Genomic DNA, 115,343 nt, shown 5'->3' with positions numbered 1-115,343 from the left:
ATAATATAATCCCTGTTCCACAAGAAATAATTAATTAAGCATTGCTACAATATGAAAACAATTAGAAAATATTTGTAAAAGTGTCAGGAAACGAATGTGCCCATTCGTATATATAATGAATAAAGAATGGGATAAAGAGTGGTGATAAGGGTGAAGGATATCGAAATAGTAGAAGGTCTTCGAAAACAAGATATGTTAGCATTACATACAGCAATTGATCGATATGGAGATTTAATTTATAAGGTAGTTCATAGTATTTTAGATACGGCACAGAGTAAGGTGTTAGTGGATGAATGTGTTGACGATATTTTATTAATCGTTTGGTACAACATTAGTAGTTATGATGAAAATCGTGGGAAGTTTAGAAACTGGCTTATATCTGTCGCTAAGTTTAAAGCCATTGATTATAAACGAAAAAGTAATAAGGCTTATCAATTACAAGAGTTTCAGCAAGAAAGATATGAAGATAGAAAAAATGTCAATTTAACAAAAGAAGAGAGAGATTATAATTTTTACGTTTTAATTAAAGAATTGAATGAAGAAGATAAGAAAATTTTTATAAAAAGGTATTTAGATGAATATAGCGTACAAGAAATAGCGCTTGAATTCGGTATGACACGAGATACGGTATATAGCAGGCTGTCAAGAGGGAGAAAGAAATTGAAGAAGCTGTTGGGGGGGAAAAGGAATGAATAAAGAAAAGTTACTTCAGGAATTAAATAACTTACAGTATAGCGATAATTTTGTAGATGATTATAGAAATGATGAGAAAATAGATAAAACGAAAATAGATCGTACAAAAGAAGCTGTAACCAAAACAATTTTAATGAAACGTTGTTATGAGGTTGTACAAGAAGAGTTACAGGGAAGCGAAGAGATTTTATATAGTATGCTTGCCGAAAATCATCATGTGAAAAATTGGCAGACAGGCACAGCCATGACATTAGGGGTAGGCGTTCTTGCAATGAACTTCGGTATTAATAATGTGTTAATCGTTACAAATAAACGGTTGTATGTGTTTTTTATGGATCGTTATTATAATGAAGTTGATTTAAAGGTATGTGTATTGAATGAAGTAGCTTATATGAAAACAATATTAGACCGTAAAGGTGGAAGCGAGTTTCTGCATATAAAGTATAAAAATGATAAGGAATACGTATTATTGGGAAATGCTGATGATTACAGAGAGTTATTTCAAATAGTAGGTAGGTTGAAAATAGCAAATGGAATAGAATTGAGATTACAAGATAAGAAATTAAAGAGAAAGTTAACTTTAAAACGAAGTGTATTTAATATAATCATGTATTCACTTGTTATATATATTATGTACAAAGCCTATATTAATTTTCTGCCATAATAGGAAAAGACGGCTTCACATATATGAAGCCGTCTTTTAATTAACTTTCTTCCTACTCTTCCTCATCAACCATAAGAAATAAGGCGCTCCAAGTACAGCAACTTTTTTTGCTGGTTTATCTAATTTTATTTCCCATTCAGCATGTTTAATTGTTATAGCTTGCTTTTTATCGTCTGTCGTAGTTACCATTTTCTCCTCTTTTTGCTGTCTACATTCAACAGGGAATCGAAGAACAACCATGAAAATACTAAGAATTTTCTTCATCTTCTGTCCCAAAATAAGTTTTTTATTCGTAATTATATTTTTAAAATTTTGATGAAAAATAACGAATTATACGGATATTTTTATGTAAGATTAAAATCCATATGTGTATGAAGAATTTAGAAAAGGAATTTCATTTAACCAGAGAGGCGAAAGTACAAGCAAAAGGAGATAGTATCGCATGTAATAATTATTAGAATGTACGGGATAAATCTATATTTATCGCCACTGAATAAAGCTTTCGGTCTAATTTGATAAATGTTTTTTAATTTCTTACTTGTACTTATAAGATTGAATTTGAAGGAAGGGATCAACATGTCTTCATGGCTCAATAACACAAATGGATATTGTAGTTGTAATAATCGAAATGGTGTACATGTTGATTCGTGTTGTTTTAGTTGTGATGGGACAGTCCCTAAGCTTGGTCCAACAGGAGCAACAGGTTCAACAGGTCCAACGGGAGCGACAGGTTCAACAGGTCCGACGGGAGCAACAGGAGCGACAGGCTCAACAGGTCCAACGGGAGCGACAGGTTCAACAGGTTCAACAGGTTCAACAGGTTCAACAGGTTCAACGGGAGCGACAGGTTCAACAGGTTCAACAGGTCCAACGGGAGCGACAGGTTCAACAGGCCCAACAGGCCCAACAGGAGCGACAGGTTCAACAGGCCCAACGGGAGCGACAGGCTCAACAGGTCCAACAGGAGCGACAGGAATAACAGGAGCAACGGGTTCAACAGGTCCAACGGGAGCGACGGGAATAACAGGAGCAACGGGTTCAACAGGCCCAACAGGCTCAACAGGTCCAACGGGAGCAACGGGTCCAACAGGAGCGACAGGAATAACAGGAGCAACGGGTTCAACAGGTCCAACGGGAGCAACGGGTCCAACAGGAGCGACAGGAATAACAGGAGCAACGGGTTCAACAGGTCCAACGGGAGCGACGGGAATAACAGGAGCGACGGGAATAACAGGAGCAACGGGTTCAACAGGCCCAACAGGAGCGACAGGTTCAACAGGCCCAACGGGAGCGACAGGCTCAACAGGTCCAACAGGAGCGACAGGAATAACAGGAGCAACAGGCTCAACAGGTCCAACGGGAGCGACAGGAATAACAGGAGCAACAGGTCCAACGGGAGCGGCAGGAATAACAGGAGCAACGGGTCCAACGGGTCCAACAGGAGCGACAGGAATAACAGGAGCGACAGGAATAACAGGAGCAACAGGCTCAACCGGGGCTACAGGTACAAGTATCACGGCGACATATGCATTTGCAAATAATACGTCGGGAACAGCGATATCGGTAGTTCTTGGTGGAACGAATGTCCCGCTTCCAAATAATCAAAACATCGGTCCAGGAATTACTGTTTCTGGTGGAAACACAGTATTTACGGTTGCAAATGCTGGTAATTATTATATTTCATATACAATTAATATAACGGCTTCATTATTAGTCAGTTCACGGATTACAATTAATGGAGGGGCACTTGCTGGGACGATCAATGCTCCTGCGGTAGCAACCACATCATTTAGTGCAACAATTATTACAACTCTTGCAGCAGGAGATGCTATTAGCTTACAATTATTTGGTTTGTTAGCTGTCGCAACATTATCAACAACTACTCCAGGAGCAGTGTTAACGATAATAAGATTGAGCTAAGCCATAACTCTCTTAAGATTAGGAGAGTTTCTACATATAATAAGAAGTTAATGAAGTAAAGCATAGTTATATAAAAGTCAGAATATTATGATTGTAACGTTATGGTGACTATAATATAATGAAAATAACCATCATGAATGAACATTCATTTATTTTTTATGTATTTGAAGGGGGAATGAAGGTGGAAAAACCATGGTTGAAAAATTATCCAGAGGAAATTCCTAGTACGATTTCTTATGATATTCAGCCGCTTCATAGATATGTAGAACAGATGGCTTCTCGCTACCCAGAAAAGAAAGCGCTTCACTTTTTAGGGAAGGATATTACGTTTTCGGACTTCCATGATAAGGTGAAGCGGTTTGCAAATTATCTTCAAAAGCTCGGTGTGGAAAAGGGTGATCGAGTTGCTATTATGTTGCCGAATTGTCCGCAAGCTGTAATTGGTTATTACGGTACATTACTTGCGGGAGGTATCGTAGTACAAACCAATCCACTGTATACAGAAAGGGAATTAGAATATCAGCTTCATGACTCGGGAGCAAAAGTAATTCTTTGTCTCGATTTAGTGTTTCCAAGAGTAACGAATGTTCAATCTGCTACAAAAATTGAGCATATTATCGTAACTCGTATTGCAGACTTTTTACCATTCCCTAAAAATCTATTGTATCCATTTGTGCAGAAAAAACAGTCGAATTTAGTTGTGAAAGTATCAGAGAGTGAAACGATTCATCTTTGGAATTCAGTAGAAAAAGAAGTGAATACGAATGTTGAGGTGCCTTGTGATCCTGAAAATGATCTAGCTCTTTTACAGTACACAGGAGGAACAACCGGTTTTCCGAAAGGAGTTATGTTAACGCATAAAAACCTCGTCTCTAACACGTTAATGGGAGTTCAATGGTTATATAATTGCAAAGAAGGAGAAGAAGTCGTTCTTGGGGTTCTTCCATTTTTCCACGTGTACGGCATGACGGCTGTTATGAATTTGAGTGTTATGCAAGGATATAAAATGGTCCTTATTCCAAAGTTTGATATGAAAATGGTTTTTGAAGCGATTAAGAAGCATAAAGTGACATTGTTTCCAGGGGCACCAACTATTTATATCGCTCTTTTAAATAGTCCGCTTTTAAAAGAATACGATATTTCTTCTATTCGTGCTTGTATTAGTGGATCAGCACCACTGCCAGTAGAAGTACAGGAAAAGTTCGAAACAGTTACAGGTGGTAAACTAGTAGAGGGATATGGTTTAACAGAATCCTCTCCGGTTACACATAGTAATTTTTTATGGGAAAAGCGAGTGCCAGGTAGCATCGGAGTTCCGTGGCCAGATACAGAAGCAATCATTATGTCGCTTGAAACTGGTGAGGCATTACCGCCAGGAGAAATAGGTGAAATTGTAGTGAAAGGCCCTCAAATTATGAAAGGATATTGGAATAAGCCAGAGGAAACAGCGGCTGTATTGCAAGATGGCTGGCTCCATACAGGTGATGTTGGCTACATGGATGAAGATGGATTTTTCTATGTAAAAGATCGCAAGAAAGATATGATTGTCGCGAGTGGATTTAATGTGTATCCTCGTGAAGTTGAAGAAGTATTATATGAGCATGAAAAAGTGCAAGAAGTAGTGACAATTGGAGTTCCAGATCCGTACCGAGGAGAGACAGTTAAAGCATTTGTTGTGTTAAAAGAAGGTACGGAATGCTCTGAGGAAGAATTAAATCAGTTTGCACGTAAATATTTAGCGGCTTATAAAGTGCCGAAAGTATATGAGTTTAGAGATGAATTGCCGAAAACGACAGTAGGGAAAATTTTGCGCCGTGTTCTAATAGATGAAGAGAAGAGAAAGAATGAGGATGAGCAAACGGGCTAAGGCCCTTTCTTTTTGAAAAAATAGGATTGACACTTTTCTAAATAGTCAGTATTATAAGAATATGAATGACTATTCATTCAGTCATCTTCTTGAAGGGGACAGTAAAGTGAAGAAAAATAGACCGAAATACAATCAAATTATTGATGCGGCAGTCATTGTGATTGCGGAGAATGGGTACCACCAAGCGCAAGTTTCTAAAATCGCAAAGCAAGCTGGGGTAGCTGATGGCACGATTTATTTATATTTTAAAAATAAAGAAGATATATTAATATCCTTATTCCAAGAGAAGATGGGAGAATTTGTCGAAACAATTCGTCAAAAAACAGCAGGAATTGAAAGCGCTGTATCGAAGTTATTCATGTTGGTAGAAACGCACTTCTTGCTGTTGTCGCAAAATGATCCTCTTGCTATCGTTACGCAATTAGAGCTGAGGCAGTCCAATCAAGACTTGCGCCTTAAAATAAATGAAGTATTAAAAGGCTACTTACAAGTTATGGATGAGATTTTAGAGACGGGTATAAAACAAGGTGAATTTCAAGCAGATTTAAATGTTCGCGTGGCAAGACAAATGATCTTTGGAACAGTAGATGAAGTTGTGACCAATTGGGTAATGAGCGATCATAAGTATGATCTGGTCGCACTTTCAAAAACGGTACATGGGCTACTTATTGCAGCTTGTGGTTATCGTCAATAATGGGAGGGATCATGTTGAAATTCCTATCTGTAAGAGTTGAAGATCATATCGCGGTGGCGACATTAAATCACGCACCAGCGAATGCGATGTCTTCACAAGTTATGCATGACGTTACTGAATTAATTGATCAAGTGGAAAAGGATGATAACATTCGTGTTGTTGTTATTCACGGTGAAGGACGTTTCTTCTCAGCGGGAGCAGATATTAAAGAATTTACATCTGTTACTGAAGCGAAGCAAGCAACAGAATTAGCACAGCTTGGACAAGTTACGTTTGAGCGTGTTGAAAAATGTTCAAAACCAGTTATTGCGGCAATTCATGGAGCGGCACTGGGCGGCGGCCTTGAGTTTGCTATGTCTTGCCACATGCGCTTTGCAACTGAAAGTGCAAAACTTGGTTTACCTGAATTAACACTTGGATTAATTCCTGGCTTTGCAGGTACACAGCGCTTACCACGTTATGTTGGGAAAGCGAAAGCTTGTGAAATGATGTTAACAAGTACACCAATTACTGGTGCAGAAGCATTAAAGTGGGGACTTGTTAACGGATTGTTCTCTGAAGAATCTCTTTTAGATGATACGCTTAAAGTTGCAAAACAAATTGCTGGAAAAAGTCCAGCAACAACTCGTGCTGTACTAGAGTTATTGCAAACGACAAAATCGTCTCATTACTATGAAGGTGTACAACGTGAATCACAGATTTTTGGTGAAGTATTTACGAGTGAAGATGGAAGAGAAGGTGTAGCTGCATTTTTAGAAAAGCGTAAACCTTCATTTAGTGGCAGGTAGTTCAATTATTTTTTTAATATAAATTAACAGAAAATTAAAATTGATAGAATCTTTCTGAAAAACAAGGGGGTAAATGGAATGAACATCTACGTACTCATGAAACGAACATTTGATACAGAAGAAAAAATCGTAATTAAAAACGGTGCAATTTACGATGGCGAAGCGGAATTCATCATCAACCCTTACGATGAATATGCAATTGAAGAAGCAATTCAAGTAAGAGACGCACAAGGTGGAGAAGTTACAGTTGTAACAGTTGGTGGCGAAGATAGTGAGAAAGAACTTCGTACTGCATTAGCAATGGGCTGTGATAAAGCTGTATTAATTAATATTGAAGATGATGTAGAAAATGGTGACCAGTTCACGACAGCAAAAGTGCTTGCTGAATATTTAAAAGATAAAGATGCAGATTTAATTTTAGGCGGAAACGTTGCAATTGATGGTGCATCTGGACAAGTAGGACCACGCGTAGCTGAAGCGTTAAATATTCCGTATGTAACGACAATTACAAAACTTGAAATTGACGGTACAAATGTGAAGATTGAGCGTGATGTTGAAGGTGATACAGAAGTGATTGCAACTTCATTACCAGTTTTAGTAACAGCACAGCAAGGTTTAAATGAACCGCGTTATCCATCGCTTCCAGGTATTATGAAAGCGAAGAAAAAGCCGCTAGAAGAATTAGAATTAGATGATTTAGATTTAGAAGAAGATGATGTGGAAGCAAAGACAAAAACAATTGAAATCTATTTGCCTCCTAAGAAAGATGCAGGAAAAGTGTTACAAGGCGAGCTGCAAGATCAAGTAAAAGAACTTGTATCGTTGCTCCATACAGAAGCGAAAGTAATCTAATAAAATACGAAATTATATATGCAGGAGGGAAAATCTATGGCTCGTAAAGTATTAGTAATGGGTGAAGTTCGTGATGGATCGCTACGTAACGTTTCGTTTGAAGCGGTAGCAGCAGCAAAAACAATTGCAGAAGGCGGTGAAGTAGTAGGTCTTCTAATTGGAGACAGCGTTGCCTCTTTTGCAAATGAATTGATTCATTACGGTGCAGATCGCGTTGTGACAGTTGAAAATGATAAATTAAAATCATATACATCTGATGGTTATGCACAAGCGTTTTTAGCTGTACATGCTGAAGAAAATCCAGAAGGTATTGTCTTTGGACATACGGCACTTGGTAAAGATTTATCACCAAAATTAGCAGCGAAGCTTGAAGCTGGTTTAGTTTCTGACGTAACTGCTTTAGAGGTTGAAGGTGGAAATGTTATCTTCACTCGTCCAATTTACTCTGGTAAAGCATTCGAGAAGAAGATTGTAACAGACGGCATCTTATTTGCGACAGTGCGTCCAAATAACATTGCAACTCTGGAAAAAGATGAGTCTCGCAGCGGTGACGTATCTTCTATTACAGTTGATGTGAAAGATTTACGTACAATTATTCAGGATGTTGTCCGTAAAACAGCAGAAGGTGTGGATCTTTCTGAAGCGAAAGTTATTATCGCTGGCGGACGCGGTGTGAAGAGTGAAGAAGGATTTAAACCATTAAAAGAGTTAGCTGACGTACTAGGCGGCGCTGTTGGGGCATCTCGTGGTGCTTGTGACGCTGAATACTGTGAGTACTCATTACAAATTGGTCAAACTGGTAAAGTTGTTACGCCAGACCTATACATTGCATGTGGTATTTCTGGTGCGATTCAGCATTTAGCAGGTATGTCTAACTCAAAAATAATCGTTGCGATTAATAAAGATCCAGAAGCAAGTATCTTCAAAGTAGCTGACTACGGTATTGTTGGTGACTTGTTCGAAGTTGTACCTCTTTTAACAGAAGAGTTTAAAAAGTTAAAAGTACATTCATGATTTAAGTACCCTTGAGTTCCAAGTGAAGTACCCCTATATATAGAAAAAGGTGAGAGATCCCCTGTCTCTCATCTTTTTAGTATTTAATCCATATTTTTATATAGTATAAAGGAACATTTTTTTGTTACAATACATAACGATACATATTATTCGCCACGTATATAAGTTAATGATATACTCTTGGTAGAATATACTTGAAGGAGGAAATAAAATGGCAATTGTAAACGCAAATGACCAAAGCTTCGCAGCTGAAACTAGCGAAGGTGTTGTATTATTAGATTTCTGGGCACCTTGGTGTGGACCTTGTAAAATGATCGCTCCTGTATTAGAGGAAATCGATGCAGAACTAGGCGAAAAAGTAAAAGTAGTAAAAGTAGATGTTGATGAGAACCAAGAAACTGCTCGTCAATTCGAAGTAATGAGCATTCCAGCTCTTTTCGTATTAAAAGACGGTAAAGTAGTTGATCAAACGTTAGGTTACAAACCGAAAGAAGCGTTAGTAGAATTAGTTTCTAAACATTTCTAAAATAAAAAAGCTACCAGTTGGTAGCTTTTTTTATTTTCTTTTTTACAGTCTTTCCGTTACAATAAAAGAACGTATGTTGGGTGTTTGAGCATAGTATGTTTTCAAGGGAAAATAAAGATGCTAAGTATGTAGAAATGGAGGGAGACGAGTGCACGAACATTTGAAAGAGAAGTTGGCTATTTTACCAGATCAACCTGGTTGTTATTTGATGAAAGATAAGCAAGGAACGGTTATATATGTTGGAAAGGCAAAAGTGCTTAAAAATCGTGTGCGCTCGTACTTTACTGGTTCACATGATGGGAAAACACTGCGGCTTGTAGGAGAAATTGTTGATTTTGAATATATTGTAACCTCTTCGAATTTAGAAGCACTTATTTTAGAGTTAAATCTAATTAAAAAATATGATCCGAAATATAATATTCAATTAAAAGATGATAAAACATATCCTTTTATTAAAATTACGGCGGAGAAGCAACCGCGTTTACTCATTACTCGAAATGTAAAAAAGGATAAAGGAAAGTATTTTGGTCCTTATCCAAATGCACAATCTGCTCATGAAACGAAAAAACTGCTAGATCGTATGTATCCACTTCGGAAATGTACGAATATGCCAGATAAAGTTTGTTTGTATTATCATATGGGTCAATGCTTAGCGCCGTGTGTGAAAGAAGTGACGGAAGAACAAAATAAAGAAATTGTAGATGAAATTATTAAGTTTTTAAATGGTGGACATAAAGAAGTTCGTTCAGAATTAGAAGTAAAAATGTATGAGGCCTCAGAGAAACTAGAGTTTGAACGTGCAAAAGAGTTGCGTGATCAAATTGCTCATATTGATGCGATTATGGAGAAACAAAAGATGATTATGAGTGACTTAGTGGATCGTGATGTGTTTGGATATGCAGTGGATAAAGGATGGATGTGTGTTCAAGTTTTCTTCGTTCGAAAAGGAAAGCTAATTGAACGTGATGTTTCTATGTTTCCAATTTACGATGAACCAGAAGAGGGCTTTTTAACGTTTATCGGCCAATTTTATGAAAACAGTAGTCATTTTAAGCCGAAGGAAATTGTCGTTCCAGGAAGTATAGACTCGGAATTAGTAGAGCGCTTTTTAGAAGTAGAAGCGACACAGCCGAAACGTGGTAAGAAAAAAGACCTTGTAGAATTAGCAAATAAAAACGCAAAAATTGCTCTTGAAGAGAAGTTTTACTTAATTGAACGTGATGAAGAACGAACGATTAAAGCAGTAGATCATTTAGGGAAGCAGCTTGGGATTGAAACGCCGTATCGTATTGAAGCGTTTGATAACTCAAATATTCAAGGAACAAATCCTGTTTCTGCAATGATTGCTTTTATCGATGGGAAACCGGCGAAGAAAGAGTATCGAAAATATAAAATTAAAACGGTTCAAGGACCAGACGATTATGAGTCTATGAGAGAAGTTGTGAGGCGCCGTTATACAAGGGCACTTAAAGAAAATTCACCTTTACCTGATTTGATTATTATTGATGGAGGAAAAGGCCATCTAGCGGCTGCAAGTGATATTCTAGAGAATGAGCTCGGATTATATATTCCGATGGCAGGTCTTGTGAAAGATGATAAACATAAAACCTCCCATTTAATTATTGGGGACCCACCGGAACCTGTGATGCTTGAGAGAAATAGCCAAGAATTTTATTTATTGCAGCGTATTCAAGATGAGGTGCATCGATTTGCGATTACATTCCATCGTCAATTACATGGGAAATCTGTCATTCAATCAGCATTGGATGACATTCCAGGAATAGGTGATAAACGGAAAAAGGTATTGTTAAAACATTTTGGTTCATTAAAGAAGATGAAAGAAGCTTCTATAGAGGATTTTGTCGAAGCGAGTATGCCGAAAAATGTCGCGGAGACGATTTATACGTATTTAACAGATAAGAAGACGTTGTAGTTTACAACGTCTTCTGTTTTTTGGTATAATTTCTGAAGATTTAAAATAAATGCATCTGAATGAAAATACAAAAAAGTCAACTAAACTGATATGTCTAGTTGACTGTAGGTAATGCTTACACTTCAATGAGATCTTTTATATCCCATTTTACAAGAAATGTAATAGAGTCAGAACGTTTTTTCTTTTCTTCGTATGACTCTGCAACGACGTTCCGTTGCTTTTGAATTTGTTCAGCGATGAATCCAGCTTCTAGTTGATAAGAAGAATGTCGTTTTTGTTTTTGACGTTCTGCAATGAGTGTGCCTTTAAGTTGGAACTGCATTTCACGACGCTTATGTTCAATAATGCTTAAAGTGCCCCAGCCAGCTTTTTCAAAGAACTGAATGACTTCTTCAATTGTTTCTAGCGGATATTTTCTTGCAAGGTTTCTACCAGACCAGTATAAAATACCATCTAAATCGTTGCCGATTAAATCAGGTAGTAATTCTTCACGTAGCAATTCATAAGCGAAGGCGTTCAATGAAACATCTTCTAAAGATGTTATATCGATTGTATTTTTACTCACAATATTCCCCTCTTTCTATAGGGATTATTATATAACATTTTTCATTTATAAAAACAGATTTTTCTTTAGGGAAATCTGAATATCTAAGAAGAAAAAAAGAATTGGCAAATTATATGCAAATTATGTATACGTTTTCTTGACGCTTCGACAAAAATAGGGGTAAAATGAACTTGTTATCAAATTATGCTGAAATATTTCGAATAATTTTTTCAGTTTTTCTTATGCCAATAGTGAAAAAACATTATTGTTATAAATTAATCTGAAAACAGCAGTCAAACATTCAAGGGGGTAATGGGGACATGAAAGGCCGCGAGTATACGTTTCGTAAGTGGCACTCATTAATGGGGGTCATCCCGGTTGGTGTCTTTTTGACGCAACATCTAATTGTAAACAACTTTGCAACAAGAGGAGCAGAGGCTTTTAACAAAGCTGCAGGCTTTATGGAGCTCCTTCCATTCCGGTATGCGCTAGAAATTTTCATCATCTTTTTACCGATACTGTACCATGCTATATATGGCTTATATATTGCATTTACAGCTAAGAACAATGCGGTTTCTTACGGTTATTTCCGTAACTGGATGTTCGTTTTCCAAAGAATTTCAGGTATCGTTACGCTGATTTTCATTTCTTGGCACGTCTGGGAAACTCGTATTCAAGCAATGTTAGGTAAAGAGGTAAACTATGATATGATGGCAGATATTTTAAACAATCCAGCTATGTTTGCATTCTACTTAGTTGGTGTTGTTTCAACAATTTTCCACTTTGCAAATGGACTATGGACATTCTGCATCAGCTGGGGAATTACAGTATCTCCACGTTCACAAAGAATCTCTACTTATGTAACATTAGCTATTTTCTTAGGTCTATCTTATGTAGGTGTGAGTGCATTATTAGCGTTCATCGATCCACAGCTAGCAAATCAGTAAGGAGTGGGAGAGCATGAAAGGGAAACTTATAGTAGTCGGCGGTGGCTTGGCTGGCTTAATGGCAACGATTAAAGCGGCAGAAGCAGGAGTAAATGTTGAACTGTTTTCTTTAGTACCAGTAAAACGTTCACATTCTGTATGTGCTCAGGGCGGAATTAACGGTGCCGTAAATACGAAAGGTGAAGGGGATTCTCCATGGATCCACTTTGACGATACAATTTATGGTGGGGACTTCTTAGCGAACCAACCACCAGTTAAAGCAATGTGTGAAGCAGCACCTGGTATCATTCATTTAATGGACCGTATGGGTGTTATGTTCAACCGTACGGAAGAAGGACTTCTTGATTTCCGTCGATTTGGTGGAACGCAACATCACCGTACAGCATTTGCTGGTGCAACAACTGGACAGCAATTACTTTACGCATTAGATGAGCAAGTACGTCGTCACGAAGTAGCAGGACTTGTAACGAAATATGAAGGTTGGGATTTCTTACGAGCTGTTGTTGATGATGAAGGTGTGTGCCGAGGAATCGTTGCACAAGACTTACAAACTATGGAGATTAAAAGTTTCGGAGCAGATGCCGTGATTATGGCAACAGGGGGCCCTGGTATCATTTTCGGAAAATCAACAAACTCCATTATTAATACAGGTACAGCAGCTTCTGCTGTATATCAACAAGGCGCATATTATGCAAATGGTGAGTTCATTCAAATTCACCCAACGGCAATTCCTGGAGACGATAAATTACGTCTTATGAGTGAATCTGCACGTGGTGAAGGTGGACGTGTTTGGACATATAAAGATGGTAAACCATGGTACTTCTTAGAAGAAAAATATCCGGCTTACGGAAACCTTGTACCTCGTGATATCGCAACGCGTGAAATCTTTGATGTTTGCGTAGAGCAAAAACTAGGTATTAACGGTGAAAACATGGTGTACTTAGATCTTTCTCATAAAGATCCGAAAGAACTAGATATTAAACTTGGTGGAATTATTGAAATCTATGAGAAATTTACAGGGGATGATCCTCGTAAACTACCAATGAAAATCTTCCCAGCTGTTCACTATTCAATGGGTGGACTATGGGTTGACTATAAGCAAATGACTAGTATTCCAGGTTTATTTGCAGCAGGTGAGTGTGATTATTCTATGCACGGTGGTAACCGCCTTGGTGCAAACTCACTATTATCAGCAATTTACGGTGGTATGGTAGCAGGACCAAACGCAATTGAATATATGAAAGGTCTTTCTAAATCATCAGATGCTGTTTCATCTACTGTATATGAGCAAAATGAATTAATCGAAACAGAAAAATTTAACAATATTTTAACGATGGATGGTAATGAAAATGCATATGTTCTTCATAAAGAGCTTGGAGAATGGATGACAGATAACGTTACAGTAGTTCGTGAAAATAAAAAGTTATTAGAAACAGATGCGAAAATTGAAGAGTTAATGGATCGTTACAAACGTATTAACATTAACGATACAGCGAGATGGAGTAACCAAGGTGCTTCATTTACACGTCAACTTGCAAATATGTTTGAGTTAGCACGTGTTATTACAATTGGCGCATATAACCGTAATGAGAGCCGCGGGGCGCATTACAAACCTGAATTCCCAAATCGTGATGATGCAAACTTCTTAAAAACTACTATGGCAAAATTTGAAGGAGAAGGAAATGCACCAGCATTCCATTACGAAGACGTTGATGTTTCATTAATTAAACCACGTAAACGTGATTATTCTTCAAAACATGATGTAGCTGCTAAGGGTGAAGAGAAGGGGGATAAACAACATGTCTGAGAAAACAATCCGCCTCATCATTACGAGACAAGATGGACCAGATGCACAAGAGTTTGACCAAGAGTTTGAAATTCCATATCGTCCTAATATGAATATTATTTCGGCGCTTATGGAAATTCGTCGTAATCCTGTTGATTCAAAAGGAAACCAAACAACTCCGATTGCATGGGATATGAACTGTTTAGAGGAAGTATGCGGTGCATGTTCGATGGTTATTAACGGAAAGCCACGTCAATCATGTACGGCTCTTATTGACCAATTAGAACAGCCAATTCGCTTAAAGCCGATGAAGACATTCCCAGTTGTACGTGATTTACAAGTTGACCGCAGTCGCATGTTTAATGCTCTAAAACGCGTTAAAGCTTGGATTCCAATTGATGGTACGTATGACTTAGGTCCAGGACCAAGAATGCCTGAGAAAAAGCGTCAATGGGCTTATGAGCTTTCAAAATGTATGACATGTGGTGTTTGCTTAGAATCATGTCCAAACGTAAACAGTAAGTCTGACTTTATTGGACCAGCGCCGTTATCACAAGCTCGTTTATTCAACTCACATCCAACGGGTGAAATGCATAAAGCAGATCGCTTACGTGCAATTATGGGAGATGGAGGACTAGCAAACTGTGGTAACTCTCAAAACTGTGTGCAATCATGTCCGAAGGGTATTCCTTTAACAACTTCAATTGCGGCATTAAACCGTGATACAACAATTCAATCGTTCAAAGATTTCTTTGGTAGCGATAATAACTATTAATAAATATTGCCTCTTCATTTTGAAGGGGCAATATTTATAACTGTATTTTTCAGTTTATTCTGTTTTTTTTTTGAGTAGGAAGGGGAGATAGCGTTGAAGAGAATTTCTTATATTGAAGACTTCGAGAAATGGGAAAGTGGTTTTTCATTTTACAATCCTGTAAAGGTTCGTTTTGGTGAAGTAGATATGTTTGGACATGTAAATAATGTCGTTGCTTTTACTTATTTTGAAGAAGCTCGTATCGCGTTGTTTAAAGAACTTGGATTTATGCAAGAGTGGACACATGCATCATCAGAAACGATGATTGTTGTTGCGGATTTACAATGTAATTTTATTAAGCAAATATATTTTGATGAACAGTTGAAGGTGTATGTAAAGGCAGGATCGGTTGGGAACTCTTCTTTAGATCTACATTATATGGTGAAGAATGCAGAAGGAGAGGTTTGTTTAGTAGGTCGTGGAATGATGGTTCAAGCGTCGAAAAAAACAGGAAGAGGCGAACCATGGCCTGAAGAATGGAAGAAGAAATTACTACAATGATAGAGTGAAAGAAAAATAAGAGAGCAATTTGCTCTCTTATTTTTTGTCTTCCATCGCTTCTTCTAATGTTAAGTGATGTTTATATAGGTATGTAGCGTATGGATTACCAACGTAGCGTAAGTGCCATGGTTCATATGCATATTCTGTTGTATCTGTTTTATCTTCTAAGTAACGAATGACAAAGCCGAATTCATGAGCGTGTTCCGCGACCCATTTTCCTTCTGCTGTCTCTCCGAAGATAGGCTCTAATTGAAATTTAGCTGTTTTTGAACTAATATCCATTGCTAAACCCGTTTGGTGTTCACTCGTACCAGGAATTGCGCTTACTGAATTAGCCTCAGCTTTTCCTTGACGTCTAACGTATGTATCATGCAACGATTTTTGGCGTTTGTATGAACGATAACCAGATACAGCTGTAAGATCAAGCCCTTCTTTTTTCGCAGCTTTGAACATGTTTTCAAGTGCCTCTGCAGCATCTTTGCGTAGCAATGTTTTTTCTTTATCTTTTGGACTAGCAAATGGTACGTTTGGTCTCGTTAAGTCTTCAGGAATGTATCCATCTGGTAGTTTTCGATGTTTATTAATTAAGACAAGATTAGATTTTGGATTTGTTACAACTGAAAAGTCATTGTCTATTTTCTTTGCATTATGATCAGCTTTTGGAAAAGCAGGAATCTCTTCTTTTGGGTGGTTAGTATGTTTTTGACTTTCGACAGCTTTCGCTTCATTATGTAGTGGTGATTTAGAACCAAAGTAAGTGAAAGATGTGATACCGATTACAATAGTAGTGGCAGAAATAATTATTATCTTTTTCATAATGCCTTGTAATCACAGTCCCTTCTTAATAAAATGTGTATCGTTTTTTTATTATAAGTCTAGTTTGTTGGAAAAGGAATATAAGAGTCATAACGTAATAGAAATGCAAAGAAAATGTCAGAAAATGTGTGAATTTGTAGTATTTTTTTATATAATTCATTTCTTATCTTTCATGAATTGCATTTTTTATGTAATATATATACATAAGAAGATGTAGCGATTATCGAGAATAAAGAACTTCTTGTATAGACTAGGAGTGAATGGGAATGGATTTTGCAACAATTATTGGACTTGTTTTAGGATTTTTAGCAGTGGTAGTAGGGATGGTCGTCAAGGGCGCTGACGTAACATCCTTATTAAATCCTGCCGCAGCATTAATTATTTTTATCGGTACATTTGCTGCAGTATGTATTGCATTTCCGATGAATCAACTAAAAAGGGTTCCAAAACTATTTAAAGTTCTTTTTGGTTCAAATAAAAAGGATTTAAGTTATGAACAGTTGCTAGAATTATTTGTTCATTGGACATCTGAAAGTAGAAAATACGGTATTTTGTCTTTAGAGCAACAATTAGACAAAATTCAAGATGAATTTCTTTTGCGCGGTATGAAATTTGTGATTGATGGCGTATCCGCAGAAGATTTAGAGCAGATTTTGGAATCTGAATTAGAGGCAATTGAAGAAAGACATGCAAAGGGAGCTGCTATTTTTTCACAAGCTGGTACGTATGCACCGACATTAGGAGTTTTAGGTGCTGTTATCGGTCTTGTAGCTGCGCTTGGTAACTTAACTGATATTGAAAAGTTAGGTCATGCTATTTCGGGTGCGTTTATTGCAACGATTTTTGGTATTTTTTCAGGTTATGTATTATGGCATCCATTTGCAAATAAGTTAAAGCAAAAATCTTCAGCTGAAATTGAGAAAAAACGTTTAATCATTGATTGTTTATTAATGTTACAAGAAGGTACATATCCGTTTATTATGAAGAACCGCATTTTAGGTGCACTTTCTGCAACTGAGCGTAAAAAGCTAGAAAAAGGAGCAGAAAAAAATGCGGAGTAAGAAAAATAGAAGAGGCAAAAAGAAAAAACATGATGAGCATATCGATGAAACGTGGTTAATTCCATATTCTGATATGTTAACGTTGTTATTTGCATTGTTTATCGTTTTATTCGCAATGAGTAGTATAGATGCTGCGAAGTTTAAACAGATGGCAGTTGCTTTTCGAAGTGAATTAGCTGGGGGAACAGGTAACAAAGAATTTTTAAGTGATCAAAAGCCAAATGAGGAAAAAGAATTATCAGCAAGTAGCCTTGAGGCAGAACAAGCAAAAAAACAAGAAGAAGCTAGAGCTAAAGAAAAAAAAGAGATGGATGAATTGAAAGCATTACAAAAAAAGATTGATCAATATATTAATGAAAAACAATTATCCTCTTCTTTTCAAACTAAATTAACTGAAAAGGGATTAATGGTGACAATATTAGAAAATATACTGTTTGATTCGGGGAAAGCAGATGTGAAATTAGAATCTTTAGGGATTGCGAAAGAGATGTCTAGCTTACTTGTTTCAGCGTCACCTCGTGAAATTACAGTATCGGGTCATACGGATAATGTCCCTATTGCCAATGCGCAGTTTGCGTCGAATTGGGAATTAAGTACGCAGCGGGCAGTTAATTTTATGCAAGTATTACTGCAAAATAAAGAATTACAACCAGAAAAATTTAGTGCGATTGGATACGGAGAATACCGTTCAATTGCTCCAAACGATACACAAGAAGGAAAGGCAAAGAATAGACGTGTGGAAGTGTTTATCTTGCCTTTAACAGAGAAAGTAAAATAAAGAGGATGGCGAATGCCATCCTCTTTTATTTTACTTCAAATGATTTTAAGTTGTCGCGACGGATTTTATCTTTTTCTGCATCTGATTTTTTGAAATCATAATCATATAAAGCGCCTTCCCAATCGCCATACATTGGATTCGGGAAAATAATGAATTTCTCACCAAATTGTGCTTTTGAATCTTCTACTGTTTGGTTACGATCTTTTACAGATTTTCCATCAAAACCTGTGAAATCAGATAAGTTATCACCGAAGAATAAGACAATATCATGAGTTTGAGAAACGAGTTCACGGCGTTTTTCTTTTCCTTTTTCTTTCGGATCTTGTAGTAATATATGTTCTTTCGTTGCTTGAGGAGCACCTACACGCTCAAGATTTTTAATTGTTGCATCTAGTTGGTTCGTTTTACGATTTGAGATGTAGTAAATATCTACACCTTTAGACTCTGTATATTTTAAGAAATCAATTGCGCCTGGAAGGGCTTCAGCCTCAGCTTTATTAATCCAATCATCCCATTTGTAAGGATAGCCTTTGCCTGTTTTTACGCTCATTGCTTGATGAGGACTGTTATCTAAAACAGTTTCGTCTAAATCAAGTACGATAGCAGGTTTTTTCTCTGTCCCTTTTGCAAGAACTGCATCAAGCTTTAATTGACCGATATTGTACCCTTGGTAGTAAAGTGCTTTCGTTTCGCCAGCTGTTTGATACCATAAATCAGCCATTAATTGCTGTTCTGTTAATTTTACTTTCTCTTCTTTCGCCACTGTTTTCTCTGGTGTTCCTGAACATGCTACAAGTGATGTAGATAGAACCGCTACAGATAATAGAGTGGTAATGCCCCTCTTCATCTTCATATGTACCCTCCTTGATGTTAGAAAATCATTTTATATTATATATTAAAATATAATATTTTTATATGAACATTTGCATATTGTCTTTTGTATATATAGTAGTATGTCCTATATTAGAAAGATGAGTAAAATAATAATAGTTATTTTGACAAGTTTTATTGTCGGAATGACAATTATAATTGACAAAAAGAGTTTTGTTATTTACAATTTTAACTAAATAGAACAAATGATGGATTAATGACGGTGTTTACATATAAGAGGATGAAGTGTAGTGCTATATTTTTTCTTGAATAAACATAGTCTTTGAAAGAGAGTACGAATGATACTAAAGGGGAGGCTTTATACTTTGAGTTTACAAATTCAAAACTTAACGAAACAATTTGGGGAATCAAAAGCAGTTAACGGTTTGCAAATTTCGTTACCAAAAGGTGAAGTACTAGGATTACTTGGACGAAATGGTGCAGGGAAAACAACAACAATCAAAATGCTTCTCGGATTATTAACGCCTAATGAAGGTACGATTACGTGGGATGGAAAAGCATTTGGGGATAGTGGCGTAACAATTGGGTATTTACCAGAAGAAAGAGGTTTATATACAAAAAGTAGAGTAATAGATCAGCTGCGATATTTTGGTAGATTAGAAGGAATGTCGAAGAAAGAAGTAGATCACGCTATTGATCATTGGTTAGAGCGTTTAGCGATACCAGAATATAAATTTAAAACGGCTGGAGAGCTTTCAAAAGGGAATCAGCAAAAAATCCAATTAATTGCTGCTCTTCTTCATAATCCGGAACTTCTCATTTTAGATGAACCATTCAGCGGCCTTGATCCAGTTAATGCCGGGATGTTAGCTAGTATTATTGAAGAACAAGTACAGAGCGGAAAGACGATTATTTTATCAAGTCATCGTATGGAACAAGTAGAGGCTTTTTGCCAACATGTATGTATTTTGAAAAAAGGTGAAGCAGTCGTCAAAGGACAGCTAAGTGATATTAAGAAAGAATACGGTTTCCGTAATTTAACGATTGAAGATACAGTAGAGAATGAAAAGGGATTAGAGGCTATACATGTATCGTATGAAAAACAACAAGGCCTTCTTTATGTGAAAGTACAAGACGATGCGGAAGCTCTCAAGATTTTGCAACAGTTGCAAGAACAAGGTGTTAGCTTACGACAATTCAAAATGTTAGAGCCGACGTTAAATGAAATCTTTGTAGAGAGGGCGAAATAACGATGCGTAAATTTTCTCACGTATTTTCATTTTATTTTAGGGAAGCATTTTTATCTAAAAAATCATTAATTACGAGTGCCATTTTATTTTTAGTTGTGTTTGGGATTTTTGCATTTAATCATTTTACTTCAGGCGATGATAAAAATAAGGATAAAGATAAAATTGCAGTTGTAGTAGAGAGTTCCACATATAAAGTACAAAAAGATGAGCTAAATAAGCTATTGCCATCAGCAAAAATAACACTTGGTTCAAAGGATGATTTTGATAAACTGCATAAGCAAGTAGAAGAAGGCGATTTAGATGGTCTATTCCATGTGACGGAAAAGGGTGGGGCTCCATCGATTACATATATGTATAATGGATTTCCAAGCCAAGCAACTTCTGCAATTATGGCAGGATATTTAAAGCAACAATATACGATGGTGACAATTGCCAAAAATAATGTTTCACCAGAAATTGCACAGCAATTACAAACAGAAATTCAAGTAAAGCAAGAAGCGATAAAAGATCGTACATCTTCTTTCGGAATTGCCTATTTCTTTACATTTGCTTTATATATGTTTATTGTAGCGTTCGGAAATACAATCGCAATGAATATCGCATCTGAGAAGGCGTCACGTGTAATGGAAGTAATGCTTCCGAAAGTGAAACCTCTTACGATGATGTATGCGAAAATTTTAGCGGTTGTTTCAACGGCTTTATTGCAACTTGTCATATTGGCGTGTGGTTATCTTATTCCATATTTGTTAGGTTGGGTCGATTTAGAAAGTGCCTCACTATTTGGTATTCCAATTGACTTTACGAAATTAGATGCAAAGGTTGTAAGCATGTTTCTTGTTTATTTCATTACGGGATATTTACTTTATGCAATGATGTATGCTGCTGCTGGAGCTGTCGTGTCTAAGACGGAGGATTTACAAGCTGTATCTTTCCCGGTAATGATTTTAATTATGGCTGCATTCTTCATTAGTATTAAATCATTAAGTGATCCGAATAGTACTATCGTTGTTGTAAGTTCTTACGTTCCATTTTTTACACCGATGGTTACCTTCTCGCGTATTGTAGCTGGTGAAGCAGGTATGCTAGAAATTACGATAACATTAGCAGTCTTATTGGCGACAATTGCGATATTAAATGCTGTTACAAGCCGCATTTACGTAAATGGCGTAATGAATTACTCAGATAAAGTGAAATTTAAAGATTTAGCGAAATTTATAAAGCGTCAATAATGAGAGAAAAGCATGATTTCCTATTGAAATCATGCTTTTTCTTTATGTATAAATTAAAAATAGTATATAATAATAAGAGTCGTCTTTTAATAGAATGAATAAAAAGGAGGGTGTGCAGATGGGGATTAGTAGTCGTTTTACAGTAGGTGTTCATATGCTGACATTACTTGCGATAGATCGAAACTCTCGCTGTACCTCTGAATGGATTGCCGGTAGTGTGAATACAAATCCAGTTGTGATTCGTCGCATTACAGGAATGTTGAAGAGAGCAGGACTTGTTGATGTACAAGCTGGTAAAGGTGGTACGACACTTGCTCGAGATTTAGAAGAAATTACATTACTTGATGTATATAAAGCAGTGGAAGTTGTAGAAGAAGGACAGCTATTTTCCTTCCATGAAAATCCCAACATTGAATGTCCAGTAGGAGCTAATATTCAATCAGTATTAGAAATTATTTTAATGCAAGCGCAAGAAGCGATGGAAAACGTGCTTGCAAATGTAACGGTAGATCAATTAGTTACAAATTTAAAGTCTAAAATGAAAGAATAAAAAAGCGAGCTTCCTCATAATGAGGGCTCGCTTTTTTTTATTCAGAAATATTGAAAATTTTATTTTTCAGTATTTAAAATGAATTTACCTACGATAGCTGCGAAGATACCACCAAGAATTGGTGCTACGATGAATACCCATAGTTGAGAAAGTGCTTCTCCACCAACAAATAAAGCTGGTGCGATACTACGAGCTGGGTTAACAGATGTTCCAGTTAACGGAATTCCTAATAAGTGGATTAAAACTAATGTGAAACCAATTACTAGTCCAGCTAAAGAAGAACTTCCTTTTTTACCTGTTACAGCGACAATAACTAAAATAAATACGAAAGTTAAAATGAACTCAACTAAAAATGCTCCAGATAAACCAAGAGTTCCGAAACCATTTTGTCCTAAATTATCTAAAGGTGTTTTAGCAGATTTTAAAATTGTTACTAACGTTGCAGTTCCTAATAAACCACCTAAAATTTGAGCTAATACATAATAACAAAGTTCCATAGCGTCCATTCGTTTGTTGATGAACATAGCTACTGATACTGCTGGGTTAATGTGACATCCAGAAATTGTTCCGATGCTATATGCCATAGCTACAATAGATAAGCCGAAAGCCATAGCGATTCCTAATGTTCCAATTCCTTCGATTCCGCCGCCAGTGACAGCTACTCCAGTTCCGAATAATACAAGTACAAAGGTACCAATAAATTCAGCGATTGCTTTTTTTAACATAATTTACCTCCTATTAATGCGCATGAAACGTATTATAACATACGTTTTAGTATAAACAGCCAATGAAATACTATTCTGATAAGGCGAAATAGGGGGACAATAAAAAAGAGTATGGTTCATCTCTATAGAACCATACTCTTTTTTTATGCTGATTTTTTCTGTTTAACGGCTGGAATAGATCGGTTTAAAATACTATTTGCAACCATTCCTAACATAATAATAATCATTCCAAGTAGGGAAAGCCCGCCAGGAAACGAACCATTCAAGAAAACAATTTCTCCAAGTACGGTAAAGACCATCGTTCCAGCTTGTGTTGCTTCAACAGCTCCAAGTAAAGCCAGGTTATCTTTTGCTAAGTCAGTAGCAAAGAAAAATGTCATCGTTGCAATAACGCCGGAACATAATGCTAACAAAAATCCTTGAAGCATTTGGCTAGATGTTGGAATACCCGTAGTAGAAAATCCATATACACCAAGCAAAATTGTTATAGGAAGACTTCCAATTGCCATTCCTAATACACGTTGGAACGTATCAAGGCGTCCGCCAACAAGCTCCATCATTTTTCGGTTACCGAACGGATATAAGAAAGCGGCTAATACGACAGGTAAAAAACCTGAAATGAACTGAGTCATTGTAATATGGCCTGCGGCAGTTGCTTGCATACAAATTACACCAAGTAAAATAAATAAAGCAACATATAAGCTACGAAGTGGAATTTTTCCACGTACAAGTTTCGTACCTGATTTTGTTTCTATTTTCACAAAAAATAGTGGTGATAGTAGTAAACCAGCTAAAATCGTAACTTGCCAAGTTCCAGCAACGAGCCAAGCTGGAGAAAAGACAGCTGCGAAACTTAATAAAGAATAAAAACCAATACCGGCAACAGAACCCCATCCGATCCATGCCAATGGATGTTTTTTTAACTCTTTCCATAATCCCCTAAAGTTTTTGCGAAATAAAACGATAAGGAATAAAATAGGGAGAGCAAATAAAAAACGGAAGGAAGCTGTCCAAGCCCAGCTCGTTCCAGATATATTCATTGCTCTATTAATAATAAAGGTTGCAGAAAAAAAGGCCGATGATAAAAGACCTAATAAAATTGCGCGCATGAAGTATAGCACTCCTTTCGGAAATAAATAATTATGTATAGTATGATATACTTTAATTGAATAAAAGTAAACTATTTTATACTTTAAGGTGGTTTTATATATGAAAGAAAATGAAGATATGCAAACGAAAGAAGTCATTCAACAAGTTGGACAGTTATTGAGACAAATTCGAAATGAACAGAAATTAAGTTTAGAAGAATTAGCTCATAAAACAGGAGTTAGTAAATTAACATTAGGAAAGATCGAAAGAGGGGAAACAAATCCGACGCTAGCTGTCATTTGGAAAATAACGAAAGGGTTATCAATTCCTTTATCTAGATTAATGGTTTTTGGAGAACCAGTAGCCGTTGCGCGCTGTGGAGAAGGATTTGCAGTAGATGTAGGACAAGCATGGCATTTAGAAACGATGTTCCGTTATACGAAAGAAACAGGGATGGAAATGCACCGTGCTTGTTTACGATCAAATAGTATATATGAACCAGAAGCTCATCATGAAGGTGCGATTGAGCTTGTAACGGTAATGAAAGGGAAAGTGTCTATTCAAGTGGAGAATGATGTATATGAATTAAATGAGTTTGATTCCATTCAATTTGAAGCGAATAAGAAGCATATTTATAAAAATGAAGAAAAAGAAGTGGCGGTATTACATTTAACGATGAAATATTCTTCATGAAAAAATCCCCTATAGAAAAATCTATAGGGGATTTTGTATACACTATGCTCAAATATATGAAAGAATGTTATTAGTAAGAGCGTGGCATAAGTAATAAACAAATAAAATAAACTAAAAACCCCGTCCCAAAACATAAAACTGCAATGACCCAAAGTATGCGAATGAGAGTAGAGCTAATATCAAAATATTCTCCTAAACCACCGCATATACCAAATAGCATTTTATCAGTTTCGGATTTACATAATCTTTTTGACATCTTCCAATACACTCCTTTTTATAGCAAACTCTATACTTCTATTCTATATGGAAATCTATGAGGAGACTATGAGGTTGTATGACATTTTTTTAGGGAACAGTCATATTAATTGTCTTAATTTTCAGTTGATATTAAAATTATAGTAAGAGGTAACTTTTAATAAAGGGTGGGGAAATAGAGATGACGGTATATTGGTTGACTAATGTAACGCTTGAATCGGGGTATACATATGAAGAGGGGAGAATTTCAAAAACAGAAACAGAGTTATGTAGTTTACTTATTGAAGAGGGACGAATTAAAAAAATTATAGCAGGGACTGTTCAAGAGGAAGGGGTACTCATTCTTGATGCTAATCGTTTATTAATTTTGCCCGCTTTCGAAGAGATGCATATTCACATTGATAAGACATATTATAGTGGTCCTTGGAAAGCTTGTATGCCAGCAGAAAGTATTTTTACACGTTTTAATGAAGAAGAAAAAATTTTACCAAAGCAATTAGCAACTGCCCAAAATAGAGCGGAAAATATGCTAGAGTTACTACTGCAAAATGGTGCAACGAATATTAGAACGCATTGTAATGTTGATCCAATTATTGGGCTTGGTAATTTGGAGGCGACGTTAGGGGCATTAGAAACATATAAAAATCGAGTGTCTAGTAGAATTGTTGCGTTTCCGCAACATGGATTATTGCGCAGTAATTCTGTGCAACTCGTGAAAGATGCGATGCGTATGGGGGCTCATCTAGTCGGAGGTGTAGATCCAGCTACAGTGGATAATGACATTGAAAAATCATTACATACAATTATGGATATCGCAGTAGAATTTAATGCGAATGTTGATATTCATTTGCACGATGCGAATAATCTTGGAAGCTTTACGATGAAGAGATTGGCAAGTTTAACAGAAGAAGCAGGATGGCAAGGTCGTGTAACAATTAGTCATGCACTTGGACTTGGTGGTGTTACTGATAAAGAGGCTGAAGAAGTGGCAGAGAGACTCGCAAATGTAAATATTGATATTACTTCAACGGTACCAATTGGTAAACAAGTAATCCCAATTCCGTTATTAGATAAAAAAGGTGTTAAGGTTTCATTAGGAAATGATAGTATTACAGATCATTGGTCACCGTTTGGAACAGGTGATATGCTTCAAAAGGCGAATCGATTAGCAGAGCGTTTTGGGTGGAGTGACGAAAGGTCTTTAGGAAAAGCACTTCGCTTTATTACAGGAGGAAAAGAAACGTTAAATAATGAAGGGAAGCGAGTATGGCCGAATGTAGGGGATGAAGCGAGTTTTGTTTTGACAAATGCGACATGCGCTGCTGAAGCAGTAGCGCGTCAAACAGAAAAACGTTTAGTTGTGTATAAAGGAAATATTGTTGTTGGAAGTTTAAATGAGGTGGAATTAAATAATCTTGTGTAGAAGAATCGTTTAAATATTTTGAGGGGGGTTCTAATGGTAAGTCTAGAACTCTTCTTTTTTATTCTTACAATATATTTTTTATAGGAAAGCTAGAAGGGATGAAAATTTTGGACAATCAACATAACCAAAATCATATTATGGGAACTTTGCAATGGTTTATATTTTTATTAGCAAATTCAATCGCACTACCAATTGTCGTTGGCGGATTATTTCATCTTACGACGGAAGAAATATTTTATTTAATGCAGCGTACGTTTTTTGTAGTTGGTATATCTTCTTTTTTACAAGGCTGGCTTGGGCATAGACTGCCAATTGCGGATGGGCCGGCTGGATCTTGGGTTGGTGTATTTACCGTACTTGCTTACGCAACGGCCGGACAGGATCAATTACATAGTACACTGCAAATTTTAGAATTAGGAATGATAATCTCCGGTGTTATTTTAATAGGATTAGGAGTAACTGGTTTTATAGGACGTATTTTATTTTTATTTACGCCGCTTGTGACAGGGACGTTTTTACTTTTATTATGTTTACAATTAAGTGGTGTATTTTTAAAAGGAATGTTAGGAATTACAGCTACTATTTCTCAAATCGACGGATTTACAGCAATGATCGCGTTTAGTATATTTTTGTTCGTTATTATACTATCTAATTTCGGAAAAGGCTTTGTCAAAAGTTATGCAGTTTTAATAGGATTAATTAGTGGGTGGATTATTTTTCTTATTGCAGGAAAAGTGACAATCCCATCTCAAGTAACTCATTTTGTGCAACTTCCACATATATTTGCTTGGGGACTTCCAAAATGGAATACAGGTATGGCTGTATCAAGTTTCGTTATGGTATGTATTTTAGTTTCGAATACGGTGGCAGCTATTATAGCAATTAATCAAGCAACTATTCATAAAGCGACTATTGAACAAAAACAGTTGAAAGATGGAACATGGGTTGGGGGGATTTCACATATCATCTCTTCTGTATTTTCAACTGTAGGTGTCGTTCCGTTACCAGCAACGGCAGGATTTATACGTTTAACAAAACAAAAGTATATACGATCGTTCTTAATGGCATGTGCGTTACTAGTCGTAATGTCTCTTTTTCCAAGTATTATTCGTTACTTAGCATCTTTACCATCTGCTGTCGCATCGGCTGTTTTAATGGCTTCGTTCGTACAGTTAATTGGAATTGGATTTAATAATATAAAACAAGTGCCGATGAGTGAAAGGAATGTAACGATTTTAGGCGTTGCAGTATTATTTGGCAGCGGCGTTATGTTTTTACCGTCTGGAGCACTCCAATCCTTGCCGTCTGTTATGCAATATATATTCGGTAATGGTTTATTTGTAGGTACAGTTGTAAGTATATTGCTAGAACAAATATGGCGCGTTGGAAAGTAAGTGGATAAAAAGAGTGTACGCACTGTATAAAAGTCTAAAATAACATAGGAAATAAAGCCCATTTTCATTCACCACCTGCACATTTCGTTCATACAATATCTTGACTAAATAAACACCCAACTTACACATACACAGCTCTGGCTTAAGCAAGGAGGGTTATACCAGTTGAAGGAAAAAGCGTATCAATCTAAACCTTTACTCACAAAGAGAGAAAGAGAAGTATTTGAATTACTGGTTCAAGATAAAACAACGAAGGAAATTGCAGGTGAACTTTTTATAAGTGAAAAGACAGTTCGCAACCACATCTCAAACGCAATGCAAAAGCTAGGGGTTAAAGGACGTTCACAAGCAGTTGTGGAGCTTCTTCGTATGGGAGAGCTCGAACTATAAGAAAGCAGCCGACTTTTATACAAAGAGTCGGCTATTTTTTTGTTTGCTTCACTTGCTATATGAATGATAAGAACACTCCATACATAAATAGGTAATAAGGAGGGGATATGTTGAAAAGGATACTGTTAGTTTCAACAAGTGCTCATGATATGAATGGACACCCGACTGGTTTGTGGCTTGAAGAGCTCGCAGCTCCTTATCATGTATTTAAAAAGGCTAAGTTTGATGTTGATATTGTGTCAATAAAAGGCGGGAGAGTACCTATAGATAGAGTGTCTATTCCGAATGGTATACCTCGCGAATTCAAGCATGTAGCTTCTTTATTACAAAATACGAGGCCGATTTCAAATGTTCATTTCTCGGATTATGATGCGGTTTTATTTGGTGGTGGGCACGGGGCGATTGTAGATTTTCCAGGCAATCCATATGTAGCAAATTTGATTGAGAACATGTATAACAATAACCGGATTGTAGCGGCTGTTTGTCACGGAGTAAGCTCCTTAGTCGGTGTGAAAAATAAGGATAGCTCGTTTTTTGTTGCCGGTAAGCGTATAACAGGTTATACAAACGATGAAGAAAAAGCTGTACATTTAGAAAAGCGCGTTCCGTTTTTGTTAGAAAGTAAGTTGAAAGAAGAAGGAGCTTTGTTTTATGTAGCCCCCAATTTTACGCCGCATGTAGTAGTAGATGGTCATTTAATTACAGGACAAAATCCACAGTCTAGCGTGGAAATAGGTAAGGCGATAAAAAGGGCTGTAAATAAATTATCGTCATTTTAATTTCTGCTCATTTCTTCTTATTAATGGGAATGTCTTTTTTCCGAAAAAAGAAGGAGCAATAAATACGCGCTTTATATAGAAGAAACCGACTTTCATATAGAAGGTCGGTTATTTTTCTGTCTTGCAAATTATGAAAAAAAGGAGCAAAATAAAAAAGTCCTAGTCTATACAGGTACAAATGAAAATTTTCATACAGAAGCAGTTTAAGTGAGCGAACTTAAAGTGTGTAAAATATAATGATAAACATAAAAGATGATGAATGAGAAAACGGGTGATGAAGTTGAATAGAGCAATCGGTGTTATCGATTCAGGAGTTGGCGGTTTAACAGTAGCGAAGGAATTAATTCGTCAGTTGCCGAAAGAGCGTATCATATATTTAGGAGATACAGCACGTTGTCCTTATGGTCCACGTTCTCGAGAAGAAGTGCGTCAATTTACGTGGGAAATGACGGAGCATTTACTAGATTTAAATATTAAAATGTTAGTTATTGCGTGTAATACAGCAACTGCAGTTGTATTAGAAGAGATGCAAAAACAATTACCAATTCCAGTAGTAGGAGTTATTCACCCAGGATCACGTACAGCTTTAAAAGTGACAAACACGTATCACGTTGGGATTATTGGAACGATTGGAACGGTGAAAAGTGGTGCATACGAAGAGGCGTTAAAGTCTATTAATAACCGTGTTATGGTAGAAAGTTTAGCTTGTCCACCGTTCGTTGAACTTGTAGAGAGTGGGAATTTCGAAAGTGAAATGGCGTATGAAGTTGTAAGAGAAACGCTGCAACCACTGAAAAGTACCGATATTGATACACTTATATTAGGGTGTACACACTATCCAATTTTAGGACCTGTTATTAAAAAAGTAATGGGAAATAAAGTACAACTAATTAGTTCTGGTGATGAAACAGCACGTGAAGTAAGTACAATCTTATATCATAGTAAAATGTTGAATGAAGGAGAAGAACAAAGCGATCATCTCTTCTTAACAACGGGAAAAATAGGCTTGTTTAAAGAAATTGCATCAAAATGGTTCGGTCAACCGATTGAAAATGTGAAGCATATTCATTTAGAAAAAGAATAATAGTAGAATTCATATAGGTGAGCTCCTGAGAAATCAGGAGTTTTTTGTTTTATCTTGCTATTTGCTGGGCAGTTAGACCCTCCACTGATTAAAGTTTCACTTTATAAGAGGCACAGCTTGTTCTAAAATGTGAAACGGCTCGTATACATAATAGTACAAACTTAGATTTTAGGGGGGAATGGCATGCCTAAATCCACTTTTAAATGGGTTGTTGGTGCTACTGTGAGCGCTGTTTTACTAACAGGGTGTGGCTTTATAAATCAGGAGAAAGCAACTGAACAAATTGATCCGCCAAAACAAGTTACGTATACAGAGGGTGGGAAGAAAGAAGTAGCTAAAAAAGATAAGCAAGGGCAAATGGTAAATAGAGAACTATACCTTGTTGATAAAAATGGTTATGTTGTACCACAAACGTTAGCTATACCTACTCCGAAAGCAAATGAGACTGTGAAGCAAACGTTAGAATACCTTGTGAAAGATGGACCGGTAACGAATTTATTACCGAATGGGTTTCGTGCAGTCATTCCGGCGAATACAACGATGACTTTAGATTTGAAAAAGGACGGGACGGCAGTTATTGATTTCTCTAAAGAAATGAAAAACTATGCGAAAGAAGAAGAGCGTCAAATCATTGAATCTATAGCGTGGACGTTGACGCAATTTACAGAGATAAAACAAGTGCAGTTCCAAATAAATGGTGAGAAATTGGCGAAGATGCCGGTTGCTGGTACACCGCTTGGTGAAGGAGTGAGCCGTGCAAATGGTATTAACTTCGATGATGAACAAGTAGCAGATGTAACGAATACAAAACCAGTCACACTATATTTCATGGCGCAAAATAATAATAAACAGCAATACTACGTACCAGTCACACGCCGCGTTGCGGAAGGAAAAGAAAATGATTATGCAGCAATTATAGATGAACTTGTAAAAGGTCCGATTCATCAATCGCTCCTGAATGATTTTAATCCAGGCGTTAAGCTTATTACGAATCCGAAATTACAAGACGGAAATCTTACATTAAACTTTAATGAAAATATATTTGTAAACCCAGATAAAAATATGATCTCAAATTACGTATTGAAGTCGTTAGTTTTATCTTTAACAGAAAAGAAAGGTGTGAAAAATATTTCTATTGAAGTGAATGGAAAAGCAAATCTTATAGATGAAAAGGGCGGAAAGTTAATAAAACCTGTAGATCGTCCAGAAAACGTGAATACAGGTAGTTTTTAATCTTGAATAATTTGATATACTTAAGTAAGAAAGGAGAATTGCTTTTTGGGTTCTCCTTCTTTTATTGTATACATATCATACATTTAAATTTGGCTATACTAACGAGTAGTAATTAAGAGGAGGTTATTTTTATGCGAGTAGATGGTAGAGAGAAAACAGAATTACGCCATATACATATTCATACGAATTATTTAAAACATCCAGAGGGATCTGTATTAATTGAAGTTGGGGATACAAAGGTGATTTGCTCAGCAACAATTGAAGAGCGTGTACCACCGTTTATGCGTGGAGAAGGAAAAGGATGGGTAACAGCTGAATACGCGATGATTCCGCGTGCAACAGAACAACGTACAATTAGGGAGTCAAGCAAAGGGAAAGTAACAGGACGTACAATGGAAATTCAACGTCTAATTGGACGAGCATTACGTGCGGTAGTTGATTTAGAAGCGCTTGGCGAGAGAACAGTTTGGATTGACTGTGATGTTATCCAAGCAGATGGTGGAACGAGAACAGCGTCTATTACAGGTGCATATGTAGCGATGGTATTAGCTTTCGAGAAATTATTACAAGCAGAAAAAGTATCTAAAATTCCAGTAAAAGATTATTTAGCAGCAACGTCAGTAGGAATTGTTGAAGAGCAAGGTGTTGTTTTAGATTTAAACTATGCAGAAGATTCTAAAGCAGACGTTGATATGAACGTAATTATGACTGGAAAAGGCCAATTTGTTGAAGTGCAAGGAACTGGAGAAGAAGCGACGTTTAGTAGAGCGCAGTTAAATGAACTACTTGATGCTGCGGAAAAAGGCATTTTCCAACTGATTGATATGCAAAAAGAAGCTTTAGGTGACATCGTATCTCATATAGAGTAGAGGTGGAAAGTATGAAACAAGTTGTTGTAGCGACAAAAAATATGGGAAAAGTACGTGAGTTTGCTGAGTTATTTGAGCGATTTGATTTAGAAGTGAAATCATTACACGATTTTCCTCATATTGAAGAAGTCGAAGAAACTGGTGAAACATTTGAAGAAAATGCGATCTTAAAAGCGGATAGTTTGAGTAGACAGTTGAATTCTATCGTAATTGCGGATGATTCGGGTCTTATTGTAGATGCTTTAAATGGAAAACCAGGAGTGTATTCAGCGCGTTTTGCTGGTGAACCGAAAAATGACCAAGCAAATATCGATAAAGTGTTACAAGAATTAAATGACGTTGACTTTGAAAAGCGTAAAGCTCGTTTTTATTGTGCATTAGCAGTTGCTTTCCCTGAAGGTGATAAAAAGCCTGTCATTGTAAATGGGACATGTGAAGGATTTATCTTAGAACAACGCCGCGGAGAAAATGGCTTTGGATACGATCCGATTTTTTATGTGGAAGAATACAAAAAAGCAATGGCGGAATTAAGTTCAGATGAAAAAAATGCTATTAGCCACCGTGGCCGTGCTCTTCGTAAGTTAGAAGAAAAAATCCCGGAATGGTTTTTAGGAGAATAAGGGAGAGAGAATGATGAAAGCTTTAATTGTAAGCGATAGTCATAGCTCTGTGAAGGAATTACAGCAGTTGAAAGAGAAATATGAAGGGAAAGTAGATATCATGATTCATTGCGGTGATTCAGAGCTAACGCCTGCTCATGAAGAACTGCAAGGTTTCCATGTTGTAAAAGGAAACTGTGATTATGCTAACTTTCAAGATGAAATTGTAACTGATGTAGATGGAATTCGCTTCTTAGTTGTGCATGGACATCGCCATAATGTGAAAATGACATTACAAACGCTAGCGTACCATGCTGAAGAAGTGGGAGCGCAAGTTGCATGCTTCGGACATTCTCACGTATTAGGTGCGGAATTAATCGAGGGCGTTTTATTTATTAATCCAGGCAGTATTTTATTACCACGTCAGCGTGTAGAAAAGACATTTGCTTTATTAGAAATGGATGAAAATCAAATGGAAGTTCGTTTTGAAACGTTAGACGGACAACTAGTTGAACAAGCAGTTTTTAAAAGAGGATAAGAAAATTTATCCTCTTTTAAAAAAGGTGTTGACTTTATGTGTGGTTATACATATAATAAATATTGTCGATAGGGCAACGGCGCTAACGAAGAAAAGAAAATAACATATGCGGGTGTAGTTTAGTGGTAAAACAAGAGCCTTCCAAGCTCTGGTCGAGAGTTCGATTCTCTTCACCCGCTCCATGTCCCAGTAGCTCAGCCGGATAGAGCATACGCCTTCTAAGCGTACGGTCGGGAGTTCGAATCTCTCCTGGGACGCTAAAAAAACCTTGTTATCTTTTGATAACAAGGTTTTTTGTTTGTCTACAAATTGATGTATGTGCAAGAAGTGTAAAATATAACGCAATATATGATAATTATTATTTATTATGGATGGAAGTACATTAAGAAAAGAGCGCCATTTATGCGCCCTATTCCTCTTATTTAATTTAAAGAATCAATAGGTTTATGATGGAACTCAAATCCATATCCAGATTCTCCTAATTGTTCACTTACAATATTATAAAACTTTTTCCCGTAAAAACTAGGTTCATTCTGCGAATACACTTGTATAATGAAATGTGTTCTTCCTATTGTACTTGGAACTTTTTCGTAGATTTCATCACTTTCAATGAATCCTAAATATGTATTGATTTTGTCTTGCAAAAGTAAAATGTGTTCATCGTCAAGTTCTTCGCTTTTATTCCACTCTAAAGCATCAAAGATTGTTAAGTATACATTATCTTTATTATCCTCATCTATTAAAACTAAATCGACTTGATCCGTATCATGTAATGCCATATAAAAGCCTCCTTATTCTTCTTTTCTTATTACATTTATTTTCGTTGGTGGGATCTCTTCTAAATGTTCAAATGGTGGTTTGTTCCTACTTTTAACTATTGCACCTGATTCTGCAATTTCAGGGAAGGCTTTTTTCTGATTTTTAGTAAGAGGTGCAGTAGGTGAAGATTTTAACTCTACTAAGTCAATCTTGCCATTTGCGTCCTTGCCTCCTATATCTATACGAGTGTGTACGCCCGATTTTGTTTGTACGGTTATTTGTTCATTCAATTCAGATTTAGGTTTTTGTTGTTTTATAACCTCGAACATTTTTGTTTCGTATTCTTTACCAGCTAAGCTATTAGCTTTTAAAGTTTTCCGTTGTTTTTCTAGTGTGGCTGCTGCATCTATTGCATTGGAAACTTTTTTTGTGCCTTTGACTACTTTTATTCCCTTACCAACAGGCGTAAGCCCCGCAAAAACCATGACACCAGCACCAGTGCGTTCCCAACATGAAAGTTTTTCGCCAGTATCGGGATCAACACCTTCTATAACACGTCGTACATCGTATTCTCCCGATAACTCGCCCACTAGGTCTCTAGTAACTTTCTCTAAACTTTCACCATCTTTTTTCGAAGAAGATGCACCAGGTGATGTGTTGTTATTTTCTGAAGAAGGAGTATTAGCTATAATCTCACTTTCAACTAGATTGCCGTCGTACTCAGCATCTGCCGTGCGGAATTTTTCCGCAACTCTTTCTAATTCGGTAGCTATTTTATCGAATTCCGTTAAAACTGTGAACATTTTTGGTTTAGCTTCGTTAAACATTTGATAGAAATGTTGGCTAGTTGCTCCTGCCCAGTTTGCGGCAATATGTTCTGTTTGATTGTATAAACCATTATGTATTTGTTCTAAGGTGTACCGTACGTTCTTTACCGTCTTGGCTACTTGCTCTAGACGTTCAGGTGTTACTTTTATTTGTACCATCCCTGCTTCTCCTATAATATTTTCACAAGAAAATTATACCATATCTATACATTAGCCAATGTATGTTAAACAAGCCATGAAAGAATCGCTTATATATTGTAGATAATAGGTGGGCCGGAAGTTCGGATCTCTCTTGGGACGCTAAAAATTGATGTTTTGGTGTAAGAGATGGGGGTAGGAATAAAATAGCATAATTAATACGAGTGAAAGATTATCACAAGAAGTGATTACTTATAAGTTTCGCGTCTAGTTTGGGTTATAATTGTAGCTCATGCTTAATATCTGTAACCGTTCCTTCGATATTAAGCAGTTGTATATGTAATTCTTTTTCTTAAATAAAAGGAGCGCCGTTTATGCGCCCTGTTCCTCATAGTATTTAATTTAAAGAATCAATAGGCTTATGATGGAACTCAAATCCATATCCGTATTATCCTAATTTTTTACTTAGAATGTTCTAAAACTTTTTACCATTCTAGTAAGATTGAGCATCGATTGTCGGAACTTATCCCCGGCAGTGTGTTACAATTAATAGAAGCGGAAAACGAGAATCTCCAATTGACTGGACCTGTGATTGGTTAGAGGGTTTAAGAAGGTCGTATAAAAAAGGGAGATGGCGCAAAGATGGCGAGATCAAATGAGAATGATTTAACGGAGAAATTGGCAGAAGGTCACCGGAAATATGGTGATGGCAATTTTACAGTACAGAATATCGGTGATGAAACTAACCCGAATTGGACTGTCGTAAAAAATGTGAGGAAGGGATCGGCAGGCATTCGCGAAGGAGAAGATATATTAAGACTGCGATCCAAATATATAAAATAGTACGGAAATGGGCGGAGCGGGAGTTCGAATCTCTCCTGGGACGCTAAGAAAACCTTGTTATCTTTTGATAACAAGGTTTTTTGTGTATTTTAAATTAGTTGTTAATAAACTTGTCAAAGACAAAACCATAATCTTTCACATTATATTGTTTCTTCGTATCAACAAGCCAGTTAAAGGCAATCTCGTTCATTTCTTTAAATTGCTCTGCTAGGTTTACTTGTGCGTTTGAAATACGGCTAAAGGCATTAGATGCCATATCTAAACTTTTATGTGCATATTGTAATGTAATATCGTTGTCGTATGAAATTTCTTCGATTTTAAGTAAAGCCTTATATAAATCTTTTAATTCTTCAATATGTTTTTTATGAACATCAATTGAGTAATGTTCATCGCCCATTTGAAACTTAATTTCTACATCTAAATCAATCGTTCCTGCAGTTTCAAGTGCTACGTTTTTAATTTGATATTTGCTATAACTAAAGCGGCGTAGTGTACGTTTTTTACTTGTTGCGCTTGTACCGTCTAAGTGAATTAACCCTTTGTTTGTGAAGCAATATTCATCTGATTTGGATTTAATTAGAAAGTAAATTTTCTCCCCATCTTCATGCATCACATAATCATCAGCATCGACCTTATCATAGTCTTTAGGTGTAATGACAGAACCTACATCGCTTAGTCCTAATACATCTGCCGCCATTTTTTTAAACATATATAATCCCCCTTGTAAATTAAATTCTTAATTGTACAAAAATATATTAACACGATTTTCACCAGTTGTTTTCTTGTAATACGAAAATATCTGAAAGTAAGTTAAGAAAAGTAACGAATAATTATTTTGATTCTAAATTATTTAGTAAATCTATTAGTTTAAGAGTCGATTCGTCCAAAAATAACTAAAAGAAACAAGTTGATTTTACAAGTGATTATAGAGAAATTCCGTGAAAGCACCTCAAGCGATATGAGGTGTTTTTCAATCTCTTTTTGAAATCTTACAATTCTGTAAGGTAACTGTAAGGTAGTTCGATGGTAAGAAATTGCTAATCTTTTATAATGAAGATAACAACGATAAAACGAGGAGGAAGAAATGATGAAAGGATTAGTTGTAACGGGCTTAACGGTTGCTTTTGGATTTGTAGCGTATGAGAAATTAACGTATGTAGTTGATGTTGTGAAACATTTGATCGCTTAGAGAAAACAGCCATGAGAGGGAAAGGGAATGAGTGAATGAATGGAATGGTTATTTGGAATTATAGGTACTTGTAGTGTAGTGTTATTGTTCTTTGTCCCAAGTGGTATACTTAGTTCGACAACAAGTTTGTTCTTCTTAAGTTTGTTTGCTTGTACGATGCTTATTATTATGTTTTTAATGAAGCGAAGTAAACCAATCTTCTATTTTAGCATGATTGTTATGGCAATTATTGTTCTCCAAATTATTACCCTTGTAATATACCCCACAATTATAAAAACTTTCCATTAATGATGAATCCTCTGCGCTTGTTGCTGGGGATTTTTATTTGTACAATTTTAATTTTTAGTAGAAATTTATTCGTATTGGAATGTAAAAATTAAATATTTTCATATTTCAAACAAATAGTTTAGGGATGTTGTGTTCTCATTACGCATTTGATATATTTACTTTGAACATAATTAAAATCAAGAAAAAGAGGCGGACGTATGGATAAAAAAGAAAATACGGTCGTATTGTTTCCACAACTATCAGAGCGCTATATTGATGAAGGTTTTTTAGCGCTGAAAGAGCGGGAATTCGAAGATGCATTGCGTTGCTTTGAAATACTACGTCAGTATAATGCGGAAACGGAACAAACGGAATTAGCTTCAGTTATTTGTTTACTTGAATTAAAACGTATGGAAGAAGCGAAAGACAAATGTGAACAGTTGCTTAAAACAGGAGTTGTCTTATTTGGTGATATTCTTGAAACGTACGTAACTATTTTAGTTCAAACAAATGATTATGAAGGTGTTATTGAAACTGTTGAAAAGGTTTTACAAACGAAAGATATAATGCCTGATCAAAAGGAAAAATTAGCGCAGCTTGCTTTATTTGCAGAAGGTATGCTAAATGAGGGAGACGCATCGCTAGTGGATTCAAATTTTGAATTGGATGAGTTTACTAATGAAATTTTTGGAGAAAACTTTGGACAGAAGCTAAGAGCGATTCAGCGACTTTCGTTAAAAGACTTAGATCTTGCATTACCTGTTTTAAAGAAATTTTTAATAGACGAAGAGCAGCACCCCTATTTGAAAACTTCTATTTTGTATAAAATGATAGAAAGTCAGGTAGAAGAAGAAATAGAGGTAGAAAAGTTTGGAAATACGATTAAGGTGATTCCAGCATTTACAGGTCATAATGAGGAGCAATCCAATAACATTATACATAAATTATCAAGCCGATTAGAGCAAAATTATCCCGATATATTTGAAGCAATGATTACATATTGGAAAGAGTTGCAAATTAGCGTTTTCCCATTCGCTCTATTAATGGATAAAGAAGAGATTTGGTCAGCTGTTTTAGAGAGAATTGGAAGAAAGCGTTTCGGATTGGCTATAGATGAAGAAGAGCTTATGGCAGCATATAATATCGAATTGGAAGAGTTTCATATTGCCTATCAATGGTTATTACGTGTTGAAAGAGAAGGATATTTGCCCGTATAATTATGAAAAAGAATCGTTCAGTTCTTGAAACGAGCATATTCTATGTTATAATGTAAGGGTTGCAAAAGGCAGAAATCTGCCTGTTTGTAAGAGAAGAGAAGTGTAATTCTCTTACTTAATATGTTTCATATTATTCTCGAACAAAATATACCGTAGTTGTCTTCTGGGCAATTAGTAGATTGGAACATTATATCTGAAAGCTTTTGCTAGAGGATTATTTGTGTATTTGTTATTTCAAAAAAGAGATAATGAAGATCTTAATCTATAGAGGTATGTGCATACATTATTATAGTTGGAGGGAAAGAATAAATGTCTACAAAATGGGAAAAATTAGAAGGTAACGTTGGCGTTTTAACAATCGAAGTTGATGCTAAAGAAGTAAACAACTCTATCGACGCTGCGTTCAAAAAAGTAGTAAAAACAATTAACGTACCAGGTTTCCGTAAAGGAAAAATGCCTCGTCCATTATTTGAACAACGCTTTGGTATTGAATCTTTATACCAAGATGCTTTAGATATCATTTTACCAAAAGCATACGGTGAAGCGATCGAAGAAGCTGGTATCTTCCCAGTTGATCATCCTGAAATCGACATCGAGAAGTTCGAAAAAAATGCTAACCTTATCTTCACTGCAAAAGTTACAGTGAAACCTGAAGTTAAATTAGGTGAATACAAAGGTTTAGCAGTAGAAAAAGTTGAAACAACTGTAACTGACGAAGATGTAGAGAACGAATTAAAATCTTTACAAGAGCGTCAAGCAGAACTAGTTGTTAAAGAAGAAGGAACTGTTGAAAACGGTGATACAGCTGTAATCGACTTCGAAGGTTTCGTTGATGGCGAAGCATTTGAAGGCGGAAAAGGCGAAAACTACTCTCTAGCAATCGGTTCTGGTACATTCATCCCAGGTTTCGAAGAGCAAGTAATCGGTCTTAAATCTGGTGAGTCTAAAGACGTTGAAGTATCATTCCCAGAAGAGTACCATGCTGCTGAATTAGCTGGCAAACCAGCAACATTCAAAGTAACAATTCACGAAATCAAAACAAAAGAACTTCCTGAGTTAAACGACGAGTTCGCTAAAGAAGCAGACGAAGCGGTTGCAACTCTTGATGAATTAAAAGCAAAACTTCGCACAAACTTAGAAGAAGGCAAAAAGCACGAAGCTGAGCACAAAGTACGTGACGAAGTAGTAGAATTAGCTGCTGCTAACGCTGAAATCGAAATTCCAGAAGCTATGATCAACACTGAGTTAGATCGTATGGTTCGTGAATTCGAGCAACGTTTAAGCCAACAAGGTATGAACCTTGAGCTTTACTACCAATTCACAGGTACTGACGCTGACAAATTAAAAGAGCAAATGAAAGAAGATGCACAAAAACGTGTAAGAATCAATCTTGTTCTTGAAGCTATCATTGAAGCTGAAAACATCGAAGTTACTGAAGAAGAAGTAACTGCAGAAGTTGAAAAAATGGCTGAAATGTACGGTATGCCAGTAGACGCTATCAAGCAAGCTCTTGGAAGCGTAGACGCTTTAGCTGAAGATCTTAAAGTGCGTAAAGCTGTAGACTTCTTAGTAGAAAACGCTGCATAATAAAATAACAAGGCACGATTTTAATCGTGCCTTGTTTTATAAATATAGAAATATATTTATAAAACTTTTCGATGGAGAAGGAAAAGTTCCTTTACAAGTCGAATATACATATTTCAAAAGTTTTAAAATTTTTTTATTTGTACATAACTAGTCATATTATTTGTATTTCTCGCCACGTAGTGACATAATATGTATTTACATACGATACATTTATCGTGTACATACGAAGGCAAGAGGTTAGCACTTTGTAAGGGGTGTGAAAATATGTTTAAATTTAATGATGAAAAAGGGCAATTAAAATGTTCTTTCTGTGGTAAAACACAAACGCAAGTTCGAAAGTTAGTGGCAGGTCCAGGTGTTTACATTTGTGACGAGTGTATCGAACTTTGTACTGAAATTGTACAAGAGGAGCTTGCGAAGGACGAAGAAGTAGAATTCAAAGATGTACCGAAACCGGTAGAAATTCGTGAAATCTTAGATGAGTATGTCATCGGGCAAGATAGCGCGAAAAAAGCACTAGCGGTAGCGGTATATAACCATTACAAACGCATTAATTCTAACAGCAAAATTGATGATGTAGAATTAGCGAAGAGTAATATCGCACTTATCGGGCCAACAGGTAGTGGTAAAACATTACTGGCACAAACGTTAGCGCGTATTTTAAATGTTCCATTTGCAATCGCGGACGCAACATCTTTAACAGAAGCTGGATATGTTGGGGAAGATGTAGAAAATATCTTACTAAAATTAATTCAAGCAGCTGATTATGATGTAGAGAAAGCGGAAAAAGGAATCATTTATATTGATGAGATTGATAAAGTGGCACGTAAGTCCGAAAATCCATCAATTACACGTGATGTATCTGGTGAAGGTGTGCAGCAGGCACTTCTGAAAATTTTAGAAGGTACTGTAGCAAGCGTTCCACCTCAAGGTGGTCGTAAGCATCCGCACCAAGAGTTTATTCAAATTGATACAACGAACATCTTATTCATTTGTGGTGGAGCGTTTGATGGCATTGAGCCGATTATTAAACGTCGCCTTGGTGAGAAGGTAATTGGATTTGGTTCTGAGAAGAAAAATGCTGATGTAAATGAGAAGCATGTTTTATCTCACGTATTACCAGAGGATCTTTTAAGATTTGGTTTAATTCCAGAGTTTATCGGTCGTCTTCCAGTTATTGCGAACCTAGAGCCACTTGATGAAGATGCTCTTGTTGATATTTTAACGAAACCGAAAAATGCACTTGTTAAGCAATTCCAAAAACTATTGGAGCTTGACGATGTTGAGTTAGAGTTTGAAGAAGGTGCACTAATCGAAATTGCGAAAAAAGCAATTGAACGTAAAACGGGTGCTCGTGGACTTCGTTCTATTATTGAAGGCTTAATGCTTGATGTAATGTTCGAACTTCCATCTCGTAAAGATATCGAGAAGTGTATTCTTACAAAAGAAACAGTAGCTGATAATGAACCGCCAAAATTGGTGTTACAAGACGGTACTGTACTTGATACAAAAACATCTGCATAATGCGAAAGGGAAACAGCAATTTTTATAATTGCTGTTTTTCTTTATGTTTAGCTACGTTCCTCCGCGGAAATACTAAGAGATAAAATATTGCGGGAGGAAATAAATAATGAGCTGGACAAATATATTTTTAGTTGTTCAACTTGTTTTTGGTGTAATTGTCGGATTATATTTCTGGCATTTACTTCGAAATCAACGAACACAAAAAGTTTCAATTGATCGAGAATCGAAAAAAGAATTAGAACAGCTTCGTAAAATGCGTGAGATTTCTTTAACAGAGCCGCTAGCAGAAAAGGTGCGTCCTACAACCTTTTTAGATATTGTAGGGCAAGAGGACGGGATTAAGTCCTTAAAAGCGGCTCTTTGTGGTCCGAATCCGCAACATGTAATCATATATGGCCCGCCAGGTGTTGGGAAAACAGCGGCAGCACGTCTTGTATTAGAAGAAGCGAAACGAAATCCTAAATCTCCATTTCGTACGAATGCAACATTTATTGAACTTGATGCGACGACAGCTCGGTTTGATGAACGTGGTATCGCAGACCCTTTAATTGGTTCGGTGCATGATCCGATTTATCAAGGTGCTGGGGCGATGGGGCAAGCAGGTATTCCGCAACCGAAAAAAGGTGCTGTAACAGATGCGCATGGTGGTATTTTGTTTATTGATGAGATTGGCGAACTCCATCCGATTCAAATGAACAAAATGTTAAAGGTGTTAGAAGATCGAAAAGTATTTTTAGAAAGTGCGTACTATAGTGAAGAAAATACGATGATCCCAACATATATACATGATATTTTCCAAAAAGGCTTACCGGCAGATTTTCGCTTAGTTGGAGCAACGACACGTTCGCCAGAGGAAATTCCTCCTGCTATTCGGTCACGTTGCTTAGAAGTATTTTTCCGCGAATTAGATACGGAAGAGGTTCAAAAAGTAGCGAAAAACGCCGCGGAAAAAGTGGAAATGCAAATAGGTGAAAATGGTATTGAAATGATTGGGATGTATGCAAGAAATGGACGAGAGGCGATTAATCTCGTACAAATTTCTGCTGGTATGGCGATAAATGAAGAACGTTCTTTCATTAAAGATGAAGATATAGAGTGGGTTGTTCACTCAAGTCAGCTTACACCGAAATACGAAAAGCACATTTATCCGATTCCAAGGATTGGTCTTGTAAATGGTCTTGCTGTATACGGACCAAATACAGGTGCGTTATTAGAAATTGAAGTAACAGCAATTCCGGCGAAAGATAAAGGATCGGTAAATGTTACCGGAATTGTAGAAGAAGAAAGTATTGGTAGTCAAACGAAATCGATTCGCCGTAAAAGTATGGCAAAAGGCTCTGTTGATAATGTATTAACAGTACTTCGTTCTTTAGATGTGTTGCCAGAAGGATACGATATACATATTAATTTTCCAGGTGGTATCCCAATTGATGGACCTTCTGCAGGAATCGCTATGGCAACAGGTGTATATTCTGCGGTGCATCGCACATATGTAAATAATGAAGTAGCGATGACAGGTGAAATAAGTATACACGGAGAAGTAAAGCCTATTGGTGGCGTGTACGCAAAAATAAAAGCTGCGAAAAAAGCGGGAGCTAAGAAAGTCATTATTCCTGCTGAAAATATGCAACCATTTTTGTATACGATAAAGGGAATCGAAATTATTCCTGTCCGTAAATTAAAAGAAGTATTTGAGTTAACGTTTATGCAAGAAAATATGCATAGAGAGCTAGATGTACATACTAACGTAGACGAAACAGATGCACAATCTATGTAAAAATAAACAATAATAAAATTTGCCAGACTTCGTTTAAGTTTGTATGCTTAATCGGAGTCTTTTTTCTTTTCGTGAGGTAGAAAAACAAGCTATTTACAATTGCGAGGAATCTCAGCAATTGCATCTAGGTGTATTGTAATATAAAATAGTTGAACAGGAGTTTAATTTATTATGGAGGTGCTATGTCTAGTATGAATACGAACGAAAGAATCGTGCCCCTCCTACCATTAAGAGGCGTTCTCGTATATCCAACGATGGTTTTGCATCTTGATGTAGGACGTGATAAATCGATACAAGCACTAGAGCAGGCGGCAATGGATGAAAATATCATCTTTTTAGCAATGCAAAAAGAAATGAATATCGATGATCCGAAAGAAGATGACATATATAGTGTAGGTACAGTGGCGAAAGTAAAGCAAATGCTAAAATTGCCGAACGGTACGCTTCGTGTCCTTGTGGAAGGTTTACATAGAGCAGAAGTAATAGAGTTTATCGAAGAAGAAAATGTAGTACAAGTGTCTATTAAAACGGTAACTGAAGAAGTAGAAGATGATTTAGAAGAGAAAGCTCTTATGCGTACGTTACTGGAGCATTTCGAACAATATATTAAAGTTTCGAAAAAAGTTTCAAATGAAACATTTGCAACGGTAGCTGATGTAGAGGAACCAGGGAGATTAGCTGATTTAATTGCTTCTCACTTGCCGATTAAAACGAAGCAGAAACAAGAGATTCTAGAGATTGTATCTGTAAAAGAACGATTACATACACTTATTTCAATTATTCAAGATGAACAAGAGTTACTTAGCCTAGAAAAGAAAATTGGGCAACAAGTGAAACGTTCAATGGAGCGCACGCAAAAAGAATATTTCTTACGTGAGCAAATGAAGGCGATTCAAACTGAACTTGGCGACAAAGAAGGTAAGGGCGGAGAAGTAGAAGAACTTCGTGAAAAAATTGAACAGTCAGGTATGCCTGAAGAAACAATGAAGGCTGCGCTGAAAGAATTAGATCGTTATGAAAAGTTACCAGCAAGTTCTGCGGAGAGTGGTGTTATTCGCAATTATATTGATTGGTTATTAGCGCTTCCGTGGACAGAGGCAACAGAAGATATAATTGATCTTGCTCATTCGGAAGAGATTTTAAATAACGATCATTACGGTCTTGAAAAAGTGAAAGAGCGTGTACTTGAATATTTAGCTGTACAGAAGTTAACGAATTCATTAAAAGGACCTATCCTTTGTTTAGTAGGCCCTCCTGGGGTCGGAAAAACTTCGTTAGCGCGTTCAATTGCAACATCATTGAATCGTAACTTTGTCCGTGTATCTCTTGGTGGTGTGCGTGATGAATCTGAAATTCGTGGTCACCGCCGTACATATGTTGGAGCAATGCCAGGACGCATTATTCAAGGTATGAAAAAGGCGAAAACAGTTAATCCAGTCTTCTTATTAGATGAGATTGATAAAATGTCTAACGATTTCCGTGGAGATCCATCAGCAGCATTACTTGAAGTATTAGATCCAGAACAAAACCATAACTTCAGTGATCATTACATTGAAGAACCATATGATCTATCGAAAGTTATGTTTGTAGCAACTGCTAATACACTTTCAAGTATTCCAGGTCCATTACTTGACCGTATGGAAATCATTTCGATTGCTGGCTATACAGAACTTGAAAAAGTACACATTGCTCGTGAGCATTTATTGCCGAAACAATTAAAAGAGCATGGCTTACGAAAAGGTAATTTACAAGTACGTGATGAAGCGCTTCTTGAAATTATTCGTTATTATACACGTGAGGCTGGTGTTCGTATGCTAGAACGCCAAATTGCAAAAGTTTGCCGTAAAGTAGCGAAAATTATCGTTACAGCAGAACGTAAACGTATCGTTGTGACAGAGAAAAAGATTGTTGATTTACTTGGTAAACACATATTCCGTTATGGGCAAGCTGAAAAAACAGACCAAGTTGGTATGGCAACAGGTCTAGCTTACACAGCAGCAGGCGGCGATACACTTGCAATTGAAGTTTCTGTAGCGCCAGGAAAAGGGAAACTAATTTTAACAGGGAAACTTGGGGATGTTATGAAAGAATCAGCACAAGCTGCGTTTAGTTATATACGTTCTCGTGCAGAAGAGCTTCAGATTGATCCGAATTTCCATGAGAAAAATGATATTCATATTCATGTTCCAGAAGGAGCAGTTCCGAAAGATGGACCGTCAGCAGGTATTACGATGGCAACGGCACTTATTTCTGCATTAACAGGTATTCCTGTAAGTAAAGAAGTAGGTATGACAGGTGAAATTACACTTCGTGGTCGTGTATTACCAATTGGTGGCTTAAAAGAAAAAACATTAAGTGCTCACCGCGCAGGCTTAACAAAAATTATTTTGCCAGCAGAAAACGAGAAAGATTTAGATGATATTCCAGAGAGCGTAAAAGAAAACCTTACGTTTGTGCTTGCATCTCATTTAGATGAAGTATTGGAGCACGCATTAGTAGGAGTGAAACAATGAAAGTAACAAAAGCAGATATTGTAATTAGTGCTGTTAAACCAGAACAATATCCAGACAGTGATTTACCAGAAATTGCATTAGCAGGTCGTTCAAATGTCGGGAAGTCTTCCTTTATTAATAAAATTTTAAATCGTAAAAAGTTAGTGCGTATTTCTTCTAAACCAGGAAAAACGCAAACACTGAACTTTTTCTTAATCAATGAGATGATGCATTTTGTTGACGTTCCAGGTTATGGATATGCGAAAGTGTCTAAATCGGAGCGCGCGGCATGGGGGAAAATGATTGAAACGTACTTTACAACGCGTAAGCAATTAGACGCAGCTGTATTAGTAGTTGATTTACGTCACCAGCCAACAAGTGATGACGTGATGATGTATGATTTCTTAAAGCATTATGAAATCCCAACAATTATTATTGCGACGAAAGCCGATAAAATCCCGAAAGGGAAATGGCAAAAGCATTTAAAAGTTGTAAAAGAAACGCTTGCTGTTGAAATTGGCGATGAAATCGTTCTATTCTCTTCTGAAACAGGACTTGGGAAAGAAGAAGCGTGGAAGGCAATTCATAAAATGACAAAAACAAAAAACGCGTGACGAATGTCGCGCGTTTTTTTCTTTATATAAGCTGTTAACGTACGTTTAATGTAACTTCAATATTACCTCGTGTTGCTTTAGAGTAAGGACATACACCGTGAGCCGCTTCTACAAGTTCTTGTGCTTCGCTATGTGAAACGCCAGCGACATGTACATCAAGCACGGCAGATAGGCCAAAACCACCATCTGTATCTTTTCCGATAGAAACGTGAGCGGTTACTTCTGTACTTTCTACTTTCATACGTTTTGTACGAATGACAAGTTGTAATGCACTATCGAAACAAGCTGCATAACCAGCTGCAAATAGTTGTTCTGGATTTGTTGCTTCTCCACCTGCACCACCTAGTGCTTTCGGCATTTTCACATCAAGATTTAATATGCCATCATCTGAAACTACTTTCCCATTTCTTCCACCTGTTGCTGTTACTGAAGCAGTATATAATTTATCCATATTTATTCCCCTTTTCCATCATTAATTGTTTTCATTGTTTCAATTAGTTTATTTAGTTGAATTAATAAAGAGCGATATTCTTGCTCTGTAATTCCTAAGTTTGTAGCCATTGTTGTCGGTAATGAACAAGCCTTTTCCTTTAAATTTTTGCCTTGTTCTGTTAATTCAATACAAACTTTTCGCTCGTCTTCTTTGGAACGAACACGTTTTACAAGTGTTAATGATTCCATTCGTTTTAACATAGGTGTTAACGTACCGGAATCTAAAAATAGACGTTCTCCAATTTCTTTTACTGTTAGTCCATCTTGCTCCCATAGTACGAGTAAAGTAATGTACTGGGGATACGTAATACCCATCTCTTCTAAATAAGGTCGATAAAAACGAGTAACCTCTCTAGAACAGGCATAAATAGAAAAACAAAGTTGGTTATCTAGATGCAAAGAGTCCTCTGTCATACATAACTCCCTTCTTATTAAGTTGTGCACAATTTAATTTTGTAAAATCAATATAACGAAAAAGAAATAAAATGTCAAATACATTGTATTGAGAAAGTGTTTGCTACATTTTGGAACAATCATACATATTTTCCTTCATGATGAAAGAAGATAGGAAAGATGATGTTATAATTTATATGGAATAGTTTCCATCACTTGATTATGAGGACTTTTTTTGGTAACGTACAAATAGAGTTATTAATTTATAATCATTATAAAGTAGAAGTTTTTTTATTAGTTTGCTGAATCTCCTTTATTACATACGGAGAATAATTAAAAAATAATCGGTTGTTCACACGATTGTCAGATTCATAAGAGGAAAGTTGTATTATGATAGTAGATAAAGTGATAAAACGGGTGAAGGGGGACATGCTGCGTGCATATTCTTGTTGTTAGTGTAAATTATCGAACAGCCCCTGTAGAATTTCGTGAGAAACTCACATTTCAGGCAGCAGAGCTAGAGCGAGCGATGACTACATTACAAAATCAAAAGAGCGTGTTAGAGAATGTCATTGTATCAACTTGTAATCGCACTGAGATTTATGCTGTTGTCGATCAATTACACACGGGACGGTATTATATTAAGAAATTTTTAGCTGATTGGTTTCAGCTTGAAATAGAAGAAGTCGCACCATATTTAACTATTTTTGAACAAGATGGTGCAATAGACCATTTATTCCGCGTAACGTGCGGTTTAGATTCTATGGTAGTGGGAGAAACACAGATTTTAGGCCAAATAAAAGATAGCTTTTTAGAAGCACAACAAGTTAAAGCAACAGGCACAATTTTTAATGAATTGTTTAAGCAAGTCATTACATTAGCAAAACGTGCCCACTCAGAAACAACAATTGGTGAAAGTGCGATGTCTGTTAGTTATGCTGCTGTTGAGCTTGGAAAGAAAATATTTGGCGAGTTAACAGATTGTCATGTGCTTATTCTTGGTGCTGGTAAAATGGGCGAACTTGCACTACAAAACTTATATGGAAGTGGTGCTCGTAAAGTAACAGTTATGAATAGGACGCTTTCGAAAGCAGAAGTAATGGCTGAGAAATATATGGGACATGCAAAATCATTAAGCGAATTACAATGTGCATTATTAGAAGCAGATATTTTAATTAGTTCAACTGGTGCATCTGAGTATGTCATTACAAAAGAGATGATGACAAAGGTGGAGAAAATGCGTTGTGGTCGTCCTTTGTTTATGGTTGACATTGCAGTGCCACGTGATATTGATCCAGCGATTGATGAGCTAGAAGGTTCTTTCTTGTATGATATTGATGATTTACAAGGAGTAGTGGAGGCAAACCGTGCTGAGCGTTTGAAAGAAGCAGAGAAAATTCAATTTATGATTGAAGAGGAAATTGTTCTATTTAAAACGTGGTTAAGTACACTTGGTGTTGTTCCATTAATATCAGCTCTTCGTGATAAGGCACTTGCAATCCAAAGTGAAACGATGGTAAGCCTAGAGCGAAAAATACCAAACCTTAGTGATCGTGAGAAAAAAGTTATTAGTAAGCATACGAAAAGTATTATTAATCAATTATTAAAAGACCCAATTTTAGTAGCAAAAGAAATAGCTGCTGAAGAGGGAGCGAGCGAAAAACTAGCGTTATTTGCAAAGATTTTCGATTTAGAAACGGAAGAAGTAGAGAGTCGTGCGGAAGAAGTAGAACATAAAAGAGTGTGGACACCATCCGTTCCATCTTTATAATTTGGAAGGATGATCGGATGAGTTTTTTAAATAACAGTATTATTTATCATATTGCAATTATTTTATATGCTTGTAGCATTAGTTTATATTTTATAGATTATTTCCAAAGTAACCGAAAGGCGAACCGATTTGCTTTTTGGTTACTTTCGATTGTATGGGTATTGCAGTCTATTTTTATGTTGCTTAGGGCGACAGATTCAGAAACGAATCCCATTTTAACTTTATTATCAGGGATTTATTTTTATGTTTGGTTATTGATTACGATGTCGTTAGTCATAAATCGATTTATGCGCGTTGACTTTTTAGTCTTCTTTACAAATGTTGTTGCATTTGGCGTAAGCGCTTTTTCTATTTTTACACCGCTCGGAAAGATGTCGCCAGTACTTGCAAAGCAATTAGTTTCAGAACTTGTATACGTGCATGTTGGAATGGCAATTATTTCTTATGCAACGTTTACGGTATCGTTTATTTTTTCTATTATGTATTTACTGCAATATCGCCTATTAAAAAAGAAAAAGTGGAATGCGAGATTAAGAAGGTTAGGGAATTTACCGAAGCTTGAATCTACGTCTTACGGATTAAATTTATTTTCTGTTCCGTTTTTCTTACTAGCAATTTTATTGGGGTGTATATGGGGATATACAAAATTGGACAATTTCCATTGGTATGATACGAAAGTAATCGGATCTTTTGTCGTTCTATTTGTGTATTGCACAGGTTTATATTTACGAGCGGCAGATGTGTTGCAAGGTAAGAAAATTGTACAGTGGAATATCGGATCGTTTCTCGTAATGCTAGTAAACATTTTTCTATTAAGCAGTTTATCCAATTTCCACTTTTGGTATTTATAATGAGGAGAGAGAATTATGCGTAAAATTATTGTAGGGTCACGAAAGAGTAAACTAGCATTAACGCAAACAAACTGGTTTATTGATCAGTTAAAAGCGCTAGGTCTACCATATGAATTTGAAGTGAAAGAAATTGTCACAAAAGGTGATGTTATTTTAGATGTTACTCTTTCAAAAGTAGGCGGAAAAGGCTTGTTCGTTAAAGAAATTGAGCATGCGTTACTTACGAAAGAAATCGATATGGCTGTACATAGTATGAAAGATATGCCGGCCGTACTTCCAGAAGGTTTAATGATTGGCTGTACACCGAAGCGTGTTGACCCTCGTGATGCTTTTATCTCAAAAAGCGGAGCATCGTTTAAAGAGTTAGCAGAAGGCGCTATTTTAGGTACGAGTAGTTTAAGACGTAGTGCACAGCTACTCGCTGCGAGACCAGATTTACAAGTGAAGTGGATTCGCGGGAATATCGATACACGTTTACGTAAATTAAAAGAAGAAGATTACGATGCGATTATTTTAGCGACAGCTGGATTACAAAGAATGGGCTGGGATGATGAAGTTATTACAGAACATTTAGATGAAACGTTATGTGTACCTGCTGTAGGACAAGGTGCATTAGCGATTGAATGTCGTGAGGATGATAAGGATTTATTGCAATTGTTAGCGCATATTAATGATGCGATAACAGAAAGAACAGTGGCAGCGGAGCGAGTATTTCTTCATAAACTTGAAGGTGGATGCCAAGTTCCAATCGCTGGATATGCAACCCTTACAGAAAACGATGCAATCGAATTAACAGCTCTTGTCGGCTCTATGGATGGCTCTGTTTTATTAAAAGAGACAGTAGTGGGTACTAATCCTGAAGAAGTAGGATTAGAGGCCGCGGACCGTTTAATTAAACAAGGCGCCAAAGAACTCATTCTTGCTGCAAATAAGGAGCAACAATAAATATGAACGCTCTCGCTGGAAAAACGGTATTGATTACACGTGCCCAGCATCAAGCGAAACAAATGAGTGTAGCAGTGAAAGAAAAGAGCGGAATTCCATTGGAAATTCCGCTTTTGCGTATGGAAGGTATGTCTCATAGGCAAATTCAACATATTGAAGAGCAGCTACATTCATACGACTGGGTTATTTTTACGAGCAGAAATGGTGTAGCTTTTTTTCTAGATAGTTTAAAAAAGAAACTACCACTAACCATTAAAATCGCTGCGGTAGGTGTGAAAACAAAATTAGAGTTAGAAAAAAGGGGCTATCAAGTTCATTTTGTTCCGACTTCATTTGTTGCAGAAGCATTTGCCGAAGAGTTTCTAAAAGAATTAAATGGAAACGAACGTATTTTATTTCCAAAAGGCAATTTAGCAAGAGATGTAATACCAGTTAAACTGCGTGAAATTGGTGTTTCTCTAGATGAGTTGATCGTATACGGTACGAAAGTGAATGTAGAAAAAAAGCAAGAGCTTATAGCAGCGTTGAAGTTAGGAGAAGTAGACATTATTACATTTACGAGTCCTTCAACTGTTACTAGTTTTGTTCGTTTACTTGAGGGTGCAAACTGGAGAGAATGGACAAAAAAATGTACAATTGCTTGTATAGGACCTATTACGGAAAAAGAGGCAAGTCGTTATTTTCCGTCTGTTATTGTGCCGAAAGAGTACACTGTAGAAGCATTACTACAATGTGTTTGTGAATCTATAAAATGAAAGAATGGGGATAGAAATCTATGAACTCTTTACAATTTAATCGTCATCGTCGTTTAAGACAAAGCGGGGGCATGCGTGCGCTTGTGCGTGAAACGTTTTTACATACGGAAGATTTTATTTACCCTATTTTTGTATTAGAAGGTGAAAATGTTCGTAATGAAGTTCCTTCTATGCCAGGCGTATATCAAATGTCTTTAGATTTATTGCAAGCTGAAATGCAAGAAGTTGTTGATTTAGGTATTCGTTCTGTTATTGTATTTGGTTTACCTGCTGAAAAGGATGAAGTTGGATCATCAGCATATTGTGATCATGGAATTGTACAACGTGCTATTCAGCAAATTAAAGGTGATTTCCCTGAGCTAGTAGTAGTTGCAGACACATGTTTATGTCAATTTACAAGCCATGGTCATTGCGGTGTAATTGAAGATGGTATTATTTTAAATGACGAGTCTCTTACAGTTCTTGCGAAAACAGCTGTAAGTCAAGCGAAAGCAGGAGCGGACATTATTGCGCCATCAAACATGATGGACGGCTTCGTAACAGCAATTCGCCATGCATTAGACGAAAATGGTTTTGGACACGTGCCAGTTATGTCGTACGCTGTGAAATATTCATCAGCATTTTATGGACCATTCCGTGATGCTGCGCACGGTGCACCGCAATTTGGTGACCGTAAAACATATCAAATGGATCCGGCAAACCGTATGGAAGCATTCCGTGAAGCAGAATCAGATGTAATGGAAGGTGCAGATTTCTTAATCGTAAAACCAGCTCTTTCTTACTTAGATATCGTTCGTGATGTGAAAAATAACTTTAATTTACCAGTTGTCGCTTATAATGTAAGTGGTGAATATTCGATGATTAAAGCGGCAGCGCAAAATGGCTGGATTAATGAAAAAGAAGTTGTTCTTGAAAAATTAATTAGTATGAAACGTGCAGGAGCAGACTTAATTATTACGTATCATGCGAAAGATGCAGCAAAATGGTTACAAGAAGGAGGCGCTAAATAATGAAAAAGTTTGATAAATCGATTGCGGCGTTTGAAGAGGCACAAGACTTAATGCCTGGTGGCGTAAATAGCCCGGTTCGTGCTTTTAAATCTGTTGGGATGAATCCGTTGTTTATGGAGCGTGGAAAAGGCTCTAAAGTATATGATATTGATGGGAATGAATACATCGACTACGTATTATCATGGGGGCCTTTAATTCATGGTCATGCAAATGATCGTGTTGTAGAAGCGTTAAAATCTGTTGCTGAAAGAGGTACAAGCTTCGGTGCACCAACAGAAATTGAAAATAAATTAGCAAAACTTGTTATTGAGCGCGTGCCATCAATTGAGATTGTGCGTATGGTTAACTCTGGAACGGAAGCAACAATGAGTGCACTACGTTTAGCTCGTGGTTATACAGGTCGTAATAAAATCTTGAAATTTATTGGTTGTTACCACGGTCATGGTGATTCGCTATTAATTAAAGCTGGTTCTGGTGTGGCGACTTTAGGTTTACCAGATAGTCCTGGTGTACCAGAAGGTGTAGCGAAAAATACGATTACAGTAGCTTATAACGATTTAGAAAGCGTAAAATACGCGTTTGAACAATTCGGTGATGATATTGCTTGTGTAATTGTAGAACCAGTAGCAGGAAATATGGGGGTTGTTCCTCCGCAGCCTGGATTTTTAGAAGGTCTTCGTGAAGTAACAGAACAAAACGGTGCATTGCTTATTTTTGATGAAGTAATGACAGGGTTCCGAGTAGCTTATAATTGTGGCCAAGGTTATTATGGCGTAACACCTGATTTAACATGCTTAGGTAAAGTAATCGGTGGTGGTTTACCAGTAGGAGCATACGGTGGTAAAGCAGAAATTATGCGCCAAGTTGCACCAAGCGGACCGATTTATCAAGCTGGTACTTTATCGGGTAACCCACTTGCAATGGCAGCAGGTTATGAAACGTTAGTACAGTTAACGCCAGAATCATATGTAGAATTTGAGCGTAAAGCTGAAATGTTGGAAGCTGGATTACGTAAAGCAGCTGAAAAACATGGCATTCCACATCATATTAACCGTGCAGGTTCTATGATTGGTATTTTCTTTACAGATGAGCCCGTTATTAATTACGATGCAGCAAAATCTTCAAACTTAGAATTCTTTGCGGCTTACTATCGTGAAATGGTAGAACAAGGTGTATTCTTACCGCCATCTCAATTCGAAGGTTTATTCTTATCGACAGCACATAGTGACGCAGATATTGAGGCGACGATTGCAGCAGCTGAAATTGCAATGTCAAAATTAAAATAATGTATTAGAGAAAAATCGCTCTCCATAAGGGGAGCGATTTTTTTTATTCATAAAGTAAGCTTTCCCTACATAAATCTGTAATGACATATAGTTTGGGAGGGGGAAAAGAAGTGGCTGCAGATCATTCGTTACGATTTTCATTAAAAGAATCTGTTTGGTTCCAAAAGGGACAGGAAGTCGATGAACTTTTGTCAATTTCGTTAGATCCAGACGTTGAGATAGAAGAGCTTGATCATGAAGTAATCGTGAGAGGGCAATTAGATTTAACGGGAGAGTATGTTGCACGAAAAGATGATTCGGCGTATTCATTGAGAGAACTATCGCCAGCAAAGTCAATTGATTATGTAGAAACAAGGGAAGATGGGGTTAATGAACTTGTTCATTCCTTTCCGCTTGAAATATCAATTCCGAGAAATCGAGTGAAAGTAATTGAAGAGCTATATGTATCAATTGAGGAATTTGATTATGAATTAAAGGAAAATGGTTGCTTACAATTATTAGCGGATATATCTATTACAGGTTTATGTGATGAGGAAAGAATCGAGGATGAAGAGGGAGAAACGGCGTATGCGGAGTTAGAAGATGATTCTGCGCAAGAGGATGAACATAGACCGGTGCCACATGTAGAAGAACCAGCATATAAGGAATCAGATGAGTGGGAAGATTACGCATTTGAACCGTTCCAATTAGAAGAAAGAAAAGAGCAGGAATTAGAAGAAGAGAAAATAGAAGAACATGAATTTGTGGAGCGTGAAGAGGAGCAAGAAACGACGCCACAATTTGAATTGTTCGGGCGAAAAGATTTCAAGAAAGAAAAAGCGAAAAAGCAGGAAGAACAAGAAGAAGAGTATTCACAGCGAGATGAAAATGCGCTTTATTTAACAAAAATATTTACGAAAGAACCGGAAGAAGAATTTACAAAGTTAAGAATGTATTTCGTGCAAGAAGGGGACACAATTGAATCTATTGCAGAACGTTATGAAACGTCTGTACAAAATTTATACCGTGTCAATCAAACAGAAGATATATTTTTAAATACGGGGCAAATTATTTATATTCCCGTTTCAAAGGTAAAGGCGAAATAAGGAAGTGAGTGTTTTCACTCGCTTCTCTTCTTAGAGGCTATGTTTTGAATAGAAAGGGTTATTCGTATGGATATTGAATTACGAAATCACTATGAACCTATCGTGAGGCAATATAGATTGGATACGCAGCATGTGGAAGAGCACGGAAGTGTAATGAAAATTTATACGAATCAAGGTCCGTATGCACTCAAGAAAATAGAAGGCAGAAAGTTAGAGCGGAATAACTTTCTGCATCATATTCAATATTTGAAGGAGAAAGGTTTTTCAAATTATGTACCTATATACCACGCGACGGATGGAAATTATATTTTAAGTGACGGGACGTATAATTATTATTTAATGCCTTGGTTAGAACGTGCAGAAGGAAACGGCGAGGATAATGATCAATACCATAAAATGTTTCAGACACTTGGAACGTTGCATCAAAAAACTGTAAAGGAAGAAACATATACGGAAGAAGATTTAGAAAAACATTATACAACTATATCCGATCGCTGGGAAAATGATGGTGAGATGTTAGAAGAGTTTCTCGTAGAATCTGAATCAAAATGGTATATGTCCCCGTTTGAATTACAATATTGTACGTACTATCATCATGTAATGAGAGCGCGTGAATTTGCAACGAAGCAATTAAATGAGTGGAACGATGCGATGAAAGAAAAAGAGAAAACACGTATTACTTTTGTGCATGGTAACGTGTCACTTAATCATTTTTTATTTGACTATGAGCGAAATGGCTATTTTATTAGTTTGGAAAAATCGAAGTTTGCAACGCCTGTGCAAGATATAGTAGGTTTTTATTCACGGTCTTTAAACACATATCCAATCGCAAGAAGTGATCGGTTTGAATGGTTTCAAATGTATCAAAAAAATTTCCCTTTTACGAAAGAAGAGCAACTACTTATGTTTGCGTATATGACGTATCCATCGCAATTTATTCGGCAAATCCAGTCTTATAAGAAAAGAAGAGATAATCGCAACGAGGAAAATGAACTGCGCGGAGTAAAGAGTTTGCAACAATCGCATTGGCTCGTTAGCAATATAGAATATTTCCTGTCACAATTACAAGCTGCCCAGCAAGGGAACGGGTAAAGTAAAACTTTAATCAGCGGGTGGCTCCAACCTAACTTCTTTGCTTCAGCTGAATTTTGAGGTGGGGTCTTATTGCCCGCAAATAGCGGGATAAAGAAGATAAGTAGAGAATGCTACTTATCTTCTTTATATTCACCCGAAAAGTCATAGTTTTAAATTTATCTTGACGAATAAGGTTTCGTTTTTTACACTATTGTATATAATAATTAACAATCATATAAATGCCTTGAAGGGGAAGAGTATAACATGAAACGTCTTCAGAGAGGAGAATCAGTAGCTGGGAGATTCTCTAGATAGTTATGTTAGAAGGTAGCCCTGGAGCATCTTTTCTGAACAGAATAGTTCTCATTAGGAAAAGACGGATTTGTCCGTTATCAAATTAAGAGTATAAGCAAATTATGAATTTGTTTGTAAATAAAGGTGGTACCGCGATGTCCCTCGTCCTTTTTGGATGAGGGACATTTTTTATTTTAAGGAGGGAAAATAATGTCAAACCCGGAAAAGAATTTACCAACTAAATATGATCATATGTCCGTTGAAGAAGGCCTTTATCAATGGTGGCTTGAAGGCAAATATTTTGAAGCAACAGGAGACGAGAAGAAACAACCGTATACAATTGTAATTCCACCTCCGAACGTAACTGGTAAGTTACACTTAGGTCATGCTTGGGATACAACTCTTCAAGATATTTTAACTCGTACGAAGCGTATGCAAGGTTACGATGTGCTATGGCTTCCAGGAATGGACCATGCTGGTATCGCAACACAAGCGAAAGTAGAAGGAAAACTTCGGGAAGAAGGTATTTCACGTTACGATCTTGGCCGTGAGAAATTCCTTGAAAAAGCTTGGGAGTGGAAAGAAGAGTACGCTTCTCACATTCGTCAACAATGGGGGAAAGTTGGTTTAGGACTAGACTATTCTCGCGAACGTTTCACATTAGACGAAGGTTTATCTGATGCGGTTAATAAAGTATTCGTTCAATTATACGAAAAAGGCTTAATTTACCGCGGTGAATATATTATCAACTGGGATCCAGCAACACGCACAGCTCTTTCTGATATTGAAGTAATTCATAAAGAAGTTCAAGGTGCATTCTACCATATGAACTATCCGTTAACAGACGGTTCAGGTCACATTCGCCTTGCTACTACTCGTCCAGAAACGATGCTTGGTGATACAGCGGTAGCAGTTCATCCAGAAGATGATCGTTACAAACATTTAATCGGAAAAACAGTTACACTTCCAATCGTAGGCCGTGAGATTCCGATTATTGCTGATGAGTACGTAGAAAAAGACTTCGGAACAGGCGTTGTAAAAATTACACCAGCTCATGACCCGAACGACTTTGAAGTAGGTAACCGTCATGACTTACCACGCATCTTAGTAATGAACGAAGATGGATCGATGAACGAAAAAGCTGGTAAATATAACGGTATGGATCGTTTCGAATGCCGTAAAGAATTAGTGAAAGACTTACAAGAAGCTGGCGTATTAGTAGAAATCGAGCCACATATGCATTCAGTAGGTCATAGTGAGCGTAGCGGTGCAGTTGTTGAGCCTTACTTATCAACACAATGGTTCGTAAAAATGGCTCCACTTGCTGAAAAAGCAGTAGCGCTTCAACAAAAAGAAGAAGAAAAAGTAACGTTCGTACCAGAGCGTTTTGAAAACACATATTTACGCTGGATGGAAAATATTCATGACTGGTGTATTTCTCGTCAATTATGGTGGGGACACCGTATTCCAGCTTGGTACCATAAAGAAACTGGTGAAGTATACGTAGGTACAGAAGCACCAGCAGATATTGAAAACTGGAATCAAGATAACGACGTACTTGATACATGGTTCAGTTCAGCGTTATGGCCATTCTCAACACTTGGTTGGCCAAATGAAGATTCAGCAGACTTCAAACGTTACTATTCAACAGATGCACTAGTAACGGGTTATGACATCATCTTCTTCTGGGTATCTCGTATGATTTTCCAAGGTTTAGAGTTTACAGGCGAGCGTCCATTTAAAGATGTATTAATTCACGGTTTAGTTCGTGATGAGCAAGGTCGTAAGATGAGTAAATCTCTTGGTAACGGTATTGACCCAATGGATGTTATCGAGAAGTACGGTGCAGATGCAATGCGCTATTTCTTATCAACAGGAAGTGCGCCAGGTCAAGATTTACGTTTCAGCATGGAAAAAGTAGAATCTACTTGGAACTTCATTAATAAAATTTGGAACGCATCACGTTTCGTATTAATGAACATGGATGATATGAAGTATGAAGAAATCGATTTAACTGGTGAAAAATCAGTTGCAGATAAGTGGATCTTAACTCGCTTAAACGAAACAATCGAGAGTGTAACACGTAACATGGATAAATATGAGTTCGGTGAAGCTGGTCGTTCATTATACAACTTCATTTGGGATGATTTCTGTGACTGGTACATTGAAATGGCGAAACTTCCACTATACGGTGAAGATGAAGCAGCTAAGAAAACGACTCGTTCTATTTTAGCTTACGTATTAGATCAAACAATGCGTCTATTACACCCATTCATGCCATTCGTAACAGAGAAAATTTGGCAACATTTACCGCATGAAGGCGAATCTATTACAGTAGCTGCGTGGCCAACAGTTCGCGAAGATTTACAAGATACGGAAGCTGCGGCAGAAATGCACCTTCTAGTTGATATCATTCGCTCTGTTCGTAACATTCGTGCAGAAGTAAATACGCCAATGAGCAAAAAAGTTCAAATGCAAATTAAAGCAAAAGATGAGGCTGTACTTGCTCAACTTACGAAAAATAGCTCTTACATTGAGCGTTTCTGTAACCCAAGCGAATTAACAATTCAAACGGACTTACAAGCGCCAGAAAAAGCAATGACTGCAATCGTATCAGGTGCAGAGTTATTCTTACCGTTAGCTGATCTTATCAATCTTGATGAAGAGAGAGCTCGTCTTGAGAAAGAACTTGAGAAGTTCGATAAAGAAGTAGAACGTGTACAGAAGAAACTTTCTAACCAAGGTTTCGTAGCGAAAGCTCCTGCAGCGGTTATTGAAGGAGAGCGTGCGAAAGAGCAAGATTACCTAGAAAAACGCGAAGCAGTTCGTCAACGTCTAGCAGATCTTGAAAAGTAAAAATATTTTTAGAGACTCACTATATTGGTGAGTCTCTTTTCTTTGCGTATAATAGAACTATGAAAGTTGTCTTTTGAAAGGGGAAAAGCATACGTGATACATACATACGAAGAAGCGATAGGGTGGATTCATAGCCGATTGAAATTTGGTATTAAACCAGGATTAGAAAGAATGAATTGGATGCTAGAAGAGCTCGGAAATCCAGAGCGTCATATAAAATGTGTTCATCTTGCTGGTACAAATGGAAAAGGTTCAACGTTAACATATATGCGTTACATGTTAGAAGGCGCGAAATATAAGGTAGGAACGTTTACCTCTCCTTACATCGAAACATTTAATGAACGCATTAGTGTGAATGGAACACCAATTGCAGATGAAGAGATTACTGAACTCGTAAAGATGGTAAAACCAGTCGTGGAAAAACTAGATGAAACGGATTTAGGGGAAGCGACTGAGTTTGAAATTATTACTGTTATGGCAATTTGCTATTTCGGTAAAGTCAATTTCTGTGATGTTGTTTTATTTGAAACAGGGCTCGGTGGACGTTTTGATTCTACCAATGTTATACACCCTGTTCTCACGATTATTACGAATATCGGTCACGATCATATGCATATTTTAGGGAATACACTAGGAGAAATTGCATATGAAAAGGCGGGGATTATTAAGTCTGGTGTGCCGATAATTACTGGTGTAAAAGATGAAGAAGCTTTGCAAGTCATTCAAAATGTTGCAAAGGAAAACCATGCAAACTTATACGAACTTGGCAAGCATTTTACAGCGTTACATAAACAGTCTAACGAAGATGGGGAACAGTTTGATTTTACTTGTCCTTTTACCGCATTTGAAGATTTGCAAATCTCAATGAAAGGTATTCATCAAGTAGGAAATGCAGCGCTAGCACTTATGGCAGTAATGTATGTAAAAACATATTTATCATTTTTAATTGAGGAAGAGGGAATAAGAACGGGATTACGGGAAGCGTATTGGATTGGGCGCTTTGAAAAGCTACAAAGTAACCCGGATATTATTATAGATGGTGCTCATAATCCAGAAGGTATCGAAAGCCTTGTGAAAACAGTAGAAGCGCATTACAAAGATAAAAATGTAATAGTTTTATTTACTGCCCTTGGTGATAAACAATTGCATAACATGGTAGGCCGATTAGAAACCATTGCAGATGAAATTATTTTTACAACATTCGCCTTTGATCGTGCTATTTCTGCAGACAAGCTTGCATCATATTCGCAAAAAGAATCAAAATTAGTTTTTGAAAATTGGAAAGAGGCAATTGATACAAAAGTTGAAATAATAGGGGAAAATGATGTTTTTATCATAACAGGTTCTCTTTATTTCATTTCTGAAGTTCGAAAATATATTCGAGAGAAAAACTAGATAGTCTTTGCTATCTAGTTTTTTGTTCTACAAATGAAGTCAAATGCATACATATAAGATAAATATATAGGGTTATTTGGCGAATTCCTCTGACAAATATCTCGTTTTTTTGTGAAATGAATATGATATGATGCGGACAACGATAAGAGGTGAGGTGTGAGTGTATGGACAAGCAATCACGAACGATCTCAGTGAAAGTGAATGGAACAGAAGCGAAGTATGAGGAAAAGAAGAAAGATGAATTTGAATGGATGGTAGTAGAAAGTGAACGACCTAAAAATGTTGTTCCGTTTCAAAAAGCGAAATCAGTGTCTGTGGAAAAATACCGAAAGAAGTGGAGTAATACATTAATTGCAATCGTTGCAACCGCAATTATTATCGGTACGGCGTTTGGAATGGGGATGCTTCATTTACTTACTGGACAAGGAACAACAGGAGGAAGTGAAGTAACTGCTTCAAGGCCGACTGGAAATGGGGAATCAAAGGTGGGTGGAACGGCAGAACAAACACCAGCACCGAAAGAAGAAAAACAAAAGGCGCAGACAGGAACGTCATTGGATCCGATGAAATTATTTTTTGTTCAAGGGGGGCTTTATTCTTCTGAAGAAAAGGGACAGGCAGCTCTTGAAGAATGGAAAGGCAATGGGGGCATTGGTGCTTTGAGACCGAGCGGGGATAAGTATGCAATAGTTGTTGGTATTGCTAGCGATGAACAGGCTATAAATCAATTAATGACTAAGTATAAAAATGATGGTGTCTCCGTTTTAAAAAAGAACTGGGATATAACAGATAAAGCATTGCTGAAAGATGATAAAGAAGTAGGAACATTTTTAACAAAAGTGCAGCCATTATACACTCATTTAGCAAAATATGCTTCTAGCGTACAAGTTGGTGGAAAAAGCAGCGCAAAAGATATAGAAGTGATTGAAAAAGAATGGAAAGCGATTGAAAAAGAAGGGAAAAGTATGAAGCGAGAAGAAGCAAAGAAACTGTATATGTATACGTCGGTAGCTGTACAAACAGTAAAAGATGGGAAAATGGATAAGGAATCTTTGGCGAAATTAAATCAAGTTATTATTGATGGCTTACTCTCGTATGAAAAAATTGTTTCGTAGAATGTGAAATGATAGGATAATAAAATGAGTAAGAAAGAAGTACATGTACTTCTTTCTTTTCTTTTGAATTTAGAGCAAAGTGCTTTCTCTATGACAGGAATATAATCGTATGCAATAAAGAAGTGTTATTTTTAGTTAGAGAAATTAATATTTCTTTCATTTGTGGGCAAACTATTCCTTTGATACGATTGATATAAATTGTTCTGCTTCATGTGAGAAAGGAAGGAGAAAAATATGAAAAAAATAATTTTAGCTTCAGGGTCACCTCGGAGGAAGGAATTGCTTGAGTTAGCTAGCGTACCATTTGAAATCGTTGTAAGTGAAGTAGAGGAAACAATCGGTGCATATTCATCGCCTTCTGATATTGTAATGTCGCTTGCCTTGCAAAAAGCATCAGCGGTGGCAGAAAATAATAGTGATCACATTGTGTTAGGTGCAGATACAATTGTTACATATGAATCGCGTATTCTTGGTAAGCCTTCTAATGAGGATGAGGCCAAAGAAATGTTACAATTACTGTCAGGAAAAACACATGAAGTGTATACAGGTGTTGCAATTATAGCAAAAGAAAAAACGGTTACTTTTTATGAGCGTACAGAAGTTACGTTTTGGGAATTAACAGAAGAGGAAATTGATACATACGTTGCGTCGAAGGAACCCCTTGATAAAGCAGGTAGTTATGGGATTCAAGGTAAAGGATCTATTTTCGTTCAACATATTCAAGGGGACTACTATAATGTAGTTGGCTTACCAATTGCACGTCTCGTTCGGGAATTAAAACAATTTGATATTGATGTAACCCATGCGTAAAATTGCATGGGGTTTTCTTTGAGAGAACAAATAAAGGGGTGGAGAGATGAACGGTATTCGTGATGTTGTAAGAGAAGAACAGCCACGGGAGCGTTTATTGTTAGAAGGTGCTGGAAGTTTATCAAATCGAGAGCTTCTCGCAGTGTTACTCAGAACAGGTTCTAAAGAAGAAACAGTTTTAAAGTTGTCAGATAAAATTTTACACCAATTTGATGGCTTACGTATGTTGAAAGATGCAACATTAGAAGAGCTAATTAGTATACATGGTGTTGGGATTTCAAAGGCATCGCAACTTATGGCAGCCTTTGAACTAGGTAGAAGAATGGTACGTTTAGAATATCAAAATAGATATAGTATTCGAAGTCCAGAAGATTGTGCGAAATACATGATGGAAGAAATGCGTTTTTTACAACAGGAGCATTTTGTCTGTTTATATTTAAATACGAAAAATCAAGTTATACATAGGCAAACGATTTTTATTGGAAGTTTAAACACGTCAATTGTACACCCCAGGGAAGTTTTTAAAGAAGCCTTCCGTCGTGCAGCAGCCTCTATTATATGTCTTCATAACCATCCCTCAGGAGATCCCACGCCGAGCCGTGAAGATATTGAAGTAACAAAACGCTTAGTAGAATGCGGCCAGATTATCGGAATTGAAGTGCTTGATCATATTATAATAGGTGACCATAAATTCGTGAGTTTAAAGGAAAAAGGTCATATTTAAGACTATGCTTTTTACTTATTTTGTTTTATAATGTGATTTATGAGTTTTTTGTAGAAATTTATCTACAAAAAGGATAAAGATATAAAAAACGTACTGTTTTTATAATATAAAGTAAGAAAAAATGAGTCCGTGAAAACAAGAAAGGAAGATAAATAATATGTTTGGATTTGGTGGATTTACTCGCGATCTTGGAATAGACTTAGGAACTGCGAACACGCTTGTATATGTAAAAGGAAAAGGTGTAGTTTTACGTGAACCTTCAGTAGTTGCGTTACAAACTGATACGAAACAAATCGTTGCTGTAGGTAGCGACGCAAAACAAATGATTGGTCGTACACCAGGGAACGTTGTGGCACTTCGCCCGATGAAAGACGGTGTAATTGCTGATTATGAAACAACTGCAACAATGATGAAATATTACATTCAACAAGCTCAAAAATCAAACGGTTTCTTCTCACGTAAGCCGTATGTAATGGTATGTGTACCATCTGGTATTACAGCTGTAGAAAGACGTGCAGTAATCGATGCGACTCGTCAAGCGGGTGCTCGTGATGCTTATCCTATCGAAGAGCCATTTGCAGCAGCAATTGGTGCAAACTTACCTGTTTGGGAACCAACTGGTAGTATGGTTGTTGATATCGGTGGTGGTACAACAGAAGTTGCAATTATTTCTTTAGGTGGTATTGTAACAAGCCAGTCAGTTCGTGTTGCTGGTGATGATATGGACGATTCAATCATTCAGTACATTAAGAAAAGCTATAACTTAATGATTGGTGAAAGAACAGCTGAAGCATTAAAATTAGAAATTGGTTCTGCAGGCGAGCCAGAAGGTATCGAGCCTATGGAAATTCGCGGTCGTGATTTAGTAAGTGGTTTACCAAAAACAGTACTAATTCAGCCAGAAGAAATTGCAGATGCATTAAAAGATACAGTAGATGCGATTGTAGAATCAGTTAAAAATACGTTAGAGAAAACTCCACCTGAATTAGCGGCTGATATTATGGACCGCGGTATCGTATTAACAGGCGGCGGGGCATTACTACGTAATTTAGATAAAGTAATTAGTGAAGAAACGAAAATGCCAGTTCTTGTTGCAGAAGATCCATTAGATTGCGTAGCAATTGGAACAGGTAAAGCATTAGACAATATCGATCTTTTCAAAACTGCTGCTCGATAATATTGCAAAATAAAAATCAGTGAAATTAAGAGGGTGTGAACGTGCCACAGTTTTTCTTAAACAAAAGATTAATTGTTTTGTTGGTTAGTATTATTCTTCTCGTGGCATTGATTGGAATCTCATTGAAAGAACGGAACAGTTTAACATGGCCAGAGCAGTTTGTTAAAGACACTGTCGGTGTTGTAGAACGTGTATTCCAAAAGCCAGCGAAATACGTAGCTGGATTCTTCGAAAATGTAGAGGATGTAAAGCGCACGTATGAAGAGAATAAAGAATTAAAAGCAAAATTAGATAATTATGCAGGTCTATCAGGGAAAGTAAAACAATTAGAAGATGATAACAAGAAGCTACAAGAGCTAACTGGTAAGAAAGAGTTAAATAGCGGGTATACTGAAATTCCAGCTACTGTTGTTTCTCGTAATCCAGATAAATGGTACGATTTAATTGGAATTGATAAAGGGGCACAGCAAGGAATTAAAAAAGATATGGCTGTAGTAACTTCACAAGGGTTAGTTGGAAGAGTGAAAAGTGTATCTCAGTTTACATCATCAGTAGAATTACTAAGTTCTATGAGCCGAACAAATCGCGTTTCTGCTATTGTACAAGGGCAAGAGAAAATCTTTGGTTTGATTGAAGGTTATGACAAAGAAAAACAATTACTTCTTTTCACAAAGATTGGCTCTGATGCACCGGTAGCAAAAGATCAACTAGTTGTAACATCTGGACTTGGTGATATTTTCCCGAAAGGTCTTGTAATTGGAAAAATCGTTGATGTTCAGCCGGATGCATATGGCTTAACAAAAACAGCTTATGTAAAACCTGCCGCTGATTTAAATGACGTAGAGCATATTACGGTTGCTAAACGTGCAACACCTTCAGCGCCATTAGAATAGGAGGAGAAGAAGAGATGATGAAGATATTAAAAAGAGCAGCTCTTCCTCTTTTGCTCCTTTTTGTGTTTCTATTTGAAAATATGTTTGCTACTGTTGTTCCAACGGATGTGTTTTGGAAAGACAGTATAGCAGCACCGCATTTTTTTATAATCGTCTTATGTTTTATTACAGTGTATTATAGTCCGGTCCAAGGGATTTATTACGGACTATTATTTGGCTTCTTATTTGATACCGTATACACAGAACTTGTCGGGATATATATTTTTGCTTATCCGATTTTAGCTTATTTAGTTTATAGTGTGATGAAAGTATTACAATTGAATTTATTTATTGTTGTTTCTATCATATTAGCTAGCATTGTAGCACTAGAGTATTATGTGTATGGATTCTTAACTTTGTTAGGACGTACTCATATGCCAGCGCATGTCTTTTTCACAGATCGTCTCCTTTCTACTTTATTGTTAAATGCTATTTTCTTATTAATAGTTTGTTTCCCACTGAGACGATATATAGTGCGTCTTTCAAAAGCGATGGAAGAAAAAGAAAAAAGGATTTTCTAATTTTATGTCGAATTGAATCGGTGGGGTGAACTTTAGTGGAAGAAAAAAAGCAACAAAATGTAACGATAAAAGGGACAAAAGATGGGATAACGCTTCATTTAGATGATTGTTGTTCATTCTCAGAATTATTGATGGAATTAGACGAAAAACTTTCTACACATTACTACGATGGTGATGGGCGCTCTTTAATTGAAGTGCATGTGAAAGTAGGAAATCGTTATTTAACAGAAGTCCAACAAGAAGAGATTCGTACGTTAATTCGTAATAAAAAGAATCTTGTTGTGGATTCAATTGAAAGTGATGTTATCACTAAAGCAGAAGCAATAGCTTGGAAAGAAGAAACAGAAATTGTCCCTATTTCCAAAATTGTTCGCTCTGGACAAGTTTTACATGTAAAAGGAAATTTGTTGTTAATTGGAGATGTTAATCCAGGCGGAACGGTTATCGCTGGGGGGAATATTTTTGTTGTAGGATCATTAAGAGGAATTGCGCATGCTGGGTATTATGGGGATTCGGATGCTGTAATCGCTGCATCTGTTATGAACCCGATGCAACTTCGAATTAGTGATGTGGCAATGCGGGCTCCGGAAGAGAAAGAAGACGGAGCGGAGGCGGCAGAATGTGCGTATATTAATGAGAACAATCACATTGTTGTCGATCGCCTGCAACTTCTCACTCATCTTAGACCTAATTTAACAAAGTTAGAAAGGGGAATTGTATAGCTGTGGGAGAGGCAATAGTAATTACATCTGGAAAAGGCGGAGTAGGTAAAACTACAACGTCTGCGAACATTGGTACGGCCCTAGCGTTATCTGGAAAGAAAGTGTGCTTAATTGACACAGATATCGGTCTTCGAAATTTAGACGTAGTAATGGGGCTGGAAAATCGTATTGTATTTGATCTTGTTGATGTCGTTGAAGGGCGTTGCCGTTTACCTCAGGCTCTTATTAAAGATAAACGTTTTGATGATCTTTATTTATTACCTGCAGCACAAACGAGTGATAAATCAGCGGTAACACCTGAACAAATGGATGAATTAATACAAGTATTACGTCAAGATTATGATTACATATTAATTGATTGTCCTGCGGGGATTGAGCAGGGATTTAAAAATGCGGTAGCTGGTGCGGATAAAGCAATCGTTGTTACGACGCCAGAAGTATCCTCAATGCGCGATGCAGATCGTATTATTGGGCTTTTAGAAAAAGAGGATATTGAACCACCAAAACTTGTTATTAACCGTGTACGTAGTCATATGCTTCATGAACAGGATATGTTAGATGTTGATGAAATTGTACGTACATTGTCAATCGAGCTTCTTGGTGTTGTCGAAGATGACGATGAAGTTATTCGAGCTACAAATACAGGTGAACCTGTGGCGTTGCAACCAAGCGGAAAAGCAGCGTTGGCTTATCGTAATATTGCAAGACGCTTGTTGGGTGAGAATGTACCATTACAAGCATTTGAACAAGAAAAGGTATCGGTATTTGCAAAGGTGAAAAACTTCTTTGGAATTCGTTAAGAGCACTTCGCACATATGCGAAGTGCTTTCTTTTTTCTTCACACGAATATCTTTCTTTCTTAGCTCATACATATGTACAAACTGTATACAACTGTTTCTATTGAAATTAGCTTAACGAAAGAAAGGAGACAGTATGAAGAATAGACGCGTAGAAGAAATTAAAAAGCGGATTGCAAAAAGGAAGGCCGAGCAAGAAAGGATGGAGGAAGAGCAGTATTTTACCGGAGGGAATTTTGATAGCGAAACAGTATTTATTGAAGATGGAGAAAAGGAAATGCATCCTTTATTTCGAAAGGAAGTCTTTTTCTTCAAAGTTTTATTATCAGCAATATTAGTTCTTTCGATTGCTATTTTATATAAGAATGCTCCTTCTTCATTCAATGGAGCTAAAGCTGTTACAGAAAAAGTGATGAAAGAGGAATTTCAGTTTGCTACTGTAGCGAAATGGTACGAAAAGCAATTTGGAAAACCGCTCGTATTCTATTCGCCGAACGAGAAAAAAGAAGGAAGTATTCAGCAAAAAGATTATGCAATTCCTGCTTCTGGAAAGGTAATGCAAGGGTTTCAAAAAAATGGCCAAGGTGTATTTGTCCAAACAGCTACAAATGCAACAGTTGAGTCAGTGAATGAAGGATTAGTTGTTTTTGCGGGGAAGAAAGAGGAACTTGGAAATACAGTTCAAATTCAACATGCAGATGGTACGGAATCATGGTATGCAAACTTAAACGATATGTCAGTGAAATTATATGATTACGTTTCAAAGAAACAAAAAATTGGAACGGTGAGTAATGATACAAATGGTAAAAATGGAAAGTTTTATTTCGCGATAAAAAAGAATGAAAAATTTATTGATCCGATTCAGGTGATATCATTTGATTAAATATAGGGACGTTTTAACGAAAATTTCCGTGCATCCATTATTTTGGGTTATTATTGTCATTGGTATTTTTACTGCACGTTTTAAAGAGTTACTGCTGTTATTTTGTATCGTTCTTATTCATGAACTTGGGCATGCTTTTGCAGCAGCACACTATAATTGGCGTATAAAAAGAATTCAGCTTTTGCCGTTTGGTGGCGTGGCCGAGCTTGAGGAACATGGTAATAAGTCGTTGAAAGAGGAACTTGTTGTCGTAATTGCAGGACCGATTCAACATGTTTGGATGATGCTGGTAGGTTATATGTTGTTTGAAGCCGGTTGGTTGAATGCAGATTTATATTATTTCTTTATGTGGAATAATATAATTATTTTAGCGTTTAATTTACTCCCTATTTGGCCGTTAGATGGCGGGAAAGTATTGTTTAATATACTATCATATCGTTTTCCTTATTTACAAGCACATGAAAAGATGATGAAATTGTCATGTGTTTTTTTTGGTGTAATATTAGGTTGGCAGTTGCTCTGGAATAGTAACAATATTATGATGTGGGTACTACTCATATTTTTGGCAGTATCGTTATATCAAGAGTGGAAACAAAGACGGTATGCATTTATGCGTTTTTTATTAGAACGTTATTATGGAAATAAAAGAGGGATTGAAAAGATTGCACCTATTGAAGTGCAATCAGAAGATCATTTATATAAGATATTCACAAAATTTCGTAGAGGATATAAGCATTCTATTATCGTCCGTGGAAAATATAAAGAGCATTACACATTGGATGAAAATGAATTGCTCTATGCATATTTTACTGAAAAACGAACAACCTCATCAGTTGAAGAATTAATCGGTTAGTGTTGACGATAGCACTAACCTTTTATTATTGTAAAAGCAAAGAAGATTATAAAGTGAGGAAATAATTTTGAAAACGTTATATGTGAATTACGCTGGTTCGGAAAAGCGCGTTGCAATTGAAGAGAAGAACAAGATTGTTGAGTTTTTATGGAAACGTAATGAAGAGCAAGAGATTGTTGGGCATATTTATGTTGGACGTATCGTAAGAACAATTGCTGGAATGAACGCAGCTTTTGTAAATATAGGTTTAGAAAAACATGCGTATCTTTCATACGATGATGTACCACCTTCTTATCGTATACATGAAGGGCAAGCGATACTCGTACAGGTTGTGAAAGAGGCAATTGATACGAAGGGGCCTAAATTGACAGCGAATATAGAATTTACCGGGAAATATGTCGTTTATATGCCGTTTGATGAGATGCGAGCTGTTTCTCGGAAAATAAAAAATAATAAAAGAAGACAACAGTTACTTGAAATTGAAGTAGAAGGAATGGGAGGTTACATTTTCCGCTCTGCTTCTGAAAAAGGGGAAATTGAAGAAATACAAGCTGAAATGCAAGGGTTACAACAGTTGTATGAAGAGTTAAAAAGAAAAGAGGATCAAGGAAAGGCGCCGTTATTACTTCATCGACCGGCGACCTTTTTAGATCGTGTATTTCAAGAGAATCCAATTGAAACAATTGAAAAAGTAGTTGTAGATACAAGAAGTATAGTAAAAGAGTTAGAAGACAAAGTTGGAAAAGAAAAAGTATCTTTTTATAATGAAAAGTCTTCGATGTTTAACCATTTTGGAATAGAGCGTGAAATTGAGAAAGCACTCCAAAAAATTGTGTGGCTTCCAAATGGTGCTTATTTAATTGTAGAGCAAATGGAGACGATGACTGTAATTGATGTGAATACGGGCAAGTTTACTGGAAAACAAAATTTACAAGATACAATACTTCGCACAAATGAGATGGCAGCTGAAGAAATTGCACGCCAATTAAGACTTCGTGATATTGGTGGTATGATATTAATTGATTTTATTAATATGAAAAAAAGAGAAGATAAAGAAAAGGTAAGAGAATGTCTCATAGCTGCTATGAAAGATGATCGAACTTATACAAGAGTACTTGGATTTACTGAGTTAGGAATTTTGGAGATGACACGAAAACGTAAAAAACATTCTTTACGTGACGTATTACTAGAAGAGTGTGTATCTTGCAAAGCGACGGGTTATGTAATGTCGTATGAAACAATTGCGTATGAGCTAGAGAGAGAATTAATCACATATGGCAACATAGAGGATGAGGCAGTATTAATCGCTGCGCCTAAAGAACTACAAAAACAATTTTTGCAAAAAGAATTACAAAAAAATATTCCATTTGAAATTTATTTCAAAGATGATATTATCGAAAAGTACGCTATTATCCGTTTTGGAAGTAAAAAAGAAATTGTAGAACGGAAAAAATAGTTAGTAGAAGATTCATTGACAATACTCAATGAATTATGGTAACATCTTTATGTTATAGTTTATAGCACCTAAACGGCTATATGCTACAACCGCACAAGACAGGTTCCCTAAAGGCATTTATGTCTACCTCGTTTTTGGCGAGTCTTAGTAATTAAGAGGAGGTGCAAGTATGTACGCAATTATCGAAACAGGTGGAAAACAAATTAAAGTTGAAGCTGGTCAAGCAATCTACATTGAAAAATTAGATGTTGAAGCTGGTGAAACTGTTACTTTTGACAAAGTTCTTTTCGTTGGTGGCGAAAACGTTAAAGTTGGTAGCCCAGTTGTAGAAGGTGCAACAGTTACTGCAAAAGTTGAAAAACAAGGTCGCGCTAAGAAAATCATCGTTTTCAAATACAAAGCGAAAAAGAACAATCGTAAGAAACAAGGTCATCGTCAACCTTACACTAAGCTAGTTGTTGAAGCTATCAACGCTTAATTCTGGTTAACATGATTAAAATTACGATAAGTCGCACGAAATTAGGAAGTATCCAATCATTTAAAATGACTGGACATGCCGATTATGCGCCACATGGACAAGACCTTGTCTGTGCTGGAACTACAGCGGTTGTGTTTGGTTCTATAAATGCAGTGGAAGAACTTTGTAATGTGCAGGCAACTATTGAACTCGGAAGTGATGGCGGATTCTTAACGTATGAATTGCCTAATGATTTAGACGTTCATGCAGCAGAAAAAGCACAGATACTTTTAGAAGGATTGGTTGTTTCGCTTAAGACGATCGAACTTGATTACGGAAAGTATATCCGTTTAATAGAAAAAGTGCAGGAGGTGTAACGTATGTTAAGATTAGATCTTCAGTTTTTCGCATCTAAGAAAGGTGTAGGTAGTACAAAGAACGGTCGTGACTCTCAGTCAAAACGTCTTGGTGCTAAACGCGCAGATGGTCAAACGGTTTCAGGTGGTTCAATTCTTTACCGTCAACGCGGTACAAAAATTTATCCAGGTGTTAACGTTGGTCGTGGTGGCGATGACACTTTATACGCGAAAGTTGACGGCGTAGTACGCTTTGAGCGTCTTGGCCGTGACCGCAAACAAGTGAGCGTATATCCTGTTGCTCAAGAAGCATAAGAACTCACGGAAAACTCTAACCTGAGTGCAGGTTAGAGTTTTTCTATATTAAGGGGTATCTAAATGAATGAAAAATGGACAATTATAGATGCATTGCGCCATTCAAGACATGATTGGCTCAATCGTATGCAGATGGTGAAAGGAAACCTTTCACTTGGAAAAGTGGAAGAAATTCATAGTCTCATCGATCGTTTTGTCCAAGAAGCGAGACAAGAATCCAATCTGATGGGCCTATCAATGCCTTTATTTTCAGAGTGGATTTTAACATATAATTGGAAACAGCAGCCGTGCTTATTGGAGTACGAAGTATTAGGGAAATTAGATAACTTATCTCACTTAGATGAGACTGTATGTACATGGACGAATCAATTTTTCTCAATGCTTCAGCATAGTTTAGACGTATATGTTGAAAATTATGTTTGTATCACAATTGAATGTGACGCGGAGAATGCTCGTTTCTTTTTTGATTTTCGTGGTAAGCTAACGAGTGTAGAAGAACTACAGAATTGGCTTGCGACCCAAAACAATAAATGGTATTCCATTTCTTATACAGTGCGAGACGAAGAAGTCTCAGTTATATTACAACCAATTGAAAAAAGTGTGGTGAAATAATGTTTGTAGATCAGGTCAAGATATATGTAAAAGGCGGCGACGGTGGTAACGGTATGGTTGCGTATCGTCGTGAGAAGTATGTTCCTAAAGGTGGCCCAGCAGGTGGCGACGGCGGTAAAGGTGCAGATGTTGTTTTCGTAGTTGAGGAAGGCTTACGTACATTAATGGACTTCCGCTACCAACGTCATTTCAAAGCTGATCGCGGTCAGCACGGAATGAGTAAAGGTCAGCACGGACGTAAATCTGAAGATTTACTTGTAAAGGTTCCGCCAGGAACAGTAGTAAAAGATGAAAAAACTGGTCAAATTCTTGCTGATTTAGTAACGCATGGACAAACTGCTGTAATTGCAAAAGGTGGCCGTGGTGGCCGTGGTAACTCACGTTTTGCAACAGCTACGAACCCAGCGCCAGAAATCGCTGAGAACGGGGAACCAGGTCAAGAGCGTGATGTCATTCTAGAACTTAAAGTACTAGCAGACGTTGGACTTGTTGGATTCCCAAGTGTAGGTAAATCTACATTATTATCTGTTGTATCATCAGCGCGTCCGAAAATTGCAGAGTATCACTTCACAACAATCGTTCCGAATCTTGGTGTTGTTGAAACTGGTGATAACCGCAGCTTCGTTATGGCTGACCTTCCAGGACTAATTGAAGGCGCACATGCTGGCGTCGGACTTGGACACCAATTCTTACGTCATATTGAGCGTACACGTGTAATCGTGCATGTTATTGATATGTCTGGTTTAGAAGGCCGTGATCCATATGAAGATTACGTAACGATTAATAATGAATTAAAAGAATACAATCTTCGCTTAACTGAGCGTCCACAAGTTGTTGTTGCAAACAAAATGGATATGCCAGATGCAGAAGAAAACTTACAAGCATTTAAAGAGAAAGTGGGAGACGAAGTAAAAATCTTCCCAATCTCAGCTGTAACAAGACAAGGTGTTCGTGACTTACTGTTTGAAGTAGCAAACTTAATAGAAACAACACCAGAATTCCCAATACATGAAGTTGCGGATGAGTCTGATACAAGTGTAATGTACAAATTTGATACTGAAGGTGTTAAATTTGAAATTACACGTGAAAGTGATGGCACGTTTGTTATCTCTGGTTACGATATCGAGAAAACATTCAAGATGACAGACTTCTCACGTGATGAATCTATACGTCGTTTCGCTCGTCAAATGCGCGGAATGGGTATTGATGAAGCGCTTCGTGCACGTGGTGCAAAAGACGGGGATATTGTAAAAATTCTTGAATATGAATTTGAATTTATCGATTAAGACTGCCGAAATACGGCAGTCTTTTTTATATCGTAAAAATCGGATTTATATAGGGAAAAATCCCCACTAATTAAATTTTCAATTTATAATGGAAAAAGGAGTAAATGTAGAAGAATTCTTTTATGGGGAGAAAAAGAACATGTATAAAATATTAATTGTAGAAGATGATGAGAAAATTGCGGGAATATTAGAGGAGCATTTAGAAAGGTATGGCTATCAATCATTTAGAGCAAGTGATTTACGTCATATAAAAGATGAGTTTGTAAAAATAAATCCTCATCTTGTGTTACTTGATATTAATTTACCGTACTTTGACGGTTTTTATTGGTGTCGTCAAATTCGTACTGTATCGAATGCGCCGATTATTTTTGTTTCTGCAAGAACAGGGGAAATGGATCAAGTAATGGCGATTGAAAATGGCGGGGATGATTATATTACGAAGCCATTCCATTTAGATATCGTAATGGCAAAGGTGAAGAGTGCACTTCGCCGTGGATATGGTGAGTACGCTTCTGCTGCCGAGAGTGATTGTTTAGGGGTCAATGGACTATTATTATTCCCGTCTCAGCACGTTGTTGAATGGCAGGGACAACAAACTGAACTGACAAAAAATGAGTTTTACCTATTAGAGTGTTTAATGAAACAGGCAAATCAATATGTAACACGCGAAGAGCTGTTAGAAGCTCTATGGGATGAAGTAGCATTTGTGGATGATAATACATTAACCGTAAATGTAAAACGTGTAAGGAAGAAACTAGAAGAGCTAGGCATTAAAAATGCAATTGTAACGAAACGTGGATATGGTTATGCGCTTCTTACAGAGTGGGGCGAAGGGCATGAAGGTTAAAAATTACCTCATGGACCGCTTTTCTTTAATTCTTTCTTATATTGTTAGCCTTTGTTTATTTGGGCTTGTTTTGCAGTTGCAAAGTCTTTTAGAAAAGAAATCGATTGATTGGAGTACGTGGTTATATGGACTTTTATTAGGAACAGTTGTGTTTACTGTATACCTCATTTACGATTACCGAAAACGGAGTGTGTTTTTAAAGAGTATCAAAAAGTATGTTACTGGCGGAAATACATTACATGACTCTTTACTTATTGATGAATCTTATACATTAGAGCAAGAAATGGTCGTTGAATCTTTTACGTTATTAAGACAGCAATATATGAATGAAGTTCATAAACAGCATGCGAAAGAGCAACAGCAAATGATATTTATGAACCAATGGATTCACCAAATGAAAACACCAGTATCTGTAATTGAATTATTGTTGCAGAAGTTTGGCAAGGAGCATCGTGAGGCAAGAGCAACAGTTGAAAGTATTCGTGAAGAAAATAACCGTATACTAAATGGTTTAGATTTAGCGTTACATATGGCAAGGCTAGAGCAGTTTGCGAAGGATTATAAAGTAGAAGTAGTAAATGTTATAGATGTCGTGCGAGGTATTATTAATGAAAATCGAAAATCCTTCATTCAATCGTCTGTATTTCCGAAAGTGATGTTTGAAGAAGATACTTGTATGGTTGCATCTGATAGAAAATGGCTGAGTATTGCTATAGGTCAAATTGTTGTAAACGCAATCAAGTATACAAAAATTTCAGCGGCAGAGAAAAAAGAAATTCAATTTCAAATTGAAGAGAAAAATCAAAAGGTGTTATTACATATTAAGGACAATGGAATTGGTATTCCAGAGCAAGACGTAAAGCGCATATTTGATCCATTCTTTACGGGAATAAATGGACGTAAAACGAGAGAAGCGACTGGGATGGGCTTATATATTACGAAGGAAATTTGCGATAATTTACATCATGGAATGTATGTTCAATCGGCTGAAGGAGAAGGAACAACATTCACGTTCCAATTTGCAAAAGATGAAGAGTATCATACATTAATGAGAAAAATGACAAAACTGTAAGATAACAAAACGTTTTGTAAGGGAAATCACTCGTTTCTTTTTCTTATTTTTCTTATAGTAAATGTAAGAAGAAAACACATAGGGGGATTAGAAATGAGTGTTCTTGAAGTAAAAAGATTAACGAAGGTGTACCAATCGAAAGGTTCAGTAGCGACGACTGCTTTAAACGATATAAATTTTAAAATAGAAGAAGGCGAATTTGTAGGGATTATGGGTCCTTCAGGAAGCGGAAAAACGACGCTTTTAAATTTATTAGCAACAATTGATAAGCAAACTTCAGGTCATGTGCTTGTAAATGGTGAAGAAATTAATCAAATGCGTGCTGCAAAATTAGCGGAGTTTCGCCGTACACATTTAGGGTTCATTTTCCAAGATTTTAACTTACTTGATACGTTATCGATTAAAGAAAATATTATTTTACCGCTTGTAATGGCGAAGAAATCTGTAAATGAAATCGATGCGAAAGTGCTTGAGATTGCAAAGTTTTTAAATATTGAAGAAATATTAAATAAAAAAGTATACGAAGTATCAGGCGGACAACAACAACGTGCAGCAGCAGCGAGAGCAATCATTCATGAACCGACGTTAATTTTAGCAGATGAGCCAACTGGAAACTTAGATTCGAAGTCAGCGAAATCGCTAATGGGCGCTCTGCAAGATTTACACGAGCAAAAGAAAGTAACGATTGCAATGGTTACGCACGATCCAGTAGCGGCTAGTTATTGTGAACGTATCCTTTTCATACGCGATGGAGAAATTTTCTCGGAAATACATAAAGGAAGAACGAAACAAGCCTTTTTCCAAGAAATTCTGGACGTACTTGCGATGCTAGGAGGAGAGTATCATGAACTTTCGCCAGCTCGCGCTTAATAACGTAAAAGGAAATTGGCGTAACTATAAAGCGTTTCTTATAAGTAGTTGTTTATCGATTGTCGTATTTTTCATGTATGCTTCTTTTATTTATCATCCAGATGTCGTAAGCGGTAATATTAGTATGAGGAAGATGATCACAAAAGGATTAGAATCGATGAATTATATTGTGGTCATCTTCTCGGCACTCTTTATTTTATATGCAAATTCAACGTTTTTACGAGCAAGAAAAAAAGAGTTTGGTCTACTAACATTAATTGGCGGAACGAAATCGCAGCTCGGCCGAATGATTATATTAGAGCAACTGATGTTAGGTAGTATTGCAATTGTAGTTGGTATTGGGGCTGGAATGCTTTGTTCAAAATTATTTTTCCAAGCGTTAAGCGTATTATTGAAAATAGATAAGACACTTCCACTCGTTTGGAATAGTAAAGCAATTCTTATTACAGCTGGTGTATACTTTATTCTATTTTTAATCCTATCATTGTTTAGTGTTTGGACAGTCGGACGCTTGCAAATTATTGATTTATTAAGAGAAGCAAGAAAGCAAAAAGTAGAGCCGTTTGCATTTACATGGTTATGTGTAGTTGGTATAGGATGTATTATTGCTGCGTATGTACTTAGCTTCCAAGTAACGTTTCTGAATTTTCTCATCCTCTTTTTACCGGTGGTAGGACTGACAATTGGCGGAACGTATTTACTATTTACACAAGGTAGTACAGTCGTATTAAAAGCATTGCAAAAACGAAAACAATCTTTTTATACGTACCCAAATATGTTCGTCCTTAGTAACCTTATTTATAAAATGAAAGATAATGCTCGTTTTCTATTTGTAATTTCTATTATTACGGCGGTTGTATCCTCGGCAGTTGGCACGCTTTACGTATATTTTGAAAATTTGAGTGCGAAAACGGTAGAACTTACACCACACGCTATTTCATATGAGGAAAAGGGGTTAAATACGCATAGCCTTATTAATGAAGAAAAGGTACAGGAGCTTGTGAAGAGACATGGGTTTGAAGATGCGCGAAAAGTAACCTACGTTAAACTACCGGCAACACAGAAAATAACGTTGTTTAATAGTGAACATGAAGTACCGATGACGATTATTTCAGAAAAAGAATATAATGCAGAAGTGCGTGAACAAAAGAGAGAGCAAGTTACAGAAGTTCATAATGCACCAGGCAGTGCAACGATGGTTATGGTCGATATGGCAAATGAACTGATGAAGATAGACCGTACAAAACCGTATGAATTTACAATTAATGGACAAAAGCAGTCTGTTCAGTTAAATAGCCCAACTTCATTTTCTGTTTTTAATGATAGTGAATATCTCGTTGTAAATGATCAAGATTTTGAGAAGTATGCAAAACTCGTACCAGATGAAGAAAAGACGAAATATTACGGTTATTATATTGAGGATTGGAAAAGTACAGAAGATCTTGTATTAGATTTGAAAAATGAAATTGCACCAGAAAAGCAAGGAGAATTGAGAAATTCAGTGTTTGCGTATAAGGATATAAGAGAAGGTGGAGCGATTACAATGTTCATCGGTTTCTTCGTGGCGGTACTGTTCTTCTTCTTCGCTTGTAGTATGACATACTTTAAATGGTTTAACGATAAAGAACAAGATCGTATTCAATTTAAATCGTTAAAGAGAATCGGTATGACAGATAAAGAAATTCGCAAAATTGCGATTCGACAAATGGGAGTTATCTTCTTTATCCCAATTTTAATCGGTTCCATTCATAGTGGATTTGCTCTTCATACGTTAGGGAAAATGCTTTATATTGATTTATGGAAATCAGGTGCGCTTGTAATTGGAGCATACATTTTAGCTTCTGCCATTTACTTTATGATCGCGCAAAGAGGATATTTAAAACACGTAAAAAGCTAGGGGAACCTCTAGCTTTTTGCCTATGTAGTAAGTTACAGGAGGACGATAGATGAACATTCGGCAACTAGCGCTGCAAAATATAAAAGGAAATTGGCGTAATTATAAAGTGTTTTTCTTAAGTAGTTGTTTTGCAATATTTGCTTCTTTTGCATATATGTCTGTCATTGTACATCCGTATATGCAAGAGACGATGTGGTATCAAAACGTACGCTGGGGACTTATCATATGTAATGTTATAATTATTTCTTTTTTCGTCATATTTATTTTGTACTCTACTTCTATTTTCATAGAAGCACGTAAGAAAGAATTAGGGTTATATATGTTAATGGGAGCAACGAAGTCTAATGTAATAGGACTAATTATGACCGAGCAAATATTAATTGGAATTTTTGCTAATATTTTCGGTATAGGGCTGGGCTTGATCTTTTTAAAGCTCTTCTTCATGGTGTTTAGTATGTTACTGGGGCTTCCGAAAGAACTCCCTGTTATATTTGACGTAAGTGCGATTGGTGTAACATTTATTACATATATGGTCGTTTTTATTCTGTTATCTTTTATAAGTGCTTTACGTATATGGAATATAAAAATTATTCGGTTATTGAAAGAATTTCGAACAGATAAAAAAGAGAAGAAAACATCAAAGTGGCTTTGTATATTCGGCTTTATTTGTTTAGGGATAGGATATGCGTTAGCGCTACAAGTGACGATGGCTACGATAGCAATATACTTTTTCCCTGTGTCTATACTTGTCTTTTTGGGAACGTATTTTTCTTTCGCGCATGGTGCTACCCAAGTGTTAGAAATGATAAAGCGAAATAAAAAGATTATGTATACATATCCATATTTATTTATAGTGAATCAATTGTCACATCGAATGAAGGAAAATGGTCGCTTTTTCTTTCTGATGTCTATGGCAACGACGTTTGTAGTTACGGCAACAGGTACGGTGTTCTTGTATTTTTCTAGCATGCAAGATATGTGGCGAACTGGAGGGATACACTCGTTTTCGTACATAGAAAAAGGTATTTCTACTTATGAAGTCTTTGAAGAAGGTGCGGTTGAAAAATTACTGAATCAATATGGGTATGATGATTTTCAATATATGAGTTTTGTTGGAGTGTATGCATCCTTTCAGTCTAATAAAGGAGAAACAACAATAGCACCGCTTATAAAAGAAAGTGATTATAACCAAGAAGCGAGGAAACAAAAACAGAAAACATATCATCCTAAAAAAGGTACAGTGACACTCGTTTATTATAATAAATACAATAATTCGAATGTATATAATCAAAAAGAGATTCAATTGCAAGTAATGAATCAACCATATCAATTCGTATTTAACGGTCAGAAAGAAGGGGTTCAATTTAACTATCACCCTTCGTACATTAATGGTCTGTTCTTCGTTATGAATGATGAAGACTTTGACAATATAGCAAATAAGGTTCCTGATTCTGAAAAGATGATATATAGAGGCTACACATTATCAAATATCGAAAAGACGAAGAAATTGAACGAAGATTTACGGAAACATATGAAACAAGATAATAATAATGCATTTCGAAGTAATATGGAGTTATATGTAAGTATGAAAGAAGGCGGCGATATTACTCTATTTGTGGGCTCGTTTATTAGTATATTATTCTTTCTTACTTCATGTAGTATCGTGTATTTTAAATGGTTCCATAATATTGCATCGGACCGAAAGCAGTATGGTGCACTCTCTAAACTTGGAATGACGAAGGAAGAAGTATGGAAAATTTCTCGTTGGCAATTATGTATGCTATTTTTTGCGCCAATTATAGTAGGGAGTATGCATAGTGCAGTTGCGTTATATACGTTTCATAATACTTTCTTTATGGATGGATCATTAAAAAAAGTAGGTTTGTTCATTCTGTTTTATATCGTAGCATGTATCATTTATTTCTTCTTCGCTCAAAGAGAATATAAGAAACATTTAGACTAGCAAATGCTAGTCTTTTTTAAATATTCGAAATTTACATAGAAGAATATAAAAAAGTATGGTATAACAGTAAGAAAACGAAAAAGAGGGGAAAAGACGATGATTCGAGTAGGATATTTAGGACCAGAAGCAACATTTACAAATATGGCGGTGAGTCGTTTTTTTCCGGAAGCAGATCATGTACCGTATCGAACGATTCCAGATTGTATAGATGCAGCTGCAAATGAAAATGTAGACTTCGCAGTCGTACCGTTAGAAAATGCAATAGAAGGTTCAGTGAATATAACGGTTGATTATCTTGTACATGAGCAGCCGCTTTCTATTGTAGGAGAAATTACAGTACCAATTCAGCAGCATTTACTTGTACATCCGCAGTATGCAGAAGTGTGGGATGAAGTATATGCGGTGCATTCTCATCCGCATGCCATTGCACAGTGCCATAAGTTTTTAAATGAAGAATTAAAAGGAGTAACTGTTCGAGATATGACATCCACAAGTGCCGCTGCGCAATATGTGAAAGAACATCCTGAAGAGAAAATTGCCGCTATTGCAAATGAAGCAGCTGCAGAAAAATACGTATTAACAATTGTGAGACGTAGTATTCATACGCATAAAAATAATCACACACGTTTCCTAGTACTCCATAAGAAAAAGAAAGCAATACTCCCAAATAACGGAGAGAACCGCGGAGAGAAAACGACGCTTATGATAACGTTACCTGCAGATTATGCAGGTGCCCTATATCAAGTGCTATCAGCTTTCGCATGGAGAAAATTAAACTTATCAAAAATCGAATCGCGTCCGATGAAAACAGGTCTTGGAAATTACTTTTTCTTAATCGATGTCGATAAAGCATACGATGACGTATTATTGCCAGGCGTAACGATGGAACTTGAAGCACTCGGTTTTTCTGTTACTGTGCTGGGGAGTTATTCTTCTTATTGGTTGTAAGATGTAGATGGAATATTTGTATTTGCCTAATCGTCCATATCATTTCATTGCCTAGTATATTTTTTGATAGATTAATAAAATCCCACCTGCAAAAGGTGGGATTCTTTATCCCGCTATTTGCCGGGCAGCCCGATTGGTGAGGGCTGATTGAAGTTTCACTTTATTTTAACTTCGCAAGACGATCTTCTAACTGACCACGCCAAATATCAGCTAGTTCTGGAACAGCAAGAATTTTTTCAATGCCATCTTTATCTTTTCTATTATGAAAATAAATTTCGTTAGAGAACAAAACAGAAACATTGCCGGGTTGACGTTCTAGTAATGTAATTTTAGAATCTTTACGTACAGTACCTTCTTGAAGAACACGGCATAGGTAGCCAGTAAATCCAGTTGCTACAATGCGCGGCAAAATGCCAGGGATGCCAAGACGTTTTGAAATTGTGCTACAAGGTACGCGAGCTTGCGTTACTTGAATGATTGCTTCGCCTAGTTGATATGTATCTCCGATGCATACGTCATGCTCTAACATATTTGTTACGGTAATGTTTTCACCAAATGTGGAAGCGGGAAGCGTAGTTTGAAATTCCTCTTCCCATAGTGCGTAATGCTCGTGTGGGTACACACAAACGGCACGATCAGGTCCGCCATGATGTTTTAAATCCGCTACGTCATCACCACGAAATCCGTCTTTTGAGAGAAAGGCCTCTTCTGTAGGAGCTTTACATATACCTGTTATCATTTCTTTATCTTCGCCATATTTCATTTGTTTCGGTTTGCCAATGCTAAAGTGAACGAGTTCAATTCCCATATTTGATCTCCTTTACGATTGATTACAATATTATAGCATTAAAAAAGCACAGAGAATGATAAAAACTCTGTGCTTTACATTAATAAACGAGAAATCCTGCTTTATCCAGTGCCTCACAAGCAGCATCTAATTTTTCTTTAGAATCTGCCTCGATTGTATGTAAGTGAATACCATCTGTTAGTTGTGAAAGATAGGAAGCATTTGTGTTTTCGATTTTTTGTAAATATTGCTCTACATCAAAGCGATTGCTTACCATAATGGATGCTGTTAAGTCACCGTATACAGGATGCTCAACTTTTACGTCTTTAATCGTAACGCCATGGTCAACAAGCATTGTAAGTTCCTGACGTACTTCTGCTGGTTTATGTTGGCATACAATTACGCGTTCGAAAGTTTGTTGCTTCTCTTGTGGCTTTAAATATAAATAACCTTGAGCAGTCGCAATAATTGGTTCGTTTCGTGCTTTAAGCAAGGAAATATCTTGCACGATAACTTGTCTACTTACGTTCGTCTTTTTCGATAGTTCATTCCCCGATAACGGTTCATTTGCAGCAAGAAGCCACTGGAGGATAAGCTGTCGTCTTTCTTCACCTAAAATCTTTTTTTGTTCATTTTGTTTCATTATGATTTAACACCTCTATAAAATTGATTTCCAATTGTGTGTAGTGCATGAATAGTAGTATCAATTTGATCTTTCGTTGTTTGTTGTCCGAAAGAGAAGCGGACATATTGTTTGGCCTCTTCATACGTTTTTCCAATTGCAAGCATAGTTTTCGAAGGTTCTTGTTTAACGACTTGGCAAGCACTTCCGGTGGAAATGGCAATACCATGACGATTACATTCTAGCATAGTATATTGACCTTCTATTCCTTTTATTGTAACCCCAACAATATGTGGTAAACAAGAAGTAGAATGACCTTCTACTTCAATTTCTAGCGGAAGTGTTTGTATTTGCTCTAAAAAGTAGGATCGTAACTCTTTAAAACGTAAACTTTCTTCCCATTGAGTTTTTAATATATTTTCAGCAGCTGTTAAAAAAGATGCGATGCCGGGAACGTTCACTGTACCTGGGCGAAATCCTTTTTCGTGAGAAGTTCCTGGAAATACTTGTTCCCAGCGAGATTGCGGATTTATGTAGCAAGCGCCGACACCTTTTGGGCCGTATATTTTATGTGCTGAAACAGAAAGACTATCAATCCCCATCTCAAAAACATGGATAGGCAGTTTACCAAATGTTTGCACACAATCCGTATGAAATAAAACATTATATGTTTTTAAAAGTGCACCGATTTCTGTAATGTTTTGAACGGTTCCGATTTCAGAGTTTCCATGCTGTATACTTGCTAGCACAGTATCTTCTGTAATAGCTGCCTCTAAATCTACTAAACAAATGAGTCCGCTTTTATAAACAGGAATTTCAGTGATCGTATAGCCTTTTGATTTTAGAGATTGAAAATAACTTCGAATGGATGCATGTTCCATAGGTGTCGTAATAATATGCTTCTTATTTCGGGCATTTAGAAGTGATTGAATCGCAAGATAGTTCGATTCCGATCCACCGCTTGTGAAAAATACTCCTTGTTCTTTGCCTCCAATCATTTCCGCAAATGTTTTTCGGCAAACTTGTAATAAAGAAGAAGCCGTTCCTCCAATATCATGTAAACTTTGTTCATTTCCGAAGTATTGCGAAGCTGCTTTCATATATGTTTGTAACGCTTCCTCGCTCATAGGTGTAGTAGCTGCATAATCAAGATATATCATCATGTAAGTTCCTCTCTCTAGTAAGAGTTACATTTCTTTTACTTTTTAAATGGTAGTGAAAATAAGAATTATAAAAAAACTCTTGTCATTATTTTAAAACTATGTAAATATAGGTGTCAAGACAGTTGAAAAGTGTAAAGTAGGAGGCAACAATTATGCCAAGTGCAGATGTCTTAATTATTGGAAGTGGCGTTGCGGCACTTCGTGTTGCAAAAGAGATTTGTCACGAAAAGAATGTGATTATTATCACAAAGGAGACGAAACGTAGTAATAATACACATTTAGCTCAAGGTGGAATTGCCGCAGCGGTAGCTACATATGACAATCCTAATGATCATTTTGAAGATACGTTAGTAGCAGGGTGTCATTATAACAATGAAGAAGTGGTCCGTTATTTAGTCGAGGAAGGACCGAAAGAAATTAATAACCTTATTGAAAGAGGAATGAAATTTGATGGAGATGAAACAGGTCCTCATCTTGGAAAAGAAGGAGCGCATCGAAAACGTCGTATTTTACATGCAGGTGGCGATGCAACAGGAAAGAATTTATTAGAGCATCTTATTCAAGAAGTAGCTCCATACGTTACGGTAGTGGAACAGGAAATGGTGCTCGATTTTATTATAGAAAAAGATAAATGTGTTGGGGCTTTAACTCGCAACAATAAAGGAGAACTGAAACGTTACAATGCAGATTATACGGTGTTAGCTTCAGGCGGTATTGGCGGTTTATACGCCTTTACTTCTAATGATGAGACAATTACAGGTGATGGACTTGCAATGGTGTACCGTGCAGGCGGAGAGCTTGTAGATTTAGAGTTTATACAATTTCATCCGACGATGTTATACGCGGGTGGGCGTTGTTCCGGCCTCGTGTCCGAAGCTGTTCGCGGAGAAGGAGCTGTCCTTATAAATGGAAAAGGGCAGCGTTTTATGATGGATATACATTCCGAACAGGATCTAGCGCCTCGTGATGTAGTTGCAAGGGCTATTCATGAACAGCTACTTGCGGGTGAAAAAGTGCACTTAAACATCGAAATGATTCAAAACTTTGAACAACGCTTTCCGACCGTGTCATCGATATGTAAAACGAATGGAGTCGATATAAATAAAAACCTTATTCCAGTCGTGCCCGGTACTCATTTTCACATGGGTGGCGTGAAAACGAACTGTGATGGAGAGACGTCTATTCCGAACCTATACGCAGTCGGGGAAGTAGCTTGTAATGGGGTTCATGGTGCAAATAGATTAGCAAGTAATTCATTATTAGAAGGACTTGTGTTTGGAGGAAGAATCGGAAGGCACATTTTATCTAGAGAGACAAAAGAAAAGATGAACATGCTAGCCGAAAAAGAAGCAAAGTTTATCGTTCTGAATCATTTACCGACGAAAGAAGAAATACAAAAATGTATGATGAAATATGTTGGGATTGTGCGAACAGAGCAAAGTTTATTTTATGCGAAGAGATGGCTTAGTAAGTACGGTGTTCGAAATATGATATTACAACATGATGTTCTTACGAATGAAGAGATAACGCTTATTAATATGTTAACAGTTTGTGAGCTTATAGTTGTTTCAGCCCTGCAAAGAGAAGAAAGTATTGGCGGGCATTACCGAAGTGATTATCCAGATAAAAATATAGGAAAGAAAGAGATTGTTCGAGTAAAGAGAAAACTACAACTTGTGTGATGAGGGGAAGAGGGGCTTTATGAACACGATAAAAGTTAAAGAAGCATTAAATCGATTTTTTTTAGAAGATATAGGAGAAAGAGATGTAACATCTCAGCTTATTTTTCCAGATAACTTACTTTCGAAAGGAACGTTTCTTGCGAAGGATACAGGGGTCTTTGCAGGGCGTTTAGTAATTGAATCAGGATTTAAATTAATTGATGAGAGAATTGAAGTAGAGCTTTATAAAAAAGATGGGGATCTTGTAGAAAAAGGCGAAATCATTGCAACTGTGCAAGGTCCAATTGCATCGTTATTAACAGCAGAGCGCGTTATATTAAACGTTATTCAGCGTATGAGCGGAATAGCGACGATGACGCGTAAAGCGGTTCGTGCTTTAGATAGTAGTCATACTCGCATTTGTGATACGCGAAAAACGATGCCAGGACTACGTATGTTTGATAAGTATGCAGTCGTGTGCGGCGGTGGATTTAATCATCGCTTCGGTTTATATGATGGTGTCATGATTAAAGACAATCATATTGCGTTTGCTGGTTCTATTACAAAAGCTGTTACATCAGTGAAAGAAAAGTTAGGACATATGGTGAAAGTAGAAGTAGAAACAGAAACTGAGGAACAGGTGAGAGAGGCTGTTGCTGCTGGTGCGGATATTATTATGTTCGATAATCGTACGCCAGATGAAATCCGGGAGTTTTCAAAAATTGTACCAAGCGCTATTTTTACAGAAGCTTCAGGGGGCATCACAATTGAAGATTTATCGAAATACGGAAAAACAGGGGTAGATTATATTTCACTTGGAGCGTTAACACATTCAGTGAAAGCACTTGATATTAGTTTCAATATTGAAGGGTAAGGAAAGTGGCTTAGAGGGGGAGAAACGTATATGAGTATTTTAGAACAAGTACAGCCAATTGAAACGATGTTACCAGAGCGTTATTACACGATGTCAACGGAAGATATGGAAAAGCGTGTTCGTGAAATTAAAGAGAAAATGGGGGAAATGTTATTCATTCCAGGGCATCATTATCAAAAAGATGAAGTGGTACAATTTTCAGATGCAGCAGGGGATTCACTTCAGCTTGCGCAAGTTGCAGCGAGCAATAAAGAAGCAAAATATATTGTGTTTTGCGGGGTGCACTTTATGGCGGAAACAGCAGATATGTTAACGACAGATGATCAAGTTGTCATCTTACCAGATATGCGTGCAGGTTGTTCGATGGCGGATATGGCAGATATTGAACAAACAGAAAGAGCATGGAAAGAGCTAAAGAAATTATTTGGAGATACGATGATTCCGTTAACATATGTGAACTCTACAGCTGCAATTAAAGCGTTTTGTGGTCGTAACGGAGGAGCAACAGTAACTTCTTCTAATGCAAAGCAAATGGTATCTTGGGCGTTTACTCAAAAAGAACGTCTCGTCTTTTTACCAGACCAACATTTAGGAAGAAATACAGCGTACGATTTAGGTATCCCGTTAGATAAAATGGCAGTATGGGACCCACACACAGATTCATTAGAGTATGATGGGGATATAGAAGAAATTCAAGTGATTTTATGGAAAGGGCATTGTTCTGTTCATCAAAATTTTACAGTGAAGAACATTGAGAGCGTACGAAAAAATCATCCTGATATGAATATTATTGTACATCCAGAATGTTGCTATGAAGTGGTAGCTGCTTCAGATTATGCAGGCTCAACGAAGTATATTATTGATATGATTGAATCAGCGCCATCTGGTAGCAAATGGGCGATTGGTACAGAAATGAATTTAGTGAACCGAATTATTCAGCAACATCCAGATAAAGAAATTGTTTCACTTAATCCATTTATGTGTCCATGTTTAACGATGAACCGAATTGATTTGCCTCACTTATTATGGGTACTTGAAACGATAGAACGAGGAGAAGAAATTAACGTTATTAGCGTAGATAAACAAGTAACGGAAGAAGCAGTTCTCGCATTAAATCGTATGTTAGAGCGTGTGTAAAGCAACGGTATTCCCGTTGCTTTTTTTCATACATATAATCATAACGAGAACGAAATGGGCATACATTATTTTGAAGAAATCATTGTGGTTTTTTATGCTTATTCCACTTCGAACTCTATTGAAAATAGAAGAAGTGATAAAAGTGAAAAGAAGTTAACGTTATGTAGAAAGGGTTACTTCATGAGATTTGTTACTTATAGATAAGTTATACAGGAGGGGGAAAATTTGAAAATTCATATCGTGCAAAAAGGGGATACCCTTTGGAAAATTGCGAAAAAGTACGGAGTGGATTTTGACACGCTAAAAAAAACAAATACACAACTTAGTAATCCAGATTTAATCATGCCAGGTATGAAAATTAAAGTGCCATCAAAGAGTGTTCATATGAAACAACAGGCTGGAGCAGGCTCAGCGCCTCCAAAGCAATATGTAAAAGAAGTGCAGCAAAAAGAATTTGCAGCAACACCAACTCCGCTTGGAATAGAAGATGAGGAAGAAGTTACGTATCAATCAGCGCCAATTACACAGCAGCCAGCTATGCAACAAACACAAAAAGAAGTGCAAGTAAAACCGCAGAAGGAGATGCAGGTGAAGCCGCAAAAAGAAGTACAGGTGAAACCACAGAAGGAGATGCAGGTAAAGCCGCAAAAAGAAGTACAGGTGAAACCGCAAAAAGAACAGCCAATTCAAAAAGAAAAACCAGTTGAAAAACCGTCTGTTATTCAAAAACCACCTGTAATAGAAAAACAAAAACCGGCGGAAAAAGAAAACACGAAGTTTTCGGTAAATGTATTACCGCAGCCGCCACAACCACCAATAAAACCGAAAAAAGAATATAAAATTTCAGATGTAATAAAAAAAGGAAGCGAGTTAATTGCTCCTCAAATTAGTAAAATGAAACCTAACAATATCATTTCTCCGCAAACGAAAAAAAACAATATAGTATCGCCGCAAGTGAAGAAAGAAAATGTAGGGAATATAGTATCGCCGCAAGTGAAGAAAGAAAATGTAGGGAATATAGTATCGCCGCAAGTGAAGAAAGAAAATGTAGGGAATATAGTATCGCCGCAAGTGAAGAAAGAAAATGTAGGGAATATAGTGTCACCGCAAGTGAAGAAAGAAAATGTAGGGAATATAGTATCGCCACAAGTGAAGAAAGAGAATGTAGGGAATATAGTGTCACCACAAGTGAAGAAAGAGAATGTAGGGAATATAGTATCGCCACAAGTGAAGAAAGAGAATGTAGGGAATATAGTGTCACCACAAGTAAAGAAAGAAAATGTAGGGAGTATAGTATCACCAAATGTATCGAAAGAAAATGTAGTTATTCCACAAGTCATACCGCCAAATATTCAAATACCAAACATTATGCCAATCATGGATAACAATCAACCACCAAACATCATGCCGATAATGGATAACAATCAACCACCAAACATCATGCCGATAATGGATAACAATCAACCACCAAACATCATGCCGATAATGGATAATAATCAACCGCCGAATATGATGCCGATAATGGATAATAATCAAATGCCGAATATGATGCCGATAATGGATAACAATCAAATGCCAAATATGATGCCGATAATGGATAACAATCAAATGCCAAATATGATGCCGATAATGGATAATAATCAAATGCCGAATATGATGCCGATAATGGATAACAATCAAATGCCAAATATGATGCCGATAATGGATAATAATCAAATGCCGAACATGATGCCAATCATGGATAACAATCAAATGCCAAATATGATGCCGATAATGGATAATAATCAAATGCCGAACATGATGCCAATCATGGATAATAATCAACCACCGAATATGATGCCATATCAAATGCCATACCAACAGCCTATGATGCCACCAAATCCATATCAAATGCCGTATCAGCAAGGAGCGCCGTTTGGACCGCAATATACGTCTATGCCAAATCCGAATATGATGCCAATGGATAATAATATGCCACCGCTCGTACAAGGAGAAGAAGATTGTGGATGCGGAGGAGAGAGTAGGTTATATAGTCCGCAACCTGGTGGGCCACAATACGCGAATCCTTTATATTATCAACCAACTCAATCGGCATATGCACCACAGCCAGGAACGATGTATTATCAACCAGATCCGCCAAATGTATTTGGGGAGCCGGTTTCAGAAGAAGAGGATGAAGAAGAAGTTTAAAAAAGGTGGGATTATTCCCACTTTTTTGTATGTAGAGTCGTTCTGAAAATGGAAGATTTACATCAAATGTTAGAAAATTCCCAGTGAAATATTAACAGTGTAAAAACCTTCTCTGTTACTCATTATAAGAGGGAGCTTTTCAGAAGAGAAGTTCATTCTAACAGAGGGGGTTTTTGTATTGAATACGAAAGTAAAAGTGATTGCTGCTTCTTTGTTAGTTACCAGTGCGTTAGCTGCATGTGGTACACCAAAAGATAACAATGCAATGGATGGACGTAACTACAACTATAAGCATACAGCTTATAATGATACACACCAGTACCGTGATAATGTAGCGCGTAATGATCGCTATACAGATTATGTAACATATAGAAATGGTCGTAACGATACAGGGTATAACAATTATTACCGCGATGTAAATTACAACGGTCAAATTGCTAATCCGCATCCAACACGTAATATTACAATGAACAATTCATACATTAACAATGATGGTAAAACTGCAGAAAGAATTACAAATCGTGTGAAACGTATGAATAACGTAGACCGTGTGTCTACAGTTGTATATGGAAACGATGTGGCGATTGCGGTAAAACCACGTAACACAGTGACAAATGAAACGGAGATGGCGAACGAAATTCGTCAAGCGGTTTCAAATGAAGTTGGAAACAGAAACGTATATGTTTCTGTAAGAAATGACATGTTTACTCGTGTCGATGCAATGAGTACACGCTTACGTAACGGTACAGTTACAAACGACTTTAATCGTGACATAACAAATATGTTCCGAGACATTCGTTACGGTTTGACAGGTACTGTGCGATAGCAAAACAAAAGAGGAAGGGGTAGCCCTTCCTCTTTATTCATCGTCATCTTGTAAACGACGCTTTTTAATAAAATAACTAAAGGAATAAGAAACCAAAAAGCATATGAAGAAAACACTACCTGTTAAAATAGCTTCAAATAGAGGTCTTTCAGGACTGAAAATGATATAAATAGTAGTTATAATAATTCCAACAATAAGAGAGCGTAAAACAAGCTTGTAATAAGGAGTTAATTTTATTTCCTTTTCGCCTTCTTCTACATCGATTGAAACACTTAACTGTAAATAAGCAAGTAAAATACTCGTAAGCATAAATAATAGCCATAATGGAGATTTCGTAATTTGATCAATTCCTTCAGTGAATCCGATATAGCCTAAAATGCCAATTATACCAAGTGATTGAAAAAGAAAAGCAATTCGAATGTTTTTTAATGTTTGCAGAATAAGACGTTCATCCTTAATTTTTTTCATAATATCTATCTCCTGTTTATTATGATTTCGCTGTTATATTAATTGTAACATATATATTGCATTTATCAATTTATAATTTACATATAATTCTTTTGGATGAAAGAGGAAAAATATTTTTATAAACATGTTGCACTTATACTTTATTAATGTTATATTAGTGAAGCGATGAGCTAATTTACGTAAGACGAGAGATATGCTTAAGTGCTAAACACGCGAATGTGGTCGCCTGGTCTCTCGCCGTAAACGCATCAAGACGCCTGCTTTGCAGGCGTCTTTCATTTTATATGAATGTAAAAGGAAGAATGGAGAAATCCAATCTTCCTTTTTTTATTGAAATAAAAGTCGGAAAATAAAGTTATTTACAAGTGTAAATGAAAGAGTTACTATTTAATGGTAATATATTACATGTTTTTTATATATAAAAGGTTGGGATGAATAGGATATGGAGAATTTTGAATGTAGAAATACAGAAGTTGTATTAGAGAAATTTCAGGTCGTAACACCTATATTTCAGGCGTTGGGAGATGAGAATCGTCAGCAAATTATTATGCTGTTATTAGAAAATAAACAGATGAATGTCACGCAAATAACAGATAAAATGGGGATTTCTAGACCAGCTGTTTCGCATCATTTGAAAATTTTAAGACAAGCAGAACTAATTGTAGCGAATCGGAATGGAAAAGAAATTTTTTATTCTATAATAGCCGGAGAATTTTTAAAACAGGTAAAGGATTTAATTCAAGCAATAGAGTCAAATTACTAATTTTTTTAACCAATAAGTAAACAAGTTTAAACTTATAAACATGTTTTGTGGAAAAGGGGTAATAAAAATGAATGGTATAAATCGTATGTACGTAATTATGTTACTTGTTCCTTTGTTTTGGGGTGGCTCTTTTGCGACAGCGGAGCATATTATTACGGAAATTCCACCCATTACTGCAGCAACAATTCGTTTTGGTTTAGCTGGTTGTATTTTAATAGGCATAGTGTTTATGAAGTCTGAGTGGAATACGAGTTTGTTATTAAAGAATTGGAAAGGGTTGTTATTTGTATCACTAACAGGTATTTTTGGTTACAACGTTTTTTTCTTTATGGGACTTCATTATACTTCTACTATGAATGGCTCACTTATTATTGCTACAATGCCAGTCTTTGTGACATTAGGAGCAATATTATTTTTTAAAGAGTCTTGGAGTATAAAAGTCGGAATAAGTTTAACTTTGTCCCTTGTCGGTGTAATAGTTGTTATTACGGGTGGTTCAATGCATATACTTATGTCTTTGTCATTTAATAAGGGAGATCTTTTATTTATAGCTGCTTTAACCTGTGGGGTTTTATATAGCTTAACAGGAAAAAAAGTTATGAGTGGTGTCTCCCCATTGTTAACTACAATGAGTATGACGGTATTGGGTACTGTGTTTTTAGCAGGTCTTTCTCTATATGAAGATGGATGGGGGAAGGTTGCGACGCTTTCTTTACAGGGATGGATAGAAATGTTGTATATGGTCATATGCGGGATGTTAGTTGGATATATCGTGTTTAATAAAGGGGTAGAAGAACTAGGTGCAAGCAAAGCGAGTATGTATTTAAATTTAACTCCTATTGTGGCTACTGGTATATCAGTTGTATTGTATGGAGCAGCTGTTACGTGGCAACAAATAGTTGGGATGATAATCGTATTAATTGGGGTTTATATAGCAACGGTACAATCAAATAAAGGTATAAAAAAGTTTTCACGTAATCAATACGTTTCGAAATAGGTAGAAATCATTGGACTCTATAAGTCTTAATGAGAGTAATCTATGAATTAGGGATAAAACCTCCATTTCCGGAAAAACTACTAATGAAAGTTTGATCTTGCCTAAAAGAGGTGAACGGAAATGAGATGGATACTGATTACGATGCAAGCTTTCGTTATGATGTTTTGTTTCGTTTATGAAACGAATGTGAAGGCGGAAGGTCCAGTACCAGAAGTAACAGAAAAAGAGCCCAGAGTTACAATTTTATTAGAGCGAATGTATGTTGATGGCGAAGTAAGTGAGGAAATCTTTACAGAAAAAGTAGCGGACTTAGAAAAGTTTTTACAGCAATATAAAGAATGGCAGCTCGTTGATCGTGATGATGTACAAATTGTATTACAAAAGAAAGTTGATGATATTTCTCCGTTATTAAAGACGAGCGGTTATTTCGGTGTGTCAGAGGAAGGGATATTACAAATTTTCAAAGGTGTACCGAAAAGTGATAATGCGATTCATTCCTTCTTTCAAATTGATATGAAAAAGCTGGAGAGTTATGAGCGTGCAAAATTGAAGCGTGGTATTCGTATTAAATCAAAAGAAGGTTTTGTGAAGACGATTGAAAAAATGAAGCAATACGCAGTGCAAAATAAGAAAAAAAGCAGCTCATGGTGAGCTGCTTTTTTTCTTATTTATTTTTATCTAAAATTTGTTTTGCAATTTCATCGATTAGCATGTCTTTTCCAATTGGATTGAATGCTTTCGTATTGAAGATTTCATTCGATACTTCGTATACGTGATTGTTTTTAACTGCTTTGTTGTCTTTCCAAACGGCACTGTTTTTGTAGTCTTCGTAAACTTTATTAGCTTCACCGCCAAAGTTTACAATAAACATTTAATCAGGTTGGAATGCAACAAGACCTTCTAACGATACTTGTGCCATCGTTTGTTTTAAATCTGTACCTTTTGTTGTTGGAAGTTTTAAGTCGTTAAAGATGATGTAACCCCTTTAATTAATATTGATAATCATTATCAATATTTGTATATTAAATTGATTTATATTTTCTGTCAATGGAAAATAACAGAAGTTTCGAATGGAGAACATTTGTTGGGGCAGTCTCGCTTTTCTATCATTAAATATGTTAAAATGGAATACATGATTTAAGAGGGAGAGATCGTATTTTGTTTGAATATGTTACAGGTTACGTGGAGCATGTAGGGCCGGAATATGTCGTAATTGATCATAATGGAATTGGTTATCAAATTTTCACACCGAATCCGTATGTATTTCAAAGAAGTAAGCAAGAAATCCGTGTCTATACATATCATTATGTGAGAGAAGATATTATGGCACTTTACGGGTTTAAAACACGTGAAGAGCGTTTATTATTTACAAAGTTGTTAGGCGTGTCCGGCATTGGGCCAAAAGGCGCTCTTGCAATTTTAGCTTCTGGTCAAACAGGACAGGTCGTTCAAGCGATTGAGCATGAAGATGAGAAGTTTTTAGTGAAGTTCCCAGGTGTCGGAAAGAAAACAGCACGCCAAATGATTTTAGACTTAAAAGGAAAACTAGCAGATGTCGTACCGGATGCATTTGTTGATCTATTCTCAGACACAGAACGTTTTGATGAGAAGAAAGGTTCATCAGCTGAGCTTGATGAGGCGCTGGAAGCTCTGCGCGCACTTGGATACGCAGAACGCGAGGTTTCTCGCGTTGTACCAGAGTTATTAAAAGAATCATTAACAACGGATCAGTATATTAAAAAGGCACTTAGTCTTTTACTAAATGGTAAGAGGTGAGTATAATGGACGAACGTCTCCTTTCAGGGGAATCTGCATATGAAGATTCGGATTTAGAATATTCATTACGGCCACAGACGCTCCGTCAGTATATTGGCCAAGATAAAGCGAAACATAATTTAGAAGTATTTATTGAAGCGGCGAAAATGCGTGAAGAAACGTTAGATCACGTACTTTTATATGGACCACCAGGTCTTGGTAAAACGACGCTTGCGAATATTATTGCAAATGAGATGGGCGTTAATGTTAGAACAACTTCAGGCCCGGCAATTGAAAGACCAGGAGATTTAGCGGCTGTATTAACAGCGCTTCAGCCAGGGGATGTATTATTTATTGATGAGATTCATCGTTTGCATAGATCGATTGAAGAAGTATTGTATCCTGCGATGGAAGACTTTTGCCTTGATATCGTAATTGGAAAAGGGCCTTCAGCACGTTCTGTACGCCTAGATTTACCGCCATTTACATTAGTTGGAGCAACGACACGCGCCGGAGCATTATCGGCACCGCTTCGTGACCGCTTCGGTGTACTTTCAAGGTTAGAGTATTACACAGTAGATCAGCTTTCTGCGATTGTTGAACGTACAGCAGAAGTATTTGAAGTTGAAATCGATTCATTAGCTGCATTAGAAATTGCAAGACGTGCTCGTGGTACACCGCGTATTGCGAATCGTCTTTTAAGACGTGTACGTGATTTCGCGCAAGTTCGTGGTAATGGAACGGTTACGATGGAAATTACACAAATGGCATTAGAGCTATTGCAAGTAGATAAATTAGGTCTAGATCATATTGATCATAAATTACTGCTTGGTATTATTGAGAAATTCCGTGGTGGTCCAGTTGGATTAGAAACGGTTTCAGCAACAATTGGAGAAGAATCTCATACGATTGAAGATGTGTATGAGCCGTATTTATTACAAATTGGCTTTTTACAACGAACGCCAAGGGGCCGAATTGTAACGCCACTTGCGTATGAGCATTTCGGAATGGAGATACCAAAAGTATGACGGAGATGCCCAAATTGCTTATTACAGCGGGTATTTTACTCATCGTTGTTGGATTAGCTTGGAAGTTCATTGGAAGGCTTTCAGGCGATATTTTTGTGAAAAAAGGAAACGTTACCTTTTATTTTCCTATCATTACATGTATTGTTTTAAGTATTGTATTATCTTTTATTATGTATATAATAAATCGATTTAAATAAGAAATAGGTGGATATAGTTATGGATATAAATCTGTTTGATTTTCATTTACCAGAAGAACTTATTGCACAAGTCCCGTTAGAAGATCGTGAAACATCAAGATTAATGGTGTTAGATCGTGAAACAGGTGATATTGAGCATAAACATTTTGCGGACATTCTTTCTTACTTACATGAGGGGGATTGCTTAGTTTTAAATGAAACGAAAGTTATGCCTGCTCGTCTGCATGGTGTGAAAGAAGATACAGGTGCACACATTGAAGTACTTCTTTTAAAACAAGAAGAAGGCGATAAGTGGGAAACGCTTGTAAAGCCAGCGAAACGTGTAAAAGAAGGAACTGTTATCTCTTTTGGCGAAGGGAAATTAAAAGCAACTTGCATAGGAACTGCAGATCAAGGTGGACGTCAGCTTGAATTTTCATATGACGGCATCTTCTATGAAATTTTAGATGAACTTGGAGAAATGCCACTTCCTCCGTATATTAAGGAAACGCTGGAAGATCGCGATCGCTATCAAACAGTATATGCGAAAGAAATCGGTTCAGCAGCAGCGCCGACTGCGGGACTTCACTTTACAGAAGAGTTACTTGAGAAGTTAAAGCAAAAAGGCGTTGAGTTAGCATTTATTACACTTCACGTAGGACTTGGAACGTTTAGACCAGTTTCTGCAGACACGATTGAAGAACACCATATGCACGCAGAATATTACCATATGTCTGAAGAGACAGCGGCTTTATTAAATCGTGTGAAAGAGAATGGTGGACGTATTATTACTGTAGGTACGACATCAACTCGTACGTTAGAAACAATTGCAACAGATCATGACGGTAAGCTTTGCGCCGCTTCTGGATGGACAGATATTTTCATGTATCCGGGATATGAATTTAAAGCAATTGATGGTTTAATTACAAACTTCCATTTACCGAAATCAACATTAATTATGCTTGTAAGTGCATTTGCAAACAGAGATAATGTACTTCATGCTTATAATGAAGCAGTAAAAGAAAAATATCGTTTCTTTAGCTTCGGTGATGCAATGTTCGTTGCATCTCACGCTAAAATGAGAAACAAATAAAAGGAGTAAGTTATGACAGCAATTCGTTATGAATTTATTAAGACATGTAAACAAACGGGTGCCCGTTTAGGTCGTGTACATACGCCGCACGGTTCATTTGATACACCAACATTTATGCCAGTTGGTACACTTGCAACAGTTAAGACAATGTCACCAGAAGAATTAAAAGCAATGGATTCTGGTATTATTTTAAGTAATACGTATCATTTATGGCTACGTCCAGGTCATGAAATTGTACGCGAAGCAGGTGGTTTGCATAAATTTATGAACTGGGATCGTGCAATTTTAACGGACTCAGGTGGTTTCCAAGTATTTAGCTTAAGTGATTTCCGTCGTATTGAAGAGGAAGGCGTTCATTTTCGTAACCACTTAAATGGAGATAAATTATTCTTATCACCAGAAAAAGCGATGGAAATTCAAAATGCATTAGGTTCAGATATTATGATGGCATTTGATGAGTGTCCACCTTTCCCGGCTACTTTTGAATATATGAAGAAGTCTGTAGAGCGTACGAGCCGCTGGGCAGAGCGTTGTTTAAAAGCGCATGAGCGTCCACAAGATCAAGGTTTATTCGGTATTGTACAGGGCGGAGAGTTTGAAGAGCTTCGTCGTCAAAGTGCAAAAGACCTTGTTTCAATGGACTTCCCTGGCTATGCTATAGGTGGTCTATCTGTTGGTGAACCGAAGGATATTATGAATCGTGTTCTTGAGTTTACAACACCACTTCTTCCAGATGATAAACCACGTTACTTAATGGGAGTAGGTTCTCCAGACTCGTTAATTGATGGTGCAATTCGCGGTGTTGATATGTTTGACTGCGTACTTCCAACTCGTATCGCTCGAAATGGTACATGTATGACAAGTGAAGGCCGTTTAGTTGTGAAAAATGCGAAATTCGCAAGAGACTTCGGGCCTCTTGATCCAAACTGTGATTGCTACACATGTAAAAATTACTCTCGTGCGTACATTCGTCACTTAATGAAATGTGATGAAACGTTCGGAATTCGTTTAACGTCTTATCACAACCTTCATTTTCTGTTAAACTTAATGGAGCAGGTGAGACAAGCTATTCGTGAAGACCGTCTTGGCGATTTCCGCGAAGAGTTCTTTGAACAGTATGGCTTTAATAAACCGAATGCTAAAAACTTCTAATACATAATTTAAAAGGAGGAACAAAAGATGAATGCAGGTATGATGAATATCGTTATGATCGTTGCGATGTTTGCGATTTTCTATTTCTTATTAATTCGCCCGCAACAAAAACGTCAAAAAGCAGTTGCTCAAATGCAAAGTGAGTTAGCAAAAGGTGATGCTATCGTAACAATCGGTGGTTTACACGGTACAATCGAATCAGTAGATGAGACGAAAATCGTTATTAAATCTGGTGGTTCACACTTAACTTTCGATCGCAATGCGATTCGTGAAGTTGTGAAAAACTAATGTGGAAGGCCCTGCATGAAATGTGCAGGGCCTTTTTTAGTTACTTTGCTTTGACATATTTACACCGAAAATACCACCGAGTGTACTCGCCCCCATTAATGCTAATTGATAAAGTAATTGTGAGTTCGATAAGGTTTGAGAAAAGCCTAAATAGTTAACTAGAAAGACGAGTATAGTGAATGTGAGCCCTGTTGTGAAACCTACTAGCCAACCTTTTCCTTGAGCCTTTTTGCCGGCAGTAAATCCAGACATAATCATAGATAAAAGAGCGAGTATAAAAATAGTAACGGTTAATGTCCCTTCATTTATATTTGTAAACTTCAATAAAAGAGCCATAATCATACTAGTAATAGATGCGAGAATTAGTAGTGTAACAATACCGAAGCCAATTGCAGTTGATAATTTTTTCGTTCCATCCATATATGCATTCCCCCTTTTTAATACAAGCATATTTTCCTTTTGCCCAAGTTAGACTAGTTTCTTTTTTATAGGGGAGTCTATACGTAAAAAAGGAGATGTAGAAATGGAATGGATATCAATAATTGGACGGACAATGCTTTTGTATATCATCATCTTAATTATTTTTCGTCTTATGGGTAAACGTGAGATAGGAGAGCTAAGTGTATTAGATTTAGTCGTATTTATTATGCTTGGAGAAATGGCCGTAGTGGCAATTGAAAATACCGATAAATCACTTTGGCATCAATTAGTTCCGATGACTTTTCTTATGTGCATCCAAATTATTTTGTCAGTCATTTCCCTAAAGTATCAACGCTTTCGGCATTTAATAGAAGGTGAGCCAGCTATTCTTGTAAACGCGGGGAAGATTGATGAAAAGAAGATGAGAAAGCAACGGTATAATATAGATGATTTAATGATGCAATTAAGGGAACAAGGAGTTGGAGATATTCGGGATGTAGAATATGCTATTTTGGAACCGTCTGGGAAGTTATCTGTCTTTCAAAAACAAAAAAATAAACAAGATACATTACAGTTTACGCTTCCTCTTATTATTGATGGAGAAATTCAATCTAGTCATTTACAAATGATTGAGCATACAGATGAATGGCTTATTGAGAAATTAAAAAACTTAGGTTATAACGATGTAACACAAATTTTATACTGTAGTTTTCAAAACGGACAATTTTTTGTTGATGTAAAAGAAAATTAGAGATTTATCCTTTGAAAGAGTAAGAATGATTGGTTTAACTAATAATCAGTGGAGATTACCCCACTGATTAAAGTTTCATCTTATTTCAAAAATGAAAGTTTACGAATGATAGGGAGACGACTTAACTCTTCTTTTCGAATGAGTTTGAAAGTGAAGAGAAGTACGATATAAACAATTGTTGTTAAAGTGATTTCCCATAATGTTTGTATGCCAAGGGAATGAGAGAAAATAATATATTTATGAAGATAAAAACCGAAGGCGCCTGCGATACCGATGGCAAGTCCGCCGAAAATATAGTCTTTTGCGTAAATGGTAAATGTAATCTTTTTTAAAACAGTAGCGTAGTGAAGAAATGTTACTGTTACAATATTTGCAGCGATAGCAAGTGCAACCCCCATCATTTGAAATTCTGACCTTGATGCTAGTACAAAAATAACGATTAATTTCACGATGGCACCAATAAATGTATTCATCATTGCAGCCCTTGCTAAGTTTAAAGCTTGCAAAACAGAGGTAAGTGGACTTTGGAAATAATGAAATAAAAAGCAAGGCGCAAGAAGTTGAATGAATGCTGTTGCGCTGTCTGATCCATACATAAGAGTTAAAACAGGAGAAGCGAATACGTATAATATAACGACAGACCATCCGCCGGTAATTAATGAAATTCGAAGTGCTTGTTGTAAACGGTGCTCCACTAATTTATGTTGTCTTTTTGCCATTGCTTCACTAATAGAAGGGACGAGCGCTGTAGAAAGAGCGTATGTAATAAAGGCGGGTAGTGATAGAAGCGGGAATGCATAACCGTTCAATATACCGTATTGCTGGGTTGCAACAGAAGCAGCGACACCAGCGATTGCTAAGCTTTGCATAACGACAATAGGTTCAAAAAAATATGAAACGGAGCCGATTAAACGACTTCCTGTAGTTGGAAGGGCAATATCCATCAGAGAATAAAATGTCCCTTTGCTTTCCTTTACAGTAGTGAAAAATCCAGAGCGTATTGATAAATGTTTTTCTCGCTGAAATAACGTGAGTAAAAATAATAAGGATGCAACTTCACCGAGAACAGCTGATAACATAGCGCCGGCTGCAGCGTATTCTATGCCGTAAGGTAAAAATAACTGGATGCATATAGCGATAATGGTAATGCGGACGACTTGTTCTAGAACTTGCGCATAAGCGCTAGGTTTCATGTTTTGTTTCCCTTGAAAGTAACCACGCAAAACAGAAGAAACAGCAATAACCGGGACAACGGGCAAAATGGCCATTAATGGATAGTACGTTCTTTCGTCGGTTAATAATGTTTTTGCTAAAATAGGCGTGAGGAACATAATTCCGATTGTTAAAATGATACTAATAACGGATGTAACAGCTAGTGATACGGTTAATATTTTTTTAACTCTTTGTTTATCGTTTACAGCTTCCGCTTCTGCTACAAACTTTGCGATTGCGACAGGAAGACCAATTTGTGTCAATGTAATTGCTAAAATGAATGTAGGAACGGCCATCATATAAAGACCAACGCCTTCTTCTCCTAAAATACGTGCCATTACTATGCGGTTGATAAAGCCGAGTATTTTTGTAATAAAGCCGGCTATCATTAAAATAAATGCGCCTTTTAAAAAGCTTTGTCTCGTCATGTTCTTCTCCTACCTTCTCAAAATCAATGGAATGATTTACAATATTTATATGCACGTACGAGACAAGAATGACAAGCATTTAAGAGAGTGAAGTATGATAGTGCTCTTGAAAGTAGTTATTGCTGTCCATTAGAGCGGGATTAAAGCGACTTTTTCGTGCTGAAATAAGAAGGAGATGTTATAAATGTTAGATAGAGAGGCTTTGGTAGAATCATACCGCGGACAGTTACAAGTCGTTTTAGAAAGTAAAGTAGAAGAGTTTCAAATGTTCGGTTACGACCGAGTGACAGATGATGACATTTGGAAGTTTCTCAAAGTGAAAAAGTGGAAGAAGATAGACAGCGATGTTAGATTGTATGAATTAGTTAATGACGTATTAACGGTAAGTACTAATGAATATATGACATATTTAACTGTTGAAGCTTATCAAGCACCGCTTTGGTCATTTGATGAGTACGAAAATAAATAACCGACTGCAATTGGTTTGTTCTTCCTTTTGCAGTATAATGATATGTATTGATAAAGAGGAAATAATTGTGTCTAAGATTATATATAAAGGAGGTAGTGAAGAGGAAAATAAATGATGAAAGTGTAGGGAGTGTAAAAGCTTACCTATACAGCTAGTGATGAACTAGCAAAAATTATAGAAAGGAAGTCTACTAACTAGGCGTATGCACACGTATAGCAGTGAATCGTAAAAGATTTATTGAAAGTGTTAGTAGCAGAAAGAGGGTACATATGGCAAAGCGTGGTACGAGAATTGCCGCCTTTTTCCTCATCGTCTTATTAATCGGTGGAGTAATTGGTGCGGCAGGAAAAGACATAGCAAAAGGAATTAGTCTAGGACTAGACCTTCGCGGTGGTTTTGAAATTCTGTATGAAGTAAAACCAGCCAAAAAAGGTGATAAAATCGATCGAGACGTACTTGTAAGTACAGTTGGTGCTCTTGAAAATCGTGTCAATGTTCTTGGTGTAAGTGAACCGAACATTCAAATCGAAGGGCAAGATCGAATTCGTGTACAGCTTGCTGGTGTACAAGATCAGCAAAAAGCACGTGAAATGTTATCAACACAAGCGAAATTAACATTCCGTGATGTGGATGATAACCTTCTTATGGATGGAACGGATTTAAAAGGCGGCGGAGCGAAGCAAACATTTGATGATAAAGGTCGTCCAAGTGTTGGACTTACGTTAAAAAGCGCTGAAAAATTCCGTGGAGTAACAGAAAAGATTTCAAAAATGCCACCACCAACAAATTTAATGGTAATTTGGCTTGATTTTGAAGAAGGAAAAGATTCGTATAAAGCAGAATCAGCAAAACCGAATCCGAAGTTTTTATCAGCAGCAACAGTAGAACAAGTATTTAACCAAGCTGAAGTATCTATCGTAGGTGGAAACTTTACAGTTGAAAGTGCGAAACAACTTTCATCTTTATTAAATGCAGGTGCACTTCCTGTTGATTTAAAAGAAATGTATTCAACATCTGTTGGAGCGAAATTTGGTCAGCAAGCGTTAGAGCAAACGATTTTCGCTAGTGCGATTGGTATCGCTCTTATTTTCTTATTTATGCTTGTATTCTACCGTTTACCAGGACTTGTAGCGGTTATTATGTTAGGTTTATACATTTTCGTTACATTACTTGTCTTTAACTGGATGCATGCAGTTCTGACATTACCAGGTATTGCAGCGTTAGTGCTCGGAGTAGGTATAGCAGTTGATGCAAATATTATTACGTACGAGAGACTGAAAGAAGAGCTGAAAATCGGTAAGTCCATGATGTCGGCATTCCGTGCGGGTAACCATCGTTCATTAGCAACAATTTTAGATGCGAACGTTACGACCCTTGCAGCTGCTGGTGTGTTATTCGTTTATGGTAATAGCTCTGTAAAAGGATTCGCAACAAGTTTAATCGTAAGTATTTTAGTTGGTTTTATTACGAACGTATTCGGTACTCGTTTCTTACTAGGTCTACTTGTAAAGAGCCGTTACTTTGATAAAAAACCAGGATATTTTGGTGTGAAACAAAAGGATATTATTCCATTAACAAAAGGTGTAGTACATCCGCCAACGAGATTTGATCGTATTAATTTCGTAAATATCGGTCATAAATTCCTTATCTTCTCGATTGTAGTTGTAATTGCGGGTGCAATTATCTTACCAATTTTCAAATTGAATCTTGGTATTGACTTTGCGAGTGGTACACGTATCGACTTGCAATCAAAACAAGCCGTTACTGTGTCTGATGTTCATAAAGATTTTAAAGAATTGAACATTGATGTGAAGGAAGAAAATATTGTACCGACTGGAGATGACAATAAAGGTTTCGCAGTTCGTACATTAGGTGTTTTATCAAAAGATGAAATTGCGAAAACAAAAACATTCTTCCACGATAAATATGGTACAGATCCAAACGTAAGTACAGTTTCACCGACAATCGGTAAAGAAATTGCACGAAATGCATTTATCGCTGTACTGATTGCTTCTGCGGTTATCATTTTATACGTAAGTATTCGTTTCCGATTTACGTATGCGCTATCTGCAGTACTTGCATTATTACATGACGCATTCGTTATGATTGTTATGTTTAGTATTTTCCAATTAGAGGTAGACTTAACGTTTATCGCTGCAGTACTAACAATCATCGGTTATTCTATTAATGACTCGATTGTTACATTTGATAGAAACCGTGAATTATACAAACAGAAAAAACGAGTGCGCGATATAAAAGATCTAGAAGAAATCGTAAATGCAAGTATTCGCCAAACGCTTGGTCGCTCGATTAACACCGTATTAACAGTGTTATTCCCAGTAATTGCACTGCTTATCTTCGGTAGTGAGTCACTACGTAACTTCTCGTTTGCGTTACTTGTTGGGTTAATTGTAGGTACGTACTCTTCTGTTTTCGTTGCCTCTCAAATTTGGTTAATGCTTGAAAACCGTCGTTTGAAAAAGGGAAAAAACAAGAAGAAGGTTGAGAAAGTAGAATCTGAACCGCAAGTATAGAAAAGATGATGTCTCTTTATGAGGCATCTCTTTTTTCGTTTGTGGATACAATAAGATAGCAACTTTTTAACAGAAAGAAGATGGAAGAAAGTGGTGGTGTTATCGCTGTTTTTGTTAAAATAAAAAGATAGGTTAAGAAAAGAAGGGATTTTAATTATGGAAAAAGATGAACGTTTTAAACAGGCCGAGTTTGGTGCTATTGTCGGGATCGTTGGTAATATTATATTAGCGATTGTAAAGGCGGTAATTGGTTATATTGGGAACAGTAAAGCGCTATTAGCGGATGCCGTGCATTCTGCATCAGATGTAATAGGTTCGCTAGCTGTACTTTTTGGATTGCGAGCGGCAAAGCAGCCACCTGATGAGGATCATCCGTATGGTCATGGTAAAGCGGAATCGATTTCAGCGATTATTGTTGCGGTATTATTATTTATTGTGGGACTTGAAATCGCGATTTCGTCTATAAAAGCTTTTTCGCAAGAACTAGAACCGCCGAAAGGAATTACGATATTTGCTGTTGTTCTTTCAATCGTCGTGAAAGAAGGAATGTTTCAATATAAATTCCGATTAGGGAAAAGAGTAAACAGTGATGCAATTATTGCAAATGCATATGAGCACCGTTCGGATGTATTTTCTTCAATTGCAGCTTTAATCGGTATTTGTGCAGCTATAATCGGTGGTAAGCTTGGTATAGACTGGCTTGTATACGCTGATCCAATTGCTGGATTAGTTGTTTCACTTCTTGTTGTAAAAATGGCATGGAGCATTGGAGCGGAAGCAATTCATGCAACGCTTGACCATGTTCTTCATGAGGAGGATGTTATTCCGCTTAGAGAAGCAGTTCTTCAAGTGGATGGTGTGAAAAAAATTGGTTCTTTATATGCACGGGAGCATGGTCATTATGTTATTGTCGATATTAAAGTGTCTGTAGATCCATACATTACTGTAGAAGAAGGACACCGTATTGGAAAACATGTGAAAGAAATACTTATGAAACAAGATAATGTACAAAATGTATTCGTACATATAAATCCGTATTCTCCAAATTAAACATCATTAACATTTTAGTATATAGATATTGCATCGTAGTTTGCATTATATTGTCACCCCTTAATCTGTCTTGTATAATAAACAGGTTAAGGGGTGATTTCGTGTTACAACCGAAGACGCGTTGGAAAGAAAAAGAATATAATGACGAGCGAGTGAGTGAATTAGCAAGTAAATTACAGTTATCGCCACTTGTCGTTTCATTATTCCTCGGTAGAGGACTAGATACAGAAGATAAGATTTTAGATTTTTTAAATACAGAAAATCAAGAATTTCATGATCCATTTTTATTAGAAGGAATGGATAGAACGGTAGAACGTGTAAATAAGGCGATTCAAAATGGAGAGCAAATATTAATATTTGGTGATTACGATGCGGACGGAGTAAGTAGTACGACGGTTTTATATCTTGCTCTTCAAGAATTAGGTGCAGAAGTAGAATTTTACATTCCAAATCGTTTTACAGAAGGCTATGGACCGAACGAAGAAGCGTTTCGTTGGGCGCATAGCGCAGGGTTCTCACTGATTATTACTGTCGACACTGGCATCGCAGCAGTACATGAAGCGAATGTAGCGAAAGAGCTTGGAATAGATCTGATTATTACAGATCACCATGAGCCACCGCCAGAATTGCCAGAAGCACTTGCGATTATACATCCGAAATTAGAAGGTGGCGTATATCCGTTTCACTATTTAGCTGGTGTAGGTGTTGCGTTTAAAGTTGCGCATGCACTATTAGGCCGAGTACCAGAACATTTATTAGAGATTGCAGTAATCGGTACAGTAGCCGATTTAGTATCACTTCATGGTGAAAATAGGTTGCTAGTGAAACGCGGTTTAAAGCATATGCGTATGACGAGAAATATTGGTTTGAAGGCATTGTTTAAAGTTGCTAACGTTTCGCAAAGTGAAATTACAGAAGAGAGTATAGGCTTCTCAATTGCACCGCGTATTAATGCGGTCGGGCGTTTAGAAGATGCTACGCCGGCTGTACACCTTTTATTATCAGATGATCCAGAGGAAGCGAAAGAATTAGCCGAAGAGATTGATGAGCTGAACAAACTACGAAAAGATATTGTAAAGCAAATTACAGAAGAGGCTATCGCTGAAGTTGAAAATAACCTCCCGCCAGAAGAAAACAAAGTGTTAGTACTTGCAAAAGAAGGTTGGAATCCAGGTGTAATTGGGATTGTCGCTTCTAAATTAGTTGAACGTTTTTATCGTCCGACTATTGTATTATGCATTGATCCTATAAAAGAAACAGCAAAAGGCTCAGCACGTAGTATTGCAGGATTTGATTTGTTTGCAAATTTATCAGATTGTAGAGAGTTATTGCCACACTTCGGAGGGCATCCGATGGCAGCGGGAATGACGCTACATATGAATGATGTAGATGAATTACGTCGCCGCTTAAATAAACAAGCAGATGCAATTTTAACAGAAGAAGATTTTATTCCAATTACAGCAGTTGATGTTTTTTGTAAAGTAGAGGATGTAACACTAGCGGCAATTGAAGATATGCAAAAACTAGCCCCGTTTGGTGTTGGAAATCCGAAACCACGTATTGCAGTGAAAGATGCAGAGTTAGAAAGTATTCGCGCAATCGGATCAGATGGCTCTCATTTAAAAATGGCTCTTCGTGATGGACAAGCAACACTGGATACAATTGGATTTGGTTTTGGTGCATATGCGAAAGAAATCTCTCCAGTTGCAAAAGTATCTGTAATAGGAGAAGCATCCATCAATGAATGGAATAATTTTAAGAAGCCACAATTAATGGTACAAGATATTGCTGTAGAGGCGTGGCAATTATTTGATTGGCGTAGTATGCGTAATGCAGAAGCAAATTTAGCAGAACTTCCGAAAGAAAAAATAACAATGGTGTATTTTTCTGAAGAGGTATTGAATAAATTTTCTTTAGAGAGCTATAAAGAAAAGCTCATGCATGCTTCAGAAGTAACGCATTTAGATGATCAATATATCGTGTTACTTGATTTACCAAAAGGAACGGATGAATTAAGTGAGCTATTTAAAGTAGGATTCCCAGCGCGAATTTATACGCTATTTTATCAAGAGAATAACCACTTATTTAGTACAGTTCCGACGAGAGAACACTTTAAATGGTACTATTCTTTCTTAAGCCAAAAAACACCATTTTCTTTAAGACAATATGGAGAACAACTATGTCGTCATAAAGGTTGGTCGAAAGATACAGTAAATTTCATGACACAGGTGTTTTTTGAGTTAGAATTTGTTACAATAAAAGATGGCGTCATTTTTATGGCAGACAAAAAACAAAAGCGTGATTTAATTGAATCGAACACATATCGTGAGAAAATGAACCACTTACAATTAGAAAAAGAATTGGTTTATAGCACATATCAGCAACTATATACATGGTTTGAAACGATTCGTAATCATAAAGAAGTAGAACAGTTAGGGTAAAGGATTTGTATTTACAAACCTTTTAGATCTGAGGAGGATTCAGAAATATGGATTTCAAGCAACATATCGCAATTGTACCGGATTATCCGAAAGAAGGTATTGTGTTTAAAGACATTACACCTTTAATGAATGACGGTAAAGCATACAAAGCAGCAACAGATGCAATCGTTGAGTACGCAAAAGAAAGAGATATCGATGTTGTAGTAGGACCAGAAGCTCGTGGTTTCATTATCGGTTGCCCAGTTTCTTATGCGTTAGAAGTAGGATTTGCGCCAGTTCGTAAATTAGGAAAATTACCACGTGAAGTAATTACAGTTGACTACGGTAAAGAATATGGAACGGATGTTTTAACAATCCATAAAGATGCAATTAAGCCAGGTCAACGCGTATTAATTACAGATGATCTATTAGCTACAGGTGGAACAATCGAAGCGACAATTAAGTTAGTTGAAGAACTTGGCGGAGTTGTAGCAGGGATTGCATTCTTAGTAGAGCTTACTTACTTAGATGGTCGTAAAATGTTAGATGGTTACGATGTATTAGTATTAGAAAAATACTAATCACTATATAGGTAAAACTACGGTGATAAAAAGTACCCGTGAATCTCTTGGAGAGGAGCGGGTACTTTTGTATAATTGAACAAAAAATCATGGTGAAATGTCAGTAAAATCTTTTCCTTTTCACAATTCACAATCATTGGGTTATAATGATAGAATATAATTTATTCTATTAAATAAAGATAAAGTCAATTTTCAATAAAAGGTGATTCGATGGCAAATGAGCAGGTACTAACAGCTGAACAGGTACTCGAGAAAGCAAGTCAATATTTAGCGGATGAAGATATTGAGCTAGTGGCACGTGCCTATGAATATGCACGTGATGCGCATAGCGAACAATATAGAAAATCGGGTGAACCGTATATTATTCATCCGATTCAAGTTGCAGGTATTTTAGTTGATTTACACATGGATCCAGCTACGGTATCAGCAGGTTTCTTACATGATGTAGTGGAAGATACAGAGATTACGTTAGAAGATATTGAACGGGAATTTAACAAAGAAATTGCTATGCTTGTTGATGGTGTTACAAAGCTTGGGAAGATCAAATATAAATCTCACGAACAACAACAAGCCGAAAACCATCGCAAAATGTTTATTGCAATGGCTCAAGACATTCGAGTTATTTTAATTAAACTAGCTGATCGTCTTCATAACATGCGTACATTGAAACATTTGCCTCAAGAGAAGCAGCGTCGCATTGCGAATGAAACGTTAGAAATCTTTGCACCTTTAGCACATAGACTCGGAATTAGTACTATTAAATGGGAGCTAGAGGATACGTCACTTCGCTATTTAAATCCACAGCAATATTATCGTATTGTAAATTTAATGAAGCGTAAACGTGCAGAGCGTGAAGAATATTTAGACGAAGTAATGACTGGTATTCGTGAGAAATTAAAAGAAGTTGCAATTCAACCTGAGATTTCTGGAAGACCGAAACATATTTACAGTATTTATCGTAAAATGGCACTGCAAAATAAGCAGTTCAATGAAATTTACGATTTATTAGCTGTACGTGTCGTTGTAAATAGTATTAAAGATTGTTATGCGGTGCTTGGAATTATTCATACGTGCTGGAAGCCGATGCCAGGTCGTTTTAAAGATTATATTGCAATGCCAAAAGCAAATCTATATCAATCTCTTCATACGACTGTAATTGGACCGAAAGGTGATCCACTTGAAGTGCAAATTCGTACGAAAGAAATGCACGAAATTGCAGAATTCGGGATCGCGGCACACTGGGCGTACAAAGAAGGAAAAACAGCAGAAACAACAGGTACATTAGAGAAGAAACTCACATGGTTCCGTCAAATATTAGAATGGCAAAATGAAGCTTCTAATGCAGAAGAATTTATGGAGTCATTAAAAATTGATTTATTCTCTGACATGGTATTCGTCTTTACACCGAAAGGCGATGTAATGGAATTACCACTTGGGTCGGTTCCAATTGATTTCGCGTATCGTGTCCATTCGGAAATTGGGAATAAAACAATTGGTGCAAAAGTAAACGGGAAAATGGTGACGCTGGATTATAAATTAAAAACAGGCGACATCATTGAAATTTTAACGTCGAAACATTCATATGGCCCAAGTCAAGATTGGGTAAAACTTGCTCAAACATCTCATGCGAAAAATAAAATTCGTCAATTCTTTAAGAAACAACGTAGAGACGAAAATATTGAAAAAGGCCGTGAACTTGTTGAAAAGGAAGTACGTGGTCTAGAGTATGAGATGAAAGAAGTATTAGCCCCTGATAACTTAAAACGCGTCGCTGAGAAATTTAACTTTGCAAATGAAGAAGATATGTTTGCAGCAGTTGGATATAGCGGAATTACAGCTTCGCAAATTGTTACGCGACTAACGGACAAGTTCCGCAAACAACGCGAAGAAGAAGAAATTGTTGAAGTTAAAGAAGTCCGTAAGCCGATGAAAATTCGAAAATGGGATTCTGGTGTAAAGGTAAGCGGTGCTGATAATTTATTAATCCGTTTATCGAAATGCTGTAACCCAGTTCCGGGCGATGATATCGTTGGGTATATTACGAAAGGCCGAGGTGTATCAATTCACCGCCGTGATTGTGTAAACGTTCATACAGAAGAAGCTGTAGAACGATTATTAGAAGTAGAGTGGGAAGGTAGCCCTGAAAAAGAAATTGAGTATAACGTTGATATTGAAATTTCAGGTTACGATCGCCGTGGTTTATTAAATGAAGTACTGCAAGCTGTTACAGAGACGAAAACGTACATTTCAGCTGTTTCTGGTAGAAGTGACCGTAATAAGATGGCAACAATTAATATGTCAATCTCGATTCGTAACTTACAACACTTGAAAAAAGTAGTAGAACGCATTAAACGCGTTCCAGAAATTTATGCAGTACGACGCATGATGCATTAATAGGGAGTGTAGAAAGATGAGAGTTGTTTTACAACGATCAAAGAAAGCGTCTGTCACAGTAGACGGTGAGATCGTAGGACAAATTCCGTTCGGTTTAACATTACTAGTTGGCATTACGCACGAAGATACAGAAAAAGATGCAACTTACATTGCGGAAAAAATTGCAAACTTACGTATTTTTGAAGATGAGAGCGGAAAGATGAATCATTCTGTACTTGATGTAGAAGGACAAGTTCTATCTATTTCGCAATTCACATTATACGGAGATTGCCGCAAGGGAAGACGTCCAAACTTTATGGATGCTGCGAAACCTGACTATGCAGAGCATTTATACGATTTCTTTAATGAAGAAGTTCGCAAACAAGGATTGCATGTGGAAACAGGGAAGTTCGGAGCAATGATGGACGTTTCTTTAATCAATGATGGTCCGGTGACCTTAATTGTAGAAAGTAAATAGTGTTGATAAAAAAGAGAGGATTATATAATCCTCTCTTTTTAATACATTGTTGTATGTTTTGTTCATTTATCCCGCATTAACGGGCAGTAAGACCCTCCACCTCAAAATTCAGCGGAATCAAAGAAGTTAGGTGAGGATCAACTGCCCGTAAAAGCCCGATTGGTTCAACTAATAATCAGTGGCGGATGAACAAAACCCCCACTGATTAAAGTTTCACTTTATCATAGGATTAATTTAAAGGGGAATAAAAGAAAAAGAAGGTGTAGCATGCTTCAAGAATTTAATATAGCTTTACGTTTTATGTTAGAGTTATGTATTCTTGGGATTGTTGGATACTGGGGATATCGAGTAGGAACAACAACAGCTATAAAAATTACACTTGCTATTATTATTCCAATTGTTGTTGCTGTCATTTGGGGGCTATTTGGAGCTCCACATGCAGAATGGGAAGTACAAGGTATATTACATGTATTATTAGAAATTATCGTATTTGGAGTAGGTGTTGCAGCGTTATATCATTTGAAGCATCATATGCTCGCAAGTGGACTGGCTATTGTTATTGTTGTAAATCGAATACTAATGTTTATTTGGAATCAATAGCAGTTTCGGTTATGTATAACTCTCTCATCAATATGGAACAATAAAAAGTAAAACATCCATATTGAATGTGAGGGATATACGTATGCGTATGAATGAAAAAGGGCATTCTGTTACAAATGGTGCAAATCAACTGTTTAACGTGAATTTTCATGATTTTATTTCAAAAGAGCAAAACAATACTTCAATGGAGCTTGCTTCCGAGTTTGGGATTTCTCTTCAAGATGTAAAGCGTTTAAAGAAGCAGATTGAACGTTCTTAGAGCACTTGACAATCCTACTTAACAAACGTATAGTAATTTTATATTTACATATGAATATAACCGTTGATAGAGAAGAGTAAATGAGACACACATGGAAAGAGAAGGAATGTCTTAGGCTGAAAACATTTCTGCATGATGACTGATTGAATGACACTCTAGAGGTTTCAACTTGAACGGCATATATGCTTAGTAGGGATGAACGCATATTTAAGCGTTATTAAAAAAGTGGAAGCATACGTGCTTCAATTAGGGTGGCACCACGGGTATAATACTCTCGTCCCTACTGTTTAAACAGTAGAGGCGGGAGTTTTTTTATTTTTATTAAGATTAAAACAATTTGAGGAGGAACTGAATATGTCTATTCAAATCCCACGCGGAACGCAAGATATTCTTCCAGGCACTGTTGAGTTATGGCAGTATATCGAAGGGCAAGCACGCGAAATTTGCCGTCGTTACAATTATAAAGAAATTCGTACACCAATTTTTGAACACACTGAGCTATTTTTACGCGGTGTTGGTGATACGACAGATATCGTACAAAAAGAAATGTACTCATTCCAAGATCGTGGAGAGCGCAGCTTAACATTACGTCCAGAAGGTACTGCACCTGTTGTACGTTCTTACGTTGAAAATAAAATGTTTGGTGATGCAACACAACCAACGAAATTATACTATATCGGTCAAATGTTCCGTTATGAAAGACCACAAGCAGGTCGCTATCGTCAATTCGTACAATTCGGTATCGAAGCAATCGGCAGTAATGACCCTGCGATTGATGCAGAAGTAATTGCACTTGCTGTTGAATTTTACCGCGGCATGGGCTTAAAAAATATTAAAGTTGTATTAAACAGTTTAGGTGACGCAGCGAGCCGTCAAGCACACCGTGAAGCATTAATCGCACACTTTGAGCCACGTATCGGCGAATTCTGTTCTGACTGTCAATCTCGCTTAGAAAAGAACCCGCTTCGAATTTTAGACTGTAAGAAGGATCGTAACCATGAATTAATGGGAACAGCACCATCTATTACAGAATACTTAAACGAAGATTCAGCAGTATACTACGACAAAGTTCAAGAACTATTAACGATGATGGATGTTCCATTTGAAAAAGATCCGAACTTAGTGCGTGGTTTAGATTACTACCAACACACTGTTTTTGAAATTATGAGTGAGGCAGAAGGTTTCGGTGCGATCACTACATTAAGCGGTGGTGGCCGTTATAACGGACTTGTACAAGAAATCGGTGGACCAGAAATGCCAGGTATCGGTTTTGCAATGAGTATTGAACGTTTAATTATGGCGCTAAAAGCTGAAAACATTGAATTACCACTTGAACATAGCATTGATTGTTACGTTGTAGCGCTCGGTGAAAAAGCGAAAGACCATGCTGCAAAAGTTGCGTTCGATCTTCGTAAAGCTGGATTGTCAGTTGAAAAAGATTATTTAGATCGCAAAATGAAAGCACAATTTAAATCAGCAGATCGTCTAAAAGCGAAATTTGTAGCTGTATTAGGGGAAGATGAGCTAGATAAAGGCATCATTAACTTAAAAGATATGGCAACAGGTGAACAAGAAGAAGTAGCGTTAGATGTATTTGCTTCATACGTAGCAGAGAAATTAATATAGGGGGAACTTACAGTGGCTGAAAGAACACATGCATGTGGAAAAGTAACAGTAGAAGCTGTTGGACAAACAGTTCAATTAAAAGGTTGGGTACAAAAACGCCGTGACTTAGGTGGATTAATCTTTATCGATTTACGTGACCGTACAGGTATCGTACAAGTTGTATTTAACCCAGAAACATCAAAAGAAGCGTTAGAAGTAGCAGAAACAATTCGTAGCGAATACGTATTACACGTAGAAGGTACAGTTGTTGAACGTGGTGAAGGTGCAATTAATGACAATATGGCAACTGGTCGTATTGAAGTACAAGCAACAAAAGTAAATGTACTAAATGCAGCGAAAACAACGCCAATTATCATTGCTGATGATACAGATGCATCAGAAGATGTGCGTTTAAAATATCGTTATTTAGACTTACGTCGTCCTGTAATGTTCAATACATTCAAAATGCGTCATGACGTAACAAAAACAATTCGTAACTTCTTAGATACAGAAGAATTTTTAGAAGTCGAAACACCAATTTTAACGAAGAGCACACCAGAAGGAGCTCGTGACTATTTAGTACCAAGTCGTGTACATGATGGTGAATTCTATGCATTACCACAGTCACCACAGTTATTTAAACAGCTTCTTATGGTCGGCGGATTTGAGCGTTACTATCAAGTAGCACGTTGTTTCCGTGACGAAGATTTACGTGCAGATCGTCAACCAGAATTCACGCAAATCGATATTGAAGCTTCATTCTTAACACAAGATGAAATTTTAGAAATGATGGAGCGTATGATGACGAAAGTTATGAAGGATGCAAAAGGTGTAGAAGTTAGTGCACCATTCCCTCGTATGAAATATGCTGATGCAATGGCTCGTTACGGTTCTGATAAGCCAGATACACGCTTTGAAATGGAACTAACAGACTTATCTGAGTTTGCAGCAGGTTGTGGCTTTAAAGTGTTTACAAGTGCTGTAGAAAGCGGCGGACAAGTAAAAGCAATTAATGCAAAAGGTGCTGCAAGTAAATACTCTCGTAAAGACATCGATGCATTAACTGAATTCGTGAAAGTATACGGTGCAAAAGGTCTAGCTTGGCTTAAAGTTGAAGAAGACGGCTTAAAAGGACCGATTGCGAAATTCTTCGGTGAAGAAGATACAAACGTGTTAATGAGTACATTAGAAGCTACTGCTGACGACTTATTACTATTCGTAGCAGATAAGAAGAGCGTTGTTGCAGATAGCTTAGGCGCACTTCGTTTACGTCTAGGTAAAGAGCTTGAGTTAATTGATGAAAGTAAATTTAACTTCCTATGGGTAACTGATTGGCCACTTCTTGAGTACGATGAAGATGCAGATCGTTATTTCGCAGCTCATCACCCATTCACAATGCCATTCCGTGAAGACGTTGAACTACTAGAAACAGCACCAGAAAAAGCACGTGCACAAGCATATGACCTTGTATTAAACGGTTATGAGCTTGGTGGTGGATCACTTCGTATTTACGAGCGTGACGTACAAGAAAAAATGTTCAAAGCACTTGGATTCTCACAAGAAGAAGCGCAAGAGCAATTCGGATTCTTATTAGAAGCATTCGAATACGGTACACCACCACACGGCGGAATCGCATTAGGTTTAGATCGTCTTGTTATGTTACTTGCAGGCCGTACGAACCTTCGTGATACAATTGCATTCCCAAAAACAGCAAGCGCAAGCTGCTTATTAACAGAAGCTCCAAGCCCAGTTGCAGAAGCACAGCTTGAAGAGTTAAACTTAAAATTAAGCTTAAAAGAAGAAAAGTAAGAATAGGGTCTAGATGGTTATACTATAACCATCTAGACTTTTTTAATGGATAATTAAAAGAAGAAATAAAATCCCGGTTTACACTATGTTTTCATTATCGAAATATGTATTTTTAGGAATTCTATAACTTTTTCTATACAAATAGTCGGAAAAACGCTAGAATACATGGTAGACCATTTTTGTAATAGGAG

At 36.8% G+C, this 115,343-nt stretch carries 111 protein-coding genes, 2 tRNA genes, 4 pseudogenes and 3 other annotated features; of the genes and pseudogenes, 97 read left to right on the top strand and 20 right to left on the bottom strand.

The window, feature by feature from the left end:
• Window positions 1–192 precede the first annotated feature (192 nt).
• On the top strand, window positions 193–696 hold the full coding sequence (locus ACTJJY_RS06195) for a sigma-70 family RNA polymerase sigma factor (RefSeq protein ID WP_440605205.1): 504 nt from the start codon (window positions 193–195) through the stop codon (window positions 694–696).
• A complete protein-coding gene (locus ACTJJY_RS06190; RefSeq protein WP_440605196.1) occupies window positions 689–1,357 on the top strand; it encodes a septation ring formation regulator EzrA in 669 nt (222 codons plus the stop codon). Before ACTJJY_RS06195 ends, ACTJJY_RS06190 begins: the two co-directional genes overlap by 8 nt.
• A gap of 36 nt (window positions 1,358–1,393) precedes the next feature.
• On the opposite strand, the pseudogene ACTJJY_RS06185 reads toward ACTJJY_RS06190, so the two are convergent.
• Together ACTJJY_RS06185 and ACTJJY_RS06180 are read right to left on the bottom strand one after the other, a co-directional pair.
• A pseudogene (locus ACTJJY_RS06185) lies at window positions 1,394–1,459 on the bottom strand (iron ABC transporter substrate-binding protein); the annotation flags it as partial.
• Window positions 1,448–1,621: pseudogene (locus ACTJJY_RS06180) on the bottom strand (ABC transporter substrate-binding protein); the annotation flags it as partial. The pseudogenes ACTJJY_RS06185 and ACTJJY_RS06180, both read right to left, overlap by 12 nt.
• Before the next feature lie 312 nt (window positions 1,622–1,933).
• Between ACTJJY_RS06180 and ACTJJY_RS06175 the strand changes: the two are divergent.
• From ACTJJY_RS06175 to uvrC, 8 genes are all read left to right on the top strand, one after another.
• Window positions 1,934–3,277, top strand: a complete 1,344-nt coding sequence (locus tag ACTJJY_RS06175) for a BclA C-terminal domain-containing protein (RefSeq protein ID WP_440605195.1) — start codon at window positions 1,934–1,936, stop codon at window positions 3,275–3,277.
• A 181-nt stretch (window positions 3,278–3,458) separates the two neighbouring features.
• Entirely contained in the window at window positions 3,459–5,144 is a 1,686-nt protein-coding gene (locus ACTJJY_RS06170) for a long-chain-fatty-acid--CoA ligase (protein WP_440605194.1), read from the top strand.
• Window positions 5,145–5,250: 106 nt separating this feature from the next.
• Window positions 5,251–5,838: a TetR/AcrR family transcriptional regulator gene (locus ACTJJY_RS06165; protein WP_000742223.1), complete on the top strand. Its 588-nt coding sequence runs from the start codon at window positions 5,251–5,253 to the stop codon at window positions 5,836–5,838.
• An 11-nt stretch (window positions 5,839–5,849) separates the two neighbouring features.
• Window positions 5,850–6,626, top strand: coding sequence for an enoyl-CoA hydratase (locus ACTJJY_RS06160; protein WP_000911292.1), 777 nt, complete (start codon window positions 5,850–5,852; stop codon window positions 6,624–6,626).
• Window positions 6,627–6,704: 78 nt separating this feature from the next.
• On the top strand, window positions 6,705–7,478 hold the full coding sequence (gene etfB / locus ACTJJY_RS06155; RefSeq protein WP_001029028.1) for an electron transfer flavoprotein subunit beta: 774 nt from the start codon (window positions 6,705–6,707) through the stop codon (window positions 7,476–7,478).
• Between the two features lie 36 nt (window positions 7,479–7,514).
• Window positions 7,515–8,492: an electron transfer flavoprotein subunit alpha gene (gene etfA / locus ACTJJY_RS06150; RefSeq protein ID WP_000101946.1), complete on the top strand. Its 978-nt coding sequence runs from the start codon at window positions 7,515–7,517 to the stop codon at window positions 8,490–8,492.
• Between the two features lie 211 nt (window positions 8,493–8,703).
• Window positions 8,704–9,018: a thioredoxin gene (gene trxA / locus ACTJJY_RS06145; protein ID WP_001018944.1), complete on the top strand. Its 315-nt coding sequence runs from the start codon at window positions 8,704–8,706 to the stop codon at window positions 9,016–9,018.
• Window positions 9,019–9,166: 148 nt separating this feature from the next.
• Window positions 9,167–10,951, top strand: a complete 1,785-nt coding sequence (gene uvrC, locus ACTJJY_RS06140; RefSeq protein WP_440605193.1) for an excinuclease ABC subunit C — start codon at window positions 9,167–9,169, stop codon at window positions 10,949–10,951.
• Between the two features lie 115 nt (window positions 10,952–11,066).
• Here uvrC and ACTJJY_RS06135 read toward each other — a convergent pair whose 3' ends face one another.
• The gene (locus ACTJJY_RS06135; RefSeq protein ID WP_000042214.1) at window positions 11,067–11,516 is read right to left on the bottom strand and encodes a YslB family protein; all 450 of its coding nucleotides are present in this window, start codon (window positions 11,514–11,516) and stop codon (window positions 11,067–11,069) included.
• Between the two features lie 299 nt (window positions 11,517–11,815).
• Here ACTJJY_RS06135 and sdhC point away from each other — a divergent pair, with 299 nt between their 5' ends.
• From sdhC to ACTJJY_RS06115, 4 genes are all read left to right on the top strand, one after another.
• Window positions 11,816–12,442, top strand: a complete 627-nt coding sequence (gene sdhC, locus ACTJJY_RS06130; protein ID WP_000678354.1) for a succinate dehydrogenase cytochrome B558 — start codon at window positions 11,816–11,818, stop codon at window positions 12,440–12,442.
• 13 nt (window positions 12,443–12,455) lie between these two features.
• Window positions 12,456–14,249, top strand: a complete 1,794-nt coding sequence (sdhA, locus tag ACTJJY_RS06125) for a succinate dehydrogenase flavoprotein subunit (RefSeq protein ID WP_000676743.1) — start codon at window positions 12,456–12,458, stop codon at window positions 14,247–14,249.
• Window positions 14,242–15,003 carry a succinate dehydrogenase iron-sulfur subunit gene (sdhB, locus tag ACTJJY_RS06120; RefSeq protein ID WP_001291830.1) on the top strand — a complete coding sequence of 254 codons (762 nt, stop codon included), beginning with the start codon at window positions 14,242–14,244 and terminating at the stop codon, window positions 15,001–15,003. The genes sdhA and sdhB overlap by 8 nt, the downstream gene beginning before the upstream one ends.
• A 93-nt stretch (window positions 15,004–15,096) precedes the next feature.
• Window positions 15,097–15,543, top strand: coding sequence for an acyl-CoA thioesterase (locus ACTJJY_RS06115; protein WP_000822727.1), 447 nt, complete (start codon window positions 15,097–15,099; stop codon window positions 15,541–15,543).
• A gap of 36 nt (window positions 15,544–15,579) precedes the next feature.
• Here ACTJJY_RS06115 and ACTJJY_RS06110 read toward each other — a convergent pair whose 3' ends face one another.
• Complete coding sequence (locus ACTJJY_RS06110) at window positions 15,580–16,359, bottom strand: M15 family metallopeptidase (RefSeq protein WP_071729561.1); 780 nt, start codon at window positions 16,357–16,359, stop codon at window positions 15,580–15,582.
• Window positions 16,360–16,625: 266 nt separating this feature from the next.
• Here ACTJJY_RS06110 and motA point away from each other — a divergent pair, with 266 nt between their 5' ends.
• Both motA and motB read left to right on the top strand, forming a co-directional pair.
• Entirely contained in the window at window positions 16,626–17,420 is a 795-nt protein-coding gene (gene motA, locus ACTJJY_RS06105) for a flagellar motor stator protein MotA (RefSeq protein ID WP_106823963.1), read from the top strand.
• Window positions 17,410–18,198, top strand: a complete 789-nt coding sequence (gene motB / locus ACTJJY_RS06100; protein WP_001256741.1) for a flagellar motor protein MotB — start codon at window positions 17,410–17,412, stop codon at window positions 18,196–18,198. The genes motA and motB overlap by 11 nt, the downstream gene beginning before the upstream one ends.
• A gap of 25 nt (window positions 18,199–18,223) precedes the next feature.
• Here the strand turns inward: motB and ACTJJY_RS06095 are convergent, their stop codons facing one another.
• A complete protein-coding gene (locus ACTJJY_RS06095) occupies window positions 18,224–19,051 on the bottom strand; it encodes a 5'-nucleotidase, lipoprotein e(P4) family (protein ID WP_000782771.1) in 828 nt (275 codons plus the stop codon).
• A gap of 343 nt (window positions 19,052–19,394) precedes the next feature.
• Here ACTJJY_RS06095 and ACTJJY_RS06090 point away from each other — a divergent pair, with 343 nt between their 5' ends.
• The 3 genes from ACTJJY_RS06090 to ACTJJY_RS06080 all read left to right on the top strand — a co-directional run bounded on the left by ACTJJY_RS06090 (window position 19,395) and on the right by ACTJJY_RS06080 (window position 22,058).
• Window positions 19,395–20,279 carry an ABC transporter ATP-binding protein gene (locus tag ACTJJY_RS06090; protein ID WP_065229401.1) on the top strand — a complete coding sequence of 295 codons (885 nt, stop codon included), beginning with the start codon at window positions 19,395–19,397 and terminating at the stop codon, window positions 20,277–20,279.
• 2 nt (window positions 20,280–20,281) lie between these two features.
• Entirely contained in the window at window positions 20,282–21,508 is a 1,227-nt protein-coding gene (locus ACTJJY_RS06085) for an ABC transporter permease (protein WP_001224987.1), read from the top strand.
• 118 nt (window positions 21,509–21,626) lie between these two features.
• Complete coding sequence (locus ACTJJY_RS06080; RefSeq protein WP_000512998.1) at window positions 21,627–22,058, top strand: Rrf2 family transcriptional regulator; 432 nt, start codon at window positions 21,627–21,629, stop codon at window positions 22,056–22,058.
• Between the two features lie 59 nt (window positions 22,059–22,117).
• Here ACTJJY_RS06080 and ACTJJY_RS06075 read toward each other — a convergent pair whose 3' ends face one another.
• Window positions 22,118–22,783 (bottom strand): aquaporin, encoded by a 666-nt coding sequence (locus ACTJJY_RS06075; protein ID WP_440605192.1) that lies wholly within the window; start codon window positions 22,781–22,783, stop codon window positions 22,118–22,120.
• 143 nt (window positions 22,784–22,926) lie between these two features.
• Complete coding sequence (locus ACTJJY_RS06070; RefSeq protein ID WP_440605191.1) at window positions 22,927–23,892, bottom strand: DMT family transporter; 966 nt, start codon at window positions 23,890–23,892, stop codon at window positions 22,927–22,929.
• Between the two features lie 100 nt (window positions 23,893–23,992).
• Between ACTJJY_RS06070 and ACTJJY_RS06065 the strand changes: the two genes are divergently transcribed.
• Window positions 23,993–24,565, top strand: a complete 573-nt coding sequence (locus tag ACTJJY_RS06065; RefSeq protein ID WP_440605190.1) for a helix-turn-helix domain-containing protein — start codon at window positions 23,993–23,995, stop codon at window positions 24,563–24,565.
• Window positions 24,566–24,635: 70 nt separating this feature from the next.
• Here the strand turns inward: ACTJJY_RS06065 and ACTJJY_RS06060 are convergent, their stop codons facing one another.
• Window positions 24,636–24,821, bottom strand: coding sequence for a PspC domain-containing protein (locus ACTJJY_RS06060; protein ID WP_000044337.1), 186 nt, complete (start codon window positions 24,819–24,821; stop codon window positions 24,636–24,638).
• Window positions 24,822–25,001: 180 nt separating this feature from the next.
• On the opposite strand from ACTJJY_RS06060, the gene ACTJJY_RS06055 reads away from it, so the two are divergent.
• The 11 genes from ACTJJY_RS06055 (at window position 25,002) to ACTJJY_RS06005 (ending at window position 33,386) form a co-directional block, all read left to right on the top strand.
• On the top strand, window positions 25,002–26,243 hold the full coding sequence (locus ACTJJY_RS06055; protein ID WP_440605189.1) for an amidohydrolase family protein: 1,242 nt from the start codon (window positions 25,002–25,004) through the stop codon (window positions 26,241–26,243).
• 98 nt (window positions 26,244–26,341) lie between these two features.
• The gene (locus ACTJJY_RS06050) at window positions 26,342–27,637 is read left to right on the top strand and encodes a purine/pyrimidine permease (RefSeq protein WP_053563595.1); all 1,296 of its coding nucleotides are present in this window, start codon (window positions 26,342–26,344) and stop codon (window positions 27,635–27,637) included.
• 165 nt (window positions 27,638–27,802) lie between these two features.
• Window positions 27,803–28,027, top strand: coding sequence for a spore germination transcription factor GerE (gerE, locus tag ACTJJY_RS06045; RefSeq protein WP_000659484.1), 225 nt, complete (start codon window positions 27,803–27,805; stop codon window positions 28,025–28,027).
• A 107-nt stretch (window positions 28,028–28,134) separates the two neighbouring features.
• Window positions 28,135–28,806 (top strand): type 1 glutamine amidotransferase domain-containing protein, encoded by a 672-nt coding sequence (locus tag ACTJJY_RS06040; protein WP_440605188.1) that lies wholly within the window; start codon window positions 28,135–28,137, stop codon window positions 28,804–28,806.
• 274 nt (window positions 28,807–29,080) lie between these two features.
• Window positions 29,081–29,890, top strand: a complete 810-nt coding sequence (racE, locus tag ACTJJY_RS06035; protein WP_016512279.1) for a glutamate racemase — start codon at window positions 29,081–29,083, stop codon at window positions 29,888–29,890.
• A 183-nt stretch (window positions 29,891–30,073) separates the two neighbouring features.
• The gene (gene gerM / locus ACTJJY_RS06030; protein ID WP_001126743.1) at window positions 30,074–31,123 is read left to right on the top strand and encodes a spore germination protein GerM; all 1,050 of its coding nucleotides are present in this window, start codon (window positions 30,074–30,076) and stop codon (window positions 31,121–31,123) included.
• 131 nt (window positions 31,124–31,254) lie between these two features.
• Window positions 31,255–31,992 (top strand): ribonuclease PH, encoded by a 738-nt coding sequence (gene rph / locus ACTJJY_RS06025; protein ID WP_001261763.1) that lies wholly within the window; start codon window positions 31,255–31,257, stop codon window positions 31,990–31,992.
• A gap of 11 nt (window positions 31,993–32,003) precedes the next feature.
• A complete protein-coding gene (locus ACTJJY_RS06020) occupies window positions 32,004–32,612 on the top strand; it encodes an XTP/dITP diphosphatase (RefSeq protein WP_440605187.1) in 609 nt (202 codons plus the stop codon).
• A gap of 13 nt (window positions 32,613–32,625) precedes the next feature.
• Window positions 32,626–33,129, top strand: coding sequence for a metallophosphoesterase (locus ACTJJY_RS06015; RefSeq protein WP_000645488.1), 504 nt, complete (start codon window positions 32,626–32,628; stop codon window positions 33,127–33,129).
• 108 nt (window positions 33,130–33,237) lie between these two features.
• Window positions 33,238–33,311 (top strand) — tRNA-Gly (locus ACTJJY_RS06010).
• Window position 33,312: 1 nt separating this feature from the next.
• Window positions 33,313–33,386 (top strand) — tRNA-Arg (locus tag ACTJJY_RS06005).
• A gap of 165 nt (window positions 33,387–33,551) precedes the next feature.
• On the opposite strand, the gene ACTJJY_RS06000 is transcribed toward ACTJJY_RS06005, so the two are convergent.
• Together ACTJJY_RS06000 and ACTJJY_RS05995 are read right to left on the bottom strand one after the other, a co-directional pair.
• Window positions 33,552–33,908, bottom strand: a complete 357-nt coding sequence (locus ACTJJY_RS06000) for a DUF6572 domain-containing protein (RefSeq protein WP_001173693.1) — start codon at window positions 33,906–33,908, stop codon at window positions 33,552–33,554.
• A gap of 12 nt (window positions 33,909–33,920) precedes the next feature.
• Entirely contained in the window at window positions 33,921–34,874 is a 954-nt protein-coding gene (locus ACTJJY_RS05995) for a WXG100 family type VII secretion target (protein WP_440605186.1), read from the bottom strand.
• Window positions 34,875–35,495: 621 nt separating this feature from the next.
• Here ACTJJY_RS05995 and ACTJJY_RS05990 point away from each other — a divergent pair.
• The gene (locus tag ACTJJY_RS05990) at window positions 35,496–35,696 is read left to right on the top strand and encodes a hypothetical protein (protein ID WP_000124460.1); all 201 of its coding nucleotides are present in this window, start codon (window positions 35,496–35,498) and stop codon (window positions 35,694–35,696) included.
• Between the two features lie 94 nt (window positions 35,697–35,790).
• Here the strand turns inward: ACTJJY_RS05990 and ACTJJY_RS05985 are convergent, their stop codons facing one another.
• Complete coding sequence (locus tag ACTJJY_RS05985; RefSeq protein ID WP_000473868.1) at window positions 35,791–36,405, bottom strand: PH domain-containing protein; 615 nt, start codon at window positions 36,403–36,405, stop codon at window positions 35,791–35,793.
• Window positions 36,406–36,924: 519 nt separating this feature from the next.
• Here ACTJJY_RS05985 and ACTJJY_RS05980 point away from each other — a divergent pair.
• The 7 genes from ACTJJY_RS05980 (at window position 36,925) to ysxC (ending at window position 46,363) form a co-directional block, all read left to right on the top strand.
• Window positions 36,925–37,173 (top strand): hypothetical protein, encoded by a 249-nt coding sequence (locus ACTJJY_RS05980; protein WP_050844554.1) that lies wholly within the window; start codon window positions 36,925–36,927, stop codon window positions 37,171–37,173.
• A gap of 197 nt (window positions 37,174–37,370) precedes the next feature.
• Complete coding sequence (locus ACTJJY_RS05975; RefSeq protein WP_440605185.1) at window positions 37,371–38,369, top strand: hypothetical protein; 999 nt, start codon at window positions 37,371–37,373, stop codon at window positions 38,367–38,369.
• A 309-nt stretch (window positions 38,370–38,678) separates the two neighbouring features.
• A complete protein-coding gene (tig, locus tag ACTJJY_RS05970) occupies window positions 38,679–39,956 on the top strand; it encodes a trigger factor (RefSeq protein WP_000105215.1) in 1,278 nt (425 codons plus the stop codon).
• 264 nt (window positions 39,957–40,220) lie between these two features.
• A complete protein-coding gene (gene clpX / locus ACTJJY_RS05965; RefSeq protein ID WP_000472289.1) occupies window positions 40,221–41,480 on the top strand; it encodes an ATP-dependent protease ATP-binding subunit ClpX in 1,260 nt (419 codons plus the stop codon).
• Window positions 41,481–41,586: 106 nt separating this feature from the next.
• The gene (lonB, locus tag ACTJJY_RS05960; protein ID WP_440605184.1) at window positions 41,587–43,257 is read left to right on the top strand and encodes an ATP-dependent protease LonB; all 1,671 of its coding nucleotides are present in this window, start codon (window positions 41,587–41,589) and stop codon (window positions 43,255–43,257) included.
• Window positions 43,258–43,439: 182 nt separating this feature from the next.
• Window positions 43,440–45,770, top strand: a complete 2,331-nt coding sequence (lon, locus tag ACTJJY_RS05955; RefSeq protein ID WP_440605183.1) for an endopeptidase La — start codon at window positions 43,440–43,442, stop codon at window positions 45,768–45,770.
• Window positions 45,767–46,363 (top strand): ribosome biogenesis GTP-binding protein YsxC, encoded by a 597-nt coding sequence (gene ysxC / locus ACTJJY_RS05950; RefSeq protein ID WP_000869118.1) that lies wholly within the window; start codon window positions 45,767–45,769, stop codon window positions 46,361–46,363. Before lon ends, ysxC begins: the two co-directional genes overlap by 4 nt.
• Window positions 46,364–46,397: 34 nt before the next feature.
• Here the strand turns inward: ysxC and ACTJJY_RS05945 are convergent, their stop codons facing one another.
• Both ACTJJY_RS05945 and ACTJJY_RS05940 read right to left on the bottom strand, forming a co-directional pair.
• Window positions 46,398–46,814, bottom strand: coding sequence for an organic hydroperoxide resistance protein (locus tag ACTJJY_RS05945; protein ID WP_000359774.1), 417 nt, complete (start codon window positions 46,812–46,814; stop codon window positions 46,398–46,400).
• Between the two features lie 2 nt (window positions 46,815–46,816).
• Complete coding sequence (locus tag ACTJJY_RS05940; protein ID WP_016080166.1) at window positions 46,817–47,269, bottom strand: MarR family winged helix-turn-helix transcriptional regulator; 453 nt, start codon at window positions 47,267–47,269, stop codon at window positions 46,817–46,819.
• A gap of 415 nt (window positions 47,270–47,684) precedes the next feature.
• Between ACTJJY_RS05940 and hemA the strand changes: the two genes are divergently transcribed.
• From hemA to pheA, 32 genes are all read left to right on the top strand, one after another.
• A complete protein-coding gene (gene hemA, locus ACTJJY_RS05935) occupies window positions 47,685–49,019 on the top strand; it encodes a glutamyl-tRNA reductase (RefSeq protein WP_440605182.1) in 1,335 nt (444 codons plus the stop codon).
• Between the two features lie 17 nt (window positions 49,020–49,036).
• Window positions 49,037–49,870, top strand: coding sequence for a cytochrome c biogenesis protein (locus tag ACTJJY_RS05930; protein ID WP_440605181.1), 834 nt, complete (start codon window positions 49,037–49,039; stop codon window positions 49,868–49,870).
• A 15-nt stretch (window positions 49,871–49,885) separates the two neighbouring features.
• Window positions 49,886–50,815 (top strand): hydroxymethylbilane synthase, encoded by a 930-nt coding sequence (gene hemC / locus ACTJJY_RS05925; protein WP_440605180.1) that lies wholly within the window; start codon window positions 49,886–49,888, stop codon window positions 50,813–50,815.
• Window positions 50,816–50,817: 2 nt separating this feature from the next.
• Window positions 50,818–51,570, top strand: coding sequence for a uroporphyrinogen-III synthase (gene hemD / locus ACTJJY_RS05920; protein ID WP_000992343.1), 753 nt, complete (start codon window positions 50,818–50,820; stop codon window positions 51,568–51,570).
• Window positions 51,571–51,590: 20 nt separating this feature from the next.
• Entirely contained in the window at window positions 51,591–52,580 is a 990-nt protein-coding gene (hemB, locus tag ACTJJY_RS05915) for a porphobilinogen synthase (RefSeq protein WP_440605179.1), read from the top strand.
• On the top strand, window positions 52,580–53,866 hold the full coding sequence (hemL, locus tag ACTJJY_RS05910) for a glutamate-1-semialdehyde 2,1-aminomutase (protein ID WP_000712942.1): 1,287 nt from the start codon (window positions 52,580–52,582) through the stop codon (window positions 53,864–53,866). The genes hemB and hemL overlap by 1 nt, the downstream gene beginning before the upstream one ends.
• Window positions 53,867–53,946: 80 nt before the next feature.
• Window positions 53,947–54,951 (top strand): stage VI sporulation protein D, encoded by a 1,005-nt coding sequence (gene spoVID / locus ACTJJY_RS05905; RefSeq protein ID WP_440605178.1) that lies wholly within the window; start codon window positions 53,947–53,949, stop codon window positions 54,949–54,951.
• Window positions 54,952–55,017: 66 nt separating this feature from the next.
• Window positions 55,018–56,043: a spore coat protein YsxE gene (gene ysxE, locus ACTJJY_RS05900; protein WP_440605177.1), complete on the top strand. Its 1,026-nt coding sequence runs from the start codon at window positions 55,018–55,020 to the stop codon at window positions 56,041–56,043.
• A 217-nt stretch (window positions 56,044–56,260) separates the two neighbouring features.
• Window positions 56,261–56,492: a binding site (T-box leader), on the top strand.
• A gap of 37 nt (window positions 56,493–56,529) precedes the next feature.
• Window positions 56,530–59,175 (top strand): valine--tRNA ligase, encoded by a 2,646-nt coding sequence (locus ACTJJY_RS05895; RefSeq protein ID WP_440605176.1) that lies wholly within the window; start codon window positions 56,530–56,532, stop codon window positions 59,173–59,175.
• A gap of 93 nt (window positions 59,176–59,268) precedes the next feature.
• The gene (locus ACTJJY_RS05890; protein ID WP_440605175.1) at window positions 59,269–60,570 is read left to right on the top strand and encodes a bifunctional folylpolyglutamate synthase/dihydrofolate synthase; all 1,302 of its coding nucleotides are present in this window, start codon (window positions 59,269–59,271) and stop codon (window positions 60,568–60,570) included.
• Window positions 60,571–60,734: 164 nt separating this feature from the next.
• Window positions 60,735–61,685, top strand: a complete 951-nt coding sequence (locus ACTJJY_RS05885) for a hypothetical protein (protein ID WP_000361016.1) — start codon at window positions 60,735–60,737, stop codon at window positions 61,683–61,685.
• 234 nt (window positions 61,686–61,919) lie between these two features.
• Entirely contained in the window at window positions 61,920–62,495 is a 576-nt protein-coding gene (locus tag ACTJJY_RS05880) for a Maf family protein (RefSeq protein ID WP_440605174.1), read from the top strand.
• 46 nt (window positions 62,496–62,541) lie between these two features.
• On the top strand, window positions 62,542–63,219 hold the full coding sequence (radC, locus tag ACTJJY_RS05875) for a DNA repair protein RadC (protein ID WP_016080177.1): 678 nt from the start codon (window positions 62,542–62,544) through the stop codon (window positions 63,217–63,219).
• A 157-nt stretch (window positions 63,220–63,376) separates the two neighbouring features.
• Complete coding sequence (gene mreB, locus ACTJJY_RS05870; RefSeq protein ID WP_000466736.1) at window positions 63,377–64,396, top strand: cell shape-determining protein MreB; 1,020 nt, start codon at window positions 63,377–63,379, stop codon at window positions 64,394–64,396.
• Between the two features lie 41 nt (window positions 64,397–64,437).
• The gene (gene mreC / locus ACTJJY_RS05865; protein WP_016080178.1) at window positions 64,438–65,289 is read left to right on the top strand and encodes a rod shape-determining protein MreC; all 852 of its coding nucleotides are present in this window, start codon (window positions 64,438–64,440) and stop codon (window positions 65,287–65,289) included.
• 14 nt (window positions 65,290–65,303) lie between these two features.
• Window positions 65,304–65,849 (top strand): rod shape-determining protein MreD, encoded by a 546-nt coding sequence (gene mreD, locus ACTJJY_RS05860; protein ID WP_000975765.1) that lies wholly within the window; start codon window positions 65,304–65,306, stop codon window positions 65,847–65,849.
• Window positions 65,850–65,884: 35 nt separating this feature from the next.
• Window positions 65,885–66,571, top strand: coding sequence for a septum site-determining protein MinC (minC, locus tag ACTJJY_RS05855; protein ID WP_000391521.1), 687 nt, complete (start codon window positions 65,885–65,887; stop codon window positions 66,569–66,571).
• 2 nt (window positions 66,572–66,573) lie between these two features.
• Window positions 66,574–67,371: a septum site-determining protein MinD gene (gene minD, locus ACTJJY_RS05850; RefSeq protein WP_000503309.1), complete on the top strand. Its 798-nt coding sequence runs from the start codon at window positions 66,574–66,576 to the stop codon at window positions 67,369–67,371.
• Window positions 67,372–67,504: 133 nt separating this feature from the next.
• The gene (spoIVFA, locus tag ACTJJY_RS05845; protein WP_440605173.1) at window positions 67,505–68,251 is read left to right on the top strand and encodes a stage IV sporulation protein SpoIVFA; all 747 of its coding nucleotides are present in this window, start codon (window positions 67,505–67,507) and stop codon (window positions 68,249–68,251) included.
• Entirely contained in the window at window positions 68,244–69,104 is an 861-nt protein-coding gene (gene spoIVFB / locus ACTJJY_RS05840) for a stage IV sporulation intramembrane metalloprotease SpoIVFB (protein ID WP_016080180.1), read from the top strand. The genes spoIVFA and spoIVFB overlap by 8 nt, the downstream gene beginning before the upstream one ends.
• 67 nt (window positions 69,105–69,171) lie before the next feature.
• On the top strand, window positions 69,172–70,560 hold the full coding sequence (locus tag ACTJJY_RS05835; protein ID WP_440605172.1) for an Rne/Rng family ribonuclease: 1,389 nt from the start codon (window positions 69,172–69,174) through the stop codon (window positions 70,558–70,560).
• A 77-nt stretch (window positions 70,561–70,637) separates the two neighbouring features.
• Window positions 70,638–70,715, top strand: a sequence feature (ribosomal protein L21 leader region).
• 14 nt (window positions 70,716–70,729) lie between these two features.
• Window positions 70,730–71,038, top strand: coding sequence for a 50S ribosomal protein L21 (rplU, locus tag ACTJJY_RS05830; protein WP_000270907.1), 309 nt, complete (start codon window positions 70,730–70,732; stop codon window positions 71,036–71,038).
• An 11-nt stretch (window positions 71,039–71,049) separates the two neighbouring features.
• Window positions 71,050–71,394: a ribosomal-processing cysteine protease Prp gene (locus ACTJJY_RS05825; protein ID WP_002094147.1), complete on the top strand. Its 345-nt coding sequence runs from the start codon at window positions 71,050–71,052 to the stop codon at window positions 71,392–71,394.
• A gap of 3 nt (window positions 71,395–71,397) precedes the next feature.
• Window positions 71,398–71,688: a 50S ribosomal protein L27 gene (gene rpmA, locus ACTJJY_RS05820; protein WP_000944957.1), complete on the top strand. Its 291-nt coding sequence runs from the start codon at window positions 71,398–71,400 to the stop codon at window positions 71,686–71,688.
• 63 nt (window positions 71,689–71,751) lie between these two features.
• Window positions 71,752–72,300 carry a Spo0B C-terminal domain-containing protein gene (locus tag ACTJJY_RS05815; RefSeq protein ID WP_440605171.1) on the top strand — a complete coding sequence of 183 codons (549 nt, stop codon included), beginning with the start codon at window positions 71,752–71,754 and terminating at the stop codon, window positions 72,298–72,300.
• Window positions 72,300–73,586 (top strand): GTPase ObgE, encoded by a 1,287-nt coding sequence (obgE, locus tag ACTJJY_RS05810; protein ID WP_000497127.1) that lies wholly within the window; start codon window positions 72,300–72,302, stop codon window positions 73,584–73,586. Before ACTJJY_RS05815 ends, obgE begins: the two co-directional genes overlap by 1 nt.
• Before the next feature lie 139 nt (window positions 73,587–73,725).
• Window positions 73,726–74,433: a winged helix-turn-helix domain-containing protein gene (locus tag ACTJJY_RS05805; protein WP_440605170.1), complete on the top strand. Its 708-nt coding sequence runs from the start codon at window positions 73,726–73,728 to the stop codon at window positions 74,431–74,433.
• On the top strand, window positions 74,423–75,505 hold the full coding sequence (locus ACTJJY_RS05800) for a HAMP domain-containing histidine kinase (protein WP_440605169.1): 1,083 nt from the start codon (window positions 74,423–74,425) through the stop codon (window positions 75,503–75,505). Before ACTJJY_RS05805 ends, ACTJJY_RS05800 begins: the two co-directional genes overlap by 11 nt.
• A gap of 93 nt (window positions 75,506–75,598) precedes the next feature.
• Window positions 75,599–76,375 carry an ABC transporter ATP-binding protein gene (locus ACTJJY_RS05795; protein ID WP_440605168.1) on the top strand — a complete coding sequence of 259 codons (777 nt, stop codon included), beginning with the start codon at window positions 75,599–75,601 and terminating at the stop codon, window positions 76,373–76,375.
• Entirely contained in the window at window positions 76,350–78,272 is a 1,923-nt protein-coding gene (locus ACTJJY_RS05790; RefSeq protein ID WP_440605167.1) for an FtsX-like permease family protein, read from the top strand. Before ACTJJY_RS05795 ends, ACTJJY_RS05790 begins: the two co-directional genes overlap by 26 nt.
• A 49-nt stretch (window positions 78,273–78,321) precedes the next feature.
• A complete protein-coding gene (locus ACTJJY_RS05785) occupies window positions 78,322–80,235 on the top strand; it encodes an ABC transporter permease (protein ID WP_440605166.1) in 1,914 nt (637 codons plus the stop codon).
• A gap of 96 nt (window positions 80,236–80,331) precedes the next feature.
• Window positions 80,332–81,183 carry a prephenate dehydratase gene (pheA, locus tag ACTJJY_RS05780; protein WP_440605165.1) on the top strand — a complete coding sequence of 284 codons (852 nt, stop codon included), beginning with the start codon at window positions 80,332–80,334 and terminating at the stop codon, window positions 81,181–81,183.
• Window positions 81,184–81,343: 160 nt separating this feature from the next.
• Here pheA and ACTJJY_RS05775 read toward each other — a convergent pair whose 3' ends face one another.
• From ACTJJY_RS05775 to ACTJJY_RS05765, 3 genes are all read right to left on the bottom strand, one after another.
• A complete protein-coding gene (locus ACTJJY_RS05775; RefSeq protein ID WP_063548684.1) occupies window positions 81,344–81,991 on the bottom strand; it encodes an MOSC domain-containing protein in 648 nt (215 codons plus the stop codon).
• Between the two features lie 79 nt (window positions 81,992–82,070).
• Window positions 82,071–82,613 carry a transcription repressor NadR gene (locus tag ACTJJY_RS05770; protein WP_000812275.1) on the bottom strand — a complete coding sequence of 181 codons (543 nt, stop codon included), beginning with the start codon at window positions 82,611–82,613 and terminating at the stop codon, window positions 82,071–82,073.
• The gene (locus tag ACTJJY_RS05765) at window positions 82,613–83,755 is read right to left on the bottom strand and encodes an IscS subfamily cysteine desulfurase (protein ID WP_440605164.1); all 1,143 of its coding nucleotides are present in this window, start codon (window positions 83,753–83,755) and stop codon (window positions 82,613–82,615) included. Before ACTJJY_RS05765 ends, ACTJJY_RS05770 begins: the two co-directional genes overlap by 1 nt.
• 152 nt (window positions 83,756–83,907) lie before the next feature.
• On the opposite strand from ACTJJY_RS05765, the gene nadB reads away from it, so the two are divergent.
• From nadB to ACTJJY_RS05740, 5 genes and pseudogenes are all read left to right on the top strand, one after another.
• Window positions 83,908–85,437 (top strand): L-aspartate oxidase, encoded by a 1,530-nt coding sequence (gene nadB / locus ACTJJY_RS05760; protein WP_440605163.1) that lies wholly within the window; start codon window positions 83,908–83,910, stop codon window positions 85,435–85,437.
• A gap of 19 nt (window positions 85,438–85,456) precedes the next feature.
• Entirely contained in the window at window positions 85,457–86,290 is an 834-nt protein-coding gene (gene nadC, locus ACTJJY_RS05755; protein ID WP_440605162.1) for a carboxylating nicotinate-nucleotide diphosphorylase, read from the top strand.
• A 30-nt stretch (window positions 86,291–86,320) separates the two neighbouring features.
• Window positions 86,321–87,427, top strand: a complete 1,107-nt coding sequence (nadA, locus tag ACTJJY_RS05750) for a quinolinate synthase NadA (protein ID WP_440605161.1) — start codon at window positions 86,321–86,323, stop codon at window positions 87,425–87,427.
• Window positions 87,428–87,652: 225 nt separating this feature from the next.
• Window positions 87,653–87,809 (top strand): annotated as a pseudogene (gene safA, locus ACTJJY_RS05745) (SafA/ExsA family spore coat assembly protein); the annotation flags it as partial.
• A 1,986-nt stretch (window positions 87,810–89,795) separates the two neighbouring features.
• Complete coding sequence (locus ACTJJY_RS05740; protein WP_375807173.1) at window positions 89,796–90,443, top strand: YhcN/YlaJ family sporulation lipoprotein; 648 nt, start codon at window positions 89,796–89,798, stop codon at window positions 90,441–90,443.
• A gap of 33 nt (window positions 90,444–90,476) precedes the next feature.
• Here the strand turns inward: ACTJJY_RS05740 and ACTJJY_RS05735 are convergent, their stop codons facing one another.
• On the bottom strand, window positions 90,477–90,911 hold the full coding sequence (locus ACTJJY_RS05735) for a branched-chain amino acid ABC transporter substrate-binding protein (RefSeq protein WP_440605160.1): 435 nt from the start codon (window positions 90,909–90,911) through the stop codon (window positions 90,477–90,479).
• Between the two features lie 442 nt (window positions 90,912–91,353).
• Here ACTJJY_RS05735 and ACTJJY_RS05730 point away from each other — a divergent pair, with 442 nt between their 5' ends.
• From ACTJJY_RS05730 to ACTJJY_RS05720, 3 genes are all read left to right on the top strand, one after another.
• Window positions 91,354–91,674: an ArsR/SmtB family transcription factor gene (locus tag ACTJJY_RS05730; RefSeq protein WP_139866538.1), complete on the top strand. Its 321-nt coding sequence runs from the start codon at window positions 91,354–91,356 to the stop codon at window positions 91,672–91,674.
• Between the two features lie 67 nt (window positions 91,675–91,741).
• A complete protein-coding gene (locus tag ACTJJY_RS05725) occupies window positions 91,742–92,671 on the top strand; it encodes a DMT family transporter (protein WP_440605159.1) in 930 nt (309 codons plus the stop codon).
• A 120-nt stretch (window positions 92,672–92,791) separates the two neighbouring features.
• Window positions 92,792–93,322 (top strand): BofC C-terminal domain-containing protein, encoded by a 531-nt coding sequence (locus ACTJJY_RS05720; RefSeq protein ID WP_440605158.1) that lies wholly within the window; start codon window positions 92,792–92,794, stop codon window positions 93,320–93,322.
• A gap of 13 nt (window positions 93,323–93,335) precedes the next feature.
• Here the strand turns inward: ACTJJY_RS05720 and ACTJJY_RS05715 are convergent.
• Window positions 93,336–93,653 (bottom strand): annotated as a pseudogene (locus ACTJJY_RS05715) (ABC transporter substrate-binding protein); the annotation flags it as partial.
• Between the two features lie 176 nt (window positions 93,654–93,829).
• Here ACTJJY_RS05715 and ruvA point away from each other — a divergent pair.
• The 6 genes from ruvA to yajC are packed head-to-tail and all read left to right on the top strand — an operon-like array spanning window position 93,830 to window position 98,163.
• Window positions 93,830–94,447, top strand: coding sequence for a Holliday junction DNA helicase RuvA (gene ruvA / locus ACTJJY_RS05710; protein WP_016080199.1), 618 nt, complete (start codon window positions 93,830–93,832; stop codon window positions 94,445–94,447).
• Window positions 94,448–94,452: 5 nt separating this feature from the next.
• Entirely contained in the window at window positions 94,453–95,454 is a 1,002-nt protein-coding gene (gene ruvB, locus ACTJJY_RS05705; protein ID WP_000344464.1) for a Holliday junction branch migration DNA helicase RuvB, read from the top strand.
• Window positions 95,451–95,651, top strand: a complete 201-nt coding sequence (locus ACTJJY_RS05700; protein ID WP_336455820.1) for a DUF2905 domain-containing protein — start codon at window positions 95,451–95,453, stop codon at window positions 95,649–95,651. The genes ruvB and ACTJJY_RS05700 overlap by 4 nt, the downstream gene beginning before the upstream one ends.
• A gap of 19 nt (window positions 95,652–95,670) precedes the next feature.
• The gene (gene queA, locus ACTJJY_RS05695) at window positions 95,671–96,723 is read left to right on the top strand and encodes a tRNA preQ1(34) S-adenosylmethionine ribosyltransferase-isomerase QueA (RefSeq protein ID WP_213746517.1); all 1,053 of its coding nucleotides are present in this window, start codon (window positions 95,671–95,673) and stop codon (window positions 96,721–96,723) included.
• 12 nt (window positions 96,724–96,735) lie between these two features.
• A complete protein-coding gene (gene tgt, locus ACTJJY_RS05690; RefSeq protein WP_000125368.1) occupies window positions 96,736–97,875 on the top strand; it encodes a tRNA guanosine(34) transglycosylase Tgt in 1,140 nt (379 codons plus the stop codon).
• Window positions 97,876–97,902: 27 nt separating this feature from the next.
• Window positions 97,903–98,163, top strand: coding sequence for a preprotein translocase subunit YajC (yajC, locus tag ACTJJY_RS05685; protein WP_000991115.1), 261 nt, complete (start codon window positions 97,903–97,905; stop codon window positions 98,161–98,163).
• Between the two features lie 36 nt (window positions 98,164–98,199).
• On the opposite strand, the gene ACTJJY_RS05680 is transcribed toward yajC, so the two are convergent.
• Window positions 98,200–98,583, bottom strand: coding sequence for a TIGR04086 family membrane protein (locus tag ACTJJY_RS05680; protein WP_440605157.1), 384 nt, complete (start codon window positions 98,581–98,583; stop codon window positions 98,200–98,202).
• Window positions 98,584–98,686: 103 nt separating this feature from the next.
• On the opposite strand from ACTJJY_RS05680, the gene ACTJJY_RS05675 reads away from it, so the two are divergent.
• Window positions 98,687–99,334, top strand: coding sequence for a DUF421 domain-containing protein (locus ACTJJY_RS05675; protein WP_000454821.1), 648 nt, complete (start codon window positions 98,687–98,689; stop codon window positions 99,332–99,334).
• A gap of 80 nt (window positions 99,335–99,414) precedes the next feature.
• On the opposite strand, the gene spoVB is transcribed toward ACTJJY_RS05675, so the two are convergent.
• The gene (gene spoVB, locus ACTJJY_RS05670; protein WP_326263129.1) at window positions 99,415–100,974 is read right to left on the bottom strand and encodes a stage V sporulation protein B; all 1,560 of its coding nucleotides are present in this window, start codon (window positions 100,972–100,974) and stop codon (window positions 99,415–99,417) included.
• 184 nt (window positions 100,975–101,158) lie between these two features.
• Between spoVB and ACTJJY_RS05665 the strand changes: the two genes are divergently transcribed.
• From ACTJJY_RS05665 to aspS, 11 genes are all read left to right on the top strand, one after another.
• The gene (locus tag ACTJJY_RS05665) at window positions 101,159–101,443 is read left to right on the top strand and encodes a post-transcriptional regulator (protein ID WP_000886979.1); all 285 of its coding nucleotides are present in this window, start codon (window positions 101,159–101,161) and stop codon (window positions 101,441–101,443) included.
• Window positions 101,444–101,712: 269 nt separating this feature from the next.
• A complete protein-coding gene (gene secDF, locus ACTJJY_RS05660; RefSeq protein WP_440605156.1) occupies window positions 101,713–103,977 on the top strand; it encodes a protein translocase subunit SecDF in 2,265 nt (754 codons plus the stop codon).
• 156 nt (window positions 103,978–104,133) lie between these two features.
• A complete protein-coding gene (locus ACTJJY_RS05655) occupies window positions 104,134–105,027 on the top strand; it encodes a cation diffusion facilitator family transporter (RefSeq protein ID WP_000409743.1) in 894 nt (297 codons plus the stop codon).
• A gap of 101 nt (window positions 105,028–105,128) precedes the next feature.
• Window positions 105,129–107,468 carry a single-stranded-DNA-specific exonuclease RecJ gene (recJ, locus tag ACTJJY_RS05650; RefSeq protein WP_440605155.1) on the top strand — a complete coding sequence of 780 codons (2,340 nt, stop codon included), beginning with the start codon at window positions 105,129–105,131 and terminating at the stop codon, window positions 107,466–107,468.
• Between the two features lie 47 nt (window positions 107,469–107,515).
• On the top strand, window positions 107,516–108,028 hold the full coding sequence (locus ACTJJY_RS05645) for an adenine phosphoribosyltransferase (protein ID WP_000346217.1): 513 nt from the start codon (window positions 107,516–107,518) through the stop codon (window positions 108,026–108,028).
• Window positions 108,029–108,238: 210 nt separating this feature from the next.
• On the top strand, window positions 108,239–110,422 hold the full coding sequence (gene relA, locus ACTJJY_RS05640) for a GTP diphosphokinase (protein WP_001262795.1): 2,184 nt from the start codon (window positions 108,239–108,241) through the stop codon (window positions 110,420–110,422).
• Window positions 110,423–110,438: 16 nt separating this feature from the next.
• Window positions 110,439–110,879, top strand: coding sequence for a D-tyrosyl-tRNA(Tyr) deacylase (locus tag ACTJJY_RS05635; RefSeq protein WP_097859405.1), 441 nt, complete (start codon window positions 110,439–110,441; stop codon window positions 110,877–110,879).
• 267 nt (window positions 110,880–111,146) lie between these two features.
• Entirely contained in the window at window positions 111,147–111,479 is a 333-nt protein-coding gene (locus tag ACTJJY_RS05630; RefSeq protein WP_078993639.1) for a YrdB family protein, read from the top strand.
• Between the two features lie 82 nt (window positions 111,480–111,561).
• Window positions 111,562–111,738 (top strand): hypothetical protein, encoded by a 177-nt coding sequence (locus tag ACTJJY_RS05625; protein WP_001242605.1) that lies wholly within the window; start codon window positions 111,562–111,564, stop codon window positions 111,736–111,738.
• 54 nt (window positions 111,739–111,792) lie between these two features.
• Window positions 111,793–112,023, top strand: a binding site (T-box leader).
• Window positions 112,024–112,092: 69 nt separating this feature from the next.
• Window positions 112,093–113,364 (top strand): histidine--tRNA ligase, encoded by a 1,272-nt coding sequence (gene hisS, locus ACTJJY_RS05620; RefSeq protein ID WP_440605154.1) that lies wholly within the window; start codon window positions 112,093–112,095, stop codon window positions 113,362–113,364.
• 12 nt (window positions 113,365–113,376) lie between these two features.
• Complete coding sequence (gene aspS / locus ACTJJY_RS05615; RefSeq protein ID WP_440605153.1) at window positions 113,377–115,152, top strand: aspartate--tRNA ligase; 1,776 nt, start codon at window positions 113,377–113,379, stop codon at window positions 115,150–115,152.
• The last annotated feature ends 191 nt before the right edge of the window (window positions 115,153–115,343 follow it).

It is taken from the genome of Bacillus sp. 22475 (assembly GCF_052044835.1).
Taxonomy (GTDB): domain Bacteria; phylum Bacillota; class Bacilli; order Bacillales; family Bacillaceae_G; genus Bacillus_A; species Bacillus_A cereus.
Note: the sequence above shows the minus strand (reverse complement) of the source record. Positions and strands in the feature narration are given on the sequence as shown.

Coding starts and splice junctions, on each gene's coding strand:
- ACTJJY_RS05775 (WP_063548684.1), bottom strand. CDS start 81,991: ATGGGAATTGAACTCGTTCACTTTAGCATTGGCAAACCGAAACAAATG.
- spoVID (WP_440605178.1), top strand. CDS start 53,947: ATGACATATAGTTTGGGAGGGGGAAAAGAAGTGGCTGCAGATCATTCG.
- nadB (WP_440605163.1), top strand. CDS start 83,908: ATGCCAAGTGCAGATGTCTTAATTATTGGAAGTGGCGTTGCGGCACTT.
- clpX (WP_000472289.1), top strand. CDS start 40,221: ATGTTTAAATTTAATGATGAAAAAGGGCAATTAAAATGTTCTTTCTGT.
- spoIVFA (WP_440605173.1), top strand. CDS start 67,505: ATGAAGAATAGACGCGTAGAAGAAATTAAAAAGCGGATTGCAAAAAGG.
- ACTJJY_RS05655 (WP_000409743.1), top strand. CDS start 104,134: ATGGAAAAAGATGAACGTTTTAAACAGGCCGAGTTTGGTGCTATTGTC.
- ACTJJY_RS05720 (WP_440605158.1), top strand. CDS start 92,792: ATGAGATGGATACTGATTACGATGCAAGCTTTCGTTATGATGTTTTGT.
- pheA (WP_440605165.1), top strand. CDS start 80,332: ATGATTCGAGTAGGATATTTAGGACCAGAAGCAACATTTACAAATATG.
- ACTJJY_RS05975 (WP_440605185.1), top strand. CDS start 37,371: ATGGATAAAAAAGAAAATACGGTCGTATTGTTTCCACAACTATCAGAG.
- ACTJJY_RS05630 (WP_078993639.1), top strand. CDS start 111,147: ATGCTTCAAGAATTTAATATAGCTTTACGTTTTATGTTAGAGTTATGT.
- ACTJJY_RS06175 (WP_440605195.1), top strand. CDS start 1,934: ATGTCTTCATGGCTCAATAACACAAATGGATATTGTAGTTGTAATAAT.
- ACTJJY_RS05795 (WP_440605168.1), top strand. CDS start 75,599: ATGAGTGTTCTTGAAGTAAAAAGATTAACGAAGGTGTACCAATCGAAA.
- ACTJJY_RS05885 (WP_000361016.1), top strand. CDS start 60,735: ATGGACAAGCAATCACGAACGATCTCAGTGAAAGTGAATGGAACAGAA.
- hemB (WP_440605179.1), top strand. CDS start 51,591: ATGAACTCTTTACAATTTAATCGTCATCGTCGTTTAAGACAAAGCGGG.
- obgE (WP_000497127.1), top strand. CDS start 72,300: ATGTTTGTAGATCAGGTCAAGATATATGTAAAAGGCGGCGACGGTGGT.
- relA (WP_001262795.1), top strand. CDS start 108,239: ATGGCAAATGAGCAGGTACTAACAGCTGAACAGGTACTCGAGAAAGCA.
- secDF (WP_440605156.1), top strand. CDS start 101,713: ATGGCAAAGCGTGGTACGAGAATTGCCGCCTTTTTCCTCATCGTCTTA.
- sdhA (WP_000676743.1), top strand. CDS start 12,456: ATGAAAGGGAAACTTATAGTAGTCGGCGGTGGCTTGGCTGGCTTAATG.
- ACTJJY_RS05940 (WP_016080166.1), bottom strand. CDS start 47,269: ATGACAGAGGACTCTTTGCATCTAGATAACCAACTTTGTTTTTCTATT.
- racE (WP_016512279.1), top strand. CDS start 29,081: ATGAAGTTGAATAGAGCAATCGGTGTTATCGATTCAGGAGTTGGCGGT.
- ysxE (WP_440605177.1), top strand. CDS start 55,018: ATGGATATTGAATTACGAAATCACTATGAACCTATCGTGAGGCAATAT.
- ruvB (WP_000344464.1), top strand. CDS start 94,453: ATGGACGAACGTCTCCTTTCAGGGGAATCTGCATATGAAGATTCGGAT.
- ACTJJY_RS06065 (WP_440605190.1), top strand. CDS start 23,993: ATGAAAGAAAATGAAGATATGCAAACGAAAGAAGTCATTCAACAAGTT.
- ACTJJY_RS05635 (WP_097859405.1), top strand. CDS start 110,439: ATGAGAGTTGTTTTACAACGATCAAAGAAAGCGTCTGTCACAGTAGAC.
- rpmA (WP_000944957.1), top strand. CDS start 71,398: ATGTTAAGATTAGATCTTCAGTTTTTCGCATCTAAGAAAGGTGTAGGT.
- rph (WP_001261763.1), top strand. CDS start 31,255: ATGCGAGTAGATGGTAGAGAGAAAACAGAATTACGCCATATACATATT.
- ACTJJY_RS05730 (WP_139866538.1), top strand. CDS start 91,354: ATGGAGAATTTTGAATGTAGAAATACAGAAGTTGTATTAGAGAAATTT.
- ACTJJY_RS06075 (WP_440605192.1), bottom strand. CDS start 22,783: ATGTTAAAAAAAGCAATCGCTGAATTTATTGGTACCTTTGTACTTGTA.
- sdhC (WP_000678354.1), top strand. CDS start 11,816: ATGAAAGGCCGCGAGTATACGTTTCGTAAGTGGCACTCATTAATGGGG.
- ACTJJY_RS05790 (WP_440605167.1), top strand. CDS start 76,350: ATGAACTTTCGCCAGCTCGCGCTTAATAACGTAAAAGGAAATTGGCGT.
- nadC (WP_440605162.1), top strand. CDS start 85,457: ATGAACACGATAAAAGTTAAAGAAGCATTAAATCGATTTTTTTTAGAA.
- nadA (WP_440605161.1), top strand. CDS start 86,321: ATGAGTATTTTAGAACAAGTACAGCCAATTGAAACGATGTTACCAGAG.
- ACTJJY_RS06085 (WP_001224987.1), top strand. CDS start 20,282: ATGCGTAAATTTTCTCACGTATTTTCATTTTATTTTAGGGAAGCATTT.
- ACTJJY_RS05675 (WP_000454821.1), top strand. CDS start 98,687: ATGGAATGGATATCAATAATTGGACGGACAATGCTTTTGTATATCATC.
- ACTJJY_RS06190 (WP_440605196.1), top strand. CDS start 689: ATGAATAAAGAAAAGTTACTTCAGGAATTAAATAACTTACAGTATAGC.
- spoVB (WP_326263129.1), bottom strand. CDS start 100,974: ATGACGAGACAAAGCTTTTTAAAAGGCGCATTTATTTTAATGATAGCC.
- etfB (WP_001029028.1), top strand. CDS start 6,705: ATGAACATCTACGTACTCATGAAACGAACATTTGATACAGAAGAAAAA.
- motA (WP_106823963.1), top strand. CDS start 16,626: ATGGATTTTGCAACAATTATTGGACTTGTTTTAGGATTTTTAGCAGTG.
- ACTJJY_RS05665 (WP_000886979.1), top strand. CDS start 101,159: ATGTTAGATAGAGAGGCTTTGGTAGAATCATACCGCGGACAGTTACAA.
- ACTJJY_RS05800 (WP_440605169.1), top strand. CDS start 74,423: ATGAAGGTTAAAAATTACCTCATGGACCGCTTTTCTTTAATTCTTTCT.
- rplU (WP_000270907.1), top strand. CDS start 70,730: ATGTACGCAATTATCGAAACAGGTGGAAAACAAATTAAAGTTGAAGCT.
- ACTJJY_RS05645 (WP_000346217.1), top strand. CDS start 107,516: ATGGATTTCAAGCAACATATCGCAATTGTACCGGATTATCCGAAAGAA.
- ACTJJY_RS06095 (WP_000782771.1), bottom strand. CDS start 19,051: ATGAAGATGAAGAGGGGCATTACCACTCTATTATCTGTAGCGGTTCTA.
- ACTJJY_RS06060 (WP_000044337.1), bottom strand. CDS start 24,821: ATGTCAAAAAGATTATGTAAATCCGAAACTGATAAAATGCTATTTGGT.
- ACTJJY_RS05945 (WP_000359774.1), bottom strand. CDS start 46,814: ATGGATAAATTATATACTGCTTCAGTAACAGCAACAGGTGGAAGAAAT.
- ACTJJY_RS05880 (WP_440605174.1), top strand. CDS start 61,920: ATGAAAAAAATAATTTTAGCTTCAGGGTCACCTCGGAGGAAGGAATTG.
- gerM (WP_001126743.1), top strand. CDS start 30,074: ATGCCTAAATCCACTTTTAAATGGGTTGTTGGTGCTACTGTGAGCGCT.
- ACTJJY_RS06040 (WP_440605188.1), top strand. CDS start 28,135: ATGTTGAAAAGGATACTGTTAGTTTCAACAAGTGCTCATGATATGAAT.
- ACTJJY_RS06160 (WP_000911292.1), top strand. CDS start 5,850: ATGTTGAAATTCCTATCTGTAAGAGTTGAAGATCATATCGCGGTGGCG.
- ACTJJY_RS06110 (WP_071729561.1), bottom strand. CDS start 16,359: ATGAAAAAGATAATAATTATTTCTGCCACTACTATTGTAATCGGTATC.
- ACTJJY_RS05895 (WP_440605176.1), top strand. CDS start 56,530: ATGTCAAACCCGGAAAAGAATTTACCAACTAAATATGATCATATGTCC.
- tig (WP_000105215.1), top strand. CDS start 38,679: ATGTCTACAAAATGGGAAAAATTAGAAGGTAACGTTGGCGTTTTAACA.
- hemL (WP_000712942.1), top strand. CDS start 52,580: ATGAAAAAGTTTGATAAATCGATTGCGGCGTTTGAAGAGGCACAAGAC.
- ACTJJY_RS05765 (WP_440605164.1), bottom strand. CDS start 83,755: ATGATGATATATCTTGATTATGCAGCTACTACACCTATGAGCGAGGAA.
- ACTJJY_RS05725 (WP_440605159.1), top strand. CDS start 91,742: ATGAATGGTATAAATCGTATGTACGTAATTATGTTACTTGTTCCTTTG.
- tgt (WP_000125368.1), top strand. CDS start 96,736: ATGACAGCAATTCGTTATGAATTTATTAAGACATGTAAACAAACGGGT.
- ACTJJY_RS05805 (WP_440605170.1), top strand. CDS start 73,726: ATGTATAAAATATTAATTGTAGAAGATGATGAGAAAATTGCGGGAATA.
- trxA (WP_001018944.1), top strand. CDS start 8,704: ATGGCAATTGTAAACGCAAATGACCAAAGCTTCGCAGCTGAAACTAGC.
- ACTJJY_RS05680 (WP_440605157.1), bottom strand. CDS start 98,583: ATGGATGGAACGAAAAAATTATCAACTGCAATTGGCTTCGGTATTGTT.
- ACTJJY_RS06070 (WP_440605191.1), bottom strand. CDS start 23,892: ATGCGCGCAATTTTATTAGGTCTTTTATCATCGGCCTTTTTTTCTGCA.
- lonB (WP_440605184.1), top strand. CDS start 41,587: ATGAGCTGGACAAATATATTTTTAGTTGTTCAACTTGTTTTTGGTGTA.
- ACTJJY_RS05825 (WP_002094147.1), top strand. CDS start 71,050: ATGATTAAAATTACGATAAGTCGCACGAAATTAGGAAGTATCCAATCA.
- ACTJJY_RS05980 (WP_050844554.1), top strand. CDS start 36,925: ATGGAATGGTTATTTGGAATTATAGGTACTTGTAGTGTAGTGTTATTG.
- hemD (WP_000992343.1), top strand. CDS start 50,818: ATGAACGCTCTCGCTGGAAAAACGGTATTGATTACACGTGCCCAGCAT.
- radC (WP_016080177.1), top strand. CDS start 62,542: ATGAACGGTATTCGTGATGTTGTAAGAGAAGAACAGCCACGGGAGCGT.
- ACTJJY_RS05735 (WP_440605160.1), bottom strand. CDS start 90,911: ATGAAAAAAATTAAGGATGAACGTCTTATTCTGCAAACATTAAAAAAC.
- queA (WP_213746517.1), top strand. CDS start 95,671: ATGGATATAAATCTGTTTGATTTTCATTTACCAGAAGAACTTATTGCA.
- ACTJJY_RS06015 (WP_000645488.1), top strand. CDS start 32,626: ATGAAAGCTTTAATTGTAAGCGATAGTCATAGCTCTGTGAAGGAATTA.
- mreD (WP_000975765.1), top strand. CDS start 65,304: ATGATGAAGATATTAAAAAGAGCAGCTCTTCCTCTTTTGCTCCTTTTT.
- ysxC (WP_000869118.1), top strand. CDS start 45,767: ATGAAAGTAACAAAAGCAGATATTGTAATTAGTGCTGTTAAACCAGAA.
- sdhB (WP_001291830.1), top strand. CDS start 14,242: ATGTCTGAGAAAACAATCCGCCTCATCATTACGAGACAAGATGGACCA.
- motB (WP_001256741.1), top strand. CDS start 17,410: ATGCGGAGTAAGAAAAATAGAAGAGGCAAAAAGAAAAAACATGATGAG.
- ACTJJY_RS06000 (WP_001173693.1), bottom strand. CDS start 33,908: ATGGCATTACATGATACGGATCAAGTCGATTTAGTTTTAATAGATGAG.
- ACTJJY_RS06195 (WP_440605205.1), top strand. CDS start 193: ATGTTAGCATTACATACAGCAATTGATCGATATGGAGATTTAATTTAT.
- ACTJJY_RS06020 (WP_440605187.1), top strand. CDS start 32,004: ATGAAACAAGTTGTTGTAGCGACAAAAAATATGGGAAAAGTACGTGAG.
- mreB (WP_000466736.1), top strand. CDS start 63,377: ATGTTTGGATTTGGTGGATTTACTCGCGATCTTGGAATAGACTTAGGA.
- ACTJJY_RS05990 (WP_000124460.1), top strand. CDS start 35,496: ATGGCGAGATCAAATGAGAATGATTTAACGGAGAAATTGGCAGAAGGT.
- ACTJJY_RS05930 (WP_440605181.1), top strand. CDS start 49,037: ATGAGTTTTTTAAATAACAGTATTATTTATCATATTGCAATTATTTTA.
- lon (WP_440605183.1), top strand. CDS start 43,440: ATGTCTAGTATGAATACGAACGAAAGAATCGTGCCCCTCCTACCATTA.
- ACTJJY_RS05770 (WP_000812275.1), bottom strand. CDS start 82,613: ATGAAACAAAATGAACAAAAAAAGATTTTAGGTGAAGAAAGACGACAG.
- hemC (WP_440605180.1), top strand. CDS start 49,886: ATGCGTAAAATTATTGTAGGGTCACGAAAGAGTAAACTAGCATTAACG.
- yajC (WP_000991115.1), top strand. CDS start 97,903: ATGAATGCAGGTATGATGAATATCGTTATGATCGTTGCGATGTTTGCG.
- ACTJJY_RS06050 (WP_053563595.1), top strand. CDS start 26,342: ATGAAAATTTTGGACAATCAACATAACCAAAATCATATTATGGGAACT.
- ACTJJY_RS05995 (WP_440605186.1), bottom strand. CDS start 34,874: ATGGTACAAATAAAAGTAACACCTGAACGTCTAGAGCAAGTAGCCAAG.
- ACTJJY_RS05815 (WP_440605171.1), top strand. CDS start 71,752: ATGAATGAAAAATGGACAATTATAGATGCATTGCGCCATTCAAGACAT.
- ACTJJY_RS05985 (WP_000473868.1), bottom strand. CDS start 36,405: ATGTTTAAAAAAATGGCGGCAGATGTATTAGGACTAAGCGATGTAGGT.
- ACTJJY_RS05700 (WP_336455820.1), top strand. CDS start 95,451: ATGACGGAGATGCCCAAATTGCTTATTACAGCGGGTATTTTACTCATC.
- ACTJJY_RS06055 (WP_440605189.1), top strand. CDS start 25,002: ATGACGGTATATTGGTTGACTAATGTAACGCTTGAATCGGGGTATACA.
- ACTJJY_RS06080 (WP_000512998.1), top strand. CDS start 21,627: ATGGGGATTAGTAGTCGTTTTACAGTAGGTGTTCATATGCTGACATTA.
- hisS (WP_440605154.1), top strand. CDS start 112,093: ATGTCTATTCAAATCCCACGCGGAACGCAAGATATTCTTCCAGGCACT.
- ACTJJY_RS05625 (WP_001242605.1), top strand. CDS start 111,562: ATGCGTATGAATGAAAAAGGGCATTCTGTTACAAATGGTGCAAATCAA.
- ACTJJY_RS05785 (WP_440605166.1), top strand. CDS start 78,322: ATGAACATTCGGCAACTAGCGCTGCAAAATATAAAAGGAAATTGGCGT.
- etfA (WP_000101946.1), top strand. CDS start 7,515: ATGGCTCGTAAAGTATTAGTAATGGGTGAAGTTCGTGATGGATCGCTA.